The organism is Burkholderia sp. A2, from assembly GCF_001729305.1.
In the GTDB taxonomy this organism is placed as follows: domain Bacteria; phylum Pseudomonadota; class Gammaproteobacteria; order Burkholderiales; family Burkholderiaceae; genus Burkholderia; species Burkholderia sola.
Map to the genome: position 1 here is coordinate 1 of NZ_LZXX01000110.1, position 85,638 is coordinate 85,638.

Sequence of the window (85,638 nt, forward strand, 5' to 3'; positions counted from 1 at the left end):
TTGAACACCACGGTGTTGCCGGCGATCAGCGCCGGCACGATATGACCGTTCGGCAAATGGCCGGGGAAGTTGTACGGGCCGAACACCGCGACGACGCCGTGCGGGCGGTGACGCAGCACCGCGACGCCGTCGGCCATGTCCTGGCGCTTCTCGCCGGTGCGTTCCTGGTACGCCTGGATCGAGATGCCGACCTTCGCGGCCATCGCCGCGACTTCGGTGCGCGCTTCCCACAGCGGCTTGCCCGTCTCGCGGCCGATCGCGGTCGCGATCGCTTCCTTGCGTTCGGTGAGCAGCGTCGCGAAGCGCTTGACGATCTCGCAGCGCGCTTCGAAGGCGAGCGCCGACCAGCCGGCGAATGCGCGCCGTGCGCTCGCGACCGCGCGGTCGACGTCCGCCGCCGATGCGCTGCCGCCCTGCCATGCGATTTCGTCGGTGCCCGGGTTGCGCGACGCGAAGACGGGGCCCGAGCCTGCGACCCAGGCGCCGTCGATGAAGAGTTCCGTCATGATTCGTTTATCCCTGTTTGACTTTGAGCGGCAGCACGCGGACCGGATCGCCGGCCTTCACGTCGAGCGCGGCGGCATCGTCGGCCGACAGCACGAACGCGCCGTTCGCGACCACGCCCGGCGCGACGCCGACGCGGAAATCCCCGAGCGACGTGTTCGACACGAGCGACCTGGGGGCGTCGTCCCGTGCGTCGGGCACGCCGATCGCGACCGGCACGACGACGCTCTCGCGTACCGTGCGCAGGTCGTTGACGTGGCATTCGAGTACCGGGCCCGCGTCGAAGATGTCGACGTGATTCTGGTAGCGCAGCCCTTCCGCTTCGAGCATCTTGCGGGCCGGCAGCGTGTCGCGATGCGTGAGGCCGACCGCGTCCTGCGCGTCCTGCGGCAGCAGGTCGACGTACACCGGGTAGCGCGGCATCAGTTCCGCGAGGAACGACTTGCGGCCGTGCGAGCTCAGGTAATCGGCCGCGTTGAAATCGATCTGGTAGAAGTGCGAACCGACCGCGCGCCAGAACGGCGACGTGCCGTCCTCGTCGAAGTGGCCGCGCAGTTCCGCGCAGATGCGTTCCGGAAAGCGGTCGCGGAACTGCGCGATGAACATGAAGCGCGAGCGCGACAGCAGGCCACCGACGCCGCCCGTGCGATAGCGCGGACTCAGGAACAGCGAGCACACTTCCGCGTAGCCCGTCAGGTCGTGCGAGATGTTCAGCGCGTGCATGCGCGTCCACACGCCGAGCTCCTGGCTCGCATGCACGACCGTGCTCACGCGATAGTTGTAGAACGGCTGTTCGAGGCCGACCTGCGTCTCGATTCCGCACACGCCCGCGATATCGCGCGTCTTCGAATCTTCCATCACGAAGAAGTAGCCGGCTTCGCCGGGCGCCGCGAGGCCTTCGAGCGTGCGGCGCGAGCGTTCGATGCGCGCGGCGAGCGCGTCGCGGTCGGGCTTGAACGTGGTCAGGCCCGGCCCGGTTTCCTGCGCGAGCGACACGAGCGCGTCGACGTCGCCCGTTTGTACGACCCGAACGACGATCATGCTGCGTCTCCCTTCAAATCTTCATCGTCGCGGCGATGCAGCGGCACGCAGCGCACGACATCGCCTTCCTTCACGTCGAGCGCCGCGCGCACGTCGCCGGCCAGCGGCGCGTGGGTGCCGTGCGCGTTGGCCGCGTCGCCCGGCAGGTCGGCCAGCACGCAGCGGAACGATTCGCCGCTGCCCGTCGACACCATGTACGCGACGTCGCCCTGCTGGTGCGCGGCCTCGCGCACGACGCGCTCCGACGCCTGCTTCACGCACGCGGTGCGGTCGACCTGCGCGGTCAGCACCGGACCCGCGTCGAAGATGTCGACGAAGCGGTCGGGCTCGAAGCCTTCCTCGAGATGGATGTCGTACGCGAGCAGTGCCGTTTCGTTCGGCTCGCCGAGCACGCGCTGCGCGGCTTCCGGCAACAGCGGCACGTAGAGCGGATAGGCCGGCATCACTTCCGCGATGAACGTGCGGCTGCGGCCGCCCGATGCGATGTCGACGTCGGTGAAGTCGCGTCCGAAGAACTTGCGGCCCACCGCTTCCCAGAACGGCGACGCGCCGTTGCCGTCGCTCACGCCGAGCAGCAGCGTGAACACTTCCGGCGTGAAACGGCGACGGTTCGCGGCGATGTACATCATCCGGGCGCGCGAGATCAGGTGCGCGGCCGCGTCGCCGCGCAGCGACGGATCGACGTAGAAGCCCGCGAGCCGGCTCTTGCCGGTCAGCTCGTGCGACATCGTGAGCGCGTGGATCTTGCGGTTCACGTGCAGCTCGCGCGACGCGTGGATCAGCGCGTCGTTGCGGAACGCGTAGAACGGTTCCGAGTAGCCGGCCGCGGCCACGATGCTCGCCGTGCCGAGCAGCTTGCCGGTTGTCGAATCCTCGAGCACGAAGAGGTAGAACTCCTCGCCGGCGAAGTCGACGTCCGCGCGAAACGAATCCTCGGAGAGCGCCACACGCGCTTCGAGCGCCGCGCGGTCGTGCGGCAGCGAGTGCAGGACCGGCTGCGCGGTGCGCGCCATCTGCGCGAGGGCATCGAGATCCGTGAGTTTGCCGGGGCGAACAAATAGCATCGTCGTTCCTGTCTGCGATGGGGGCGCCGATCAGCGCGCGGTGGCTTCCTGTGCGGCGAGCACTTGTTCGACCGCCTTCTCGAAGCGCTTCACGCCTTCGTCGAGCAGGTCGAACGGGATCACCAGCGACGGAACGAAGCGCAGCACGTTCGGACCGGCGATCAGCATGATCAGGCCGTTCTCGGCGGCGGCCGTGACGAAGTCCTTCGCGCGGCCGTCGAATGCGGCGGTGAGTTCGGCGCCGACCAGCAGGCCCTTGCCGCGCACGTCCTTGAAGATGCCGAAGCGTGCGTTGATGCGTTCGAGCGCGCCCTTCAGGCGCACGCTGCGTTCGCGCACGCCTTCGAGCAGCGCCGGGTCGCCGATCAGTTCGACGACCTTGTCCGCGATCGCCGATGCGAGCGGGTTGCCGCCGTACGTCGTGCCGTGCACGCCGACCTTGAAGTGCGCGGCCAGTTCGTTCGTCGTCAGCATCGCGCCGATCGGGAAACCGTTGCCGAGTGCCTTCGCGGTCGTGAGGATGTCCGGCGTGACGCCCGTGTCCATGTATGCGTAGAACTGGCCCGTGCGGCCGACGCCCGTCTGCACTTCGTCGAAGATCAGCACTGCGTCGTTGGCGTCGCACGCTTCGCGCAGTGCTTTCAGGAAGGCCGGATCGGCCGGGATCACGCCGCCTTCGCCCTGCACCGGCTCGACGATCACCGCGCAGGTTTTCGGGCCGATTGCGGCCTTCGCGGCTTCGATGTCGTTGAACGGCAGGTGCTTGATGCCTTCCGGCACCGGGCCGAAGCCTTCCGAGTATTTCGGCTGGCCGCCGACGCTGACCGTGAAGAACGTGCGGCCGTGAAACGACTGCACGAACGACACGATTTCGACTTTATCGGCGCCGTGGCGGTCGAACGCGACGCGGCGCGCGAGCTTCAGGGCGGCTTCGTTCGCTTCCGCGCCCGAGTTCGCGAAGAATGCGCGGTCGGCGAAGGTCAGCGATTCGAGGCGCTTCGCGAGGCGCAGCACCGGCTCGTTCGTGTAGCCGTTGCCGATGTGCCAGAGCTTGCGGCCTTGTTCGTCGAGCACCTTCAGCAGTTCCGGGTGGCCGTGGCCCAGCGACGTGACCGCGATGCCGCACGCGAAATCGATGTACTCGCGGCCGGCCGTGTCCCACACGCGGGAGCCCTCTGCACGGTCCGGCACGAACGGCGCGGGAGAGAATACCGGCACCATCACTTCGTCGAATGTCTGGCGGGTCACGGTCGAGGTCGTCATGGTCGTTCCTTTCGGTTTCGTAAGAGGGTTCAACAGGATCAAGTTTAGGGAAGGGTGACGCAAGCGTCTTGCGGAATTGCGACGGGTTCTATCGGAAGGTTTGGGTTTTGCCCCTTTCGGGCGGCCGGGGTGGCTACGCCGTGTCGGTATTTTGGGGCTTTTTCTCGCTTGTCTGGGGTCCGCCCGCGTTTGGTGTGAAGCACCTAAGATCGTGTCGGTCTATTAGCGTCGCCCCTGCGCGGGGCAGCGGTCACTTTTCTTTGTCTTGCCAAAGAAAAGTAACCAAAAGAAAGGCGCTCGGATAACACATGACTTACCGGTGCCATAGCCAGCAGAGTGGTCCGCACAAAAGTGTCCGCGCCAGCCAGGAATCCGGAGTGGTTCGAGCAATGGTTCTGACACCACTCGCTACCCCACGGAGCGGTATACCACCCGCTAGCTCCGTCCTCGCTTCGCTCGGCCGACAGGTCCATCCCAACCAATCCCGCCATCGCCGCCCCTCCCGTGGAACTTGATGTGCCTTCAATAAACGGAATTCGCTGCTTTGCCCGCGAGAAAAATGCGGGGCGCAAACACATCGTCGTCGCGAAAGGCGGATCGGTCACACAAATGGGGGAGCAGAAAAAGTGCCTGGCAAGCCACATCTCATGCAGAAAGCCCGAACGCGAGCCCTTGAAGCACCTTGCAGCCGAGCGTAGCGAGGATGGAGCTAGCGGACGGTATACCGCTCCGTGGGGTAGTGAGTGGTGTCAGAACCATTGCTCGAACCACTCCGGATTCCTGGCTGGCGCGGACACTTTTGTGCGGGCCACTCTGTTGGCGATGGCACCGGTAAGTCATGCGATATCCGAGCGCCTTTCTTTTGGTTACTTTTCTTTGGCAAGACAAAGAAAAGTGACCGCTGCCCCGCGCAGGGGCGACGCTAATAGACCGACACGATCGCAGGTGCTTCACACCAAACGCGGGCGGACCGCCAAACAAACCAAGTCAAACCCACCCTCAATCTTTCCCGCGCTCGACGAGCGCCCCCCCTCGAGGTTCACTGCCGCCGCCTGTCTGCTTTTCGAGCCACGCTCGCCGATCCTCCCGAGGCGTGACCCCAAACCTTTCGCGGTAGGCGTTAGAGAAGTGCGCGGCAGAAGAGAACCCACAGGCGAGAGAAACCTGAACGACGGACTTACTGGTCCGCTGCAACTGAGTCCTTGCCTTGAGCAATCGAAGATTGAGGTAATACTTGGAGGGCATCGCCCCGAGATACTGCCGAAAGAGCCTTTCGAGCTGCCTCCGGGAAACGCCGACGAGCCCGGCGATCTCATCGGTAGTGAGCGGATCCTCGACATTGGCCTCCATCAAAAGCAACGCATCATTGAGCCGAGGATGCCGCTCCCCCGGCGCAGTCACGAACGGAATCCTCTGCCGCTCCTCGCCACTGCGCAAAACCCCGACTCCGAGCGCATCGCCAATCCGCTCCGCGAGATCCACCCCATGTTCCCGGCCAATCATGGCCAGCATGAAATCGACGGTCGCCTGCCCACCGGCACAGGTCGCCCGATCGCGATCGATCTCGAAGATCTGCTGCGTGACGATCGACCGCTCGAACTGCTCGGCGAACTGCTGATACGTCTCCCAGTTCACGCTCACGCGATACCCGGAAAGCTGCCCGGCCATCGCGAGCCACCACACGCCGTGATGAATCCCGGTCACCACCGGCGTGCGCTGCCCGACCCGCGCGAGACTCGCGAGAAACAACCGGTAATCGGCAAACTGCTGAAACCGCTCCGACACGACGATCAGCCAGTCGCACGCGATCGCATCGTTGAACGCCGCATCGGCATGCCACTGCGCGCCGCCGGCGAGCGGCACCGGCCGCCCGTCCCATGAACATACCCGCCAGCGGTACAACAGCCGCCCGTCGATTTCGTTCGCGAGATTCAGCGCATCGACGATCGGACCCACGCCCGACATCGACACGGGCGGCAATGCAACGATCGCCACCTGCGTCGTGCGGGTGGCGCCTGCGGGACGAGACACCGGTACCACGTTGAAACCCGGCCTGTTGCGTTACTTGAGGCTGCCCGACAGGAACTGCTTGAGCCGCTCGCTCTGCGGGCGCACCAGCACCTCCTTCGGATCGCCCTCTTCCTCGGTCCGCCCCTGATGCAGGAACATCACATGATTCGACACGTTGCGCGCGAAACCCATCTCGTGCGTGACGACGATCATCGTGCGGCCTTCCTCGGCCAGCTTCTGCATCACCTTCAGCACTTCGCCCACCAGTTCCGGATCGAGCGCGGAGGTCGGCTCGTCGAACAGCATCACGTCCGGATGCATCGCAAGCGCCCGCGCGATCGCCACCCGCTGCTGCTGCCCGCCCGACAGATGCGACGGATACTGCTTCTCGACGCGCGGCGGCAGACCGACCTTCTCCAGGTACTCGCGCGCACGCTCCTCGGCTTCCTTCTTCGAAATGCCGAGCACGTGCACGGGCGCTTCCATCACGTTCTCGAGCACGTTCATGTGCGCCCACAGGTTGAAGTGCTGGAACACCATCGCGAGCTTCGTGCGGATGCGCTGCAGCTGCTTGTGATCGGCGACTTCGAGCGCGCCGGCACGGTCGGTCTTCGTGCGCACGGCCTCGCCGTCGACGACGATCTGCCCCGCATTCGGCCGCTCGAGGAAATTGATGCAGCGCAAGAACGTGCTCTTGCCCGAACCGCTCGCGCCGATGATGCTGATGACGTCGCCGGCCTTCGCGTTCAACGACACGCCCTTGAGCACCTCGTTGTCGCCATAGCGCTTGTGGATGTCGACCGCGGCAAGCTTGACGGAAGCGGACGCGCTCGTGTGAGTGATCTCGGCCAACTGGCTCTCCTCGAAGTAATTCAATGACGGGCGGCCGCGAGATACGCGAGCCAGTGGCGCTCCGCGCGGCGAAACGCCGCGACGAGTGCGAACGATACCGCAAGATAGATCAGCGCGGCGATCCCGAACGACTGGAACGCCATGTAGGTCGCGGAATTGGCGTCGCGCGCGACCTTCAGGATGTCCGGCACGGTCGCCGTGAACGCGACGGTCGTCGCGTGCAGCATCAGGATCACCTCGTTGCTGTACAGCGGCAGCGCCCGGCGCAGCGCCGACGGCAGGATCACGCGGCGGTACATCGTGAACGGCGACATCCCGTACGCCCGCGCCGCCTCGACCTCGCCGTGCGGGATCGCGCGAATCGCGCCGGCGAAGATCTCGGTGGTGTACGCGCAGGTGTTCAGCGCGAACGCGAGGATCGCGCAGTTGAAACCGCTGCGGAAGAACGCGTCGAGCAGCGAGTGCGAGCGCACGAACTCGAGGCTGTACATGCCCGTGTACATCAGCAGCAGTTGCACGTAGAGCGGCGTGCCGCGGAACACGTACGTGTAGAACCGCACGGGCATCGACACCCACTTGTTCCTCGACACGCGCGCGACCGCGAGCGGCACCGCGCATACGAAGCCGAGCGAAATCGACGCGACGAGCAGCCACAGCGTCACCGCGAGGCCGGACAGGCGCTGGCCGTCCCAGAAAAGGAACGCCTTGCCGAATTCCTGGAGGATCTCGATCATAGTTCTGCGTGCCGCACGCCCATGGAATAACGCTTCTCGAGCTGGATCAGCACGAGGTTGGAGACGGTCGTGATCGCGAGATAGATCAGCGCCGCGACGAGGATGAAGAAGAACATGTTGAACGTGCTCTTGCCGGCGTCCTGCGCGGCCTTCACGACGTCCGCGAGACCGATGATCGACACCAGCGCGGTCGCCTTCACGAGCACCTGCCAGTTGTTGCCGATGCCCGGCAGTGCAAAGCGCATCATTTGCGGAAACATGATCCGCACGAACACGCGCGCGCCGCTCATTCCGTAAGCCGAACCGGCTTCGAGCTGGCCGCGCGGCACCGACAGGAACGCGCCGCGAAACGTCTCGGTGAAGTACGCGCCGTAGATGAAGCCGAGCGTCAGCACGCCGGCCACGAACGGATCGATGTCGATCTGGTTCCAGCCGACGAGGTCGGTGAACTGGTTCAGCCAGATCTGGATGCTGTAGAACAGCAGCAGCATCAGCACAAGATCGGGCACCGAGCGGATCAGCGTCGTATAACCGGTCGCGATCGCTCGCAGCACCCGGTTGTGCGACAGCTTCGCTACCGCGCCGATCAGCCCCAGCGCCACCGCGGTGGCGAGCGACAGCACCGACAGCTCGATGGTCTGCACGGTGCCGGCCCAGAGGACGGGACCAAAGCCGTAAAGGAACACGCGCGTCTCCAGAGTTGAATGAATGCCGACGCGTAGGCCTGTCCCGCGCCGGGCTGACGCGGATAGTCGCAAGCGAAATTATTTGCCTCAAATCACCGTACGCGCGATTGCTGCGTCGCAACAATTCGTCCCACCATTTCCGCGCACGGCCTACGCTGCTGTTTCAAAAGGAAAAAACCCGCTTCCTGACAGTCCGATGACACGCCGGGAAGCGGGCTTTTTGCAATTTTCCGGTCGCTTTTTCGATATAGCGCCGGACTGGCCGTCAGGCCGAATAGGCAGGTCCGGACCCACGCCACACAATCGCTCGCTCATGCCCGCGACGCGAAGCGCGCCGGCCCGATGCCAGCCGCGGCGCCTTCCAATTTTTGCATCTACAAAAACCCCTTGCCATCTCATGTTTTCGCATCCACAATTAGTCGAAATTCCGTTCGTTTTCGACGATGCCAAGGATCTGTCAAACCGACTGAAACACGGCATTTCGCTGCGAATGGCCGAATTCGCCGAATGGGAAGCAGCGCGCGCGTGGCCGGATGTCCGTCGGAATTACGGCGAGACGCGCTGGATCTGTCTGGTGCCGATCGGCGCGCGCCTTCACACGGCGATCGTCGTTCCGCGCGGCCGCGCGCTGCGTGTCGTCAGCCTGCGAAAAGCCAACAACCGAGAGATGAGTCGATATGAAGAAGGCGGTTAAATTCATACGCAACACGCCCGAGGAAGAAGCGGCGATCGCCCGCGGCATCGCCGCCGATCCGGACGCCCATGAACTCCGCGACGAAGAAATCGACGCGATGGAGCCCTTCGTCGAGGTCGTCGCGAAGAAATTCGGGCGTCCGAAGCTCGAGCACCCGAAGGAACAGGTCAGCATCCGCTACGACGCGGACATCCTCGCCGCGTTTCGGGCAGACGGCCCCGGCTGGCAGACGCGCATGAACGACGCGCTGCGCGACTGGCTGAAGAAGCGCCGCGCGTGAACGTCACCGCCCTTTCAGGATGTCGGAGCGCGAAGTCGTATAGACGAGCCCGTCCGGGCCGAAATGGACGTTGAAGAACGCGTCGGTGTTGACGCCGTCCTCGAGCCAGCGCCAGCTCCAGACCGTCTCGGGCTTCAGCGGATACTGCGCGATGTCGCCGGGCTTGCCGAGCAGGCGCCGCACCTCGTCCTCGTCCATCCCCGGGCGCACTTTCGCGAAATTCTCGGCGGTCAGCACCTGCGTCGCGCCCGTGTAGCGCCCGTTCGCATCGAGATCGACGAACCAGGTCTGGTTGCCCATCGGGCCGCGCGGATATTCGAGACGCTTCGAGCCATCGGTGAACGTGCGCTCGGTCTCGGGTTTGCCCATCGTGCCGCGCACGTCGGCCTCGGTCGATTCGCCGACCTTCAGCCCCTTCAGCAGCAGCGGCGCGGGCTTGATCGCGTTGAAGAAGTCCCTGATACGTTGCACGTCGAGATGGCCTTGGTCGTCGCAACCGGTCAGCGCCAGCGCGGCGGTCAGCATCGTCACGGAAAGCAGCCGGAAACGGAAAATCATCGGAAGAATGGCGCGTGGAGAAAACACGCGGCAAGGATACCCGCGCGACGCCAAAAGCGCGAGACGGGCCGCTCGGCCCGTCGGATGTTCAATGCGTCGTTTCGGTTTCGGCGCGGGTTTCGGGCGCCCGGTTCGCCGGCGGCGCCGGGCGCGGCCCACCCGGCGGCGCGCCCAGACGGCCACGCGTGCGCACCAGCTCGGCAAGCTGCCACGAGCCGAGCGCGAGGCAGCCGAACAGCACCTCGCGACCGCGCTTGACCACCGCGAGCGACAGCGCCGTCTCGCGGTCGACGCCGAACATCTGCGCGAGCAGCACGACGGTCGCCTCCTGCACGCCCAGCCCGCCCGGCACCATGAACGCCGCATGCCGGACGGCCTGCGTCATCGCCTCGATCGCGATCGCGCCGCCGATCGACACCGGGTGGCCGAGCAGTGCGAGCGCCCAGTAGATCTCGAGCGCGCCGAGCACGTAGCCGGCCAGTTGCCAGACGAACGCGCTGAACAGCAGGCCCGTGCGCGACATCAGCGAATCGATGTCGGCGTCGAGCCGGCGGCCGTCGACGCCCTGCAGCAGCCGGTGCGAATCGCCGAGCAGGCGGCCCGCGAAACGCTCGATCGCGTGGAAGATGCCGCCGCGCCGCATCAGCACCACACCGAGCACCGGCAACGGCAGCGTCAGCAGCAGCGCGAGCCCGATCGTGCCGCCGCCCATGTTGTCGGTCGTCGCGAGCAGCAGCACGAGGCCGAGCGCCGCGAACGCATACTGGACGACGATCGTCACGAGCACCTCGACGATCACCGATGCGGTCACACGGCTCGCGTCGGGCACCTGCCAGCGCGCGAGCCGGATGCCGACGATCTCGCCGCCGATCCCGACCACGGGCAGCAGCCGGTTCACGGCCTCGCGCACGGTCGCGATCCACCACAGGAACGGCAGCGACGCGCGCCGGTCGAGCAACTGGTGCCACGCGTATGCATCGAGCAGCAGCGGCAGCGCGTGGAACGGCACGAGCCACAGCAGCGCGTAGCCGGCGCGCGCGAGCATCTGCGACACGTCGCCGACGCCTTCGTGCAGCCCCAGCGCGAGCAGGATGCCGATGCCGATCGGCCAGCCGAGCCACTTGATCCACTTGCTCATGACGGCTGCGCTCCCGGTGCGCGCGACGCGTGCGCGCCGCGCCGTGCCGCGGGCCCGCCGAACACGTCGGCAAAGCCGCCGGTCGCGACGCCCGCTGCCTTCAACGCGGCCGCGACGCGCGGCGACAACAACGCATCCAGTTCGTCGGCCGGACGGTAATCGGCCATCGTCGGCGTGATCGGACCGTCGCCGGCTTCGGCCGGATGGCAGTAGATCTCGCCGACGCCCGGCGGCAGCTTCGCGAGCGCGTCGAGCAGCACGGCCTCGTCCATCGCGCCCGTATGCTCGATGCCGACCACGTAGTCGTTGTGCGCGAGCCCCGCGCGGTCGAGCCGCGCGCGCACGAGCGCGATCCACGGCTTGAGCAGCGCCGGCGCGCGCGTTTCGTACGGCAGCCGCACCGCGCGCAGCCCGTAGTCGCGGCCGATCTCGACGATCATCGACAGCACGGTCGGATGCAGATGGAAATGCTTGTGCGCGTTCACGTGATCGAGCGGCAGGCCGCTCGCTGCGAACGCATCGAACTGCGCACGGATCTCGCGGCGCAGTTGCGCGCGCACGTGCGGCAGGAAGAAGAAGCGACAGCCGTCCCTCGCCATCGCGTCGCCGAATCGCCCGTCGGGGCCGACGAGCGCGGGAATCTCATGCGCGGGCAGCGTGGCCGGCCCGTCCGCGAGCACCAGATGCAGGCCGACCGCGAGCGACGGCAGCCGCCGCGCGCGCTCGATCGCATCCTGCGCGGCGGCCGCGCCGACCATCAGGCTGGCGGCGTTCAGCACGCCGTCGCGATGCGCGCGCTCGACCGCCGCGTTGACGCGCGGGTGGAGCCCGAAGTCGTCCGCGGTGAAGATCAGCGCCCGCGCCGCCCGCTGCGTCGTCACGGATCAGGCCTCGTGCGCGCGCAGGAAGCGGAAGAACTCGACGCCTTCGCGCAGGCGACGCTTCATCATGTCCCAGCTCGTCAGCATCTCGCGCACGATTTCCCAGATCTTCGACGGGCGGAAGTAGAACTGGCGATAGAACTGCTCGAGATGGTGATAGATCTCGTCGCGCGACAGGTGCGGATAGCCGATCGCCGCGAGCTGCACGCCTTCCTTGCTGACCAGGTTGATGGTCTTGTTCTCTTCCATCCAGCCGTTCTCGACAGCCTGCTTGTAAAGCGTCGTGCCCGGATACGGCGCGGCGAGCGAGACCTGGATCGTGTGCGGGTTGATTTCCTTCGCGTACTCGATCGTCTTCTTGATGGTCTCCTGCGTCTCGCCCGGCAGGCCGAGGATGAAGGTGCCGTGGATCTTGATGCCGAGCTTCTTGCAGTCGGCGCTGAAGCGGCGCGCGAAATCGGTGCGCACGCCCTTCTTGATGTTCACGAGGATCTGGTCGTCGCCTGATTCGAAGCCGACCAGCAGCAGGCGCAGGCCGTTTTCCTTCATGATCTTCAGCGACTTGTACGGCACGTTGGCCTTCGCGTTGCACGACCACGTCATGCCGAGCTTGCCCAGGCCGATGGCGATGGCTTCGGCGCGCGGCAGATCGTCGGTGAAGGTGTCGTCGTCGAACATCAGTTCCTTCACTTCCGGCATGTTGTCGCGGATCCACTTCGCTTCCGCGAGCACGTTCTCGACCGAACGCGTGCGGTAGCGATGGCCGCTGACCGTCTGCGGCCACAGGCAGAACGTGCAGCGCGACTTGCAGCCGCGGCCCGTATAGATCGACACGTACGGGTAGTTCAGGTAGCCGATGAAGTAGTTGTCGATCTTCAGGTCGCGCTTGTAGACCGGCGCGACGAACGGCAGCTCGTCCATGTTCTCGAGGATCGGACGCGCTTCGTTGTGCTCGATCGAGCCGTCCTTCGCGCGCCAGCTCAAGCCCTTGATCTCGGGGAACGGCTTGCCTTCGGCGAGTTCCTTGCAGGTGTAGTCGAATTCCTCGCGACACACGAAGTCGATCGCGTCGCTCGCCGTGAGCGAGTTGTGCGGATCGACCATCACCTTCGCGCCGACCATGCCGACCAGCATCGACGGTTTCATCTTCTTCAGATCCTGCGCGAACATCGCGTCGGTCGGGAACGACGGCGTGCTCGTGTGGATGATCACGAGGTCGTAGTCGTTGGCGATCTTCAGCGTTTCCTCGACCGACAGCCCGTCGGCCGGCGCATCGACGACGCGGCTGCCCGGCACGAGCGCGGCCGGCTGCGCGAGCCAGGTCGGATACCAGAAGGAACGGATTTCGCGCTTGGCCTGATAGCGCGAGCCGGCTCCGCCGTCGAAGCCGTCATACGAAGGGGCCTGCAAGAACAGCGTTTTCATGAATGCTCCGGTAGCCTGCATAGTTCGTTTCGTTACAACGATTCAGTCAAAAAACCGCGGGCCGCCCTGCCGGCGCCCGCCTCTCTGTCATGTCGCGCCGCGCGGCTTCGCCGTGCGACGCGTCTCGGCCCGCGGGCCGGGTTCGATCGACGGCGCTAGCGGCCGTCCACTGCTTCCACGGCCGCCGTCGCGCGTTCGCCGCCGACGACCGTCATCCTGGCGCCGCGCCACACGACGTGCGTGCCGAACGCGGCCGCGAGCCACTCGAGCGCGAGCAGCGTGTCGCGCACCGCGACGAGCGGCAGGTCGCGCCAGAATGCGCGCCAGCCGTCCTCGCCGCGCGCATGCAGCACGAGCCGCCCGAATGCGCCGAGCGCGGCCGCCCCGCCCGCCAGCGTGCCGGCGAAGGTGCCGTCCAGACGCAATGCCAGCACCGCGCCGATCGCGAGCCACGGCACGGTAAACGTAATGAACAGGAACGCGAAGCCGGCCGGGTTCAGCGAACGGATCGTGCGCAGCCAGCGCGTCTCGCGGTGCCACAGCGGCCCGAACGACGGTTCGGTCACGTCGGTCGCGACCTCGACCTCCGACAGCACGGTGCGCCGCCCGAGGCGGCGCGGCAGCTCGGCCAGCCAGAAATCGTCGGCCAGCTCGTCCTTCAGCGCGAGGAGACCGCCGATCCGGTCGAGCGTGTCGCGCGTGAGCGCGAGCGTCGCGCCGAAGCCGAAGCGGCTCGAGCGGCCGAGGTGGGTGATCCGCACCGATGGCGCGAACCATGCGTCGACGAATTGCGCGCCGATCCGCGTCCAGAAGCCGCCGACGCTGCGCGCATGATACAGGCACGTGACGACCCCGACCGACGGGTCCGCGAGCGGCGCCGTCACGCGCTCCAGATAGTCGGGCTGCACCGCGATGTCGCTGTCCGCGATCACGATGCGACCGTATTTCGCGCGCTCGGCGAGATTGATCAGGTTGCTGACCTTCAGGTTCTTGCCATGCACGCGCGCGTCGATCACGAGCGTGATGTCGCAATCCGGGTGATCGGCGCGCAGCCGCTCGACGACGGCCGCGGCCGGATCAGCCGACGATGCGACGCCGAACAGCACCTCGTAGCGCGGATGGCGCTGCGCGCAGAAGGTCGCGAGGTTTTCATACAGATGCGGCTCCGCGCCGCACAGCGGCTTCAACACGCTGACCGGCTCGAAGCCGTCGCGCACGGCCGTGCGCGGCGTGCGCGGCCGCGGCGCGAAGGCAGCGACGAGCGCATAGCCGGCCGCGGCCAGCGTGAACACGATCAGGACCCAGTCGAGCAGCGTGGCGGTGGGCGTCATGCGCGATGCCTCCCGGCGACCTGGGCGCCATGGCACACGCTTGAGCGTGATTGAGCGTGATGCGGTGTTCCGACAACGACGAACGCGGGCACGACCCGACTCCTTGTTCCTGCAGCGTCTGTAATGGGGGAGGCGCGACCCGTGGTTCGGGTTCGGCCATGCCCGGCTTCGCGTGGCGTATCCCCGCGCAGCGCCCGGACGGCATGCGGGAAGACTCGAATGGCTCCATCGGCACAAGATGGGCAGGCGGCGGATTTTAGCAGTCTGCGCCCCCCCGCGCTCGGTGCTACGCGAAACGGACTAGTGCAATTCCGGCAAAGCTGAGCGGTCGACGAGCCTGATCGGCCCGGCCACGTTCACATTAGCGTAAGCACTTTGCAGGCGTATTGCAGTCTTTAAAATCAAACGTTTCGTGCAAATTTGTATGTCGATGCGGTTTCATTTCCAATCGCCGTAAAGTTTGGTAATTAATCGGCGATTAGGTTGATTTTCGCAACGATCGTCGCAAGCAACCCTGCACCCCTGTAAGGCGCATGGGTATCCGCGCGCCGCCAGCACGTTCCGGAACCCTTTGGCAAAATCCTTGGCGTCTGTTGCGTCAGCGCATCACCACGCCACCCCGTTTCGAAGGTCTTCCGATGACACCGTTTTCCGTACTCGATCTCGCGCCCATTCCGGCCGGCGCCGACGCCTCGCAGGCGTTCCGCAACACCGTCGATCTCGCGCAGCACGCGGAGCGCTGGGGCTACCGGCGTTACTGGCTGGCCGAGCATCACAACATGCCGGGGATCGCGAGTGCGGCCACCGCCGTCGTGATCGGCCACGTCGCGGGCGCCACGCGGACGATCCGGGTCGGCTCGGGCGGCATCATGCTGCCGAACCATGCGCCGCTCGTGATCGCCGAGCAGTTCGGCACGCTCGCGTCGCTGTATCCGGGGCGCATCGACCTTGGCCTCGGCCGCGCGCCCGGCACCGACCAGACCACGTCGCGCGCGCTGCGCCGCGACCTGATCGGCAGCGCGGACTCGTTCCCGGACGACGTCGCCGAGCTGCAGCGCTACTTCGCGGAGCCGGTGCCCGGCCAGCGCGTGCGCGCGGTGCCCGGCGCGGGGCTCGACGTGCCGGTGTGGCTGCTCGGTTCGAGCCTGTTCAGCGCGCAGCTCGCGGCGATGCTCGGGCTGCCGTTCGCGTTCGCGTCGCACTTCGCGCCCGACTATTTGATGCGTGCGCTCGAGATCTATCGCGCGCAGTACCGGCCGTCGGCCGCCTGGCCGAAGCCGCATGCGATGGTCGGCGTCAACGTGTTCGCGGCCGAGACCGACGACGAGGCGCGGCGCCTGTTCACGTCGCTGCAGCAGCAGTTCATCAACCTGCGGCGCGGCACGCCGGGCAAGCTGCCGCCGCCCGTCGACGCGCTCGAGGCGAACGAACTCGAACTCGCGACCGTCGCGCATTCGCTGTCGTTCGCGGCGGTCGGCTCGCGCGACACGGTCCGCGACAAGCTGCGCGACCGTATCGCGCAGACGGGCGCCGACGAGCTGATCATCACCGCGCAGATCTACGATCATGCCGCGCGGCTGCGCTCGTTCGAACTGGCCGCGCAGATCCGCGACGAACTCGCGAGCGAGGCAAGCTGACGGCGCGACCGCGCACGGCCGGCCGCCTGCGCCGCCTCACTGCGGGCGCACGGCGTCCAGCCCGTCGAGCAGCGCCTTGTGGAACGCGTCCGGGTCCTGGATCTGCGGCGCGTGGCCGAGCGCCGGAAATTCGACGAGCTGCGCGCCGGGAATCGCGGCCTGCGTGCGCTTCGCGAGCTCCGGATAGCGGCCGAGCTTCGCGTGCACGTCGGGCGGCGCGACGTCCTTGCCGATCGCGGTCGTGTCCTTGTCGCCGATCATCAGCAGCGTCGGCACGCGAATCGCGCCGAATTCGTAGACCACCGGCTGCGTGAGGATCATGTCGTAGATCAGCGCGGAGTTCCACGCGACCGCGTCGCGGCCGGCGCCGCGATACATGCCGGCGAGCATCTGCACCCAGCGCTCGTACGACGGCGACCACTTGCCCGCGTAGTAGGTCGCCTGCTCGTAGCGGCGGATGCCGTCGGCGTTGGTCTTCAGCTCGCGCGCATACCAGTAGTCGACCGACAGCGGCGGCACGCCGAGCGCCTTCCAGTCCTCGAGGCCGATCGGGTTCACGAGCACGAGCTGGTCGGTCGCCTTCGGATACATCAGCGCGTAGCGGATCGCGAGCATCCCGCCCGTCGAGTGGCCGATGAGCGTCGCCGACTTCACGCCGACCGATTCGAGCAGCGCGTGCGTGTTGCGCGCGAGTTGCTGGAAGCTGTACTGGTAGCGCTCGGGCTTCGATGACTTGCAGAAGCCGATCTGGTCCGGCGCGATCACGCGATAGCCGGCGCGGCTCAGCACGCCGATCGTGTCCTCCCAGGTTGCCGCGCAGAAGTTCTTGCCGTGCAGCAGCACGACGGTGCGGCCGTTCGGATGCGCGGGCTGCACGTCGAGGTACGCCATCTCGAGGGTTTCGCGCTGCGACACGAACGCATATTCGTGCACGGGCGCCGGATACGCGAACCCTTCCAGGCGCGGGCCGTACGCGGGCCCGTCGTTGGCGGTGGGCGTCGCGGCGACGGTCGCAACGGGCAGCGCGCACGCGGCGGCGGCGCTCGCGCACCGCACGGCGGCGCGGGCGACAGACAGGATCTTGCAAATCGAAAGCATGGCGATCACGGTGATGGGGGATGCGCGCGGGCAGCCGGGTTGCAGCGGAGCTGTCTCGCGCCTCGCGATTCTACGCGGTCGCGTGACGACGGCGCGCAACACTCCGGGGCCGCGCGACTTCCGCGCGTACGACGAACTCGGGTATCGTGTGACGTGACCCTGAAACGCGTGCAGGCGAATTCCCATGAAAAACGTCCTCAGCATTCAGTCGCACGTCATCTACGGCCATGCCGGCAACAGCGCGGCCGTGTTCCCGATGCAGCGCCTCGGCGTCAACGTCTGGCCGCTCAACACCGTCCAGTTGTCGAATCACATGCAGTACGGCCACTGGGCCGGCAGCGCGATCGACGCCGCGAAGATGGAACAGCTCGTCGACGGCATCGCCGCCATCGGCGCGCTCAAGCGTTGCGACGCGGTGCTGTCCGGCTTCCTCGGCTCGCCGCCGCAGGCGCGTGCCGCGGTCGAGATCGTGCGCTCGGTGAAGGCGATGAATCCGAATGCGTGGTACTTCTGCGATCCGGCGATGGGCCAGACGGGCGGCGTCCGGCCCGAGCCCGGCGTCGAGGAATTCATCGTCCAGGAAGTGCCCGCGCTCGCGGACGGCATGTCGCCGAACCACACCGAACTGCAGAAGCTCGCCGGGCGACGCATCGAGACCGTCGCGGAAGCCGTCGACGCGTGCCGCGCGCTGATCCGCCGCGGCCCGAAGATCATCCTCGTCAAGCACCTGCACGACCGCAACAGCCCGGCCGACCGCTTCAACATGCTCGCCGTCACCGAAACCGAAGCGTGGATCGGCCAGCGGCCGCTGTATGCGTTTCCGCGCCATCCGGTCGGCGTCGGCGACCTGACCAGCGCGATCTTCGTCGCATGCCGGTTGCGCGGCGACTCGGTGCGCGCCGCGTTCGAACACACGCTCGCGGCCGTGCACGCGGTCGTGAAGGCCACCTACGACGCGCGCCGCTACGAGCTCGAACTCGTCGCCGCGCAGGACGAAATTGCGCGGCCGAGCGAATGGTTCGGCGCGTGGGTGACCGACGCCTGACGGTGCGCATCGCCCTCCTCGCCGCGGCCGTCGTCTGCCGCCCTCTGCCGCCCCGCGCTGCCACCCGCTGCTCCGTCGCCGCCCCTCGCCGCCCCTGCCGTTCTCCGCTCCTCCGGGGTGCCGCGCGCCGCCCGTCTCGCCCGTTGCCGCCGCCCCTCGGTCCGTGCGGCGGCGCACCGCCGGCTGCAACCCGAGCCACGCGTGCAAACGTTTCCGGACTTCACATGAATGACACCGATTCCTCGCTATGCTCGCGGCGGCACGCACCGACGCAGCCGCATCCTGCGATTCGGTGCGCGCCCTTTCCGCAGGTCCCGCCAATCGGCTCCCTCTTTACCCCACGATAACGACCATGACCCGATCGAACCGTCGTGACTTCCTGCGCGTCGCCGCCGGCACTGCCGGCGCCGCCGCGCTGAACCTGTTTCCGCCCGTGATCCGCGATGCGCTCGCCATTCCCGCGAACCGCCGTACCGGCACGATCCGCGACATCGAACACATCGTGATCCTGATGCAGGAGAACCGCTCGTTCGACCACTACTTCGGCACGATGCGCGGTGTCCGCGGCTTCGGTGACCCACGCCCGCTGCGCCTCGCGAACGGCAAGTCGGTGTTTCACCAGCCGGTCGGCCCGGCCGAACTGCTGCCGTTCCACCCGGGCGCCGACAAGCTCGGCCTGCAGTTCCTGCAGGACCTGCCGCACGGCTGGCAGGACATGCACGCCGCCTGGAACAAGGGCCGCTACGACCAGTGGGTGCCGAACAAGGGCACCACGACGATGGCGTACCTGAAGCGCGACGACATCCCGTTCCACTACCAGCTCGCCGACGCGTTCACGATCTGCGACGCGTACCACTGCGCGATCCCGAGCTCGACCGACCCGAACCGCTACTACATGTGGACGGGCTACGTCGGCAACGACGGCACGGGCGGCGGCCCGGTGCTCGGCAACGAGGAAAAGGGCTACGGCTGGACGACCTATCCGGAAGTGCTCGAACAGGCCGGCGTGTCGTGGAAGATCTACCAGGACGTCGGCACCGGGCTCGACGCAAACGGCTCCTGGGGCTGGACGCAAAACCCGTACATCGGCAACTACGGCGACAACGCGCTGCTCTACTTCAACCAGTACCGCACCGCGCTGCCGGGCACGCCGCTGTACGACAAGGCGCGCACCGGCACCAACATCAGCGCCGGCGGCACGCTGTTCGACGTGCTGCAGCAGGACGTGAAGAACGGCACGCTGCCGCAGGTGTCGTGGATCTGCGCGCCGGAAGCGTATTCCGAGCACCCGAACTGGCCGGCCAACTACGGCGCGTGGTACATCGAGCAGGTGCTGAAGGCGCTCGTGTCGAATCCGGATGTGTGGAGCAAGACGGCGCTCTTCATCACGTACGACGAAAACGACGGCTTCTTCGACCACGTGCCGCCGCCGTTCGCGCCGCAGTCGCGCGACAACGGGCTGTCGACGGTCGCGACGACCAACGAGGTGTTCGCCGGCGACGCATCGCACATGGCCGGCCCGTACGGGCTCGGGCCGCGCGTGCCGATGCTCGTCGTGTCGCCGTGGACCAAGGGCGGCTGGGTCTGCTCGCAGACCTTCGATCACACGTCGCTGCTGCAATTCATCGAGGCGCGGTTCGGCGCGCAATATCCGGTCACGGCCGCCAACGTGTCGCCGTGGCGCCGCGCGGTGTGCGGCGACCTGACGTCGGCGTTCGACTTCGCGACCGCGGACGCCGCATGGCCGACGCTGCCCGACACGAGCGGCTACGCGCCGCCCGACGGCGCGCGCCATCCCGACTACATCCCGGTGCCGCCGGTGCTGCAGAAGCTGCCGAAACAGGAAGCCGGGCTGCGTCCGGCGCGCGCGCTGCCGTACGAGCTGTTCGTGCACGGCCGCGTCGAAGCCGCGAACGGCCAGTTCCGGCTGACTTTCGCGAACACGGGCCGGGCAGGCGCCGCGTTCCAGGTCCAGTCGCGCAACCGCGTCGACGGCCCGTGGGCGTACACGGTCGAAGCCGGCAAACGCATCGCCGATACGTGGAGCGCCGCCGCGTCGCTCGGCCTGTACGACCTCGACGTATACGGCCCGAACGGCTTCTACTGCCATTTCCGCGGCCCGTTCGCGACCGGCGTCGGCAGCGCGAGCGTGAACCCCGAAGTGATCTACGGCTACGACGTCGCGAACGGCAACATCACGCTGCGCCTGATGAACCGCGGCCACAAGGCCGTGCGGCTCAAGGTCACGAACGCGTACGGCCACGGTCACGCGCGCACGTTCGACCTCGCGCCGGGCGCGCACGTCGACGATTACTGGGATCTGCGCGGCAGCCACGGCTGGTATGACCTCACCGTCAGCGACGGCCGCCTGCTCGGCTTCCTGCGCCGCTTCGCGGGCCACGTCGAAACGGGCCGCCCGAGCACCAGCGACCCGCTGATCCGCACGACCGCGTCGAACGACGACGCCGAAGCCGCGTCGGACGCCCTGTCCGACTGATGTCGACCCACGCGCGGCGCGGCCCCGGCGGGCTGCGCCGCGTCTTTGTCCCGCACCGCTCCCCTCTCCGCGCCCGTTCCGTTCGCGACGGGAAACTCCCGATACCGGCCGCCCGCGCTCGCGCGGAAGCTATGCGCAAATCCGCATCGAATGCGCGACAAATTTCCAAGACCCGCGCATATCGGCGACCTATATATCGAAGCAATCGGGGCTCTTCGCGGAGCCTGACGGGAGACGTTTCCGAGGATCACGTTGCCGACCTCCCCGCCCGATTCCGAGAAGCGGTCGAACCGCCCGCCCGTCGCACGCGCCCGGCCCGCCCGGACGCGCGCGGTACCCACTCGCCGGTGTCGAACAAGAGGAACAACATGAAATTCCGTCATTCCCTGCTGTCGGTGTCCATTGCCTCCGCGCTTGCCCTCCTCTCGCAACAGGCCGCTCACGCCGCCGACGCAACCGACGTGAAGGTCGGCTTCGCCGCGCCGCTCACGGGCGTGAACGCCGGCTACGGCAAGGATCTGCAAAACGGCGTGCAGCTCGCGCTCGACGATGCGGTCGCGCAGAAGGTACAGATCGCCGGCAAGCCTGCCCACTTCAATCTCGTCGTGCAGGACGATCAGGCCGACCCGCGCATCGGCGTGCAGGCCGCGCAGGCGCTGGTCGACCAGAACGTGTCGGTCGTGGTCGGCCACTTCAACTCGGGGACGACGATTCCGGCGTCGGTGGTCTACGACAAGGCCGGCATTCCGGTGATCGACCCGGCCGCGACCAATCCGACGCTCACGTCGCGCGGGCTCGCGAACATGTTCATGGTGATCGCGACCGACGGCCAGAACGCCGGCAACGCGGGCAAGTACGCGGTCGACGTGACGAAGGCGAAGCGCATCGCGATCATCGACGACCGCACCGCGTTCGGCCAGGGCGAGGCCGACGAATTCGAGAAGGCCGTGAAGGCCGCCGGCGGCAATCTCATCGGGCGCGAGTTCACCAACAATCAGGCGGTCGATTTCCGCGCGCAGATCACGAGCCTGAAGGGCAAGAACCCGGACCTGATCTTCTTCGGCGGCCTCGATTCGCTGGCCGCGAACTTCATCAAGCAGATGCGTCAGCTCGGGCTGAACGCGCAGTTCGTCGGCGGCGGCGGCGTGAAGGACAACGAGTTCATCAAGATCGCGGGCCCGGCCGCCGAAGGCGCGATGGCGTGGGAATACGGCCGGCCGCTCGACGAACTGCCGCAAGGCAAGGATTTCGAGGCGCGCTTCAAGAAGCGCTTCGGCGTCGACGTGCTGTCGTACGCGCAGTTCGGCTATGACGCGGCGTGGGCGGCCATCAAGGCGATGCAGGCGGCCGGTTCGACCGACCCGAAGGCCTATCGCCCTGCGCTCAGGAAAGTCGACTTCGAAGGCGTGACCGGCCGCATCTCGTTCGCGAACGACGGCTCGCTGAAAAGCGGGATGTCGACGCTGTACCAGGTGAAGAACGGCGCGTGGAAGACGATCGTGACGAAGGGAGGCTGATCGGCAAGGCAGGCGGCCGGCGGCGGGCACGCCGCCTGGCCGCGGAGATCGACGCGGTCACGTCGATCTCATATGACGACTGATGTTAAAGCGATTTCACCCGGCCCGCAGCCGCGCGGGCTCCGCGACCCCCGGCGGTCAGCCGGCCTCGGCCTCGGCCGCCTCGTGCGCGCGGCGCAGCCGCTCGCGGCTGTTCGTGAGGTGCGTGCGCATCGCGGCGCGGGCCGCTTCCGGGTCGTGGCGCGCGATCGCCTCGTAGATGTCCTCGTGCTCGTGATTCAGCCGGCCGACGTAGCGCTCCAGGTCGTCGCCGGCAAAGCGCGCCGAATTCACGCGCGTGCGCGGGATGATCGACGTGCCGAGCTGCGTCATGATGTCGACGAAATAGCGGTTGCCGGTGGATTGCGCGATCTGCAGGTGGAACTGAAAGTCGAGCTGCGCGGTGTCGCGGCCGCCGCCCGCGCCCGTCGCGATGGCGTCGAGCGCGCGCCGCAGCGCGGCGAGGTCGGCATCATTGGCGCGCTGCGCGGCGAGGCTCGCGCACTCGCTTTCGAGACTGATGCGCAGCTCCAGCACCGCGAGCACGTCGCGCAGTGTCGTGATCGTCGCGGGATCGATGCCGAGCGTCTGGCGGCGCGACGGCTCGAGCACGAAGCTGCCGATGCCGTGGCGCGTCTCGACGAGGCCGCTCGCCTGCATCCGCGAGATCGCCTCGCGCACGACCGTCCGGCTCACGCCCTGCGCCGCCATGACTTCGGTTTCGGTCGGCAGCTTGTCGCCGGGACGCAGCGTGCCGTTTTCGATCTGCGCGGTCAGCGCGTCGACGACATCTTGTGCGAGGCTGCGTGCGCGACGGCGCGGCGCTGCGGGAAGCGTAGGCACGGACATGTGGCCGGTTCCTTTTTGAATGATCGTCATGTGAGCCGAGGGTTTACGCGGGGTTTGAGCGAAAGCCGATGATTCATTATACTGCGTCACAAGTCATCCGACGACTGATGATCAGCGCACGGTCTCCTGTCGACTCAGGTCGGCTGTTCAGTCCCGCCTGGTCCCGTGCGTGACGATCGGCCCGCGATCGCGTGCTGCGTTCCGCGGGCCCGGTTGTCGCTTCCACCCCGTGTTCGGGTTGCGTCGACATGCGGGGCTTGCGCGCCGCGCACGTCGGTTGTCGAATGATCGCACCTCAAGCCGCGCGCGGCAAAGCTTTTGCCGCCCGGCATCGCCTACTTTTTCGCCATCGCCGCCCATGAACGCCGTCACTGCCTCGCCTTCCCACGACACGCCGCGCATCGTCGACCTGCAAGCGATTCCGGTCGCCGGCCACGACAGCATGCTGCTCAACCTGAGCGGCGCGCACGGCCCGTTCTTCACCCGCAACCTCGTGATCCTGAAGGACAGCGCGGGCCGCACGGGCGTCGGCGAAGTGCCGGGGGGCGAAAGCATCCGCCGCACGCTCGACGACGCGCGCGCGCTCGTCGTCGGCCAGCCGGTCGGCAACTATCACGCGGTGCTCAACGACGTGCGGCGCACCTTCGCCGACCGCGACGCGAGCGGCCGCGGGCTGCAGACCTTCGACCTGCGCACGACGATCCACGCGGTCACCGCGCTCGAAGCCGCGCTGCTCGACCTGCTCGGCCAGCATCTCGGCGTGCCGGTCGCCGCGCTGCTCGGCGAAGGCCAGCAGCGCGAGCGCGTCGAGATGCTCGGCTACCTGTTCTACGTCGGCGATCGCACGAAGACGGCGCTCCCCTATCGCGACGGCCGCGGCGCGACCGACGACTGGACCCGCGTGCGCGACGAAGCGGCGCTGACGCCGGAAGCCGTCGTGCGGCTCGCCGAAGCCGCGCATGCGCGCTACGGCTTCAACGACTTCAAGCTGAAGGGCGGCGTGTTCGACGGGGCGAGCGAGATCGAAGCCGTGACCGCGCTCGCCGAGCGCTTCCCCGACGCGCGCGTGACGTTCGATCCGAACGGCGCATGGTCGCTCGACGAGGCCGTGCGGCTGTGCCGCGATCAGCATCACGTGCTCGCCTATGCGGAAGATCCGTGCGGCGCGGAGAACGGTTACTCGGGCCGCGAGGTGATGGCCGAATTCCGCCGCGCGACGGGGCTGCCGACGGCCACCAACATGATCGCGACCGACTGGCGGCAGATGGGCCACGCGGTGCAGTTGCACGCCGTCGACATCCCGCTCGCCGATCCGCATTTCTGGACGATGCAGGGCTCGGTGCGGGTCGCGCAGATGTGCCGCGACTGGGGCCTCACGTGGGGCTCGCATTCGAACAACCACTTCGACGTGTCGCTCGCGATGTTCACGCACGTCGCGGCCGCGGCGCCGGGCCAGGTCACGGCGATCGACACGCATTGGATCTGGCAGGACGGCGAACGGCTGACGCGCGAGCCGCTGAAGATCGAGAACGGGCTGGTGGAAGTGCCGAAGCGGCCGGGGCTCGGCATCGACATCGACATGGATGCGGTCGCGCTCGCGCACGAGCGGTACAAGCAGCACGGCCTCGGCGCCCGCGACGACGCGGCGGCGATGCAGTATCTGATCCCGGGCTGGACGTTCAACAACAAGCGCCCGTGTCTCGTGCGCTGATGGCGGAGCGAACCGGGCGGCGGGCCCGCCCGGTCGGAACGGAATGATGCGGTTCGCCCGTGAAGCGGCGATCGCCTGCCGGGGAGACCGGCGGAGCAAGAGCGGGATTCGCGCGCGCAGCTGGCCGGTCGGCCGCCGACGAATCCTGGCCTGCCGCCTTGACCGGCGGCACCTACCCGGCCAGCCCTAGCCGGGCGCCCCAATCCCCCGCGCCATCCCCGACGCGGCGAACACGATGACGATCACCAGCACCGCCTGCCAGTGGCCGATCCGCACATAGGTGCGCGCGCGGCCGGTATCGGGCATCTGCTGCCGCCGCGCGGCGGCACGCCAGCGGATCAGCCCCAGCATCGGCACGACCTCGAGCAGCAGGATCAGCACGAGCGCGGTCATCTTCAGGTGAAAGAGCGGTTCGTGCAGGTAGTACGCGGTGCCTTTCTCGAAACCGCCGAACGCGCGTGCCGCGCCCGTCGCGATCAGCACGAGCGCCGACGCGCCCCAGACCGCATCGGCCTTGAACACGCCGGGCAAGTCGACCGCCTGCGCCGACGCGACGAGCCGGCGCAACGCGCGATTACGCGCCGCGATCGCGGCAAACGCGACGCCGAACGCACTCAGGTGAATGGCAGCCAGCAACCAACGGACGATCATCGCGCCTCCTTGTCGCCCGCGCCCGGTGCGCGAGCCCTGTCAGACGATTTGCTTGAGCGCCGCGTCGAGCGCGAGCACCGCGACGCGGTCGCCTTCGGTCGCGAGCGGCGTGCGCATTACGATCTGCCGGTTGTGGCCGACAGCCGCCGGCGAATCCCACAGCAGTTCCACCTTCGGCCGATTGAACAGGCTGCCGCGACGCGGCGGCACGACCGTCGGCTGCGCGCCCTGCTCGCCCGCGGCGAGCCCGGCGGATGCGACCCGGCCGGGCCAGCGCACCGACAGCTCACGCGCGTCGTACTGGCCGACCTTGCGGCTTTCCATCCAGACTATCGCGGTGCGCGTCAGCACGTCGAGCGAGATCGCATACCGGCCGACCGCGAAGCGGCGCGCGGCCACGTTGGTCCGCCACAGCGGCCGCGGCCGGCAGATCCAGACGATCGCCGCGTACAGCGCCGGCGCGGCGACGAGCCAGCCGTTGGTCGCCGTCACCGCATGCAGCGCGCGGCGCCAGCCGGCCGCCCACGTGAACGCGCCGATCGACCACACGGCGAACAGGAAACCGATCAGCGCGAACACGCGCAGCGCCTGGCGCAGCCACTGCGGCAGCGGATGGAACGGCCGCTCGGCCCGTGCGGCGGCGCCCGGCAGCGCGAGCAGCAGGAAGATCAGGATGAGGTAGATGAATGCCCACGGCGACGACACCATCGCCGACAGCGACGAGCGATAGCCCATCTGGGACATCGAGAACAGCCAGCGCGCGAGCAGCACGAGACCGATCGCACGCAACGCGAAGATCACGCCGGCGCCGGGGGCCGGCGCTGCGCGCGTGGTTTTCGTTCTCGCCAAGACTGCTCTCCTCAGGATAGTCGTACCGGGCCGGATTTCACGGCACGGCCATTATAGGGACATTACCGTCTGGACAGACGGCAGGATGGCGTGCCGGGCCGCTTCGAGGGCGGTTCGCAGCGCCGGGCGCGGCGAGAATACAACAGATCCGCGCCGCAGATGTGACAACGCCCCGCCGGAAAACCCGGACGGGGCGTCGTGGCGGCCGCGCGCCGCCACGCGGCGGCGGCCCGCAATCAGCTTGCGTTGACTTCGCGGAGCACCGTGCGGCGCTTCTGGCGCAGCAGTTCCTCGTAGCCCTTCACGTAGTTCTGCGCCATCACCTTCGACGAGAAACGGGCTTCGAATGCGGCGCGAACCTTCTCGCGCGGCAGCGTATCGAGACGCTTGAGGGCAGCGACGGCCGACAGTTCGTCTTCGACGACGAAGCCCGACACGCCGTTGTCGATCACTTCCGGCACCGAGCCGCGCTTGAACGCGATCACCGGCGTACCACAGGCCATCGCCTCGATCATCACCAGACCGAAAGGCTCCGGCCAGTCGATCGGGAACAGCAGCGCATGTGCGTTGCCGAGGAATTCGGTCTTCTCCGCCTCGCTGATTTCGCCGATGTACTCGACGTGCGGCAGCGCGAACAGCGGCTTGATCTTCTCTTCGTAGTACGCGCGGTCGGCCTTGTCGAGCTTCGCGGCGATCTTGATCGGCAGGCCGGCCTGCTCGGCGATGCGGATCGCGGTGTCGACGCGCTTCTCCGGCGAGATGCGGCCGAGGAACGCGAGGTAGCTCGGCTTCACGTTCGGGATCGGCGTCAGCAGGTTTTCCGGCAGGCCGTGGTAGACGGTCGACAGCCAGTTCGCCTGCGGCAGCGGGATGCGCTGGTTGTCGGAGATCGACACGACCGGCACGTCGCTGAACGCGTTGAAGATCGGCTGCAGTTCCGGCAGGTCGAGACGGCCGTGCATCGTCGTCAGATGCGGCACCGGCTGGCGCGAGAACAGCGAGAACGGGTAGTAGTCGATGTGGCAGTGCAGGACGTCGAACTCTTCCGCGCGGCGGCGCACCTGCTCGAGGAGCAGCATGTGCGGGGCCATCACGTCGCGGATCGTCGGGTCGAGGCGCAGCGCCTGCGGCCAGCACGCTTCGAGCTTCGCGGAGGTCTGCGAATCGCCGCTCGCGAAGAGCGTGACGTCATGCCCCATCTCGACGAGCGCTTCGGTGAGATAGGACACCACTCGCTCGGTACCGCCGTACAGTTTCGGGGGTACCGCTTCATGCAACGGAGCGATTTGGGCGATTCGCATGCGTAACTCCTAAAAAATCGGCAAAAAACCAGGTATGGGTCGGCAACCTGCCGGTGGTCCGGGCTGGAAACATGTCGTCCGAACCTCGGACGAATCAGCCTGCCGGGGGCGTCGAACCCGCGCTGCTCAAGGAGCGTCGGCGACGCGACAGGCATAGAACGTTTGAAACGAAGACCCGTTGACAGGGGTTCGTAAAAAAACCTGGAATCGAACCCGGAGCCGATTATCTAGGGTTATTCCCGATACGGCGCACGACATTTCAAACACTTTACTTTGTTACAAAGGCGCAACACTTTGCAACCCGCGGACTCGGGCGTCCGTTCTAGAGTGGAAGGCCGTTTTGGCGATCCTTGTTAACCCGCAGCTGCCGGCAGCGTGATTCCGGCACACGGCGCAGGACGGGATGCCGGATTTTATCTCAAAATCGAGCGCGAGCCCCTGGCCAAGGCAAGATTCGCGCAGCGCGACGCGCGGCGTTGTTTACAATGCCGGATTATTCAGTCCGGGCGAACGCCGGCCTGCGACCCAGCCGCCCCGCTCAATCACCGAATCACCGCACCCATATTTTGGAATCTCTCACCCCCGCCCAGCGCAACGCCCACAACGCGAAGCTGTCGAGCTACGCGCATCGGCCGATCGCGTTCCTGTTCCGCTACATCCGCCTCCACCCCGTCGCGCACCTGATCGTGCTCTGCAGCGTGCTGGCCGCCGTCGGCTGCGCGCTTGGCTCGCAATATGCGATCAAGCACCTGATCGACGTGCTCGCGACCGGACGCCATCACCCGGGCCCGCTGTGGAGCGCGTTCGCGCTGCTCGTCGGGCTGATCGCGGCCGACAACCTGCTGTGGCGCGTCGGCGGCTGGGTCGCCGCGCACACGTTCGTCGCGGTCACCGGCGACCTGCGGCGCGACCTGTTCCAGTACCTGATCGGCCATTCGCCGACGTATTACTCGGAGAAGCAGCCCGGCACGCTCGCCAGCCGCATCACGGCCACGTCGAACGCGGTCTACACGTCGGAGAACACGATGGCGTGGAACGTGCTGCCGCCGTGCATCGCGGTGATGGGCGCGATCCTGATGATCATCGTCGTCAATCCGCTGATGGCGGCCGGCCTGCTCGGCTGTTCGGCCGTGCTGTCCATCATCCTGTTCAAGCTCGCCGGCCGTGGCTCCGCGCGCCATCACGCGTTCGCGGCGAAGGCCGCGGCGGTCGACGGCGAGCTCGTCGACGTGATCGGCAACATGGGCCTCGTGCGCGCGTTCGGGATGACGCTGCGTGAACAGAAGCGCTTCAGCGCGACGGTGAAGGCCGAGATGGACGCGCGCCAGCAGAGCCTGCTCTATCTCGAAAAGCTGCGCCTGCTGCATGCGGTGATCACCGCGATGCTGTCCGCCGGCCTGCTCGGCTGGGCCCTGTGGCTGTGGGACCAGGGCCGCGCGACGTCGGGCGACATCGTGCTCGTCAGCTCGCTCGGCTTCACGATCCTGCACGGCACGCGCGATCTCGCCGTCGCGCTCGTCGACGTCACGCAGCACGTCGCACGCCTGTCCGAAGCGGTGAAGACGCTGCTCGAGCCGCACGGCATGCCGGACCGCTCGGACGCGCAGCCGCTGTCGGCCACGGGCGGCCGCGTCGACTTCGAGCGCGTGACGTTCGCGTACCCGCACCGCCGCGCGATCCTCGACCACTTCGACCTGCATATCGAGCCGGGCCAGCGCGTCGGCCTGATCGGCAAGTCGGGCGCGGGCAAATCGACCGTGCTCGCGCTGCTGCAGCGCTTCTACGACACGCAGGATGGCGTCGTGAAGGTCGACGGCCAGGACGTGAAGGCCATCACGCAGGACAGCCTGCGCCACGCGATCGCGCTGGTGCCGCAGGACATCTCGCTGCTGCACCGGACCATCTACGACAACATCGCATACGGCCGCCCCGACGCGACCCGCGACGAAGTGCTCGCGGCCGCGCGCGACGCGCGCTGCGCGGAGTTCATCGAGGCGATGCCGGAAGGCTATGACACGATCGTCGGCGACCGCGGCGTCAAGCTGTCGGGCGGCCAGCGCCAGCGCATCGCGATCGCGCGCGCGATCCTGAAGAATGCGCCGATCCTGTTGCTCGACGAAGCGACGTCGGCGCTCGACAGCGCCTCCGAGGAAGCGATCCAGAGCGCGCTCGACCGGCTGATGGTCGGCCGCACGGTGATCGCGATCGCGCACCGCCTGTCGACGCTGCGCAACTTCGACCGCATCATCGTGATGAGCAACGGCAAGGTGATCGACGACGGCCCGCCCGAGGTGCTGCGCAACCGCCCCGGCCTGTACCGCGACCTGCTCGCGAAGCAGCACGGCCGCCATCATGCGGCCCCGGACGGCAACACGCCGACCGGCGAACGCGTGGCCTGACGCGCCGGCATCCGGCCGACAAAAAAGCCGCCGTGCTTGCTGCGCACGGCGGCTTTTTCCATTGCAGCGGCAGCAATCGATCAGACCTGCTGCAGATCTCGCAGAAAATTGTCCCGCCACACCGACACGTTGTTCTCGCGAAGCTGCGCGATCATGTCCGCGTAACGCGCGCGCCGTTCGGCGAGCGGCATCGTCAGCGCCTGCGACAGCGCATCGGCCATCCCGTCGATATCGATCGGATTGACGATCAGCGCGCCCGTGAGCTCACGCGCGGCGCCCGCGAAGCGCGACAGCACGAGCACGCCCGGATCGTCCGGATTCTGCGCGGACACGTACTCCTTCGCGACGAGGTTCATCCCGTCGCGCAGCGGCGTCACGAAACCCACGCGCGCGAGCCGGTACAGCGCGGCCAGCACCTGCCGGTCGTACTGGCGGTGAATGTAGAGGATCGGCGCCCAGTCGAGCTCCGCGTAGCGCCCGTTGATGCGCCCCGACTCCGCTTCGAGCTGCAGCCGGATGTCCTGGTACGCACGCAGGTCCGCGCGCGTCGACGGCGCGATCTGCAGGAACGACACGCGGTTGCGGATCGACGCCTGATGCTCGAGCAGCTTCTCGAATGCCCGGAAGCGCTCGACGAGCCCCTTCGAATAATCGAGCCGGTCGACGCTCATGATCAGTTGCCGCCCGCGCAGCGACGTCGCGAGCGTGCGCACCGCCTTGCCGTGTTCGCCCGCCTGCGCGAGCGACGCGATCTCGTCCGGGTACACGCCGATCGGATAGGCGGCCGCGCGCAGCGTCTGGCCGAACGCCCGTACGCGCGCCGTGTGCCCGTCGTGCTCGACTTCGCCGCCCGCCTCGAACTCGACGTAGTCGCAGAACGCGCGCAGATCGGGCTCGGTCTGGAAGCCGAGCAGATCGAATGCGCACAGCGACTCGACGAGCTCGCGGTGCGGCGGCACGTTGACGAGCACCTGCGCGGCCGGAAACGGAATGTGCAGGAAGAAGCCGATGCGGTTCTTCACGCCGGCGTCGCGCAGCGCGCGCGCGAACGGAATCAGGTGATAGTCGTGCACCCAGATCACGTCGTCGTCCTGCAGCAGCGGCACGAGCTGCTGCGCGAGCCACACGTTGACGCGGCGGTAGCCGTCGAATTCGTGGCGGTCGTACTGGATCAGGTCCGCGCGGTAGTGGAACGCGGGCCACAGCGTCGCGTTCGAGAAACCGCGGTAGTACTGGTCGTAATCGCGGCGCGACAGCCCGACGGTCGCGAACGTCACGGGCCCGCGCTCCTCGATGCGGATCTGCGGCTGCGGCGCGCCGGACGCGACCACTTCGCCGCTCCAGCCGAACCACATGCCGCCGGTTTCCTTCAGCGCGTCGTAGACGCCGATCGCGAGGCCGCCCGCCGCCGGTTCGCCTTCCGAAATCGGCGCGACGCGGTTTGAAACGATGATGAGCCGGCTCATGCGTGCGGTTGCCCCGCGCCGAGCCAGCGGGCGATCTGCTCATGCAGTGCGTCGACCGAATCGAGCCGCATCCGCGCGGACGTCTCGCCGGCGCCGACCTTGATCGACAGGCCGCCGCGCGCGTTGACCACCGCGAAGCCCTTCTCGTCGGTCAGATCGTCGCCCGCGAACAGCGGTACGCGGCCCGCAAAGGGCGGCTCGTCGAGGAACGCGGCCAGCGCGCGCCCCTTGTCGACGCCCTTCGGCTTGATCTCGAACACCATCTTGCCGGGTTGCAGCACGTACGCATCCGGATAGTCGGCGACGAGGCGCTCGGCCGCTTCGCGCGCCACCGCCTCGCGCTCGGGCGCATTGCGAAAGTGCAGCGCGACGGCCGCCCCCTTGATCTCGAGCAGCATGCCCGGATGGCGGTCGACCACGCCCGCGAGCTCGCGCTCGATGCGCAGCAGGCGCTCGTCGTTGAAGCCGATGCGCTGCGTGTCGCCGTTCGCGTCGCGGCGCTCCGCGCCGTGCAGGCCGGCGATCGGCAGGCCGGGCATCTTCAGGAACGTGTCGAGGTTGTCGATCCCACGCCCGGAGACGATCGCGACCGCGCCGTGCGAGCGGCGCGACAACTCGTCGAGCAGCGTCAGCAGCGACGGCGGAACGTGAATGCTGTCGGGGGTCGGCGCCAGCTCAACGAGCGTGCCGTCGAAGTCGAAGAAGAACGCTGTATCGGTCAGGGACAGGGAAGCCGGAACGGATTGCATCGATTCGATAGTCTGAGCGGCGGCCGGCACATGCCGGCCGCCGCTGCGCGAATGGAGTTGTGCGCATCTTACCGCGCCTGCGCCCCCAGATGGGCGAAACGGCGGCAGCGCGGACCTCGCGCCGCCCGCTGCGTCAACTGCGACATATTGCCCCGCTCGCCCGCCCCGTACCGGTTTCAAAAGCACGCAGGCGCGTGAATTGCGCTACAGTCGCAACCGCCTGCCGCGCGACGCATGGCATCGCGCCGGCCGGCTATCCATTGAGTCCGATCGAGCCTGGGGACTGTTTCCATATGGAACGCACATGCGAATGTCCGAGATTGCTCGCAGGGCAACGAGTAAGGAGTGCCGTTTGGCCGAGCCAAGCAAGCGACGCGCGACGCCACCATACGGGCAATCTCGGACATTCCCGTAGAATATTTTTTAATTTGGGGTGCGCGTTCCATATGGAAACAGTCCCTGAGATGCCGTCTGCCTGTCCCGCGCCGCGCCGGCGCCTCTCCCGCTTCATCCGCACGGCCGCGGCCCTCGCCGCCGCCGTGGCGCTCGCCGCGTGCACGCACGACGAGCCGCGCTGGAACCTGACCAACGTCACGGGCCACCTGCCCGACCTGTCGTTCAAGCTGACGGGGGGCGACGGCCGTCCCGTCGACGCCGACGCGTTCCGCGGCCGCGTCGCGCTCGTCTACTTCGGCTACACGCACTGCCCCGACGTCTGCCCCGAAACGCTGGCGCGGCTGATGGAAGTGCTGGCGAAGCTCGGCCCGCAGGCGGACAACGTGCGCATCCTGTTCGTCTCGGTCGACCCCGCGCGCGATACGCCGCAGGCGATGCAGTCCTATGTCGCCGCGTTCGACGCCGCGCATGCGCGCGGCCTGACCGGCACCGACGGCCAGATCGAATCGCTCGCGAAGCGCTATCGCGTCGCGTACCAGATGGAAAAACGCGATCCGTCCGGCGGCTACGAAGTGACGCACAGCTCGGCCGTCTACATCTTCGACGCGACCGGCCGTGCACGCCTGCTCGCGACCGATCGCGATTCGCCCGACGCCATCGCCGCCGATGTGCGCCGGATCATCGACACTGCCTCCACGACCTGAATTCCGCCATGAACACGAAAACGACCCTCAAGACGTTCGCCCTCGTCGCCGCGCTGTGCGCCGGCGCGCACGCGTATGCCGCCGGCGCGATCAGCGCGCAGAATGCGTGGGTGCGCTGGCTGCCGAACAAGCTGCCCGCGGGCGGCTACGTGACGCTCGTGAACACCGGCGACAAGCCGGTCGACCTCGTCGACGTCGACAGCCCCGACTACGGGATGGCGATGCTGCACCAGACGGTATCGAACGGCTCGACGCAGAAGATGGAAATGGTCGACAAGCTGACGATCCCCGCACGCGGCAAGGTCGACATCGCGCCGGGCGGCTATCACTTCATGCTCGAGGAACCGAAGCACGCGATCAAGCCGGGCGACACAGTGCACCTGCGCCTGAAATTCTCCGACGGCGAAACGGTCGATGCGCCGTTCGCCGTGAAATCGCCGGCCAAGACGAAGTAATGCGCGCGCGATGAACGTCCTGTACTGGCTCGATCCGTGGGAACCGTCGCCGACCGTGGTCATCGCGGTGCTGACGGCCGCCGTGCTGTTCGCGCGCGGCGCGAAGAAGGCGAAGGTGTCGCCGCTGCGGCAGTTCTCGTTCTGGTTCGGGCTGACGGCGCTCTACATCGCGCTGCACACGCGGCTCGACTACTTCTTCGAGCACGAATTCTTCCTGCACCGCGCGCAGCACCTCGTGCTGCATCACCTCGGACCGTTCTTCATCGCGCTGTCCTACCCGGGCGCGGCGATCCGTGCGGGCATTCCGTTCCGCTGGCGGCAGCGCTTCGTGCGTCCCGCGCTTGCATGGGCGCCGGTACGCGCGACGCTCGACGTGGTGTTCCATCCGGTCGTCGCGGTCGTGCTGTTCGTCGGGCTGATCTATTTCTGGCTGCTGTCGCCGATCCACTTCATCGCGATGCTCGACTGGCGCCTCTATCGCGTGATGAACTGGAGCATGGTGATCGACGGGCTGCTGTTCTGGTGGCTCGTCGTCGATCCGCGTCCCGCGCCGCCTGCGCGGCTGTCGCCGGGCCGCCGGATCCTGATCGTCGTCGCGGCGATCCCGCCGCAGATCGCGCTCGGCGCGCTGATCTTCTTCACGCCGCACGAGCTGTACCCGATCTACTCGATCTGCGGTCGCGCGTTCACGTGGCTGAGCCCGCTGCGCGATCAGCAGATCGGCGGCCTGCTGCTGTGGATTCCCGGCTCGATGATGAGCGTGATCGGTGCGCTGATCGCACTGCGGCACTGGTTGCGGCTGTCCGCGCGCGGGCGCCTGATCGGCGAACGGGCCGCGCAGCGCGCGGACAAACCGACGATCGCGCGCGCCGCGCACTGACTGTCGCGGCGCGTCACGCGCGTCATGCTCGCGCGCTGCTCATCCACACGTGCGGGATGCCGTCCTCGTCGTGCACGTCCGAACTCGGCGTGAAGCCGAATGCCCCGTAGAAGCGCTGCAAGTGGGCCTGTGCATGCAGGCTCACCGGCGTATCCGGCCATTGCGCGCGGATATGCTCGAGCGCGCGCGACAGCAACCCGTTGCCGAGGCCCGCGCCGCGAAACGCGGCGGTCGTCAGCACGCGGCCGATGCGCACGTCGGTGTGCCGTGCGTCCGGCAGCAGCACGCGCAGATAGCCGGCCAGGCGGCCGGCCGGATCGAATGCCGCCAGATGCCACGCGGCCTGGTCCGCATCGTCGATGTCGCGATACACGCAGTTCTGTTCGACGACGAATACGGCGCTGCGCGCCTCGAGGATCGAGTAGATTTCGCGCGCCGTCAGCGCGTCGAAGGGTTTCCAGCGCCAGTCGAGATCGGCGGCGCTCGGGGATGCGGCGGGTGCGGGGGCGTTCATGTGCGGTCCTGATTCGGCGCGCCGGCCGGCGCGCGGTAACCGTCGATTATGCCTCGAAGCGCACATCGCGCGCGACCGCCTGCCCGCGCGCGAAAAAAAGCCCCGCATCGCGCGGGGCCTGGTCGTCATGCCGTCATGCAGGCATCTGGCCGAAGCGGCCACTGTTGAAGTCCTCTATCGCGGTGCGGATCTCCGCTTGCGAGTTCATCACGAACGGGCCGTAGCCGACGACCGGCTCGTCGATCGGCTCGCCGCTCAGGATCAGCAGCTTCGCGTCGCCGTTCGCTTCGATCTCGACGTCGCTGCCGTCGCGGCCGAGTTGCACGAACTGCGCTTCGCGCGCCACCGTCTCGCCGTTCACCAGCACGGTGCCGCTCAGCACGACCACCGCGAGCGTCCGTCCTTCGGCGACCGGGAACCGCGCATGGCCGCCCGCCACGAGCCGCACGTCCCACACGTCGATCGGCGTGTGCGTGCGCGCCGGGCCGCGCCGCCCGTCGAACTCACCGGCAATGATCCGCGCGCGCCCCGCGCCGTCCGGCAGCTCGACCACCGGGATATCGGCGTTCAGCAGCGTCTGGTAGCCGGGCGCGCCCATCTTGTCCGCGGCGGGCAGGTTCACCCACAGCTGCACCATCTCGAGCGGGCCACCCCGCTTCGTGAACGCCTCCGAGTGGAATTCCTCGTGCAGGATCCCGCTCGCGGCCGTCATCCACTGCACGTCGCCCGGGCCGATCGTGCCGCCCGCGCCGGTCGAATCGCGGTGCGCGACTTCGCCGTCGTAGACGATCGTCACCGTCTCGAACCCGCGGTGCGGATGCTGGCCGACACCGCGCGGCGCGCTCGCCGGTTCGAACGTCGCCGGGCCGGCGTAATCGAGCAGCAGGAACGGGCTCAGGTGCGTGCCGTGAGACTGGTAGCTGAACATCGAACGCACCGGGAAACCGTCGCCGACCCAATGGCCGCGCGGCGCACTGTACACACCCTGGATCTTCTTCATTGCCCTTCTCCATATTGCGGCGAAACCCGTGTTTCGCATCCGTGAGTGACAATATAGAGATGGAACGATCAATCCGGTAGACTGCCGAAATCGCACTCAGCGTTCCATTTCATGAACGATAAAGCGCGAGATCTGAACGATCTCTACTACTTCGTGCAGGTGGTCGAACACGGCGGCTTCGCGCCGGCCGGGCGCGCGCTGGACATGCCGAAATCGAAGCTGAGCCGCCGCATCGCGCTGCTCGAGGCGCGGCTCGGGATGCGGCTGATCCAGCGTTCGACGCGCCGCTTCACGGTCACGGACGTCGGCCAGACCTATTACGCGCATTGCCGCGCGATGCTCGTCGAGGCCGACGCCGCCGACGAGGCGATCGCGCTGCTGCACGAGGAGCCGCGCGGCATCGTGCGGGTCAGTTGCCCGATCGTGCTGCTCGATTCGCTGGTCGGCGCGATGATCGCCGCGTTCATGGCCGCGTGTCCGCGCGTCGAGATCCACCTGGAAGCCACCAATCGGCGCGTCGACGTGGTTGGCGAAGGAATCGACGTCGCGATCCGCGTGCGGCCGCCGCCGCTCGAGGACAGCGATCTCGCGCTGCGCGTGCTCGCCGAGCGCGGCCAGTGCCTCGTCGCGAGCCCCGCGCTGCTGCGCGAGCATGGGGTACCGGCCGTTCCCGCCGATCTGACGCGCCTGCCGAGCCTCGACCACGGCGTGCCGCAGTCCACGCACGTGTGGCGGCTGCGCGGGCCCGACGGCGCACATGCGGAAATCCATCACCAGCCGCGCTTCGTGACCGGCGGGATGCTCGCGCTGCGCGCGGCCGCCGCCGCAGGCGTCGGCGTCGTGCAGTTGCCGACGATGATGGTGCGCGACGAGGTGTCGCGCGGTGAACTGGTCACGGTGCTGTCCGACTGGGCGCCGCGCCGCGAAATCGTGCACGCGGTGTTCGCGTCGCGCCGCGGGCTGCTGCCCGCGGTGCGGGCACTGCTCGACTTTCTGGCCGAGCGGTTCGCCGAACTCGAACCCGACTGAGCGCGCCGCATCGCCCACGGCCATGCGCTGCAGACCGCGCGTGCGTGCCGTAGACTGCGGTACGCGCAGTGCGCATTTTCACAACCCCTATCGCTTTCCCGCCATGTTCACGCTGTCCAACGACCCTACCGCCTCCAAGGCCGATCAATACGCGACGCTCGTCGAGCAGGCACGCGCGCTCGTCGAATCCGAACGCGATCTGACCGCGAACGCCGCGAATTTCTCCGCGCTCGTCTATCACTCGCTCGATCGGCTGAACTGGGCCGGCTTCTACTTCTTCGACGGCGCCGAGCTCGTGGTCGGCCCATTCCAGGGCAAGCCCGCGTGCGTGCGGATCGCGCTCGGCAAGGGCGTGTGCGGCACGGCCGCGCAAACGCGCGAGACGCAGGTCGTGCGCGACGTGCACGACTTCCCCGGCCATATCGCGTGCGATGCGGCGTCCGAATCGGAAATCGTCGTGCCGCTGGTGGCCGGCGACGGCACGCTGATCGGCGTATGGGACGTCGACAGCCCGGTCGCCGCGCGCTTCGACGACGAAGACCGCAAAGGGATGGAAGCGCTGTGCCGCGTGTTCGTCGAACACGCGTGGCAGAAGGTGCGCGGTTAAGCGTCGCGTCGCCGGCCGCCGCAAACGACACGGGCCCCGCGAAGGAGCCCGTTTCATTGCAATGCCGCGCCGCCGTCTGCGGCGCACGGCATCCGTCAGGCCGCGTGCGTGCCGGAAAGCGCCGCGCACGCCTGCGGCTTCGCGTCCTCGGTCAACACCTCGAAGCCCGTTTCCGTCACCACGACCATGTGCTCCCATTGCGCGGACAGCGAATGGTCCGTCGTGACGACCGTCCAGCCATCGGCCAGCACGCGCGTGTCGCGCTTGCCCGCGTTCAGCATCGGCTCGATCGTGAAGATCATCCCCGGCCGCAACGGCAAGCCGGTACCCGGCCGACCGTAATGCAGCACCTGCGGCTCGTCGTGATAGACATCGCCGATGCCGTGCCCGCAATACTCGCGCACCACGCTGAACCCTTCGCGATGGGCAACCTGCTGGATCGCATAGCCGACGTCGCCGAGCGTCGCGCCGGGACGCACCGCGCGGATGCCGGCATGCATCGCCTCGTAGGTCGCCGCGACGAGCCGCCGCGCGAGTTCGTTCGGTTCGCCGACGAAATACATGCGGCTCGTATCGCCGAACCAGCCGTCCTTGATCACCGCGATGTCGAGGTTCACGATATCGCCGTCACGCATCGGCCGCGACGTCGGAATGCCGTGACAGACCACGTGGTTCACCGACGTGCACAGCGTCTTCGGATAGCCGTGGTAGCCGATGTTCGCGGGAATCGCGCCCAACTCGTCGACGATGTATTCGCGACAGCGCGCATCCAGTTCGTCGGTGGTGACGCCCGGCTTCACGTACTCGGTGATCATCGTCAGCACCTGCGACGCGAGCTTCGCGGCTTCGCGCGACCTGGCGATTTCCGCGGCACCGCGGATCGGAATTTCGCGTTTCGCCATTACGCCACCTGCTCGAGGCTTTGCGCGACCGTCTCGGCCGGCCCCACGTCGGCGCCCCGCGCCTCGGCCTCGATCAACATCTTGCAGATGTCGCCGTAGGACAGTGCCGGATTGAGTTCCGCCAGCATCCCGACGCGCAGCCAATGTTCGGCCTGCGCATTGATCGAACGGCTCAGCGCCGTGCTCGTCGAGCGCAGCCGCTCGTGCATGTGCTCGGAAATCTTGATGATGCCCATATATCCCCAATTAAACGAAACGTAGCTGTTTCGTATATTACGCCGTGCACGACGACCGGGCAAGCCGTCGCGCCCGTCGCCACTCCCCCGTGGTCGGAAATGCCGTTGACATCAAATTCCAGTTTGCTGGAAAATCAATCCATCATGAAAGAATCATCGATCACCGCCGCCGACGATACCGGCATCAACGAGCGCATTGCCCGGCGCGTGCGCGATCTGCGCACCGTCCGAGGCTACACGCTCGACGCGCTGGCCGCGCGTTCCGGCGTCAGCCGTTCGATGATCTCGCTCATCGAACGCGCGTCGGCCAGCCCGACGGCCGTCGTGCTCGACAAGCTCGCGGCCGGCCTCGGCGTGTCGCTGGCCGGACTGTTCGGCGGCGACCGGGACGACGCGCCCGCCCAGCCGCTCGCACGGCGCGCGCAGCAGGCCGAATGGCGCGATCCGGCGTCCGGCTATGTGCGACGCAACCTGTCGCCGGCCGGCTGGCCGTCGCCGATCCAGCTCGTCGAGGTCGATTTCCCGCCCGGCGCGCGCGTCGCGTACGACAGCGGCGGGCGCGAAAGCGCGCTGCATCAGCAGGTGTGGATCATCAGCGGCCGCGTCGACGTCACGTTCGGCGATACGCTTCACGAGCTTCGCGAAGGCGACTGCCTGGCCATGCGGCTCGACCAGCCGCTGATCTTCAGCAATCCGTCGCCGCATGCCGCGCGCTATGTCGTCGCGATTTGCGATGCATCCGCCGCCGGCATGCGCAGCGCGTAATGCACGCGTCGTGTGCACAACCGGTTTAGCCAAACAGGAAGGAACCCGTATGAATTCCCCGACACAGCGCGACGGCGTGCGCCTGATCGATTGCAGCGAGGCCGAACACGCGGCGGCCATTCTCGAGATCCTGAACGACGCGATCGTGAACTCGACCGCGCTGTACGACTACCGGCCGCGCCCGCCAGAGGCGATGGTCGCGTGGTTCGCGACGAAGCGCGCGGGCGGCTTTCCGGTCATCGGCGCCGTCGACGCAGCGGGCACGCTGCTCGGTTTCGCGAGCTGGGGTACGTTCCGCGCGTTTCCGGCGTTCAAGTACACGGTCGAACACAGCGTCTACGTGCGCAAGGATCAGCGCGGTCGCGGGCTCGGCGAACTGCTGCTGCGCGAAGTGGTGCAGCGTGCGCGCGAAGCACAGGTCCACGTGCTGGTCGGCTGCATCGACGCGACCAATGCCGGCAGCATCGCACTGCATACGAAATTGGGGTTCAGGCACTCGGGCACGATCGCGGAGGCGGGATTCAAGTTCGGCCGCTGGCTCGATGCGGCGTTCTATCAATTGAAGCTCGACACACCGGTGCAGCCGGTGGATGGGTAATTGCCTTGCGGCCATCGCATGCTCCGTGCGCGACGGCCACCAAGCGACACTGAGACGTATAGCGCGCAAGCGTGCCGCAAACACCTCGTCCCGGCAGGAAGGCGAACTGCTCGCCTGCTCGTCAGGGCCGCTGGGCAACCCGGGTTACCCAAATAACTTCCCCGGTCGGCGCATAAATCGACGCCACGACCTACGCCCACCTATCCGCATCTCTTTGCCACGAGACGGCCTCCCCTGACCAGTCTCTCGACGCACTGTGTAACAACGCGCGCGGCACGGGCAATTTTCAGCAGAGCGGCAACGGCAGCCGTATTCTTATTTATCGAGCATCCACCTTGATTGTCGCCTTCTTTTACGTGGAAATATAATCGACGCAAGATGCGACGGTTAGCATTTACTGCGGCCACCGTCTTTAGATGCGCAACAGAGGTCGTTCATGCAAGTACGTCTGATGCAGATATCGTGATCGGCACCTGAGTTCAAAGCCGAAAACACAACACTCAGTGCTGACAAAAATAATCTCCACTCCCAAGAGAGAAACATTCAATTTAATTGGATATAAAAAATCGGGAAATCGATGCCTAGGGGTAAACGATAGAGAGGTTGCCATACCTTATTTAAGGAAATTTCCTAATATGATCTGACGGGGATGCACGATTATTGCCCGCCACATGAAGATCATTACGGCACCACTTTTTAAAATTATCGAGAAATTTCACCAGAACCCCAGACGGCCGCCAACAGGGGTGGAAAGACCTATTGCTGACGAAAAACATTTGCCGGGCACGAGCGCTGGACACTTGCTAAAAATATACAGCCCGAATCTCGGATGCGTGCATTTTGTCTGCCAAAGAGTATCGGACCGTCAATCGCGGATCGCGGAGGCGCTTATGTAAAAAATCAAGCCATCCATGGACCGAGTGTGGCAAAACACAAACATGGCCAGCAAGTGGCTGGCGAAAACAGGGCAACTAAACGGCTACGCGCCCTCGTTATGCGAGAGATAGGCGCCGTTACGGCGCTATCTTGTTACTCAAAATTTTCCGATCCGGACAATTGACATGCGAACCATTGCCAAGATTCTCTTCCCGACCTTGATGGCCTGCCTTGTGTTCAACGGCGAAGCCAGCGCCGCCGAAAAATCCTTTTGCTATTACCATCACAATTGCCCTGCCGACGGAAAGCTGCCGAAAGGTCAGTTGCCCGAGCAATATACCAAACGCCAGTGCACGAACGGGGGCGGAAAGAGCTGGGGCGAAGGCCCGAAGAGCTGCGAGAACGTGAACGATTGACGGGCCCCGGTATCGAGGGGCGACTTCAGGCGTGATTGCTCGAATTTCAACGATGCCGGCATTTTCGCCGGCCTGAACCGAACGGCACGGGAATCTTCCTGTGACCCGCCCTGGTTTTCCGGAGATTTTCCGTCGATACCGCCTACGTCGATTGGCACGTAGCGATCCATCGCGACGAGATCGATGGTCAATCGCCCTCGAAATCAGGCTGCCTGCCCGGACGATGCAATAGCAGGAAGAATGGCGTAATTATTTAACATCCCAACGACTGCTTTTATATTTGTGGCGCGCCTTTATCTCGTGCCTAAACGGTGCGTTCGCAGCCCCCTGCCACTGCCCTCGTTGTGGCAGGGATCTTTTAGCGTCTTCCGATATTACGGTCGCACGGTCGAGTCCTGCCATAGAAAGACCTCCGGACGGGTTGGCCGAGTTCTGCCAACGCTCGGCATGGGACGAGTTGCGCGACGGCCGAAGCGCAGTCACCTCCAAGAAATGACGCTCGAACAACCCCTCGTGCCGGAACTCCGCATGTGCGCCCGAAGTTGGAGCGCAGCGCGACCGCCGCCTGGTCGTCCGCGACGTTCTCGACGACGTCGGCTCGGGTAACGCGACGACCGGCGTCACTACGTCCGCCCAGTAACGCTGAAACCCGATGCGTTAAGGAACGGTGCCCGTTGCTGGACCATGCCCGAGCCAATGTTGCGCCCGCAGGCGTGGTTACGCGCGCCTCTTGAATGGTTCGAGGCAGCTTTGTACTGCTCGGGGTGATTGACTGACGAGAATGAAAGCGACGCAGAAAAAAGAAAAGCCCTGACGAATCAGGGCTTTATCTTGTTCTACTTGGAGGCGCGAGCCGGAGTCGAACCGGCCTAAACGGCTTTGCAGGCCGCTGCATAACCGCTTTGCTATCGCGCCAAAAGCGGACTGTCCGAATGCCGTGAGGCAAGCGGCAGATTTTTATTCGAGGACCGGAAGTCCATCAAATAAAAAGGGAAGCGTGGCTTCCCCATTACTGGAGCGGGAGACGAGTCTCGAACTCGCGACCTCAACCTTGGCAAGGTTGCGCTCTACCAACTGAGCTACTCCCGCATTGTCCTGCACCTGCAGCGCTTCGCCGACCAACACGCTGCCAGAAAAATCTGGAGCGGGAGACGAGTCTCGAACTCGCGACCTCAACCTTGGCAAGGTTGCGCTCTACCAACTGAGCTACTCCCGCATGTGTCCTGCATCTGCAGCGCTTTGCCGACCAACACGCTGCCAGAAAAAATCTGGAGCGGGAGACGAGTCTCGAACTCGCGACCTCAACCTTGGCAAGGTTGCGCTCTACCAACTGAGCTACTCCCGCGTATTGCTGCGCTACTGCTTCCCCGTCACACACTTAATTCGTCGTGCAGCGGAGAAGCGAGATTATGTCGAAGGCACATTCGTGTGTCAAGAGCTTTTCCAGCCCTTTTTACAAAAACCGCCGCCGAGCAGGCGCGCGCGTCACGCGCCGCCACGCTCGCGAATCTGGGGCCATGCGAGCTTCATGTAGTACAGCATCGACCAGATGGTCAGCACCGCGGCCAGATACATCAGCCACTCGCCCCACACGCGCGTATCGATCGTCACGACGCCGAGCGGCAGCGGCCCGTGGAACAGCAGCATCGGAATCGCGACCATCTGGCACGCGGTCTTGAACTTGCCCAGCTGGTTCACCGCGACGCTCTTCGACGCGCCGATCTGCGCCATCCATTCTCGCAGCGCCGAAATCGCGATCTCGCGACCGACGATCACGAGCGCGATCGCCGCGTCGACCCGCGAAATCTGCACGAGGATCAGCAGCGCGGCCGTCACCATCAGCTTGTCCGCCACCGGGTCGAGAAACGCGCCGAACGACGACGTCTGGTTCCACTTGCGCGCAAGGAAGCCGTCGAACCAGTCGGTCAGCGCGGCGAGAATGAAGATCGCCGCCGCCGCAAGATTGCGGTGCGCGCCGCCCATCACCGTGTCCGGCAGGTAGAACACGCCGACGACGAGCGGAATCAGCACGATCCGTACCCACGTCAGGAAAATCGGGAAATTGAACGGCATGGCATGCGGGACAGTAAAGGATTCGCAATTGTGCCGTGTCGACCGGCCTGCCACAAGAACGCTGGCAACGCCGCCGGCCGCACGGCCGCGTCAGTGGAGCTGCTTGTAGATCTGCTCGGCGAGCGCGTGCGAAATGCCTTCGACGCTCGCCAGTTCCTCGACACTCGCGGCCACCACGCCGCGCAGCCCGCCGAAGCGCGCGAGCAGCCGCTGCCGGCGCTTCGCGCCGACGCCTTCGAGCTCTTCGAGCCGCGACGTCTGACGCGCCTTCGCCCGCTTCGCCCGCATGCCGGTGATCGCGAAGCGGTGCGCCTCGTCGCGGATCTGCGCGACGAGCATCAGCGCGGCGCTCTCCTTGCCGAGTTCGAGCGGCGCGCGGCCGTCCGCGAACACGAGCGTTTCGAGGCCGACCTTGCGCCCCTCGCCTTTCGCGACGCCGACCAGCATCGACGTGTCGAGACCGAGCTCGGTGAATACCTGCCGCGCGATCTCGACCTGGCCCTTGCCGCCGTCGATCAGCACGATGTTCGGCAGCAGGCTCGACGCCTCGGCCTCGCGCGTCGATTCGCCGTCGATGCCGGCCGCTTCGTCGGCGGCCGCCGCCTGCGCGGCCTGCTCGACCATCTTCTCGTAGCGGCGCGTGAGCACCTGCCGCATCGCTGCGTAATCGTCGCCCGGCGTGATGCCCGTGATGTTGTAGCGGCGGTATTCGCTCGACTGCATCTTGTGATGGTGATAGACGACGCACGACGCCTGCGTCGCCTCGCCCATCGTATGGCTGATGTCGAAGCATTCGATGCGCAGCGTCGCGAGATCGTCGCTGTCGTAGCTGAGCGTGTCCGCCAGCGCGCGCGTGCGCGCCTGTTGCGACCCCTGCTCGGACAGCAGTCGCGCGAGCGCGAGCCGCGCGTTCTGCTCTGCCATCGACAGCCAGGCGCGCCGCTGCCCCTGCGGCTGCCGCACCAGCGACACCTTGTAGCCGGCCTGCTCGGACAGCAGCTCCAGCAGGTCGCGGCTCGCCGGCGCATGGCTGACGACGAGCACGGGCGGCACGCGGTTGCCCAGATAGTGTTGCGCGATGAACGCATCGAGCACCTCGGCCTCGACCGACGCTGCCGCCGCGCCGCGCGCGCTGCCCGCCTCTTCCGCAGGCTGATCCGGCCCCGCATCGACCGGCGAGTCGACCGTCGCACCGGCCGCCTCCGCCGTCTCGGCCTCTTCGCCGAGACCGCCCTCGGCGAGCGTCAGTGCGCTTTCGACATGCGTCGGGAAATACGCCTTGTCGCCGAGGTGCCGGCCGCCGCGCACCATCGCGAGGTTCACGCACACGCGCCCGCCCAGCGCGACGACGGCCAGGATGTCGACGTCGCTGTCGCTGCCGACCTCGATCGCCTGCTGGTGCAGCACCGTCGCGAGCGAGCTCATCTGGTTGCGCACGGCCGCCGCCTGCTCGAATTTCAGCTCGGCCGCGAACGCGTGCATCTTCTGCTCGAGTTCCTTCATCACTTCGGACTGCCGGCCAAGCAGGAACCGCGCGGCGTTCGACACGTCGACCGCGTAATCCTCGTCGGAGATCGCGCCGACGCACGGTGCGGTGCAACGCCCGATCTGATGCAGCAGGCACGGCCGCGTGCGGTTGTTGAAGACCGAGTCCTCGCAGGTCCGCAACTGGAACACGCGCTGCAGGATCTGGATGCTTTCGCGCACGGCCCATGCGCTCGGGAACGGCCCGAAGTACTGGTTCTGCTTGTCGACCGAGCCGCGGTAGTAGGCCATCCGCGGAAAGCGGTGCGCGGTGAGTTTCAGGTACGGATACGACTTGTCGTCGCGAAACAGGATGTTGTAACGCGGCGCGAGCGCCTTGATCAGGTTGTTCTCGAGCAGCAGCGCTTCGGCTTCCGAGCGCGTGACGGTCGTTTCGATGCGCGCGATGCGCGTGACCATCATCGCGATGCGCGGCGACAGTTGCGTCTTCGTGAAATAGCTCGACACGCGCTTTTTCAGGTCGCGCGCCTTGCCGACGTAGAGCACGGCGCCCGCCGTGTCGTAATAGCGATAGACGCCCGGCATGTGCGGCAACTGCGCAAGGATCTTCTTTGGTTCGAACGGAGTATCGGAGGCTTCTGGCGATGTCATGCGTGATCCGGGCGCCTTGTAACGCGGAACGGGTCTATTAGAATCGCCAGTTTAGAGCATTCACCCGTCCGCTTCGATGCCACGCCCCGCCGCTGCCCCCCTCTCCGCCGTCCCGCTCGCGCCGGGCGAACCGATCGCCTGCGACCTCTTCTGCGCGGTGATCGACAATTTCGGCGACATCGGCGTGTGCTGGCGCGTCGCGCGCCAGCTCGCGCACGAGCACGGCTGGCAGGTTCGGCTGTTCGTCGACGATCTGCACACGTTCGCGCGCCTGCTGCCGCAGGTCGATCCCGACGCGGAGCGGCAAACGGTCGACGCGATCGCGATCGAGCACTGGCATGCGGAAGTCGGCGACGCGCTCGACATCGCCGATGTCGTGATCGAGGCATTCGGGTGCGAGCTGCCCGGCCCGTATCTCGCGGCGATGGCGCGGCGCGCACGGCGCCCCGTGTGGATCAACCTCGAATACCTGAGCGCCGAGGACTGGGTCGCCGATTTTCATTTGCGGCCGTCGCCGCATCCGCGCTACCCGCTGCTGAAGACGTTCTTCTTCCCGGGCCTGTCGGCCGGCACCGGCGGCGTGCCGAAGGAGCGCGACCTGGACGCGCGCCGCGCGACCTTCGACGCCGATCCGGCAGCCCGCGCCGCATGGTGGCAGCACGCGACCGGCGGCCCGCCGCCGGCGCCCGGCACGACGGTCGTCAGCCTGTTCGCCTATGAGAACCCGGCCGTCGACGCGCTGCTCGCGCAGTGGCGCGACGGTCCGTCGCCCATCGTCGCCCTCGTCCCGGCCGGGCGCCTGTCGCCCGCCGTCGCGCGTTTTTTCGGGGTCGAAGCGTTCGAGGCGGGAGCGCAGGCGCGCAGCGGCAACCTGAGCACCCATGGCCTCGCGTTCGTGCCGCAGGCCGACTACGACCCGCTGCTGTGGATCGCCGATCTCAATTTCGTGCGCGGCGAGGATTCGTTCGTGCGCGCGCAGTGGGCGCGCAAGCCGTTCGTCTGGCACATCTACCCGCAGGCCGACGACGTGCATCTGCCCAAGCTCGACGCCGCGCTCGCGCACCTGTCGGCCGGCCTCGCCGATGCGCCGCGCGCGGCGCTCGAACGGTTCTGGCATGCATGGAACGGTGCCGGCACGCCCGACTGGGCGGATTTCTGGCAACACCGCGCCGCGCTGGACGCCAATGCACTTCGCTGGGCCGATGCGCTCGCGGCCGTCGGCGATCTCGCGGGAAAGCTGGCGGAATACGCAAAATCTCAGTTAAAATAAGCGGTTATCCGACGGCTGACCACGCAAGCGCTCGCGCATGGGCACTTGGCGCCCACCGGAACGCCCCGCCGCTTGCGCCGTCAGCCGTTGCGCAACGCTCAGGCACTTATTTATTTGATTGGATCAGGACAGTTTTTATGAAGACCGCACAGGAACTCCGCGTAGGCAACGTCGTGCAGATCGGCAGCGAAGCATGGGTCATCGCAAAGGCGGAATACAACAAGTCGGGCCGTAACTCGGCCGTCGTCAAGATGAAGATGAAGAACCTGCTGACGAACGCAGGTCAGGAATCGGTCTACAAGGCTGACGACAAGTTCGACGTCGTCGTGCTCGACCGCAAGGAAGTGACGTACTCGTACTTCGCCGACCCGATGTACGTGTTCATGGACGCCGACTACAACCAGTACGAAGTCGAAGCCGAAATGATGGGCGAAGCGCTGAACTATCTCGAAGACGGCATGGCTTGCGAAGTCGTGTTCTACAACGAGAAGGCGATCTCGGTCGAACTGCCGACGATCCTCGTTCGCGAAATCACCTACACGGAACCGGCCGTGAAGGGCGACACGTCGTCGGGCAAGGTGCTGAAGAACGCGAAGCTGGCGACCGGCTTCGAACTGCAAGTGCCGCTGTTCTGCAACACCGGCGACAAGATCGAAATCGATACGCGCACGAACGAATACCGCAGCCGCGCGTAATCGTCGGCGATACCCGCATCGAACAAAGCGCCCTTCGGGGCGCTTTTTGTTTGTCTGGCGTCAACAGCTGCCACAACTCGGCGCCAGAAGCAGCACAAAAGCCACCGGTAAAGATATTCAATTTGTATCATCGGTAACTGTTTTATAGCGCCGGAGAAATAATGCGCGTGACGCGTTCGGTGGGGCATAAAATCAATCTTTAATCCGACATGCGGCTGCGGTCCGCTGGCCGACAGCCCGCCTCTCTTGACTCGACTCGCGTCCACCATGCCACACGCCCTGATTGTCGAAGACGATCCCAACAGCCTGTCAGGCCTCACCGCACTGCTCGCCGCAGACGGCTTCTCGGTCGACACGGCCACGTCGCTCGCCGAAGCGCGCACGGCGCTCGGCCGCTCGATCCCCGACGTCGTGCTCGTCGACCTGAACCTGCCTGATGGCAGCGGCTTCGACCTGCTCCAGCACCTGCCGCAGCAACAGCCGAACGGCTCGCTGCCCGTGATCGTGCTGACCGGCAACGCGACGGTCGAGAGCGCCATCGAGGGCCTGCGTCACGGCATCTGGGACTACCTGCTGAAGCCGATCAACATTCCGCGCCTGCGCAGCCTGCTCGCGCGGATTCCCCGCCCGTACGAACTGATCGACGAAGTGCAGTCGCTACGTGCATCGCTGCGCCATCTCGGCCGCTTCGGCGCGCTCGTCGGCCGCAGCGACGCGATGCAGCACGTGTACGACATGATCGAGCACAACGCCCGCACCGAAACGGCCGTGCTGTTCTCGGGCGAAGCCGGCACCGGCAAGAAGCTGGCCGCGCGCACGCTGCACGAACTGAGCCGGCGCCGCAAGGGGCCGTTCGTCTCGTTCGACTGCCGGATGCTCGCGCAGGCCGGCCGGCACGGCGCGTCGCTCGACAGCGTGCTGTTCGGCCATGAACGCGGCGCGTTCGACGGCGCCGAGCGCCGCGAATCGGGCCTGTTCGAGCAGGCCGGCGGCGGCACGCTGTTCCTCGACGAAATCACCGCACTGCCGCTCGTGCTCCAGGAAGCGCTGCTGCACGCGCTCGATTCGCAGAACTTCATGCGGATCGGCGGCACGAGTTCGATCACCAGCGATTTCCGGCTGATCGCGGCCACGCGCCGCCCGGCTCGCGAAGCGGTGGCGAACGGCACGCTGCGCGAGGATCTGTGGCTGCGTCTCGACGCGGCGTCGATCACGATGCCGCCGCTGCGCGAGCGCGACGGCGATGCGCTCGCGATCGCGGACGCGCAGATCGACGAACTGAACCGCGAAGCGCGCGCGACCGGCCGCAGCACGACCGACAAGCGCGCGGCGCCGGGCTTCGTGCGCGATTGCCTGTCCTACGAATGGCCGGGCAACGTGCGCGAACTGCAGGAACGCGTGCGTTTCGCGTACGACGCATCGGGCGACTTCATCGAGACGCTGCGTGCAGGCGAGGCCAGCTTCTCCGCCGGCGCCGCGCTGAACGGCAGCAGCGTGCAGATCAAGGTCGGCACGCCGCTGTCGGACGTCGAGGATCTGCTGATCCGCGCGACGCTCGACGCGGTCGGCGGGACGCGCCACCGTGCGGCGACCCTGCTCGGCATCAGCCCGAAGACGCTGTACAACAAGCTGCAGCGGATGAAGGTGAACTGAGCGGCGGGCGCCTGAATGCGGGCGGCGGCCGGATCTGACCGTTAGTTGCGGTCAAATTCGGTCCGTCGACCGTACGATCGGGCCGTCGCAGCCCATAAAAAAGCCGCGCTATTGCGCGGCTTTTCGTTTGGGGCGACCGGAACGGCGCGCTGCGCGCCATCCCTGTCCGCTTACGCCAGCGCGCTGCTCAGCAGCGCCTGCGCCTGCAGATACTCGGGTTGCGTGATCAGCTTGTCCCACTTGGGTGCCTTGCCGCGCGCGCGCATCCGCTTGATGCGCCGCACCGACTCGGCCGAGGCCTGCATCTTCAGGCCGTTCAGCACGACTTCGGCCGCGTCCGGCTGGTTACAGACGAGCACCATGTCGCAACCGGCCGCGAGCGCGGCGTCGGCGGCCTGCGTGAGCGTGCCGCCCTCGCGGGCAGCCTCCATCGACAGGTCGTCGCTGAAAATCGCGCCCGTGAAGCCGAGCTTGCCGCGCAGGATGTCCTGCAGCCACACGCGCGAGAACCCGGCCGGCCGCTTGTCGACCTGCGTGTAGATCACGTGCGCGGGAATCACCGCGGACAGCGACAGCCCGAGCCAGTCGTACGGCGCGACGTCCTGCTCGAGGATCGCGTCGAGCGTGCGGTCGTCGGTTGGCAGCGCGACGTGCGAATCGGCCTCCGCGAAGCCGTGCCCGGGAAAATGCTTGCCGCAGTTCGCCATGCCGGCGAGCGACAGCCCGTGATTCAGGCTCTTCGCGAGCAGCGTGACGACGCGCGGGTCGCGATGGAACGCACGATCGCCGATCACCTTCGAGTGCCCATAGTCGAGGTCGAGCACGGGCGTGAAGCTCATGTCGATCCCGCACGCGCGCAATTCGGCGGCCAGGATGTAGCCGACGGCGGTCGCGACCTTCGTCGCGAGCAGCACGTCGCGATCCCACAGTTCGCCCAGGCGGCGCATCGCGGGCAGCACCGTGAAGCCGTCGGTGCGGAACCGCTGTACGCGCCCGCCTTCGTGATCGACGGCGATCAGGATGTCTTCGCGCACCGCGCGGATCGCGTCGGTCAGCGCGGTCAGTTGCGCACGATCCTGGAAATGCCGCGCGAACAGGATCACGCCGCCGGTATTCGGATGCGCGAGGCGCCGCGCATCGTCGCGCGACAGGGTCGTGCCGACGACGTCGAGCATGACCGGGCCGGGAGTCGTTTTCATCGAATCGGGAATTCCATCAGGAGGGGGTTCGGGAAACAGGTGCGAGGGCACGCGCGGCGGCCGTTTCAGCGTCGGTTTCGGCGACCACGAACGACACCGCGTAGTCGCGTTCGTCGCTGACCGTCACGCGCGCCGTGATGCCGCGCGCGGCCAGCCACTCGGCCAGCTCGCCCGATGCGACCACGTACGGCTCGCCGCTCGGATGGTTCAGGGTTTGCAGCGCGCGCCACGTCATCGGCCAGTGCATGCCGAGCCCGATCGCCTTCGAGAATGCTTCCTTCGCGGAGAAACGCGTCGCGAGAAACGCGATGCCGCGCGCCTCGGAGCGTGCGCGCCGCGCGTGAAACACGCGCAGTTCGTCGGGGCCGAGCACCTTCTCGGCAAACCGGCCGCCCGTGCGTTCGAGCACGGCCGCGACGCGGCTCACCTGTGCGATATCGGTACCGATGCCGTAGATCGCCATGTCAGTCTCCGCCGGGGCAACCCGGCGAGACCGGGTCAGGCGCGTCGCACACGGCGTACGTGGCGCAGCCTCGCATCGTCACCGCGCGCCGCCGTGCAGCGCGGCGACGCGTGCGGCGACCATGATCGCCTTCATCTCGCGCACCGCGTTGTCCCAGCCCGCGAAGATCGCATGCGCGACGATCGCGTGGCCGATGTTCAGCTCGACGATGCCGTCGATCGCGGCAATCTGCTGCACGTTCGTGTAGTGCAGCCCGTGGCCCGCATTGACCTTCAGGCCCAGCCGCGCGCCGGCCTGCACGCCCGCGACGATACGCTCGTATTCGCGCTGCTGCTCCGCTTCGTCGTGCGCTTCGGCGTAGCGGCCCGTATGCAGCTCGATCACCGGCGCGCCGGCTTCGTGCGCGGCGCGGATCTGCGTATCCTCCGGGTCGATGAACAGCGACACGCGTACGCCCGCGTCGGCAAGCTGCTTGCACGCCGCGCGCACGGCCTCGAAGTGGCCGGCCACGTCGAGACCGCCTTCGGTCGTCAGCTCCGCGCGCTTCTCCGGCACGAGGCACGCGTCGTGCGGACGCACTTCGCACGCGATGTCGAGCATCTCGGCCGTCACCGCGCATTCGAGATTCATGCGCGTCTTCAGCAGCGGGCGCAGTTCGCGCACGTCGGCGTCGACGATGTGACGACGATCCTCGCGCAGGTGCAGCGTGATCGCATCCGCACCGGCCTCTTCGGCGGCGAGCGCCGCGCGGATCGGATCGGGATAGCGCGTGCCGCGCGCGTTGCGCAGCGTCGCCACGTGGTCGATGTTCACGCCAAGGTCGATGGCGGTGGGCGTGGTCAGGAAGAAGCTCATAGGTTTTGCAGGTCGATCAGGATCTGACGCGTGGCGAGCGGCGTGCCGCCGAGATAGGTGTTCAGCAGGAAGCGCATCAGCGTCTTGCTCTGCGCGACCGTCTGGGCTCGATGGTAATCGTCCTGCTCCATGTCGAGCAACGTCTGCCCGGTGATGACCGGCCAGTGCGACGGAACGTCGTCGTCCGCATTGCGCACGCCGCGCTCGGGATCGAACACGTAGCGACGCTCGGGTTCGACCGCGCGGCGGGCCACCGTGCGGTTCAGCGCCATCGCATAGCCGGTCTCGCGCAGCAGCACGCGCTCGAACGAGCGCAGCACCTGCACGGCGGGCTCGCCGTGCGCGAGGCGCGTGAGGGTCAGCACGTAATGATTGAACAGCGGCGGCTGCGGATCCTCGCGCGCGCAGAATTTCACGAGCAGCTCGTTCGCGTAGAAACCGCACAACAGCCCGTCGCCGCCGAGCGGCAGCATCCCGCCGACCCACTCGGCGCCCGTCAGCGTGCGCACCTCGGATTTGCCCGACCACGACAGCAGCAGCGGCTGGAAGGTCTGCAATACGCCGCGCAACGCGGAGTGCGGGCGTTTCGCGCCCTTCGCGACGAGCGCGAGCCGGCCATGGTCGCGCGTCAGCACGTCGACGATCAGGCTCGTTTCCCGATACGGATAGCTGTGCAGCACGAACGCCGGCTGCTCGGCGACGCGGAAATCGGACGTGCGAGACGTCGCACGCCGCGCCTTGCGCGGCGGTTCGGGCGGTGCCGGTAGCGGCGCGTCGTTCGCGCCGGCCGTCACCGCGTCCTCGGTCGACGTCAGCGCGTCATTCGTACCCATAGGCACGCAGCCCCGCCTCGTTGTCGGCCCAGCCGCTCTTCACCTTCACGAAGGTCTCGAGGTACACGGGGCCGTCGAACAGCTTCTCCATGTCCATCCGCGCCTCGGTGCTGATCTGCTTGAGCTTCTCGCCCTTCTTGCCGATCACCATCGCCTTGTGCGAATCGCGCTCGACGAGGATCGTCGCGAAGATGCGCTTCAGGCGCCCCTCCTCCTCGAACTTGTCGATCAGCACGGTGCTCGTGTACGGCAGCTCGTCGCCGGTCCAGCGGAATACCTTCTCGCGCAGGATTTCGGCCGCGAGAAAGCGCGAGCTGCGGTCGGTCAGCTCGTCCTCGCCGTAGATCGGCTCGCCTTCCGGCAGGTACGGCTTGATCGTGTCCAGCAGGCGCTTGATGTCCTCCGGCTTCTGCGCCGACAGCGGCACGAGCTCGGTGAACTCGCGCAGCCCGCTCACCTTCTGCATGAACGGGAACAGCGTGGCCTTGTCGCTCACGCGATCGATCTTGTTCGCGATCAGCAGCGTCGGCATGCCGGGCGGGATCAGGTCGAGCACCTTCTGGTCGTCGGGCCCGAAGCGGCCGGCCTCGATCACGAACAGGATCACGTCGACCGACGTCAGCGTCGACGTGACCGCGCGGTTCAGCGAACGATTCAGCGCGGTGCTGTGACGGGTCTGGAAGCCGGGCGTGTCGACGAACACGAATTGCGCGTCGTCGAACGTGTTGATGCCGGTGATGCGGTGACGGGTCGTCTGCGCCTTGCGCGACGTGATGCTGATCTTCTGGCCGACGAGTGCGTTCATCAACGTCGACTTGCCGACGTTCGGACGGCCCACGATCGCGATCATGCCGCAACGAAAACCGGTAGGAGCGGGAGTGTTCATATCGTTTGGGAGACAGGTTCGGAAACGGCCGCGCGGCGCGCGGCACGATCGATGGGCAATTCAGTGATCGGCATCGGCCACGCGCGCCTGCGCGGCAGCCAGGCTCGCGCCGCCGGGCGGCGTTTCGGCGTCGGGCGACGCGGCATCGCGTGCGCGCGCCGGCGTGCGCGTGGCGGAATCGGCGCCCGCGGCAGGTTTGTCGGCCGACGACAATGCCGGATCGGCCGCATGGCCGGCCGGCCTGTCGGCTGGGCGCGGCGCGGCCTCGGCGGGCTTTTCCGCGGCCTTGTCGGCCCGCTCGGCCGGTTTGTCGGCAACCTTGTCGGTCGCCGGCTTCGCCGCCCGTTCGCCCTTGTCCGTTGCCGGCTCGACATGCGCCGCGCGAATCGCGGCCATCGGCGCGACGGCCGGCTCGGCGCCCGCAGCCGCAGCGGTTGCCGCCGGCACCGCGCCGGCCGCCCTGGCCTCGCGCGCCGTCGCACGTTCCTTCCGCTCGGGCGAGCGCAGGTCGAGCGCTTCCTGCACGCCCTTCACGCCCGGCACGATTTCGGGCTCGACATGCTTGGACCCGCGCGCGTTTTTCGAGCGCTTCGGCTTCGCGGTCAGCATCGGCGCGGCCGCCATCACTTCGTCGAGCGCCTTCTTCGCGGCGGCCTGCTCGGCCGCGCGCCGGCTCGCGCCGGAGCCCGCTACCTTCACGTCCAGCTTCGGCACCGTGCACTCGACCTCGAACTGCTGATTGTGCGCCGCACCATGCGTCGCGACGACCGTATAGGTCGGCAGCGCTATCTTGTGCCCCTGCAGGTATTCCTGCAGCAGCGTCTTCGCGTCCTTGCCGAGCGTGCGCGGATCGATGTGGTCGAGAATCGGGATATAGAGGCGCTTGATGACCCCTTGGGCGGCTTCGAAGCCGCCATCGAGGAACACGGCCCCGATGATGGCTTCGAATGCGTCCGCGAGGATCGACGGGCGACGGAACCCGCCGCTGCGCAGCTCGCCCTCGCCCAGCCGCAGGCCGTCCGAGATATTCAGGGCCTGAGCAATTTCATACAGCGACTGCTGTTTGACGAGGTTGGCGCGTACGCGCGACAGGTCGCCTTCATCCAGCTTGCCGAAACGCTGGAACAAAAGGGCGGCCACCGCGCAATTCAGAACGGAATCGCCGAGAAACTCGAGCCGTTCGTTGTGCGTGGCACTGTGACTGCGATGGGTCAAAGCCTGGCGCAACAATTCCGCATTGCGAAATTCGTAGCGCAGCCGGCTTTCCAACTGGGATGAGGGCATGTGCAGGAGTATAACGCGGGCGCCCGGTCGGGCCGAAACGGCACGGCCGGACACGAAAAGGCGTGACGAGGCGGTGTTACCGCCGGTTCTTAAAGTCGTTCGGCAATACGCGACGCGGCCCGTGCGTCGCGTATTGCGGATGAATCGAATGCGGTCAGTTGAAGGAACCGATGCGCTTCAGGTCGCCGAAGTTCATCCAGATGAAGAACGCGCGGCCGACGATGTTCTGGTCCGGCACGAAACCCCAGTAGCGGCTGTCCGCGCTGTTGTCGCGGTTGTCGCCCATCATGAAGTAGTGACCGGGCGGCACCTTGCAGATCACGCCGCGGCTGTTGTACGTGCAGTTGTCGCGATACGGATAGTCGTATGCGCCCATCACGAACGGCGGCACGGCCGGGTTGTTGAGGATCGCGTTCTTCTTGTTGCCGATCGTTTCCTCGAACTGCTTCGCGTAATTCTGGCGCTCGTCGTCGAAGAAATCGGGCAGCGGCGTTTCCGGCACCGGCTGGCCGTTGATCGTCAGCTGCTTGTCCTGGTACGCGACCGTGTCGCCCGGCAGGCCGATCACGCGCTTGATGTAGTCGACCGACTCGTCCTTCGGATAGCGGAACACGACGACGTCGCCGCGCGACAGCGGGCTGCCCTGCGTGATCTTCGTATTGGTGACCGGCAGGCGCAGCCCGTACTCGAACTTGTTGACGAGGATGAAGTCGCCGACGAGCAGCGTCGGGACCATCGAGCCCGACGGAATCTTGAACGGCTCGACGATGAACGAACGCACGACGAACACGGCCAGGATCACCGGGAAGAAGCTCGCCGTGTACTCGAGCCACCACGGCTGGCGCAGCTTTTCGTCACGCAGCTTCGAACGCGTCTGCGCCGCGTTTTCGTCCGCGAAACGCTTGTCGATGCGCGACTGCTGGCGATCGAACTCCTCGATCGCCGAATCGGCCGCCTTGCGACGCCGCGGCAGGAACACCAGTTTGTCCAACACCCACGCTACGCCCGTCACGACGACGAGCACAAAAAGAATCAGCGCAAAATTCATAAAAGGATCAGTCCTGTTATTTGTCTTCGACGCGCAAGATCGCGAGGAACGCCTCCTGCGGGATCTCGACCGAACCCACCTGCTTCATGCGTTTCTTACCTTCTTTCTGCTTCTCAAGCAGTTTCTTCTTCCGCGTGATGTCGCCGCCGTAGCACTTCGCGAGCACGTTCTTGCGGAGCGCCTTGATGTTCTCGCGCGCGACGATGTGCGCGCCGATCGCGGCCTGGATCGCCACGTCGTACATCTGGCGCGGAATGATCTCGCGCATCTTCGCGGCGACTTCGCGGCCGCGGTATTGCGACTGCGACCGGTGCACGATGATCGACAGCGCGTCGACCTTGTCGCCGTTGATCAGCATGTCCACCTTCACGACGTCCGACGAACGGTATTCCTTGAACTCGTAATCCATCGACGCGTAGCCGCGCGACACCGACTTCAGGCGATCGAAGAAGTCGAGCACGATCTCGGCCATCGGGATCTCGTACGTGAGTTGCACCTGGCGGCCGTGATACTGCATGTTGATCTGCGAGCCGCGCTTCTGCTCGCACAGCGTGATCACCGAGCCGACGTAATCCTGCGGCATGTACAGGTTCACGGTGACGATCGGCTCGCGAACTTCGGCGATGCGGCCGGGCTCCGGCATCTTCGCCGGGTTCTCGACCATGATCGTCGAGCCGTCGCTCTGCACGACCTCGTAGACGACCGTCGGCGCGGTCGTGATGAGATCCATGTCGAATTCGCGCTCGAGCCGCTCCTGCACGATTTCCATGTGCAGCAGCCCGAGGAAGCCGCAGCGGAAACCGAAGCCGAGCGCCTGCGACACTTCCGGCTCGTACTGCAGCGATGCGTCGTTCAGCTTCAGCTTCTCGAGCGATTCGCGCAGCGCGTCGTACTGGTTCGCCTCGACCGGATACAGCCCCGCGAACACCTGCGGCTTCACTTCCTTGAAGCCCGGCAGCGGCTCGGCGGCGGGCTTGGTCGCGTGCGTGACGGTATCGCCGACCTTCGCGGCCGTCAGTTCCTTGATACCGGCGATGATGAAGCCCACCTGCCCGGCCGACAGCGACTCGAGATTGCGCGACTTCGGCGTGAACACGCCGACGTGCTCGACCGGATACTGCGCGCCGGTCGCCATCATCTTGATCTTGTCCTTCGGACGCAGCGTGCCGTTGACGATCCGCACGAGCATCACGACGCCGACGTAGTTGTCGAACCACGAATCGATGATCAGCGCCTGCAGCGGCGCGGCCGGATCGCCCTTCGGCGGCGGCACCTTCGCGATCAGCGACTCGAGCACGTCTTCCACGCCGAGGCCCGTCTTCGCGCTGCAGCGCGTCGCGTCGGTCGCGTCGATGCCGATCACGTCCTCGATCTCCTCGATCGCGTTCTCGGGGTTCGCGGCCGGCAGGTCGATCTTGTTCAGCACGGGCACGACCTCGACGCCGAGCTCGATCGCCGTATAGCAGTTCGCGACCGTCTGCGCCTCGACGCCCTGGCTCGCGTCGACGACCAGCAGCGCGCCTTCGCACGCGGACAGCGAACGGCTGACCTCGTACGAGAAGTCGACGTGCCCCGGCGTGTCGATCAGGTTCAGGTTGTAGACCTTGCCGTCGCGTGCGCGATAGGACAACGCGGCCGTCTGCGCCTTGATCGTGATGCCGCGCTCGCGCTCGATATCCATCGAGTCGAGCACCTGCGCTTCCATTTCACGGTCGGCGAGGCCACCGCATACCTGGATGATGCGATCCGCGAGTGTCGACTTGCCATGGTCGATGTGCGCGATGATCGAGAAATTGCGAATATGATCCATTCAGTGCCGATCAAGCGAAAAAGGCGCGCTCGACGACTGCGGAGCACGCCTTGTGTAAGTCGGTGAAAAAACGGCTTATTTTAGCCGAAAAGGCTTACGCCGGGCGGGATTTCGGACGCCCGCCCCGCGGGAGCCGGCACGGCGCCCGCCGGATCAAACCCCGTATGAAGCGGCACGGGCCCGCGGCAGGCCAGGCTCAACGCCGGGCCGCCAGCGCGCCGCGCACCCGCGCGTCGTCGAACCGATGGCGGCACACTTCCGCGCCGTCCAGCAGCAGCACCGGCACATCCTCGTCGTAACGCGCGACGAGCGCCGCATCGGTGTCGATGTCGACGTAGTCGACCGCGACGCCGAATTCGGCCGCCACCGGCGCCAGTGCGTCGCGCATGTCGTCGCACAGGTGGCACCAGCCGCGGCCGTAGAGCGTGAACATCGGCCGCGTTACTTCTGGGTCGCGCGCGGCCGCACGGGCACGAACTGCGTGTTGTCGCCACGCCGCACGAGCACCGCGACCGCCTTCTGCGGATCGAGCTGCGCGGTCACGTCGGCGAACTGCTTCGCGTTCGTGATGTCGGTGTCGCCGACGCGCAGCACGATGTCGCCGCGCTGCAGGCCCGCACGGGCGGCCGGGCCGTCAACGCCATCGATCTGCACGCCGTTCTTCAGCTTCAGCGTCTTCAGCTGCTCCGCCGTCAGGTCGCTGACCGTCAGGCCGAGCGAATTGGTCTGACGCGGCTTCTGCGGCGCGTTCTTGCGCTGCTCGGCTTTCGCCGTCGACTCGGCCGGCGTTTCCGCGATCGTGATCGGCAGATCGCGTGCCTGGCCCTTGCGCCACACGCTGACCGTCGCCTTCGTGCCGGGTTTCGTGTCGCCGACCATGCGCGGCAGGTCCGACGCCGCATCGACCGGACGGCCGTTGAACTTCAGGATAATGTCGCCCGGCTGGATGCCGGCCTTGTCGGCCGGGCCGCCCGGCTCGACGCTGCTGACGAGCGCGCCTTCGGCCTTCGGCAGCCCGATCGAGTCGGCCACGTCCTTCGTCACCTCGCCGATCGCCACCGCGATCCGGCCCCGGGTGACCTTGCCGGTCGCCTTCAACTGGTCGGCCACGCGCATCGCCTCGTCGATCGGAATCGCGAACGAAATGCCCATGAAGCCGCCGGTCCGGCTGTAGATCTGCGAGTTGATGCCGATCACCTCGCCCTGCATGTTGATCAGCGGGCCGCCCGAGTTGCCGGGGTTCACGGCGACGTCGGTCTGGATGAACGGCAGATAGTCGCCCGTGTTGCGGCTCTTCGAGCTGACGATGCCGGCGGTGACCGTATTGTCGAGGCCGAACGGCGAACCGATCGCGACGACCCACTCGCCGACGCGCACCTTGTTCGAATCGCCGATCGCGACGACCGGCAGGTTCGACGCCTGGATCTTGACGACCGCGACGTCCGTGCGGTCGTCGACGCCGATCAGCTTCGCCTTGAATTCGCGCTTGTCGGTCAGCGTCACGTAGATGGTGTCCGCATCGTCGACGACGTGCGCATTGGTCATCACGTAACCGTCGGCCGACACGATGAAGCCCGAGCCGACGCCGCGGTTCTGCTCGGTGTCGGGGCCATTGTCCGGCGCCGGCGCGTTCTTCGGGCTGCCGCCGTTGCCGGGCGCCTGCGGCAGCGGAATGCCGAAGAAGCGCCGGAAGAATTCCGACATGTCGCCGTTGTCGAAGCCTGGCGGGAGCACGCCGCGCGGGCCGGGTACCGGCACGTTCGCGGTGGTCCGGATGTTCACGACCGCGGGGCCGACCTTTTCGACGAGGTCGGCGAAATCGGGCAGGCTGGCAGCGGGAGGCGTGACAGCGACAGCGGTTTGCGGGACGAGCGGCAGGCAGGCACACAGCGCCGCCGCCGCGAGCACTTTGCGCAGCGTGAGTTTCGTCATGTCGGAAGCCGTAGCGTTACTTGGAAGCCTTGTATTCTATGGCAGACGCGAACTGCTGCAACGTTGCCGGCGGCACTTCGCCGAGCACGGTGATCCAGTAGTCGCCGCGGCGCTTCACGAGAACGTGCGTCGCGCCGGTGCTGCCCGCGCCTTCCTTGCGCGTATTTTTCTCGGCCGGCTCGATGAAGACCGAGATCGTCGCGAGGCCGTCGGTGAAGACGGCCTGATCGACCGGGATCGGCGGATCGCCCGCATCGCGCGCGGCCATCGGCCGGCGCACTTCACGAATCTTCTGGAAGCCGGCGACGCTCGGCGCAAGCTGCCAGCCCTGCGCTTCCATGTCGACCGTCGCGACCGGCGGGCGCACGACCGTCCAGCCGCTCAGGTTGCGCATGCCGGCTGCGATCGCGGCCTTGTCGCCGCTTGCGCCGCCCGTCTGCACTTGTGAGAACGCGATCTGTTCGAGCACGCGATCGTTCGCGTCGAGCGTCTGCGAACGCAGCAGCAGCCCGGTGCGCGCATCGGCCCACAGCTTGTACGCGAAACGGTACGCATCCTTCGGCACGAGCTCGACGACCTGCGCGTCGATCCCGGCCACGCGGTCCTTGCCGAGCGACTTCGCATCGTAGACGGACATCACGTGCTCGCCGCTCGCGCCGAGCAGCGCGGGGAACGAGTCGCGCGTCTGACGGCGCTCGACCACGCACAGCTTGCGCTCGGGCACGAACGTGTACAGCTCGTCGTTGTGCCGCAGCAGCTTGCGCGGCTTGCCGTCGAGCGTTTCGATCCGCTCGAACTCGCCGTCGCGGGACGAGACGTGCGCGATGCGCGACGACTGCACGTACCCGCCGCGCTGGTAGACGAACGTACCTTCGTAGCTCTGCTGCTGCGCGGCCTGCTGGACGCGGTCGAGCCAGTCCGCGGCGCCCTTGCGGGTCGCGACGGGATCGTCCGGTTGCTGGGCGCTGGCGGGAAGGGAGTGAACGGACAACAGGGCGGCTGCGCAAAGCAGGAGGGCCGGCAGCCGCTTCCATCCGGAGATGGCGTGATTCAACTGCAATGTCCGCATCGGGTTTATTGGCCTGGCGTGGTGGTCACGGCAGCGCGGATCAGCGGCATCGAGCCCGTGACGACGGGCTGCTGCGCGAATTGCTGGTGCGCTTCAAGGTATTGGTCGAGGCTGGCGTCGCGAATGATGTTGACGTCCTGCAGGCCCGGCTGGGCCGATGCCTGCGCAACCGTCACGCGCTGCAGGTTGCCGTTCTGCGGCGCGCCTGCCGATGCGACCTGAACGGCGCCCGGCGCCCCGGCCGTCTGCATTTGCGGGACGACGATCCACGTCAGCGTGGCGGCCGCGGCGGCCACCGCGAACGCGGGCACGACGCGGCGGCGCAGCGCCAACAGCTTGCGCGCGACCGGCGCGGCCGCCGGTGCCAGCAGATGCGGCTCGCTTTCGAGCGCGGCCGACATGCGCGCGGTGAACGCGACGCTCAGCGCGGGCGGCAGCGCGAGCTCGTCCGAGCGCAGCGCATCGCCGATCAGGTGGTAATGGGCCCACACGGCGCGATCCGCGCGGTCGAGCTCAGCCAGAAACTGCCCGTGGTCCGGGCCATCGAACATTTCGCCGTCGACCAGCGCGGAAAGGCGCTCGCCGCGCGAGCACGCTTGCGATTGCGTATTGACCGACCCCATGATGCTCCCCATCTTGCACACCCCGTCGTGACTTCACGACTCTATCCGTAACTAGACCCCGACCCGCGTCGTTCCGCCCGCCGCGCTTACCAGCGCTTTCCTTCGGGCGTATCGAGCAGCGGACGCAATTTGGCAGCGATTGCTTCGCGCGCGCGGAAGATCCGCGACCGGACCGTCCCGATCGGACAGCCCATCATTTCCGCGATCTCTTCGTAGCTCAGGCCCTCGATCTCGCGCAGCGTGATTGCCTGGCGCAGTTCTTCGGGCAGCAGAGCCATTGCAGCGTTGACCGTCTCGGCAATCTGCTTGCTCATCAACATCGACTCAGGCGTGTTGATATCCCTTAGTTGGTCTGCGTCGGAGAAAGTTTCCGCTTCCTCCGCATCGGCCTCGGTCGAGGTCGGCGCCCGGCGGCCTTGCGTCGCAAGGTAGTTCTTCGCCGTGTTGACGGCAATTCGGTACAACCACGTATAGAACGCCGATTCGCCGCGGAATTGCGGCAGCGCACGATACGCCTTGATGAACGCGTCCTGGGCCACGTCCTCGACCTCGGCGGGATCCCGCACGAGGCGCGAGATCAGCCGAATGATCTTGCGGTGGTATTTGGAGACCAGGAGTTCGAACGCCGCCTTGTCGCCCTTCTGTACGCGTTCGACCAGAGCCTGATCGATTTCTTTTTCACTCACCTGACAAATCCGTTAACTAGGGATGCAACGCGGAGCGTTATTGTAGCGTTCCGGCGCCGGCCGCTGGTTACGGTCGGTAACCACGCCGCCGTCATGCTCGCGCCGCCGCCCCGGCCGTTCTCGCCAGCACCGACAGCGCGCTGAATGACGCGGCATCGAGCGCGTCGGCCGGAATCAGCAGCGGCCGCGCGCGCCGGGCACCCTGCCCGACCGACAGCACCAGCAGCAGGCTGCTCCAGTGCGCATGGCCCGTCACGCGGCCGCGGGCCAGCAAGCGCCCGGTGCGGCCAAACGCCGCAATCTCCCCGAACGCATCGATTTGCAGTTCGGCCGGCAGCCGGCGGGCGCAAGCCCGCGCCGCGCATACGGCCAGCAGCGCCGCCGTCACGGCCGACACGCCTGCGCCGGCGGCAGCGCCCGCGCGCGGCGCCCAGAACAGGTACGCCGATGCGGCAGCCGACGCGACGAACGCGGCCAGCACGAGATACGACACGGCCGAGGCCCGCAACGCAAAGCGCTGCGGACGCCCGGCCGGAGCATCGAATGGACTCGTCAAGCGATTCGCCGTCAGACGCGCTTGAACACCAGCGTGCCGTTGGTCCCGCCGAAGCCGAAGTTGTTCTTCACGGCCACGTCGATCTTCATGTCACGCGCGGTGTTCGCGCAGTAATCGAGATCGCACTCGGGGTCCTGGTTGAAGATGTTGATGGTCGGCGGCGACACGTTGTTGTGCAGCGCCAGCACCGTGAACACCGATTCGAGGCCACCCGCGCCGCCCAGCAGGTGGCCCGTCATCGACTTCGTCGAGTTCACGACGAGCTTGTACGCGTGCTCGCCGAACGCCGCCTTCACCGCGTCGGACTCGTTCTTGTCGCCCAGCGGCGTGGACGTGCCATGCGCGTTCAGGTACTGGACCTCGTCGGCGTTCATGCCGGCGTCGCGCAGTGCCGCGACCATGCAGCGGCGCGGACCATCCATGTTCGGCGCGGTCATGTGGTACGCGTCGCCCGTCATGCCGAAGCCTGCGACTTCCGCATAGATCTTCGCGCCGCGCGCCTTCGCCGCCTCGTATTCCTCGAGCACCATCACGCCGGAACCTTCGCCGAGCACGAAGCCGTCGCGGTCCTTGTCCCACGGACGCGACGCGGTAGCCGGATCGTCGTTGCGGGTCGACAGCGCGCGTGCGGCCGCGAAACCGCCGATGCCGAGCGGCGACACCGTCGATTCGGCGCCGCCCGCGACCATCACGTCGGCGTCGCCGGCCTGGATCAGGCGCGCGGCGAGGCCGATGGAGTGCAAGCCGGTCGTGCAGGCCGTGACGGCCGCGAGGTTCGGGCCCTTCAGGCCGAACATGATGCTCAGGTGACCCGAGATCATGTTGATGATCGAACCCGGCACGAAGAACGGCGAAATCCGGCGGGCGCCGCGATCGACGTAGGTCTGGTGCGTATCCTCGATCATCGGCAGGCCGCCGATGCCGGAACCGACCAGCACGCCGATGCGTTCCGCATTGGCTTCGGTCACTTCCAGCCCGCTGTCCCGGATGGCCTGGACGCCGGCGGCGATGCCGTAATGGATGAACGTATCCATGTTCCGGGCTTCCTTCGCCGGGATGTACTCCTCGGCGCTGAAACCCTTCACTTCGCCCGCGAAATGGCAGGCGAGGTTCGACGCATCGAACTTCGTGACGGTGGCGATACCGGACTTGCCGGCGACGAGATTGGCCCAGCCGTCGGCAACATTATTGCCAACAGGCGAAATCAGCCCCAGGCCTGTAACGACAACACGACGGCGGCTCACGGTAACCTCTTTTCCATTATTGGATGACAAAAACAAAAGCCACAGTGGCCACAGGAACCAGCCCTGCGAGCCCTGTGGCTGTTAGTCCGTCCGGCGCGAAGCCGGCAGGATGGCGCGTCAATCGCGATGATCGCGGCGACGTGGCGGACAAGCGCGAAAGGCGCTTACGCCTTGACGTTTGCGCGAGCGTAGTCGATCGCTTGCTGAACGGTCGTGATCTTCTCTGCTTCTTCGTCCGGGATTTCCATGCCGAATTCGTCTTCCAGAGCCATCACCAGTTCGACCGTGTCGAGCGAATCGGCGCCCAGATCGTTCACGAACGAAGCTTCGTTCTTGATCTCGGCTTCCGCGACGCCCAGTTGCTCAGCGACGATCTTCTTGACACGTTGTTCGATGTTGTCCATTACCCCTCCGAGGGAAAGTTCAGATTTACAAGTGCGCGCATTTTATCAGGTTTGCTGACGGCAAAACGCGCGTTGGCTTGATGGTCGATCAAGCGCCGGTCCGCCTGAAAAACGGGATACGGCGCGGATGGTAAACGAAAACCGTTACGACATGTACATGCCGCCGTTCACGTGCAGCGTCGTGCCGGTGACGTAACCGGCTTGCGGCGATGCGAGGAACGCGACGGCATGGGCGATGTCCTCCGGGCTGCCGAGGCGGCCGAGCGGAATCTGGGTCTTGAGCGCGGCCTGCTGTTCTTCCGGCAGCGTCTTCGTCATGTCGGTGTCGATGAAGCCCGGCGCCACGCAGTTCACCGTGATGCCGCGGCTGCCGATCTCGCGCGCGAGCGCCCGCGTCATGCCTGCCACGCCGGCCTTCGCAGCCGCGTAGTTGACCTGACCCGGATTGCCGGCCGAGCCGACCACCGACGTGATGTTGATGATACGGCCGCCGCGCGCCTTCATCATCGGGCGCAGCACCGCGCGCGACAGGCGGAACACCGACTTCAGGTTGGTGTCGATCACCGCGTCCCAGTCCTCGTCCTTCATCCGCATCGCGAGCTGGTCCTGCGTGATGCCCGCGTTGTTGACGAGCACGTTCAGCGCGCCGAATTCCTTCACGGTCGCATCGATCAGCGCCTCGGCGGCGGCCGCGTCGTTGACGTTCAGCACCGCGCCGCGGCCCGTGACGCCCGCTTCCGCGAACGCCGCGGTGATCGCGGCGGCGCCCGATTCGCTCGTCGCCGTGCCGATGACCGTCGCGCCGAGGCGCGCGAGTTCGAGCGCGATCGCCCGGCCGATGCCGCGCGACGCGCCGGTCACGATCGCAACCTGTTTATCGAGAGTCTTGTCCATGAATCGAATATCCGTCTCTTGAGGAAAGGCGCCGCGTCAGGCGGTCACGAGCTTCAGTGCTTCGTCGAGCGAAGCCGGATCGAACACCGACGCGCCGACCAGGTTGCCGTCGATGCGCTTCGTCAGGCCGGCCAGCACCTTGCCCGGCCCGCATTCGATCACGTGCGTGACGCCGGTGCCCGCGATGTGCCGCACGCATTCGACCCAGCGCACCGGGCCCGCGGCCTGGCGTACCAGCGCATCCTTGATCGCGGCCGGATCGCCGACCACCTCGACGTCGATGTTGTTGACGACCGGGATCTGCGGCGCCTTCACGTCGACGCTCGCGAGATAGTCGCGCAGCTGGTCCGACGCCGGCTTGAGCAGCGACGAATGGAACGGCGCCGACACCGGCAGCGGCAGCGCGCGCTTCGCACCCTTCGCCTTCGCGATCTCGCACGCCTTTTCGACCGCGGCCTTGCTGCCGGCGATCACGACCTGCGCGGGCGCATTGAAGTTCACCGCTTCGACGACACCCGCTTCCGCGGCTTCGGCGCATACCGCGCGCACCGTGTCGTCGTCGAGGCCCAGGATCGCGGCCATGCCGCCCTGGCCGACCGGCACGGCCGTCTGCATCGCCTGCGCACGGAAGCGCACGAGCGGCACCGCGTCCTTGAACGCGAGCGCGCCGGCCGCGACGAGCGCCGTGTATTCGCCCAGGCTGTGGCCGGCGACGATCGACGGCGCCGGGCCGCCTGCCTGCTGCCACGTGCGGTAGCACGCGTACGCGGCGGTCAGCATCACGGGCTGCGTGTTGGTGGTCAGGTTCAGCTCTTCGGCCGGACCTTCGGCGATCAGCTTGCCGAGATCCTGATTGAGCGCATCGGACGCTTCCTGGAGCGTCTCGCGCACGACGGCCAGATCGGCGAATGCGTTGAGCATGCCGATCGCTTGCGAGCCCTGCCCCGGAAAAACGAATGCAAATTTCATATCGTCCCCAATTGAATCGATTCGGACGGCGCGCACGAACGGCGCGCCGACGGGATCCGCGCGCGGCTTGTCGCGCGCCGCGGATCAGAAGCGGAAGACCGACGCACCCCAGGTGAAGCCGCCGCCGACGCCTTCGATCAGCACGTGCTGGCCACGCTGGATGCGACCGTCGCGCACCGCGGCGTCGAGCGCCAGCGGAATCGACGCGGCCGACGTGTTGCCGTGCTGGTCGACCGTCACGACCATGCGCTCCTGCGGCAGCCCGAGCTTGCGGCAGGTGCTGGTCATGATGCGGATGTTGGCCTGGTGCGGAATCAGCCAGTCGATTTGCTCGGGCGCGAGATTCGCCTTCGCGAGCGCTTCGATCGCGACCTTTTCGAGCACGTTGACCGCGAGCTTGAACACGGCCTGCCCGTCCATGTGCAGGAACGCGCTGCCGTCGATCACGCCGCGATTGACGTTGCCCGGCGTGCACAGGATGTTCGAGTAGCTGCCGTCCGCGTGCAGCGCGCTGCCGAGCACGCCCGGCTCTTCCGATGCGGACAGGATCACCGCGCCCGCGCCGTCGCCGAACAGCACGCAGGTCGTGCGGTCCTTGAAGTCGAGAATGCGCGAGAACGTCTCTGCGCCGACGATCAGCGCGGTGCGGTGCTGGCCGCTGCGGATGAAGCTGTCGGCCGTGGCCATCGCATACGCGAAGCCCGAGCATACGGCCTGCACGTCGAACGCAGCGCCGCCGTTCTTGATGCCGAGCTTGTTCTGCAGCAGGCACGCGGTGCTCGGGAACACGAAATCGGGGGTCGAAGTCGCGACGATGATCAGGTCGATCGACTGCGGATCGACGCCCGCCGCTTCGATCGCACGACGCGACGCCTCGAGCGCGAGATCGCTCGTCGTGACGTCGGGTGCGGCGAAATGGCGCGCATGGATGCCCGTGCGCGCGACGATCCATTCGTCGCTGGTCTCGATGCCTTCCTTCGCAAGACGATCGGTCAACTGCTGGTTCGTGACGCGGTCGGGCGGCAGGTAGCTGCCCGTGCCGAGCACGCGGGAATAGAGAGTCGATTGGGCCATTTATGCTTTAGAGGATTGCGCAGCGGAAGGTTCGGCGTGATGGCCTGCGGCCGGGCTTGCCTGGCCCGCGCCGCCCGCGTCGTGTCCGCCGTCGCCGAGCGACACTGAATTATCCGCCATCGCGCGCGCGAGGCGCTCCAGCACCCCGTTTTTGACGGCATCATACCCGCGTTTGATCGCCCACTCAAACGCGTAGGCGTCGGCCGAACCGTGGCTCTTGATCACGAGGCTCTTCAGCCCCAGCAGCGCCGCGCCGTTGTACTGGCGGTGATCGACGCGCTTCTTGAAACGCATCAGCACCGGCAGCGCGAGCAGCGCCATCAGCTTCGACATCAGCGAACGGCCGAACTCCTCGCGGATGATGTCCGACAGCATCTGCGCGAGCCCTTCGGACGTCTTCAGCGCGACGTTGCCGACGAAGCCGTCGCAGACGATCACGTCGACGGTGCCCTTGTAGATGTCGTTGCCTTCGACGTTGCCGCGGAAATTCAGCGTGCTGGCGCGCAGCAGCTCGCCTGCGCGCTTGATCGTCTCGTTGCCCTTGATGACCTCTTCGCCGATGTTCAGGAGGCCGATCGTCGGGCGCTCCTTGCCTTCGAGCGCGGCCACGAGCGCGTGCCCCATCTCCGCGAACTGCAGCAGGTGCTGCGGCTCGCAGTCGACGTTCGCGCCGAGGTCCAGCATCATCGTGTAGCCGGTCGGGTTCGGCAGCGCGAACGCGATCGCGGGCCGCTCGATGCCGGGCAGCGTCTTGAGTACGTAACGGGAAACGGCCATCAGCGCGCCAGTATTGCCGGCGGAGATGCAGGCCTGCGCGGCGCCTTCCTTGACGTGGTTGAGCGCGACGCGCATCGAAGAATCCTTCTTCTTGCGCAGCGCCACTTCGACAGGGTCGTCCATCGCCACGACTTCGGTGGCGGGCACGACGGTCAACGCGGGATCGTCGAGAGCTTTCAGCTTCTTCAGCTGAGCGCGAATCGCGCTTTCGATGCCGACGAGCATCAGGTGCGCATCGGGATGCGCGCGGACGAACTTGACTGCCGCAGGAACGGTCACGGACGGGCCGTGGTCGCCTCCCATGCAATCGATTGTGAGCTTTACGGTCATGGAATGCGACGAATTTCAGGCACAAAAAAGCGGCAGTTGAATGCCGCCTTTTTGTTGAGCCAGGAAAGTGTCAAGCGAACCAGTTGTCACGCGAACGGCGAGCGTAGCGCGCAACGCGTGACTTGACGCTTAGTCGTTCTTCGTCTTGACGACTTTCTTGCCGCGATAGTAGCCGTTCGGGCTGACGTGGTGACGCAGGTGCACTTCACCCGTGCTCGGCTCGACTGCCAGCGGCGCTGCCGTCAGGAAATCGTGCGAACGATGCATGCCGCGCTTCGACGGCGACTTCTTGTTTTGCTGGACTGCCATGACTAACTCCTAAATAATTTTCCGGATTCTAACACAGCCCGATCCGGCGCTTAACTACCCTGGCCCAAAGCCCTTACGCCTTCCCGCGCCACAACTGCTTAGTGTTTCTTGGTGCCGTCACCGTCCTTCTTCAGCGCTTGCAGCGCTGCGAACGGATTCGGCCGTTTGCCTTCGTCCCCGGCTTCGTCGGACTCCTCGTCCGTTTCTTCCGCGGGACCGCTCGCGCCCGACACGAGGCTTTCGTGAACTGCCGGGCAAACCTCGTGCTTGGGCACGAGCGGCAACGAAAGCAGCAATTCCTCTTCGATCAAGTCGACGAGATCGAACTGGCGTGAGCCCACGATCACATCGGCTTCATCGTCGTCGAGCGGAAATTCTTCAGCTTCTTCTTCGGTCGCGACGACCCGGTACGTCATGTCGACGTCGAACGTCTGGTCGTACGGCGTCATGCAGCGCTGGCACGTGAGCCACGCATGGCCGTGCACCGCGAGGCGCAGGTACGGCTGCTGCCCGTCGGCGCCGTCGTCCTGCAACTCCTTCTGCGTGAACCCTTCCGCCTGCCACGTGAACACCGTGTCGCGATCTGGCGCGTCCGCCGGCACTTCGTTTAACATGCGCGGCAGCTGCGAGAGGCGCACCGCCCCGGCCGCCTGCCGCCCGCTGCGGGCGAACTCGAACAGGTCGACCGCGTGCGGATCGAGGGCCGCCGCAGGTTTGCCAGAAGAAGTGTTCATGTGCGCTCCTGCCTACAGGCTGACTTGCGGATCCGGCTTGGCACCGCTCGCGTACGGCTCATCGAAGGATGACGTACTTTACTTCCGAAGACCCGGCAGGCGCCACCACAACGAAAGCCTGCCGACGAAAAGCGGGAAAGCATACCTGTTTTACCTTTTGCGGTCAATCACTTAAGCTTGCGTCCGCGCAACGCCGCGCCACACCTCACGACTCACCGATCCAACCGACCATGCCGGATACCGTTTGCCGCCCGCCGCGGCTGATTCTTGCCTCCAGCTCCCGCTACCGCCGCGCGCTCCTCGAGCGCCTTGGCGTGCCGTTCGACGTCGTGTCGCCGGACCTCGACGAAACCCCGCTCGCCGGCGAAACGCCGGCCGCGACCGCGCTGCGGCTTGCCGGCGCGAAGGCGCGGGCCGTGGCCGCGACGATCGACGCGCCGGACGGCGTGCTCGTGATCGGGTCGGACCAGGTCGCGACCTTCGACGGGCATCAGATCGGCAAGCCCGGCACCCACGAGCGAGCGCTCGCGCAACTCGTGTCGATGCAGGGCCGCGAAGTCGAATTCCACAGTGCGCTCTGCCTGTACGACAGCCGCACCGACGACGCGCAGGTCGAGGACATCGTCACGCACGTGCGCTTCCGTTCGCTGCCCGAGGCCGAACTCGACGCCTACCTGCGGGCGGAAACGCCGTACGACGTGGCCGGCAGCGCGAAGTCCGAAGGGCTCGGCATCGCGCTGCTCGACGCGATCGACTCGGACGACCCGACCGCGCTCGTCGGCCTGCCGCTGATCGCCCTCACGCGGATGCTGCGCGCCGCCGACTACCCGCTGTTTGCCACCACCCGAGGAGACCGCGCATGACCGCCGGCACGCTTTATCTCGTCCCGAACACGCTCGGCGAAGGCGACGAATCGATGCTCGCCGCCGTACTGCCCGCCGCCGTGCAGGCGCGCGCCGGCACGCTCGGCTATTACATCGGCGAGAACGCGAAAACGACGCGCGCGTTTCTGAAGAAGATCGGTACGACGCGGCCGATCCAGGAAATCGAGATCAGCGAGCTGAACGTCAATACGCCGGCCGGCGCCATCGACCGGTTGCTCGCGCCCGTGCTGGCCGGTGCGGACGCCGGCCTCGTGTCGGAAGCCGGCTGCCCGGCCGTCGCCGACCCCGGCGCGCTGCTGGTGCGCCGCGCGCACGAGCGAGGCGTGAAGGTCGTGCCGCTCGTCGGGCCGAGTTCGATCCTGCTCGCGCTGATGGCGTCGGGCCTGAACGGCCAGAGCTTCGCGTTCAACGGCTATCTGCCGGTCGATGCGGCCGCGCGCGCGAAACGGCTGCGCGAACTCGAGCAACTGTCGCGCAAGGCGCGCCAGACGCAGATCTTTATCGAAACGCCGTACCGGAATCACGCGATGCTCGACACGCTGGTCGCGACCTGCGCGCCGTCGACGCAGATCTGCGTCGCGGCCGACCTGACCCTCGCAACCGAGACGATCGCGAGCCGCACGGTGGCCGACTGGAAAAAGGCGCCTGCGCCGAATCTGCACAAGCGCCCCGCGATCTTCCTGCTGCTGGCGAATTGATGCCGCGAACGGCGATCAGCTCACCAGATGAAAGGCGGGCCGTCGCGGCCCGCCGATCGTCGCCAGCCGTCAGCGCAGGCTGACCGACGCGCCGCCGGCCGTCAGCGCCTTCATCGCGGCGCCCCCGACGGCCGCGCCGAACTTGCGCGCGACGCGATTCGTCAGGCTTTCCTTCACCGTATAGTCCACCAGATCCGGCGCTTTCAGCACGTCGCGCGCGACCGTGTCGGTCGTGCCGTAGCCGTCGGCAAGGCCCAGTTCGACGCTCTTTTCACCCGTCCAGAACAGGCCCGAGAACATGTCGGGCGTCTCGTGCAGCCGCTTGCCGCGGCCATCCTTCACCGCCTTGATGAACTGCGCATGCACCTGGTCGAGCAGTTCCTGCGCGTGCGCGTCCATCTTCGGCGTTTCCGGCGAGAAGGGATCGTAGAAGCCCTTGTTTTCGCCCGACGTGTGCAGGCGCCGCTCGACGCCGAGCTTGCCCATCAGCCCGGTGAAGCCGAACCCGTCCATCAGCACGCCGATCGACCCGACGATGCTCGCCTTGTCGACATAGATCTTGTCGGCGGCGGACGCGATGTAATAGCCGCCCGACGCGCACATGTCGGTCACGACGACGTACAGCGGCTTGTCCGGATACTTGCCGCGCAACCGCCGGATCTCGTCGTAGACCATCCCGGCCTGCACCGGGCTGCCGCCCGGGCTGTTGATCCGCAGCACGACGCCGACCGTGCCGTCGTCGTCGAACGCGGCGTCGAGCGCCGTGTTGATGTCGTCGGCGTTGGCGTTGACGCCGGCCGCGATCTCGCCGTCGATCGTCACGAGCGCCGTATGCCGCCCGCTCGCCGAGAACTTCGAATCGCTCGAGAAATCGATCAGCGCGAACGCGAGCAGCACGAACACGCCGAGAAACGCGAAGCGGAAGAAGATTTTCCAGCGCCGTGCCGCACGCTGCTCCTTGACCGCCGCGAGCGCGATCCGCTCGAGCGCCGCGCGCTCCCAGCTGGGTTCACGGCTGTCGGGACGGGAGGAGGAATCCGGGGAATTCGGTTGGTCGGCCATGCAGTAGTGTCGTCAATCGGTCGTGGCGGAAGTGGCGGGATGCAGGTCCGCATCGGGCACCCAGAATACCGCACGGCCGTCGGGCGTGTCGCGCTCGTCGACCTCGACCGGCCGCAGGCGGCCGCCGCGGCACGGGCCGCCGACGCACTTGCCGGTATCCGGCGCGTAGATCGCGCCGTGCGTCGCGCACATCAGATAGAGGCCCGACGACTCGAAGAACTGCCCTTCGGCCCAGTCGAGTTCCATCGGCACGTGCGCGCAGCGGTTGAGGTAGCCGTAGGCGCGGCCGTCGTAGCGCACGAAGAACACGACGGCCTGCTCGCCGCGCAGCGTCGCGTCGACACGCACGCCGGCGCCGCCGTCGGTCAGCGCGTCCGACGCGCATACGCGCACGGCGTCCGGCGCCGCGCTCATGCGTGCTCCCGCAGCCATGCGGCCAGCGCGCCGACGTCCGGCGCGACAAAGCGCGGCGCGAGCGCCGCCAGCGCATCGGCCGTGTGCGCGCCATACGCGACGCCGACGCCGGCCGCGCCGGCGCTCGCGGCCATCTGCAGGTCGTGCGTGGTGTCGCCGATCATCACGGTGCGCGACAGGTCCTGCCCCAATTCCCGCGACAATTCGTGCAGCATCGCCGGATGCGGTTTCGAGAACGTTTCGTCCGCACAGCGCGTCGCATCGAACAGGCTCGTCAGCTTCGACTGGTCGAGCACGCGGTTCAGCCCGACCCGCCCCTTGCCGGTCGCGACGGCGAGCAGGTAGCCCGTGTCGCGCAGTTCGGCGAGCAATTCGCGCACGCCGGCGAACAGCTCGATGCGCTGGTCGTCGAGCAGATAGTGATAGCGGTAGCGTTCGGCCAGCCGCGCATAGTCGGACGGATCGAGGGTCGGGGCCGTAATCTGCAGCGCGTCGCGCAGCCCGAGGCCGATCACGTAGCGGGAAGCTTCGTCGGACGGCGTGGGCAGGCCGAGATCGCGGCATGCCGCCTGGATGCTGTGCGCGATGTGCGCGGTCGAATCCATCAGCGTGCCGTCCCAGTCGAAGACGATCAGGTCAAATTGCTGTCGAGCCATGCGGTTCAGGCGGTATCGCGCAATGCGCTGAGTTGATCGAGGAAGCGCCGGCATTCGGCCGGCAGCGGCGCATCGAACTGCAGCGCCTCGCCGGTCAGCGGGTGAGCGAGCTTCAGACGGTGCGCATGCAGGAACATCCGTTTCAGCGACGGCTGCGCATTCGCGCGCGCCAGCGCCTTGTTCAGTGCGAAATCGCCATACTTGGCGTCGCCGGCGATCGGCAGGCCGAGATGCGCGAGGTGCACCCGGATCTGATGGGTCCGACCCGTTTTGAGTTCCGCTTCGACGAGCACATAGTCGGACCAGCGGTCGACGAGGTTGAACACCGTATGCGACGGCAGCCCGTCGTCCTGCACGCGCACGCGCCGCTCCCCTTCCGGGGTCGAATACTTGAACAGCGGCGCCTTGACCGCGCGGCGCCGGCCCCAGTCGGGCTGCCATTCGCCGTGCGCGCACGCGAAGTAGCGCTTGTCCATCCGGTTCTCGCGGATCTGCTCGTGCAGGGCGACGAGCGCCGTGCGCTTCTTCGCGAGCATCAGGATGCCGGACGTCTCTCGGTCGAGCCGGTGCACCAGTTCGAGGAATTTCGCGCGCGGGCGCGCCTGGCGCATCTGCTCGATCACGCCGAACGCGACGCCGCTGCCGCCGTGAACCGCGACCCCGGCCGGCTTGTCGATCACGAGCATCGCGTCGTCCTCGTACAGCACGTCGAAATTCGCGGGCGGCACGACCGGCGTATCGGCGCGCGCGAGGTCGGCCGCCGCCACGCGCACCGGCGGCACGCGGACGAGGTCGCCCAGCTCGAGGCGGTACTGCGCGTCGATCCGGCCCTTGTTGACGCGCACTTCGCCGCTGCGGAGGATCCGGTAAATATGGCTTTTCGGCACGCCTTTACAGACGCGCAACAGGAAGTTGTCGATGCGCTGACCGGCCGAGTTTTCGTCGATCTCGATCATCGATACCTGGCCGCTTGCGACCGAATTCTGGGATATTTTGCCTAACTCATTCATACTGAATATAATTTTGCCCAGCCTGACGTTGTGGGTGGCCTGTTCGGCCAGCCCCGGCTGAATCGGGCAAGGCGCAAGCGCAAACTGCTATTTTACTTGCGCCGGGGGTCCGCTGCTCGCCCCTAATCAAAGAGAAGCAGCAAGTTGCACGCACGGCGCCGCCCGTCGGCAAGGATCGCGCCCACAGGCGGATTCGGTCGGCAAGGCGCCGCGGTAACGGAAAGTTGGTTGAAAAGAATTTGATCGGCAGCCCGACGGCGCGCAGTGCGTCCGCAGGCTGCCGGTTGCGAAAATTACGGCGTTGCGCCCGATTTGGCCCCGCGAAGCGTGCGGGGCTTGGCGACGTCAAACCAGGGAAGTACACCCCAAGCGGGAAAGTCGGGCTGGATTCGATACTCCCCGCTGCGGCCCAAGCCGCAGCATCTGCCGCCCGTCGGCGCGCGCGACGCATTGCGCGCGCCCGTGGCGATGCCCGGATCAGGCTTAGCGCGCTTTTGCAGCGTGCGGTGTGTGAACGCCGTGCTTTGAAGCCGTATTCGCAGGTGCCCTATGGCCGCCGGCCCCGTCTTTCGGGCCCAAGCGCCTCTTCAGGCAATTCTCCCCGCCAGCATTCCCGCTCCAGCGTGCTCGTGACAACACAACAAGGTGCGGCCTGCCGTCGTTCCCGCCCTCGCGCCTGACAACCGCGAGGCGCCGGCAGCGGAGCCGCCTGGAGTCGTTCATGAAACGCATGCTGTTCAATGCGACGCAGCAGGAGGAGCTGCGCGTCGCCATCGTCGATGGGCAAAAGCTCATCGACATCGACATCGAAACCGCCGGGCGCGAACAGCGCAAAGGCAATATCTACAAAGGTGTCATCACCCGTATCGAGCCGTCGCTCGAAGCGTGTTTCGTCAACTACGGCGAAGACCGCCACGGCTTCCTGCCGTTCAAGGAAGTCGCCCGCCAGTACTTCAAGGACGGCATCGACATGCGCTCCGCGCGCATTCAGGATGCGCTGCGCGAAGGCCAGGAGCTGATCGTCCAGGTCGAGAAGGAGGAGCGTGGCAACAAGGGCGCCGCCCTCACCACCTTCATCTCGCTCGCCGGCCGTTACCTCGTGCTGATGCCGAACAATCCGCGCGGCGGCGGCGTGTCGCGCCGGATCGAAGGCGACGAGCGCCAGGAACTGCGCGAAACGATGGCGCAACTGCAGATCCCCGACGGCATGAGCATGATCGCCCGTACCGCGGGCATCGGCCGCAGCGCCGAGGAACTGCAGTGGGACCTGAACTACCTGCTGCAGCTGTGGCGCGCGATCGAAGCGGCATCGCAAAGCGGCAACGCCGGCCAGCCGATGCTGATCTATCTGGAATCGAGCCTCGTGATCCGCGCGATCCGGGACTATTTCCAGCCCGATATCGGCGAAATCCTGATCGACACGAACGAAATCCACGATCAGGCCCGTGCGTTCATGGACATCGTGATGCCGGACAACGTCGCGAAGGTGAAGCGCTACCACGACGACGTGCCGCTGTTCTCGCGCTTCCAGATCGAGCACCAGATCGAAACCGCGTACTCGCGCACGGTGCCGCTGCCGTCCGGCGGCGCGATCGTGATCGACCACACCGAAGCGCTCGTCGCGATCGACGTGAACTCGGCCCGCGCGACCAAGGGCGCGGACATCGAGGAAACGGCCACCCGCACGAACCTCGAAGCGGCCGACGAAGTCGCTCGCCAACTGCGCCTGCGCGACCTCGGCGGCCTGATCGTGATCGATTTCATCGACATGGAATCGGCGAAGAGCCAGCGTGAAGTCGAGCAGCGCCTGAAGGACGCGCTCAAGCACGACCGTGCGCGCGTGCAGATGGGCAAGATCTCCCGCTTCGGCCTGATGGAGCTGTCGCGCCAGCGCCTGCGTCCGGCGCTGTCGGAAGGCAGCCATGTGACGTGCCCGCGCTGCAACGGCACCGGCCACATCCGCGACACCGAATCGTCCGCGCTGCAGGTCCTGCGGATCATTCAGGAAGAAGCGATGAAGGAAAACACCGCGGCGATCCACTGCCAGGTGCCGGTCGAGGTGACCGCCTTCCTGCTCAACGAAAAGCGTCAGGAAATCAACAAGATCGAGTCGCGCTTCAAGGTCGGCATCGTGCTGATCCCGAACAAGCACCTCGATACGCCGCATTACAAGCTCGAGCGCCTGCGTCACGACGACGCGCGCCTCGACGATCCGCGCGCATCCTGGAAGATGGCCGAGGAAGCGGCCCGCGAGCTCGAGTCGGAAACCGGCTACAGCAAGCGTGCGGCCGAAGTGAAGCCGAAGCAGGAAGCCGCGGTCAAGGGCATCACGCCCGAGCGTCCGGCCCCGAGCCCGGCGCCGCAGCGTCCGGTCGAACCCGTTGCCACCCCGGCCCCGGCGCCCGTCGCCGCGGCAAGCGGCGGCTTCATCGGCTGGCTGAAGGGCCTGTTCGGCGTGTCGCCGGCACCGGCGCCCGCACCGGTCGCGCCGGCACCGGCGAAGGAGCAGGCCGCCCGTCCGGCTCGCGAGCGCACCGAAAAGACCGAGCAGCGCGGCGGCGATCGCAACCGCAACCGTCGCGGCGGCGCCCAGCAGGCGCAAGGCGGCCGCGACCAGGCAGCCGCAGGCCGTGGCCAGCCGCAACGCCAGGAACGCGAAGGCAAGGAAGTGCGCGAACCGCGTGAAGGCCGTGAGCCGCGCGAGGGTCGTGAGCTGCGTGAAGGTCGCGAGGGCCGCGAAAACCGCGAAGGTCGTGAAAACCGTGAGGGTCGCGAAGGTCGCGAGGGCCGCGGTCCGCGCGAAGGTCGCGAACCGCGTGAAGGCCGTGAGCCGCGCGAACCGCGCGAAAACCGCGAACCGCGCGAGCGCGTCGAACAGCCGGAAGGCGTCGACGCAGCCGGCCGCGGCGAGCGCCAGGAACGCGGCGAGCGTCGCGAGCGCGGCGAACGCCGCAAGCCGACCCAGCACGCGGCCACGCTCGAGACCGTCACCCGCGGCGAAAACCATCCGGAACCGGAAACCGACAAGGCTGCGGCAGAAGCGCTGCCCGGCGCGGAACTGGCAGCCGATGCGGAAGCCGGCGCACGTGACGGCGAAGAACGCCGCCGTCGCCGTCGCGGCCGCCGCGGCGGTCGTCGCGAGCGCGAGGAAGACGGCGCAATCGACCAGGCCGAGCAAGGCGCCGAAGGCGAAGTCGCCGCGCAAGCCGTGACGCCGGCCGCACCGGTCGCGGCCGAACCGGCCCACACGGCTGCACCGGCAGTCGTCGCGGCCGTGACCACTGCGGCCGCCGTGGAAACCGTCGCCGAGCAGCATGCCGCACCGGCCGCCGTCGAAGCGCAGCCGGCATCGGCACACGCCGAAGCGGCCCCGGCCGCCCCGGTCGAGCCCGTCGTCGCCGTGCAGGCAGCAGAACCGGCACCGGTCGCACCGGCGGTCGCGGAGGCGGGCCCGGCGCCGGTCGAGGTGTCGCCGACCGATGCGTTCGACGTGCCAGCGGCCGCGCCGGCCGCTGTCGAGGCGCCGCAAGCCGCACCGGCCGTCGCGATCGAAGCCGCTCCGGTGGTTGCCGAACCGGCACCGGTCGAAGCAGCGCCTGTCGAAGCAGCGCCTGTCGAGGCAGCACCGGCCGCGGCCGAGGCCGTCGCCGCACCGGCTCCCGCGCCCGCACAACCGGCAGCCGCGCCCGCTTCGGCGAGCCTGGATGTCGTGCTGGAGCAGGCCGGTCTCGTCTGGGTGAACACGGACGCCGACAAGTTCGCGGCCGCGCAGGAAGCCGCATCGCGACTCCCGCGCCCGGCCCGCGTGCCACGCGAACGCAAGGTGCTGCCGCCGGTCGATACGGCCCCGATGCAGCAGGTCGAAACGACGCACCACTGAACGGCGTATCGCCCGACCAGGAAAAGCCCGCCTCCGGCGGGCTTTTTCACGTCCGCGCTGCGGGTTTCCGCCCACCGGCCCCGCCGGCCGGTTGCGGCTAAAATAGCAGTCTGCTTCGCACTTCTTTCAACATGTCCCGACGCATCATTCCCCTCGCCGACGTCAGCGGGATGCCGGACGTCTCCGGCGTCGCGCATGCCCCCGACGGCACGCTGGCCGACACGTTCGCCCGGCCGTTGCGCGACCTGCGCATTTCGGTGACGGATCGCTGCAACTTCCGTTGCGTGTACTGCATGCCGCGCGCGGTCTTCGACAAGGACTATCCGTTCCTGCCGCACAGCGCGCTGCTCACGCACGAGGAAATCGAGCGCGTGGCGCGGCTCTTCGTCGCGCACGGCGTCGAGAAGATCCGCATCACGGGCGGCGAGCCGCTGCTGCGCAAGAACCTCGAATTCCTGATCGAGCGCCTCGCGCGGCTGACGACGCACGCCGGCCGCCCGCTCGACCTGACGCTGACGACCAACGGTTCGCTGCTCGCACGCAAGGCGCGCGCGCTGAAGGACGCCGGGCTCACGCGCGTCACGGTCAGCCTCGATGCGCTCGACGATACGCTGTTCAAGCGCATGAACGATGCCGAATTCGCGAGCGCCGACGTGCTCGACGGCATCTTCGCCGCGCAGGCCGCGGGCCTCGCGCCGGTCAAGGTCAACATGGTCGTGAAGCGCGGCACCAACGACAGCGAGATCCTGCCGATGGCCGAGCGTTTTCGCGGCACCGGCGTGATCCTGCGCTTCATCGAATACATGGACGTCGGCACGTCGAACGGCTGGAACATGACCGAGGTGCTGCCGTCGGCGGACGTCGTCGCGCGCATCGCCGAACATTTCCCGCTCGTGCCGCTCGAGGCGCACACGGCGGCCGAGACCGCGCAGCGCTGGGGCTATGCGGACGGCAGCGGCGAGATCGGCGTGATCTCGAGCGTCACTCAAGCCTTCTGCGGCGACTGCACGCGCGCGCGGCTGTCGACCGAGGGCAAGCTGTACCTGTGCCTGTTCGCGTCGACCGGGCACGACCTGCGTGCGCTCGTGCGCGGCGGTGCGACCGATGCCGAGATCGCGACCGCGATCGCCCGCATCTGGCAGGCGCGCACCGACCGCTATTCGCAACTGCGCGGCAGCGCGCTTGCCGACGCCGCGCCCGAGGGCGCCGGCAAGCGCGTCGAAATGTCGTATATCGGCGGCTGACGCACGCCGCTCTTTCCATCTGCGCACGATGCCCGCCCCCGCCTCCCCGTCGATCGCCGGCCTGCTGCTCGCGGGCGGGCGCGCAACCCGCATGGACGGCGTCGACAAGGGCCTGCAACTGCTCGACGGTACGCCGCTCGCGTTGCATGTACTGCGCCGGCTGTCGCCGCAGGTCGACGAGACGCTGATCAGCGCGAATCGCCATGCCGATCGCTATGCCGAACTCGGTGCGCCGTTCGACGCGCGCATCGTCGCGGATGAAACGCCCGACTTCCCCGGGCCGCTCGCGGGCCTGCTCGCCGGCATGCGCGCGGCGCGCGCGCCGCTGCTCGCGTGCTCGCCGTGCGATACGCCCTACCTGCCCGCCGACCTCGTCGCGCGGCTGCATGCGGCGCTCGACGCGCACCAGGCCGACATCGCGATGGCGGTCACCGTCGACGCGCAGCGGATGCGCTCGCCGCAGCCGACGTTCGCGCTGCTGCGCACGTCGCTGGCGGACGACCTGGCCACCCGGCTCGCGGCAGGCGACCGGAAGGTACGTGCGTGGTACGCACGCCACACGACGGTCGAAGTCGAGTTTCGCGACGAGCGTGCGTTTTACAATGCCAACTCCTGGCAGGAACTCGCCGCGCTGGCCCGCCGCTGACGGTCCCGCGCCGTTCCCGCCCGACGCCCGCCATACGCGAAACCCGCGTCCAGGCACCCTCCTCGCGCCACCGGCCACGAACCCGATACGCCTTGCGGCGCAGTCCGACTGATGATCACGCAATCCTCGCCCGCCTCCCGAACCGCACCCGACCCCGATGCCCCGCTGTCGCTCGCCGACGCGCAGGCACTCGCGTGCCGCTTTGCGGTGCCCGTCGATGCGTGCGATACGGTGGCGCTGCGCGATGCGCTCGATCGCGTGCTCGCGGCCGACGTGAGCGCGCCGTTCGACATTCCCGCGTACGACAACTCGGCGATGGACGGCTATGCGTTCGACGGCGGCGCCGCGGCACGCGCGTCGGCGCAGGGCGAGGTCGAGATGACGGTCGCCGGCACCGCGTTCGCCGGCCATCCGTTCGACGGGGTCGTGGCGGCCGGTGCATGCGTGCGCATCATGACGGGCGCGCCGATGCCGGCCGGATGCGACACGGTGATTCCACAGGAACGCGTGCGCGTCGACGGAGACACGATTCGCTTCGCCGCGCAGGACGTCGCGCGCGGCGCGAACTGCCGCCGGGCCGGCGAGGATCTCGCGCGCGGCGCCTGTGCGCTCGCCGCGGGCCGCATGCTGCGGCCGTCCGATCTCGGCCTGCTCGCGTCGTTCGGCATCGCCGACGTCACGGTGCGCCGGCGCGTACGCGTCGCCGTGTTCTCGACCGGCGACGAGTTGCGCGAGCCCGGCGAACCGCTCGGCCGCGGCGCGCTGTACGACAGCAATCGCGGGATGCTGATCGCGATGCTCGAACGGGCACACGTGGACGCGATCGATCTCGGCATCGTCCGGGACGACCCGGCTGCGCTCGAAACCGCATTGCGCGACGCCCTCGCCGCGCAGGCCGATGCGGTGATCACGTCGGGCGGCGTGTCGGTCGGCGAAGCCGATTTCACGCGCGACGTGATGGCCCGGCTCGGCGACGTGACGTTCGCGAGCGTCGCGCTGCGGCCGGGCCGGCCGCTCGCGTGCGGCTCGCTCGCCCGCGCGGCCGACGGCGCCGGTCGCGCGCTGTTCTTCGGCTTGCCCGGCAATCCGGTTGCGTCCGCCGTGACGTTCCATGCGATCGTGCGCCCCGCGCTGCTGACGCTGGCCGGCGCGCGGACGCCGCCGCCGGCCATGTACACGGCGCTCAGCACCCAGGCGCTGAAGAAGCGCCCCGGTCGCACCGACTACCTGCGCGGCATCGCAACGCGCGCCGCCGATGGCCAATGGCACGTCGCACCGGCCGGATCGCAAAGCTCCGCGTCGCTGAGCGGTCTCGCGGCCGCCAACTGTTTCATCGTCCTGGGCCACGATTCCGCGGCAGTCGACGCGGGCACCCCGGTCGACATCCTGCCGCTCGACGGCCTGATCTGAATTCCAATCGGTATATTTCTACGGGGGCAATCCGCACATGAAGAAACAAATCTCGTCGATCGCCGCGGGACAGACCGCAAAGGCGCTGATCCTCGTCTACCTGACGTTCAGCGTGCCGATCGTGCTGCTCGGCATTCTCGTCGCGTATATCCGTTACGGGATGGTCGAGTTGAGCACGATCCTGAGCGCGCTGCTGCTGAACGCGATCCTCGGTTTCGTGCTGCTGTGGATCGCGTGCCATGCGTACAACTGGGTCGCGTCGCGCTTCGGGGGCATCGAGATCGTGCTGTCCGATCCGCCGGAGGAAGCGTGAGCGTCACGCCGCTGATCCGCGCGGCCGACCCGCGCGACGTCGGCGCGATCCTCGCGCTGATGCGCGAGCTGGCCGAGTTCGAGAAGCTCACGGACCTGTTCGTCGCGACCGAATCCGATCTCGCGGACGCGCTGTTCGGCGAGCACCCGGCTGCCGAAGCGCTGGTGGCCGAACGCGACGGCGCGATCGTCGCGTACGCGCTGTTCTTCCACAACTATTCGACGTTCCTCGGCCGCCGCGGGCTCTATCTCGAGGATCTGTACGTGCAGCCGTCGCAGCGCGGCACGGGCCTGGGCACCGCGATGCTGCGTCATCTCGCGGCCGTCGCCGTCGAGCGCCGTTGCGGGCGCTTCGAATGGTCGGTCCTCGACTGGAACCAGCCGGCGATCGACTTCTACGAGAAGATGGGCGCGACCGTGCTGCCGGAGTGGCGCATCGTGCGCGTGACGGGCGACGCGCTGGACACGCTCGCCGCGCATTGAGCGCGAGCCGGCCGCGCCGGCCGTCGCTGCAAATGAAAACGGGCGCCGCGGCGCCCGTTTTTTCGTCCGGCGGTTGCCGGCAACGCGCGTCACGCGTCGTCCGCATCGGCGCCTTCGGCCTCTTCCGCGCCGAGCAACCCGGCCGCCGTGTCGCCCGGCAACGCCTCGACCTGCTTCAGCTTGCGGTTCATCACACGCGTGCGCTGCTCGGCGGACTCGATCGAGCGCGTGACCGTTTCGAGCTGCGCCTTCGTGCGCGCGAGCACGTCGCCGAACTTGCCGAACTCCGTCTTGACCGCGCCGAGCACCTGCCAGACCTCGCTCGAACGCTGCTCGATCGCGAGCGTGCGGAACCCCATCTGCAGGCTGTTGAGCAGTGCGGTGAGCGTGGTCGGCCCCGCGACCGTCACGCGATAGTCGCGCTGCAGCAGGTCGGTCAGCCCCGGGCGGCGCAGGATCTCCGCATAGAGCCCTTCGGTCGGCAGGAACAGCAGCGCGAAGTCGGTCGTGTACGGCGGCGCGACGTACTTCTCGGCGATCGTGCGCGCTTCCATCCGCACCCGCGCCTCCAGCGCACGCGCCGCCTCCTCGACGGCCACCGCGTCGGCACGTTCCTGCGCGTCGATCAGCCGCTCGTAGTCTTCGCGCGGGAATTTCGCGTCGATAGGCAGCCACACCGGCGACGCGTCGCGCGTGCCCGCGTCGCGGCCCGGCAGCCGGATCGCGAATTCGACGCGCTCGGTACGCTTCGGCACCGTCGCGACGTTCTTCGCGTACTGGTCGGGCGTCAGCATCTGCTCGAGCAGCGCCTCGAGCTGCACCTCGCCCCAGGTGCCGCGCGTCTTCACGTTGGTCAGCACCTTCTTCAGATCGCCGACGCCGGCCGCGAGCGTCTGCATCTCGCCGAGCCCGCGATGCACCTGTTCGAGCCGATCCGATACGAGCTTGAACGATTCGCCGAGCCGCTGCTCGAGCGTCGCGTGCAGCTTCTCGTCGACGGTGCGGCGCATCTCCTCGAGCTTCGCCGCGTTATTCGTCTCGATTTCCTTCAGCCGCTGTTCGAGCGTCGCACGCACTTCGCCGATCCGACGGTCGTTCGCCTCGGTCAGTTGCGTGAGCTGCCGGTTCAGCGTGTCGCCGAACAGCCGCAGCGCGCCCGCCTGTTCCTCGCGCGCCTGTTGAGCCTGGCGCTGCACGCTTTCGCGCATCGCATCGAACTGCTGCGCGTTGCCGGCGACGAGCTTGCCGAGCTGCTGCGCGAACCCCTCGATCTGGTTGTTCTGCATGGTCGCCACGCTGGTCAGTTGCGCGGCGAGCGTTTGCTGCAACTGGGCGAAGCTGCCGGCCAGCTCGGTACGCGAGCCGCGTGCGTTCTCGACGATCTCGCCGCGCAATTCGCGTTCGAGCCGCTCGACCGCGCGCGCCTGCGCATGCGCGGCGTCCTCGATCTGGTCGCCGAGCACGGCCGCGTCGTCGTGGCGGCCGCCGCCGCGCACGAGCGCGACGATCGCCACCGCGAGCGCGACGGCCAGCACGACGACCGCCGCAAGCAACAACGTCGTCGTCATGCGCGCGGCTTCCCGATCACGTCAGGGTTGATCGGATTCGGCGGCTGCCCCGCACGCGGCCCCTCGCCCAGCGCGGCGATCAGGTTGTCGGCGGCGAGATTGGCCATCGCGCGGCGCGTCTTTTCGGTCGCGCTCGCGATATGCGGCGTCAGCACGACGTTCGGCACCTCGAGCAGCGCCGGATGCACGCTCGGCTCGCCCTCGAAGACGTCGAGGCCGGCCGCGGCGATCGTCCCGTCGCGCAGCGCGGCGGCCAGCGCCGCATCGTCGACGATCCCGCCGCGCGCGATGTTGGTCAGCGTCGCCGTGGGTTTCATCTTCGCGAGCTCGGCCGCGCCGATCGTGTGATGGTTCTCCTTCGTGTACGGCAGCACCAGCACGACATGATCGGCTCGCGCGAGCAGCGCATCCTTCGACACGTATTCGGCATTCAGCTCGGCTTCGATCTCGGGCGCGACCCGCGACCGGTTGTGATAGATCACCTGCATCCCGAAGCCGCACGCGCGGCGCGCGAGCGCCTGACCGATACGGCCCATCCCGATCACGCCGAGCGTCGAGCCGTAGATGTCGCTGCCGAGGAAGCCGTCGTACGCCCACTTCCGCCAGTGACCGGCGCGCAGCCAGTGTTCGGATTCGGCGATCCGGCGCGCGGCGGCCATCATCAGCGCCCAGCCGAAATCGGCGGTCGATTCGTTCAGCACGTCGGGCGTGTTGGTGCCGAGCACGTTCGCCGCGTTGAATGCGGCCATGTCGAAGTTGTTGTAGCCGACCGCCATGTTCGCCACCACCCGCAGGCGCGGCGCCGCCGCGAGCGTGGCCGCGCCGATCGGGTCGCCGGCCGTCAGCGCGCCGTCCTTGTCGGCCAGGCGCGCGGCCAGCGCGTCGGGCGCGAGCGCGTCGCCGTCGTTCCAGTCGACGTCGAAATACTGCTTGAGCCGTTCGATCACGTCCGGAAAGATCGGACGCGCGACCAGGATCTTCTGCATCGCCATCTCCGCATGCCGCGGACGGATCGCGGCGCGCGATGCGCCACCGGAACCGCCCGCTCGGGGTTGAAAAACGTCAGCTTACGCCGGGAAGAAAAGCCAGGACGTCAGCAGGAATACCGGTATCAGCACGACGAGCGCCCAGCCGAGATACGCGAAGAAGCTCGGCATCTTCACGCCGCGCGATTCGGCGATCGCCTTCACCATGAAGTTCGGCGCGTTGCCGATATAGCTGTTCGCGCCCATGAACACCGCGCCGGCGGAAATCGCGGCGAGCGTCGACGCGCCGGTCGTCATCAGCGTCTGTGCATCGCCGCCCGCGAGGTTGAAGAACACCAGGTAGGTCGGCGCGTTGTCGAGGAACGACGACAGGATGCCCGTCGCCCAGAAGTACATCGCGTCGATCGGCTTGCCGTCGGGCCCCGTGACGAGATGGACGATCTGCGCGAACGCGCCGTCCGCGCCCGCGCGCAAGATCACGATCACGGGCGCGATCGTCACGAAGATACCCGCGAACAGCTTCGCGACCTCCTCGATCGGCGCCCAGTTGAACGCGTTGCCCTCGCGCGCGGAACGCGGCGTCAGCGCGAGCGACGCGAGCGTCACGACCACGAGCGCGACGTCGCGCACGAGATTCTGCAGCGCGACGTGCGTGCCCCACACGTCGAACGAGATGCCCGGCTTCCACACGCCGCTCATCAGCACGAGCGCGATCACGGCCGCCAGCAGCACGAAATTGATCTTGCCGTCGATCGACAGCGCCGCACCGTCGGGCGTCGGATCGAGCGCGGCCGGCCGCTCCTCGCCGCCCTTCCGGTAGAAGTACGTATCGAGCGCAAAGAACAACGTCAGCAGCACCACGCAGATGAACAGCATCGGCAGCGCGAGATGGGTGGTCGTCCAGAAGAAGCTCACGCCGTTCAGGAAGCCGA

82 protein-coding genes and 4 tRNA genes are annotated in these 85,638 nt (G+C 67.1%); 27 read left to right on the plus strand and 59 right to left on the minus strand.

Features of this window, described 5'->3' with window-relative positions; all coding sequences use genetic code 11:
- The 8 genes from A9Z05_RS25240 to A9Z05_RS25275 all read right to left on the minus strand — a co-directional run.
- Nucleotides 1-506 (minus strand): aldehyde dehydrogenase family protein (locus A9Z05_RS25240; RefSeq protein WP_141723476.1); only part of this gene is annotated, 506 nt, incomplete at its 3' end.
- Between the two features lie 7 nt (nucleotides 507-513).
- The gene (gene astA, locus A9Z05_RS25245; protein WP_069620509.1) at nucleotides 514-1,545 is read right to left on the minus strand and encodes an arginine N-succinyltransferase; all 1,032 of its coding nucleotides are present in this window, start codon (nucleotides 1,543-1,545) and stop codon (nucleotides 514-516) included.
- Entirely contained in the window at nucleotides 1,542-2,609 is a 1,068-nt protein-coding gene (gene aruF / locus A9Z05_RS25250; protein ID WP_069620510.1) for an arginine/ornithine succinyltransferase subunit alpha, read from the minus strand. The genes astA and aruF overlap by 4 nt, the downstream gene beginning before the upstream one ends.
- 30 nt (nucleotides 2,610-2,639) lie before the next feature.
- On the minus strand, nucleotides 2,640-3,872 hold the full coding sequence (locus A9Z05_RS25255; RefSeq protein WP_069620511.1) for an aspartate aminotransferase family protein: 1,233 nt from the start codon (nucleotides 3,870-3,872) through the stop codon (nucleotides 2,640-2,642).
- 999 nt (nucleotides 3,873-4,871) lie between these two features.
- Nucleotides 4,872-5,912 carry a GlxA family transcriptional regulator gene (locus A9Z05_RS25260; protein WP_069620512.1) on the minus strand — a complete coding sequence of 347 codons (1,041 nt, stop codon included), beginning with the start codon at nucleotides 5,910-5,912 and terminating at the stop codon, nucleotides 4,872-4,874.
- A 21-nt stretch (nucleotides 5,913-5,933) separates the two neighbouring features.
- Nucleotides 5,934-6,734 carry an ABC transporter ATP-binding protein gene (locus A9Z05_RS25265; protein ID WP_069620513.1) on the minus strand — a complete coding sequence of 267 codons (801 nt, stop codon included), beginning with the start codon at nucleotides 6,732-6,734 and terminating at the stop codon, nucleotides 5,934-5,936.
- A 20-nt stretch (nucleotides 6,735-6,754) separates the two neighbouring features.
- Nucleotides 6,755-7,468, minus strand: coding sequence for an ABC transporter permease (locus tag A9Z05_RS25270; RefSeq protein ID WP_006476443.1), 714 nt, complete (start codon nucleotides 7,466-7,468; stop codon nucleotides 6,755-6,757).
- On the minus strand, nucleotides 7,465-8,154 hold the full coding sequence (locus A9Z05_RS25275) for an ABC transporter permease (protein WP_011544981.1): 690 nt from the start codon (nucleotides 8,152-8,154) through the stop codon (nucleotides 7,465-7,467). The genes A9Z05_RS25270 and A9Z05_RS25275 overlap by 4 nt, the downstream gene beginning before the upstream one ends.
- A 397-nt stretch (nucleotides 8,155-8,551) precedes the next feature.
- Between A9Z05_RS25275 and A9Z05_RS25280 the strand changes: the two genes are divergently transcribed.
- Together A9Z05_RS25280 and A9Z05_RS25285 are read left to right on the plus strand one after the other, a co-directional pair.
- Nucleotides 8,552-8,848 carry a BrnT family toxin gene (locus tag A9Z05_RS25280; RefSeq protein ID WP_069620514.1) on the plus strand — a complete coding sequence of 99 codons (297 nt, stop codon included), beginning with the start codon at nucleotides 8,552-8,554 and terminating at the stop codon, nucleotides 8,846-8,848.
- The gene (locus tag A9Z05_RS25285; protein ID WP_069620515.1) at nucleotides 8,832-9,128 is read left to right on the plus strand and encodes a BrnA antitoxin family protein; all 297 of its coding nucleotides are present in this window, start codon (nucleotides 8,832-8,834) and stop codon (nucleotides 9,126-9,128) included. Before A9Z05_RS25280 ends, A9Z05_RS25285 begins: the two co-directional genes overlap by 17 nt.
- A 3-nt stretch (nucleotides 9,129-9,131) precedes the next feature.
- Here the strand turns inward: A9Z05_RS25285 and A9Z05_RS25290 are convergent, their stop codons facing one another.
- The 5 genes from A9Z05_RS25290 to hpnI all read right to left on the minus strand — a co-directional run bounded on the left by A9Z05_RS25290 (nucleotide 9,132) and on the right by hpnI (nucleotide 14,461).
- On the minus strand, nucleotides 9,132-9,686 hold the full coding sequence (locus tag A9Z05_RS25290; protein WP_069620516.1) for a hypothetical protein: 555 nt from the start codon (nucleotides 9,684-9,686) through the stop codon (nucleotides 9,132-9,134).
- Nucleotides 9,687-9,774: 88 nt separating this feature from the next.
- Complete coding sequence (locus A9Z05_RS25295; protein WP_069620517.1) at nucleotides 9,775-10,824, minus strand: lysylphosphatidylglycerol synthase domain-containing protein; 1,050 nt, start codon at nucleotides 10,822-10,824, stop codon at nucleotides 9,775-9,777.
- The gene (hpnK, locus tag A9Z05_RS25300) at nucleotides 10,821-11,705 is read right to left on the minus strand and encodes a hopanoid biosynthesis-associated protein HpnK (RefSeq protein WP_069620518.1); all 885 of its coding nucleotides are present in this window, start codon (nucleotides 11,703-11,705) and stop codon (nucleotides 10,821-10,823) included. The genes A9Z05_RS25295 and hpnK overlap by 4 nt, the downstream gene beginning before the upstream one ends.
- A gap of 3 nt (nucleotides 11,706-11,708) precedes the next feature.
- Nucleotides 11,709-13,151: a hopanoid biosynthesis associated radical SAM protein HpnJ gene (gene hpnJ / locus A9Z05_RS25305; protein WP_371090916.1), complete on the minus strand. Its 1,443-nt coding sequence runs from the start codon at nucleotides 13,149-13,151 to the stop codon at nucleotides 11,709-11,711.
- Nucleotides 13,152-13,285: 134 nt separating this feature from the next.
- Nucleotides 13,286-14,461, minus strand: coding sequence for a bacteriohopanetetrol glucosamine biosynthesis glycosyltransferase HpnI (hpnI, locus tag A9Z05_RS25310; protein WP_069620520.1), 1,176 nt, complete (start codon nucleotides 14,459-14,461; stop codon nucleotides 13,286-13,288).
- A 638-nt stretch (nucleotides 14,462-15,099) separates the two neighbouring features.
- Between hpnI and A9Z05_RS25315 the strand changes: the two genes are divergently transcribed.
- Nucleotides 15,100-16,098, plus strand: a complete 999-nt coding sequence (locus tag A9Z05_RS25315; RefSeq protein WP_069620521.1) for an LLM class flavin-dependent oxidoreductase — start codon at nucleotides 15,100-15,102, stop codon at nucleotides 16,096-16,098.
- 36 nt (nucleotides 16,099-16,134) lie between these two features.
- On the opposite strand, the gene A9Z05_RS25320 is transcribed toward A9Z05_RS25315, so the two are convergent.
- Nucleotides 16,135-17,196 carry an alpha/beta fold hydrolase gene (locus A9Z05_RS25320; RefSeq protein ID WP_069620522.1) on the minus strand — a complete coding sequence of 354 codons (1,062 nt, stop codon included), beginning with the start codon at nucleotides 17,194-17,196 and terminating at the stop codon, nucleotides 16,135-16,137.
- Between the two features lie 184 nt (nucleotides 17,197-17,380).
- On the opposite strand from A9Z05_RS25320, the gene pdxY reads away from it, so the two are divergent.
- The 3 genes from pdxY to A9Z05_RS25335 all read left to right on the plus strand — a co-directional run bounded on the left by pdxY (nucleotide 17,381) and on the right by A9Z05_RS25335 (nucleotide 22,255).
- The gene (pdxY, locus tag A9Z05_RS25325) at nucleotides 17,381-18,241 is read left to right on the plus strand and encodes a pyridoxal kinase PdxY (RefSeq protein WP_050011428.1); all 861 of its coding nucleotides are present in this window, start codon (nucleotides 17,381-17,383) and stop codon (nucleotides 18,239-18,241) included.
- Between the two features lie 352 nt (nucleotides 18,242-18,593).
- Complete coding sequence (locus A9Z05_RS25330; RefSeq protein WP_069620523.1) at nucleotides 18,594-20,738, plus strand: phosphocholine-specific phospholipase C; 2,145 nt, start codon at nucleotides 18,594-18,596, stop codon at nucleotides 20,736-20,738.
- A 368-nt stretch (nucleotides 20,739-21,106) separates the two neighbouring features.
- The gene (locus tag A9Z05_RS25335; protein WP_069620524.1) at nucleotides 21,107-22,255 is read left to right on the plus strand and encodes a branched-chain amino acid ABC transporter substrate-binding protein; all 1,149 of its coding nucleotides are present in this window, start codon (nucleotides 21,107-21,109) and stop codon (nucleotides 22,253-22,255) included.
- 138 nt (nucleotides 22,256-22,393) lie between these two features.
- Here the strand turns inward: A9Z05_RS25335 and A9Z05_RS25340 are convergent, their stop codons facing one another.
- Complete coding sequence (locus A9Z05_RS25340) at nucleotides 22,394-23,143, minus strand: FadR/GntR family transcriptional regulator (protein WP_011544971.1); 750 nt, start codon at nucleotides 23,141-23,143, stop codon at nucleotides 22,394-22,396.
- Nucleotides 23,144-23,501: 358 nt separating this feature from the next.
- On the opposite strand from A9Z05_RS25340, the gene gudD reads away from it, so the two are divergent.
- Nucleotides 23,502-24,854 (plus strand): glucarate dehydratase, encoded by a 1,353-nt coding sequence (gene gudD / locus A9Z05_RS25345; protein ID WP_069620525.1) that lies wholly within the window; start codon nucleotides 23,502-23,504, stop codon nucleotides 24,852-24,854.
- A gap of 186 nt (nucleotides 24,855-25,040) precedes the next feature.
- Here the strand turns inward: gudD and A9Z05_RS25350 are convergent, their stop codons facing one another.
- From A9Z05_RS25350 to A9Z05_RS25360, 3 genes are all read right to left on the minus strand, one after another.
- Nucleotides 25,041-25,505 (minus strand): DUF2214 family protein, encoded by a 465-nt coding sequence (locus tag A9Z05_RS25350; RefSeq protein WP_069620526.1) that lies wholly within the window; start codon nucleotides 25,503-25,505, stop codon nucleotides 25,041-25,043.
- A gap of 39 nt (nucleotides 25,506-25,544) precedes the next feature.
- Nucleotides 25,545-26,354, minus strand: a complete 810-nt coding sequence (locus A9Z05_RS25355) for a hypothetical protein (protein WP_069620527.1) — start codon at nucleotides 26,352-26,354, stop codon at nucleotides 25,545-25,547.
- A 236-nt stretch (nucleotides 26,355-26,590) separates the two neighbouring features.
- Nucleotides 26,591-27,655 carry a glycosyltransferase family 4 protein gene (locus A9Z05_RS25360; RefSeq protein ID WP_034186533.1) on the minus strand — a complete coding sequence of 355 codons (1,065 nt, stop codon included), beginning with the start codon at nucleotides 27,653-27,655 and terminating at the stop codon, nucleotides 26,591-26,593.
- A gap of 566 nt (nucleotides 27,656-28,221) precedes the next feature.
- Here A9Z05_RS25360 and A9Z05_RS25365 point away from each other — a divergent pair.
- On the plus strand, nucleotides 28,222-30,054 hold the full coding sequence (locus A9Z05_RS25365) for an ABC transporter ATP-binding protein (RefSeq protein ID WP_069620528.1): 1,833 nt from the start codon (nucleotides 28,222-28,224) through the stop codon (nucleotides 30,052-30,054).
- Between the two features lie 80 nt (nucleotides 30,055-30,134).
- Here A9Z05_RS25365 and otsA read toward each other — a convergent pair whose 3' ends face one another.
- The gene (otsA, locus tag A9Z05_RS25370; protein ID WP_069620529.1) at nucleotides 30,135-31,520 is read right to left on the minus strand and encodes an alpha,alpha-trehalose-phosphate synthase (UDP-forming); all 1,386 of its coding nucleotides are present in this window, start codon (nucleotides 31,518-31,520) and stop codon (nucleotides 30,135-30,137) included.
- Complete coding sequence (gene otsB, locus A9Z05_RS25375; protein WP_050011438.1) at nucleotides 31,517-32,269, minus strand: trehalose-phosphatase; 753 nt, start codon at nucleotides 32,267-32,269, stop codon at nucleotides 31,517-31,519. The genes otsA and otsB overlap by 4 nt, the downstream gene beginning before the upstream one ends.
- Nucleotides 32,270-32,733: 464 nt before the next feature.
- Here otsB and A9Z05_RS25380 point away from each other — a divergent pair, with 464 nt between their 5' ends.
- Genes A9Z05_RS25380 through A9Z05_RS25390 form a run of 3 tightly spaced genes read left to right on the plus strand, consistent with a single transcriptional unit; the run spans nucleotide 32,734 to nucleotide 34,704 of the window.
- Nucleotides 32,734-33,369, plus strand: coding sequence for an SCO family protein (locus A9Z05_RS25380; RefSeq protein WP_069620530.1), 636 nt, complete (start codon nucleotides 32,734-32,736; stop codon nucleotides 33,367-33,369).
- An 8-nt stretch (nucleotides 33,370-33,377) separates the two neighbouring features.
- Complete coding sequence (locus tag A9Z05_RS25385) at nucleotides 33,378-33,824, plus strand: copper chaperone PCu(A)C (RefSeq protein WP_069620531.1); 447 nt, start codon at nucleotides 33,378-33,380, stop codon at nucleotides 33,822-33,824.
- 10 nt (nucleotides 33,825-33,834) lie between these two features.
- On the plus strand, nucleotides 33,835-34,704 hold the full coding sequence (locus A9Z05_RS25390; RefSeq protein ID WP_069620532.1) for a cytochrome c oxidase assembly protein: 870 nt from the start codon (nucleotides 33,835-33,837) through the stop codon (nucleotides 34,702-34,704).
- A 22-nt stretch (nucleotides 34,705-34,726) separates the two neighbouring features.
- Here the strand turns inward: A9Z05_RS25390 and A9Z05_RS25395 are convergent, their stop codons facing one another.
- Both A9Z05_RS25395 and A9Z05_RS25400 read right to left on the minus strand, forming a co-directional pair.
- Nucleotides 34,727-35,218 (minus strand): GNAT family N-acetyltransferase, encoded by a 492-nt coding sequence (locus A9Z05_RS25395; RefSeq protein WP_069620533.1) that lies wholly within the window; start codon nucleotides 35,216-35,218, stop codon nucleotides 34,727-34,729.
- 133 nt (nucleotides 35,219-35,351) lie between these two features.
- Nucleotides 35,352-36,218 (minus strand): pirin family protein, encoded by an 867-nt coding sequence (locus tag A9Z05_RS25400; RefSeq protein WP_069620534.1) that lies wholly within the window; start codon nucleotides 36,216-36,218, stop codon nucleotides 35,352-35,354.
- 111 nt (nucleotides 36,219-36,329) lie between these two features.
- Between A9Z05_RS25400 and A9Z05_RS25405 the strand changes: the two genes are divergently transcribed.
- Complete coding sequence (locus A9Z05_RS25405; protein ID WP_069620535.1) at nucleotides 36,330-37,247, plus strand: LysR family transcriptional regulator; 918 nt, start codon at nucleotides 36,330-36,332, stop codon at nucleotides 37,245-37,247.
- A gap of 103 nt (nucleotides 37,248-37,350) precedes the next feature.
- Complete coding sequence (locus A9Z05_RS25410) at nucleotides 37,351-37,854, plus strand: GAF domain-containing protein (protein WP_069620536.1); 504 nt, start codon at nucleotides 37,351-37,353, stop codon at nucleotides 37,852-37,854.
- Between the two features lie 95 nt (nucleotides 37,855-37,949).
- On the opposite strand, the gene map is transcribed toward A9Z05_RS25410, so the two are convergent.
- Nucleotides 37,950-38,756 (minus strand): type I methionyl aminopeptidase, encoded by an 807-nt coding sequence (gene map / locus A9Z05_RS25415; RefSeq protein ID WP_069620537.1) that lies wholly within the window; start codon nucleotides 38,754-38,756, stop codon nucleotides 37,950-37,952.
- Nucleotides 38,756-38,992 carry a ParD-like family protein gene (locus A9Z05_RS25420; protein ID WP_069620538.1) on the minus strand — a complete coding sequence of 79 codons (237 nt, stop codon included), beginning with the start codon at nucleotides 38,990-38,992 and terminating at the stop codon, nucleotides 38,756-38,758. Before A9Z05_RS25420 ends, map begins: the two co-directional genes overlap by 1 nt.
- A 144-nt stretch (nucleotides 38,993-39,136) precedes the next feature.
- On the opposite strand from A9Z05_RS25420, the gene A9Z05_RS25425 reads away from it, so the two are divergent.
- From A9Z05_RS25425 to A9Z05_RS35285, 3 genes are all read left to right on the plus strand, one after another.
- Entirely contained in the window at nucleotides 39,137-39,757 is a 621-nt protein-coding gene (locus tag A9Z05_RS25425) for a helix-turn-helix domain-containing protein (protein ID WP_069620539.1), read from the plus strand.
- Between the two features lie 49 nt (nucleotides 39,758-39,806).
- On the plus strand, nucleotides 39,807-40,355 hold the full coding sequence (locus A9Z05_RS25430; protein ID WP_069620540.1) for a GNAT family N-acetyltransferase: 549 nt from the start codon (nucleotides 39,807-39,809) through the stop codon (nucleotides 40,353-40,355).
- A gap of 1,061 nt (nucleotides 40,356-41,416) precedes the next feature.
- Nucleotides 41,417-41,647, plus strand: coding sequence for a hypothetical protein (locus tag A9Z05_RS35285; RefSeq protein ID WP_084044431.1), 231 nt, complete (start codon nucleotides 41,417-41,419; stop codon nucleotides 41,645-41,647).
- A gap of 841 nt (nucleotides 41,648-42,488) precedes the next feature.
- Here the strand turns inward: A9Z05_RS35285 and A9Z05_RS25435 are convergent.
- From A9Z05_RS25435 to uvrC, 6 genes are all read right to left on the minus strand, one after another.
- Nucleotides 42,489-42,562: transfer RNA gene (locus tag A9Z05_RS25435), tRNA-Cys, on the minus strand.
- A gap of 98 nt (nucleotides 42,563-42,660) precedes the next feature.
- Nucleotides 42,661-42,736 (minus strand) — tRNA-Gly (locus tag A9Z05_RS25440).
- A 51-nt stretch (nucleotides 42,737-42,787) separates the two neighbouring features.
- Nucleotides 42,788-42,863 (minus strand) — tRNA-Gly (locus tag A9Z05_RS25445).
- 53 nt (nucleotides 42,864-42,916) lie between these two features.
- Nucleotides 42,917-42,992: transfer RNA gene (locus A9Z05_RS25450), tRNA-Gly, on the minus strand.
- A 140-nt stretch (nucleotides 42,993-43,132) separates the two neighbouring features.
- A complete protein-coding gene (pgsA, locus tag A9Z05_RS25455) occupies nucleotides 43,133-43,720 on the minus strand; it encodes a CDP-diacylglycerol--glycerol-3-phosphate 3-phosphatidyltransferase (protein ID WP_069620541.1) in 588 nt (195 codons plus the stop codon).
- A 90-nt stretch (nucleotides 43,721-43,810) separates the two neighbouring features.
- Entirely contained in the window at nucleotides 43,811-45,856 is a 2,046-nt protein-coding gene (gene uvrC, locus A9Z05_RS25460; protein WP_069620542.1) for an excinuclease ABC subunit UvrC, read from the minus strand.
- 76 nt (nucleotides 45,857-45,932) lie between these two features.
- On the opposite strand from uvrC, the gene earP reads away from it, so the two are divergent.
- The 3 genes from earP (at nucleotide 45,933) to A9Z05_RS25475 (ending at nucleotide 49,474) form a co-directional block, all read left to right on the plus strand.
- The gene (earP, locus tag A9Z05_RS25465; RefSeq protein WP_069620543.1) at nucleotides 45,933-47,126 is read left to right on the plus strand and encodes an elongation factor P maturation arginine rhamnosyltransferase EarP; all 1,194 of its coding nucleotides are present in this window, start codon (nucleotides 45,933-45,935) and stop codon (nucleotides 47,124-47,126) included.
- 137 nt (nucleotides 47,127-47,263) lie between these two features.
- Nucleotides 47,264-47,821, plus strand: a complete 558-nt coding sequence (efp, locus tag A9Z05_RS25470) for an elongation factor P (RefSeq protein ID WP_044844759.1) — start codon at nucleotides 47,264-47,266, stop codon at nucleotides 47,819-47,821.
- Between the two features lie 267 nt (nucleotides 47,822-48,088).
- On the plus strand, nucleotides 48,089-49,474 hold the full coding sequence (locus tag A9Z05_RS25475) for a sigma-54 dependent transcriptional regulator (RefSeq protein WP_050011458.1): 1,386 nt from the start codon (nucleotides 48,089-48,091) through the stop codon (nucleotides 49,472-49,474).
- Between the two features lie 170 nt (nucleotides 49,475-49,644).
- On the opposite strand, the gene nagZ is transcribed toward A9Z05_RS25475, so the two are convergent.
- The 22 genes from nagZ to A9Z05_RS25585 all read right to left on the minus strand — a co-directional run bounded on the left by nagZ (nucleotide 49,645) and on the right by A9Z05_RS25585 (nucleotide 69,453).
- A complete protein-coding gene (nagZ, locus tag A9Z05_RS25480) occupies nucleotides 49,645-50,673 on the minus strand; it encodes a beta-N-acetylhexosaminidase (RefSeq protein ID WP_069620544.1) in 1,029 nt (342 codons plus the stop codon).
- A 16-nt stretch (nucleotides 50,674-50,689) separates the two neighbouring features.
- On the minus strand, nucleotides 50,690-51,136 hold the full coding sequence (gene acpS, locus A9Z05_RS25485; RefSeq protein ID WP_069620545.1) for a holo-ACP synthase: 447 nt from the start codon (nucleotides 51,134-51,136) through the stop codon (nucleotides 50,690-50,692).
- A 78-nt stretch (nucleotides 51,137-51,214) separates the two neighbouring features.
- Nucleotides 51,215-51,991, minus strand: coding sequence for a pyridoxine 5'-phosphate synthase (gene pdxJ / locus A9Z05_RS25490; protein ID WP_069620546.1), 777 nt, complete (start codon nucleotides 51,989-51,991; stop codon nucleotides 51,215-51,217).
- Complete coding sequence (gene recO / locus A9Z05_RS25495) at nucleotides 51,988-52,824, minus strand: DNA repair protein RecO (protein WP_006476492.1); 837 nt, start codon at nucleotides 52,822-52,824, stop codon at nucleotides 51,988-51,990. The genes pdxJ and recO overlap by 4 nt, the downstream gene beginning before the upstream one ends.
- The gene (gene era / locus A9Z05_RS36440) at nucleotides 52,811-53,710 is read right to left on the minus strand and encodes a GTPase Era (RefSeq protein ID WP_069620547.1); all 900 of its coding nucleotides are present in this window, start codon (nucleotides 53,708-53,710) and stop codon (nucleotides 52,811-52,813) included. The genes recO and era overlap by 14 nt, the downstream gene beginning before the upstream one ends.
- Nucleotides 53,711-53,770: 60 nt before the next feature.
- Nucleotides 53,771-54,994, minus strand: coding sequence for a ribonuclease III (gene rnc, locus A9Z05_RS36445; RefSeq protein WP_069620548.1), 1,224 nt, complete (start codon nucleotides 54,992-54,994; stop codon nucleotides 53,771-53,773).
- Nucleotides 54,995-55,148: 154 nt separating this feature from the next.
- A complete protein-coding gene (gene lepB, locus A9Z05_RS25510; protein WP_069620549.1) occupies nucleotides 55,149-56,042 on the minus strand; it encodes a signal peptidase I in 894 nt (297 codons plus the stop codon).
- A 16-nt stretch (nucleotides 56,043-56,058) separates the two neighbouring features.
- Nucleotides 56,059-57,852, minus strand: coding sequence for a translation elongation factor 4 (lepA, locus tag A9Z05_RS25515; RefSeq protein ID WP_069620550.1), 1,794 nt, complete (start codon nucleotides 57,850-57,852; stop codon nucleotides 56,059-56,061).
- A gap of 196 nt (nucleotides 57,853-58,048) precedes the next feature.
- Nucleotides 58,049-58,285: a glutaredoxin family protein gene (locus A9Z05_RS25520; protein WP_069620551.1), complete on the minus strand. Its 237-nt coding sequence runs from the start codon at nucleotides 58,283-58,285 to the stop codon at nucleotides 58,049-58,051.
- Nucleotides 58,286-58,293: 8 nt separating this feature from the next.
- Complete coding sequence (locus tag A9Z05_RS25525; protein WP_069620552.1) at nucleotides 58,294-59,784, minus strand: DegQ family serine endoprotease; 1,491 nt, start codon at nucleotides 59,782-59,784, stop codon at nucleotides 58,294-58,296.
- A 16-nt stretch (nucleotides 59,785-59,800) separates the two neighbouring features.
- Entirely contained in the window at nucleotides 59,801-60,853 is a 1,053-nt protein-coding gene (locus A9Z05_RS25530; RefSeq protein ID WP_069620553.1) for a MucB/RseB C-terminal domain-containing protein, read from the minus strand.
- A gap of 5 nt (nucleotides 60,854-60,858) precedes the next feature.
- Entirely contained in the window at nucleotides 60,859-61,476 is a 618-nt protein-coding gene (locus A9Z05_RS25535; RefSeq protein WP_069620569.1) for a sigma-E factor negative regulatory protein, read from the minus strand.
- Nucleotides 61,477-61,562: 86 nt separating this feature from the next.
- Complete coding sequence (gene rpoE, locus A9Z05_RS25540; protein ID WP_006490873.1) at nucleotides 61,563-62,162, minus strand: RNA polymerase sigma factor RpoE; 600 nt, start codon at nucleotides 62,160-62,162, stop codon at nucleotides 61,563-61,565.
- Nucleotides 62,163-62,253: 91 nt separating this feature from the next.
- Complete coding sequence (locus A9Z05_RS25545) at nucleotides 62,254-62,718, minus strand: hypothetical protein (RefSeq protein ID WP_069620554.1); 465 nt, start codon at nucleotides 62,716-62,718, stop codon at nucleotides 62,254-62,256.
- Between the two features lie 11 nt (nucleotides 62,719-62,729).
- On the minus strand, nucleotides 62,730-63,962 hold the full coding sequence (gene fabF / locus A9Z05_RS25550) for a beta-ketoacyl-ACP synthase II (protein ID WP_050011474.1): 1,233 nt from the start codon (nucleotides 63,960-63,962) through the stop codon (nucleotides 62,730-62,732).
- 164 nt (nucleotides 63,963-64,126) lie between these two features.
- Nucleotides 64,127-64,366, minus strand: coding sequence for an acyl carrier protein (gene acpP, locus A9Z05_RS25555; RefSeq protein ID WP_004197638.1), 240 nt, complete (start codon nucleotides 64,364-64,366; stop codon nucleotides 64,127-64,129).
- 144 nt (nucleotides 64,367-64,510) lie between these two features.
- Entirely contained in the window at nucleotides 64,511-65,260 is a 750-nt protein-coding gene (fabG, locus tag A9Z05_RS25560; RefSeq protein WP_069620555.1) for a 3-oxoacyl-ACP reductase FabG, read from the minus strand.
- Between the two features lie 36 nt (nucleotides 65,261-65,296).
- Nucleotides 65,297-66,229, minus strand: coding sequence for an ACP S-malonyltransferase (fabD, locus tag A9Z05_RS25565; protein WP_069620556.1), 933 nt, complete (start codon nucleotides 66,227-66,229; stop codon nucleotides 65,297-65,299).
- An 84-nt stretch (nucleotides 66,230-66,313) separates the two neighbouring features.
- Nucleotides 66,314-67,303 (minus strand): beta-ketoacyl-ACP synthase III, encoded by a 990-nt coding sequence (locus tag A9Z05_RS25570; protein ID WP_006476506.1) that lies wholly within the window; start codon nucleotides 67,301-67,303, stop codon nucleotides 66,314-66,316.
- The gene (plsX, locus tag A9Z05_RS25575) at nucleotides 67,304-68,410 is read right to left on the minus strand and encodes a phosphate acyltransferase PlsX (RefSeq protein WP_069620557.1); all 1,107 of its coding nucleotides are present in this window, start codon (nucleotides 68,408-68,410) and stop codon (nucleotides 67,304-67,306) included. It abuts the gene before it with no gap.
- Nucleotides 68,411-68,539: 129 nt separating this feature from the next.
- The gene (gene rpmF / locus A9Z05_RS25580; protein WP_006051932.1) at nucleotides 68,540-68,719 is read right to left on the minus strand and encodes a 50S ribosomal protein L32; all 180 of its coding nucleotides are present in this window, start codon (nucleotides 68,717-68,719) and stop codon (nucleotides 68,540-68,542) included.
- Between the two features lie 98 nt (nucleotides 68,720-68,817).
- Nucleotides 68,818-69,453 carry a DUF177 domain-containing protein gene (locus A9Z05_RS25585; protein WP_069620558.1) on the minus strand — a complete coding sequence of 212 codons (636 nt, stop codon included), beginning with the start codon at nucleotides 69,451-69,453 and terminating at the stop codon, nucleotides 68,818-68,820.
- A gap of 230 nt (nucleotides 69,454-69,683) precedes the next feature.
- Here A9Z05_RS25585 and A9Z05_RS25590 point away from each other — a divergent pair, with 230 nt between their 5' ends.
- Together A9Z05_RS25590 and A9Z05_RS25595 are read left to right on the plus strand one after the other, a co-directional pair.
- Nucleotides 69,684-70,316 carry a Maf-like protein gene (locus tag A9Z05_RS25590; RefSeq protein WP_012328148.1) on the plus strand — a complete coding sequence of 211 codons (633 nt, stop codon included), beginning with the start codon at nucleotides 69,684-69,686 and terminating at the stop codon, nucleotides 70,314-70,316.
- Nucleotides 70,313-71,035 carry an SAM-dependent methyltransferase gene (locus tag A9Z05_RS25595; protein WP_011544932.1) on the plus strand — a complete coding sequence of 241 codons (723 nt, stop codon included), beginning with the start codon at nucleotides 70,313-70,315 and terminating at the stop codon, nucleotides 71,033-71,035. Before A9Z05_RS25590 ends, A9Z05_RS25595 begins: the two co-directional genes overlap by 4 nt.
- Nucleotides 71,036-71,104: 69 nt before the next feature.
- Here A9Z05_RS25595 and A9Z05_RS25600 read toward each other — a convergent pair whose 3' ends face one another.
- Genes A9Z05_RS25600 through A9Z05_RS25615 form a run of 4 tightly spaced genes read right to left on the minus strand, consistent with a single transcriptional unit; the run spans nucleotide 71,105 to nucleotide 74,177 of the window.
- A complete protein-coding gene (locus A9Z05_RS25600; RefSeq protein ID WP_069620559.1) occupies nucleotides 71,105-72,097 on the minus strand; it encodes a S49 family peptidase in 993 nt (330 codons plus the stop codon).
- 12 nt (nucleotides 72,098-72,109) lie between these two features.
- On the minus strand, nucleotides 72,110-72,511 hold the full coding sequence (locus tag A9Z05_RS25605; RefSeq protein ID WP_069620560.1) for a Rieske 2Fe-2S domain-containing protein: 402 nt from the start codon (nucleotides 72,509-72,511) through the stop codon (nucleotides 72,110-72,112).
- Nucleotides 72,508-73,167 carry an HAD-IA family hydrolase gene (locus A9Z05_RS25610; protein WP_069620561.1) on the minus strand — a complete coding sequence of 220 codons (660 nt, stop codon included), beginning with the start codon at nucleotides 73,165-73,167 and terminating at the stop codon, nucleotides 72,508-72,510. The genes A9Z05_RS25605 and A9Z05_RS25610 overlap by 4 nt, the downstream gene beginning before the upstream one ends.
- A 5-nt stretch (nucleotides 73,168-73,172) precedes the next feature.
- A complete protein-coding gene (locus A9Z05_RS25615; protein WP_069620562.1) occupies nucleotides 73,173-74,177 on the minus strand; it encodes an RluA family pseudouridine synthase in 1,005 nt (334 codons plus the stop codon).
- Between the two features lie 721 nt (nucleotides 74,178-74,898).
- Between A9Z05_RS25615 and A9Z05_RS25620 the strand changes: the two genes are divergently transcribed.
- The 6 genes from A9Z05_RS25620 to A9Z05_RS25645 all read left to right on the plus strand — a co-directional run bounded on the left by A9Z05_RS25620 (nucleotide 74,899) and on the right by A9Z05_RS25645 (nucleotide 82,152).
- Nucleotides 74,899-78,057: an Rne/Rng family ribonuclease gene (locus A9Z05_RS25620; RefSeq protein ID WP_069620563.1), complete on the plus strand. Its 3,159-nt coding sequence runs from the start codon at nucleotides 74,899-74,901 to the stop codon at nucleotides 78,055-78,057.
- A 131-nt stretch (nucleotides 78,058-78,188) separates the two neighbouring features.
- Nucleotides 78,189-79,301, plus strand: coding sequence for a GTP 3',8-cyclase MoaA (moaA, locus tag A9Z05_RS25625; RefSeq protein ID WP_069620564.1), 1,113 nt, complete (start codon nucleotides 78,189-78,191; stop codon nucleotides 79,299-79,301).
- A gap of 28 nt (nucleotides 79,302-79,329) precedes the next feature.
- On the plus strand, nucleotides 79,330-79,947 hold the full coding sequence (mobA, locus tag A9Z05_RS25630) for a molybdenum cofactor guanylyltransferase MobA (RefSeq protein WP_069620565.1): 618 nt from the start codon (nucleotides 79,330-79,332) through the stop codon (nucleotides 79,945-79,947).
- A 111-nt stretch (nucleotides 79,948-80,058) separates the two neighbouring features.
- On the plus strand, nucleotides 80,059-81,357 hold the full coding sequence (glp, locus tag A9Z05_RS25635; RefSeq protein ID WP_069620566.1) for a gephyrin-like molybdotransferase Glp: 1,299 nt from the start codon (nucleotides 80,059-80,061) through the stop codon (nucleotides 81,355-81,357).
- A 37-nt stretch (nucleotides 81,358-81,394) separates the two neighbouring features.
- Nucleotides 81,395-81,670, plus strand: coding sequence for a hypothetical protein (locus tag A9Z05_RS25640; RefSeq protein ID WP_006476519.1), 276 nt, complete (start codon nucleotides 81,395-81,397; stop codon nucleotides 81,668-81,670).
- On the plus strand, nucleotides 81,667-82,152 hold the full coding sequence (locus A9Z05_RS25645; RefSeq protein ID WP_069620567.1) for a GNAT family N-acetyltransferase: 486 nt from the start codon (nucleotides 81,667-81,669) through the stop codon (nucleotides 82,150-82,152). The genes A9Z05_RS25640 and A9Z05_RS25645 overlap by 4 nt, the downstream gene beginning before the upstream one ends.
- 89 nt (nucleotides 82,153-82,241) lie before the next feature.
- On the opposite strand, the gene rmuC is transcribed toward A9Z05_RS25645, so the two are convergent.
- The 3 genes from rmuC to A9Z05_RS25660 all read right to left on the minus strand — a co-directional run.
- A complete protein-coding gene (gene rmuC, locus A9Z05_RS25650) occupies nucleotides 82,242-83,720 on the minus strand; it encodes a DNA recombination protein RmuC (protein WP_069620568.1) in 1,479 nt (492 codons plus the stop codon).
- Entirely contained in the window at nucleotides 83,717-84,706 is a 990-nt protein-coding gene (locus tag A9Z05_RS25655; protein ID WP_069620570.1) for a D-glycerate dehydrogenase, read from the minus strand. The genes rmuC and A9Z05_RS25655 overlap by 4 nt, the downstream gene beginning before the upstream one ends.
- 81 nt (nucleotides 84,707-84,787) lie before the next feature.
- Nucleotides 84,788-85,638, minus strand: an 851-nt coding sequence (locus A9Z05_RS25660; protein WP_176730243.1) for a sodium:proton antiporter, incomplete at its 5' end; no start/stop codon positions are given.

Bases quoted from the DNA above. Each gene is read 5' to 3' on its own strand.
- era (WP_069620547.1), bottom strand. From the start codon at position 53,710: ATGAACACTCCCGCTCCTACCGGTTTTCGTTGCGGCATGATCGCGATC.
- moaA (WP_069620564.1), top strand. From the start codon at position 78,189: ATGTCCCGACGCATCATTCCCCTCGCCGACGTCAGCGGGATGCCGGAC.
- A9Z05_RS25640 (WP_006476519.1), top strand. From the start codon at position 81,395: ATGAAGAAACAAATCTCGTCGATCGCCGCGGGACAGACCGCAAAGGCG.
- A9Z05_RS25390 (WP_069620532.1), top strand. From the start codon at position 33,835: ATGAACGTCCTGTACTGGCTCGATCCGTGGGAACCGTCGCCGACCGTG.
- A9Z05_RS25535 (WP_069620569.1), bottom strand. From the start codon at position 61,476: ATGGGGTCGGTCAATACGCAATCGCAAGCGTGCTCGCGCGGCGAGCGC.
- A9Z05_RS25620 (WP_069620563.1), top strand. From the start codon at position 74,899: ATGAAACGCATGCTGTTCAATGCGACGCAGCAGGAGGAGCTGCGCGTC.
- A9Z05_RS25520 (WP_069620551.1), bottom strand. From the start codon at position 58,285: ATGTTCACGCTCTACGGCCGCGGCTGGTGCCACCTGTGCGACGACATG.
- glp (WP_069620566.1), top strand. From the start codon at position 80,059: ATGATCACGCAATCCTCGCCCGCCTCCCGAACCGCACCCGACCCCGAT.
- A9Z05_RS25335 (WP_069620524.1), top strand. From the start codon at position 21,107: ATGAAATTCCGTCATTCCCTGCTGTCGGTGTCCATTGCCTCCGCGCTT.
- gudD (WP_069620525.1), top strand. From the start codon at position 23,502: ATGAACGCCGTCACTGCCTCGCCTTCCCACGACACGCCGCGCATCGTC.
- A9Z05_RS25420 (WP_069620538.1), bottom strand. From the start codon at position 38,992: ATGGGCATCATCAAGATTTCCGAGCACATGCACGAGCGGCTGCGCTCG.
- recO (WP_006476492.1), bottom strand. From the start codon at position 52,824: ATGGGTACGAATGACGCGCTGACGTCGACCGAGGACGCGGTGACGGCC.
- A9Z05_RS25395 (WP_069620533.1), bottom strand. From the start codon at position 35,218: ATGAACGCCCCCGCACCCGCCGCATCCCCGAGCGCCGCCGATCTCGAC.
- A9Z05_RS25400 (WP_069620534.1), bottom strand. From the start codon at position 36,218: ATGAAGAAGATCCAGGGTGTGTACAGTGCGCCGCGCGGCCATTGGGTC.
- otsB (WP_050011438.1), bottom strand. From the start codon at position 32,269: ATGCAATCCGTTCCGGCTTCCCTGTCCCTGACCGATACAGCGTTCTTC.
- A9Z05_RS25610 (WP_069620561.1), bottom strand. From the start codon at position 73,167: ATGGCTCGACAGCAATTTGACCTGATCGTCTTCGACTGGGACGGCACG.
- A9Z05_RS25430 (WP_069620540.1), top strand. From the start codon at position 39,807: ATGAATTCCCCGACACAGCGCGACGGCGTGCGCCTGATCGATTGCAGC.
- pgsA (WP_069620541.1), bottom strand. From the start codon at position 43,720: ATGCCGTTCAATTTCCCGATTTTCCTGACGTGGGTACGGATCGTGCTG.
- A9Z05_RS25655 (WP_069620570.1), bottom strand. From the start codon at position 84,706: ATGCAGAAGATCCTGGTCGCGCGTCCGATCTTTCCGGACGTGATCGAA.
- A9Z05_RS25380 (WP_069620530.1), top strand. From the start codon at position 32,734: ATGCCGTCTGCCTGTCCCGCGCCGCGCCGGCGCCTCTCCCGCTTCATC.
- A9Z05_RS25605 (WP_069620560.1), bottom strand. From the start codon at position 72,511: ATGAGCGCGGCGCCGGACGCCGTGCGCGTATGCGCGTCGGACGCGCTG.
- efp (WP_044844759.1), top strand. From the start codon at position 47,264: ATGAAGACCGCACAGGAACTCCGCGTAGGCAACGTCGTGCAGATCGGC.
- mobA (WP_069620565.1), top strand. From the start codon at position 79,330: ATGCCCGCCCCCGCCTCCCCGTCGATCGCCGGCCTGCTGCTCGCGGGC.
- A9Z05_RS25590 (WP_012328148.1), top strand. From the start codon at position 69,684: ATGCCGGATACCGTTTGCCGCCCGCCGCGGCTGATTCTTGCCTCCAGC.
- fabD (WP_069620556.1), bottom strand. From the start codon at position 66,229: ATGAAATTTGCATTCGTTTTTCCGGGGCAGGGCTCGCAAGCGATCGGC.
- map (WP_069620537.1), bottom strand. From the start codon at position 38,756: ATGGCGAAACGCGAAATTCCGATCCGCGGTGCCGCGGAAATCGCCAGG.
- A9Z05_RS25285 (WP_069620515.1), top strand. From the start codon at position 8,832: ATGAAGAAGGCGGTTAAATTCATACGCAACACGCCCGAGGAAGAAGCG.
- rnc (WP_069620548.1), bottom strand. From the start codon at position 54,994: ATGCCCTCATCCCAGTTGGAAAGCCGGCTGCGCTACGAATTTCGCAAT.
- A9Z05_RS25585 (WP_069620558.1), bottom strand. From the start codon at position 69,453: ATGAACACTTCTTCTGGCAAACCTGCGGCGGCCCTCGATCCGCACGCG.
- A9Z05_RS25360 (WP_034186533.1), bottom strand. From the start codon at position 27,655: ATGCGAATCGCCCAAATCGCTCCGTTGCATGAAGCGGTACCCCCGAAA.
- A9Z05_RS25315 (WP_069620521.1), top strand. From the start codon at position 15,100: ATGACACCGTTTTCCGTACTCGATCTCGCGCCCATTCCGGCCGGCGCC.
- A9Z05_RS25270 (WP_006476443.1), bottom strand. From the start codon at position 7,468: ATGATCGAGATCCTCCAGGAATTCGGCAAGGCGTTCCTTTTCTGGGAC.
- nagZ (WP_069620544.1), bottom strand. From the start codon at position 50,673: ATGAAAACGACTCCCGGCCCGGTCATGCTCGACGTCGTCGGCACGACC.
- A9Z05_RS25425 (WP_069620539.1), top strand. From the start codon at position 39,137: ATGAAAGAATCATCGATCACCGCCGCCGACGATACCGGCATCAACGAG.
- rmuC (WP_069620568.1), bottom strand. From the start codon at position 83,720: ATGACGACGACGTTGTTGCTTGCGGCGGTCGTCGTGCTGGCCGTCGCG.
- A9Z05_RS25600 (WP_069620559.1), bottom strand. From the start codon at position 72,097: ATGGCCGACCAACCGAATTCCCCGGATTCCTCCTCCCGTCCCGACAGC.
- acpP (WP_004197638.1), bottom strand. From the start codon at position 64,366: ATGGACAACATCGAACAACGTGTCAAGAAGATCGTCGCTGAGCAACTG.
- A9Z05_RS25525 (WP_069620552.1), bottom strand. From the start codon at position 59,784: ATGACGAAACTCACGCTGCGCAAAGTGCTCGCGGCGGCGGCGCTGTGT.
- pdxJ (WP_069620546.1), bottom strand. From the start codon at position 51,991: ATGAGCTTCTTCCTGACCACGCCCACCGCCATCGACCTTGGCGTGAAC.
- aruF (WP_069620510.1), bottom strand. From the start codon at position 2,609: ATGCTATTTGTTCGCCCCGGCAAACTCACGGATCTCGATGCCCTCGCG.
- A9Z05_RS25255 (WP_069620511.1), bottom strand. From the start codon at position 3,872: ATGACGACCTCGACCGTGACCCGCCAGACATTCGACGAAGTGATGGTG.
- hpnI (WP_069620520.1), bottom strand. From the start codon at position 14,461: ATGACGCCCACCGCCACGCTGCTCGACTGGGTCCTGATCGTGTTCACG.
- A9Z05_RS25295 (WP_069620517.1), bottom strand. From the start codon at position 10,824: ATGAGCAAGTGGATCAAGTGGCTCGGCTGGCCGATCGGCATCGGCATC.
- uvrC (WP_069620542.1), bottom strand. From the start codon at position 45,856: ATGACATCGCCAGAAGCCTCCGATACTCCGTTCGAACCAAAGAAGATC.
- hpnJ (WP_371090916.1), bottom strand. From the start codon at position 13,151: ATGCAGGCTACCGGAGCATTCATGAAAACGCTGTTCTTGCAGGCCCCT.
- lepA (WP_069620550.1), bottom strand. From the start codon at position 57,852: ATGGATCATATTCGCAATTTCTCGATCATCGCGCACATCGACCATGGC.
- pdxY (WP_050011428.1), top strand. From the start codon at position 17,381: ATGAAAAACGTCCTCAGCATTCAGTCGCACGTCATCTACGGCCATGCC.
- plsX (WP_069620557.1), bottom strand. From the start codon at position 68,410: ATGACCGTAAAGCTCACAATCGATTGCATGGGAGGCGACCACGGCCCG.
- A9Z05_RS25350 (WP_069620526.1), bottom strand. From the start codon at position 25,505: ATGATCGTCCGTTGGTTGCTGGCTGCCATTCACCTGAGTGCGTTCGGC.
- A9Z05_RS25330 (WP_069620523.1), top strand. From the start codon at position 18,594: ATGACCCGATCGAACCGTCGTGACTTCCTGCGCGTCGCCGCCGGCACT.
- A9Z05_RS25530 (WP_069620553.1), bottom strand. From the start codon at position 60,853: ATGCGGACATTGCAGTTGAATCACGCCATCTCCGGATGGAAGCGGCTG.
- acpS (WP_069620545.1), bottom strand. From the start codon at position 51,136: ATGGCGATCTACGGCATCGGTACCGATATCGCACAGGTGAGCCGCGTC.
- rpmF (WP_006051932.1), bottom strand. From the start codon at position 68,719: ATGGCAGTCCAGCAAAACAAGAAGTCGCCGTCGAAGCGCGGCATGCAT.
- A9Z05_RS25410 (WP_069620536.1), top strand. From the start codon at position 37,351: ATGTTCACGCTGTCCAACGACCCTACCGCCTCCAAGGCCGATCAATAC.
- otsA (WP_069620529.1), bottom strand. From the start codon at position 31,520: ATGAGCCGGCTCATCATCGTTTCAAACCGCGTCGCGCCGATTTCGGAA.
- lepB (WP_069620549.1), bottom strand. From the start codon at position 56,042: ATGAATTTTGCGCTGATTCTTTTTGTGCTCGTCGTCGTGACGGGCGTA.
- A9Z05_RS25385 (WP_069620531.1), top strand. From the start codon at position 33,378: ATGAACACGAAAACGACCCTCAAGACGTTCGCCCTCGTCGCCGCGCTG.
- astA (WP_069620509.1), bottom strand. From the start codon at position 1,545: ATGATCGTCGTTCGGGTCGTACAAACGGGCGACGTCGACGCGCTCGTG.
- A9Z05_RS25280 (WP_069620514.1), top strand. From the start codon at position 8,552: ATGTTTTCGCATCCACAATTAGTCGAAATTCCGTTCGTTTTCGACGAT.
- A9Z05_RS25405 (WP_069620535.1), top strand. From the start codon at position 36,330: ATGAACGATAAAGCGCGAGATCTGAACGATCTCTACTACTTCGTGCAG.
- A9Z05_RS25570 (WP_006476506.1), bottom strand. From the start codon at position 67,303: ATGGCCCAATCGACTCTCTATTCCCGCGTGCTCGGCACGGGCAGCTAC.
- fabG (WP_069620555.1), bottom strand. From the start codon at position 65,260: ATGGACAAGACTCTCGATAAACAGGTTGCGATCGTGACCGGCGCGTCG.
- A9Z05_RS25475 (WP_050011458.1), top strand. From the start codon at position 48,089: ATGCCACACGCCCTGATTGTCGAAGACGATCCCAACAGCCTGTCAGGC.
- A9Z05_RS25595 (WP_011544932.1), top strand. From the start codon at position 70,313: ATGACCGCCGGCACGCTTTATCTCGTCCCGAACACGCTCGGCGAAGGC.
- A9Z05_RS25290 (WP_069620516.1), bottom strand. From the start codon at position 9,686: ATGATTTTCCGTTTCCGGCTGCTTTCCGTGACGATGCTGACCGCCGCG.
- A9Z05_RS25320 (WP_069620522.1), bottom strand. From the start codon at position 17,196: ATGCTTTCGATTTGCAAGATCCTGTCTGTCGCCCGCGCCGCCGTGCGG.
- earP (WP_069620543.1), top strand. From the start codon at position 45,933: ATGCCACGCCCCGCCGCTGCCCCCCTCTCCGCCGTCCCGCTCGCGCCG.
- A9Z05_RS25615 (WP_069620562.1), bottom strand. From the start codon at position 74,177: ATGAATGAGTTAGGCAAAATATCCCAGAATTCGGTCGCAAGCGGCCAG.
- A9Z05_RS35285 (WP_084044431.1), top strand. From the start codon at position 41,417: ATGCGAACCATTGCCAAGATTCTCTTCCCGACCTTGATGGCCTGCCTT.
- A9Z05_RS25340 (WP_011544971.1), bottom strand. From the start codon at position 23,143: ATGTCCGTGCCTACGCTTCCCGCAGCGCCGCGCCGTCGCGCACGCAGC.